This window comes from Paenibacillus montaniterrae (assembly GCF_018403185.1).
In the GTDB taxonomy this organism is placed as follows: domain Bacteria; phylum Bacillota; class Bacilli; order Paenibacillales; family Paenibacillaceae; genus Pristimantibacillus; species Pristimantibacillus montaniterrae.
The window spans coordinates 403,700-519,042 of record NZ_BOSE01000003.1 but is presented as its reverse complement, the minus strand read 5'-3'; the positions used below and the strand labels follow the sequence as shown (position 1 = coordinate 519,042).

Here is a 115,343-nt window from a genome sequence, read left to right as displayed (position 1 = left end):
ACGTAGATTGAAATCGCAAACACAACCACAACAACTATGGACATGATCAAGATCGAAATTTTCATCAAGCCAAGTTGTTCTTGCGCAACAGGACCTTGAGGATTAAGCGCTGACAAATCTTCTCTTCCACAAGCTGACAGCACGAGCACCAGAAGGGCCATTAAAGGCGCAAGGCGTTTCACAAATTGCCACCGTTTCATTAATAATCAACCCCACTTTTGACGTTTTCACAGCAGTCCTCTATGTGGCCAACAGCCTGCTGCGTGTAACAAAGATGATTTTACAAATCCTGCATCAAATCACTTTATTAAATATAAAGTTGTGGCAACCTTTTGTCAATGTTCCACAGGAAGTTCACAAATTGTTCTCAAAGCTGTCAAAATCAAATGTAACCTGTCGCCTTTGAACATTCTTGGCGTTTCATGCAATCGTTTTTCGCAATGTTCTGCCCTATATAGCATTGCCAAATAAGGCAGCAGCTTATGTATCGTTTTACCATGCATATTTTAGCCACAAAAATCAGAGGATGAATAGTAAACAACGAGCCAAGCTTCAGCTTAGCTTACCGTTGTCAAGCAGTAATAATGGATTATACACAACATGGTTTAGGGGTGTTCGCAATGAAGAAAATTAAAGCGATATTGCTCATTATCGTCATAGCTGCTCTCGCCTCTGGCTGCAGCCAAGGAATTAAATACGAGATGTCACGTTATACCAAGCCGCTTCGCGGTTCCGATTACGGCAGCCTAAAGGCAAAAAAGCATGAGCAACAGCAGCAGCAACAGCTTAACGCGCTTGGGGTAAATGAGAAGCCAGACAAGCTGCCGCATGAAATCAAATCAGCCAGCTACAGCAGCGAGTTGTCCAATCACGTCAGCTCCGTTCGTGGCGTGGCGGATGCACGAGTATTTACGGCTGACCAGCATGCCTATGTCGCATTGGTCCTTGACAATTCAGGTCAAGGGATGCTCAAGTCCAAGCCAAGTGGAGAACGCGAGGCGGGCACCAATCAAATCCCATATACGGCTGAAAACTCGATTCACAACAACCCGTTTCGATTTTTCTTAACAGTCAACGATACGTCGCAGCTGTCCGATCGTTTTGTAAGAACCGTAACCGAATCGGTCAAAACGTTGCAGCCTTCCATTAAAGAAGTGCATATATCGGCGAACAAGGAATTTATGTACTACATGGACGAATTCGCCCAGGTTGCTTGGGGCGGCGAGTCGCTTGAGCCGTATCTTGATCAGTTCAACATCCTGATCAATCACCAATTCTTCAACGGCAAAATCATGCCCAACTCATTGAAATATTATCGCAATCAGCAATGATTGCGATAATATTTCTTCTATTTAATATAGTGCACGATATCGTGCACGAAGAAAACATACCCCCAAAGCATAAAAATCGCCGTCGACTAAGCTACAAAAAAGCAGTATCTTCATCGAAACCCAGCTTTTTGACCACCTCATTCAATGAAGTCAAAAATCAGGGCTTTCAGGACCAAGAAGATAGCATGAAGCTAGGGAATGAGGAGCGCAGCGTACGGTTTTGGTACGTGAGCACCGCAGGCTCCCGATGAATGCTATATTCGCCGTCGAATACGCTCCAGAGAAGTAACATCGTCATCAAAGTCCTGCTTTTTGACCACCGCTTTCCAATGAAGTCAAAAAGCAGGGCTTTCAGGACCAAGAAGCTTGGACGCTAGTAGAAAACGAGGAGCGCAGCGTAGGCAAAAAGCTACGTGAGCACCGCAGTTTGCGCTAGCGTTCAAGATTCGCCGTCGAATACGCTCCAGAGAAGTAACATCGTCATCAAAGTCCTGCTTTTTGACCACCGCTAAGAGGATTTTTTTGATTGCTGTTCTATTATGGCTATCGCCTGCAACAAACTTAACTTCAACTGCTCCAGCTGGGTATTCGTCAACTGAGTTGAGCTGCTTTCGTCGGACATATTAAGCTCAATAAATCGCTCATCAAGGGTATGGATGGTCATTTCTTTATCCTTGATGTACTGTGCAATTAGCACTTCCTCGATCTTCAGGTTTGCCTTGTCCAGCTGCTTGTTCAGCCAGTTTAAATCAACGCCGTTTTTCTGCATCGTATCCAGCTCGGCTGAGCCATCGATCACAACAGTAATCGGTTCTTGCTCACGCTGGATTGGAAAGCCCAGCATTGCGGGCGTCAAAGGCTTATGCTCCGCCTTCAAGAAGACGCTGACCTTCCCGTTTGCTTCGATTGAAGCATTTTCGATATCGGCTATACGATGCACTTCCTTACCTCGCAACTGCTCCAGCAGCTCCTCGACCGTAAAGTTTTCCTTAGCCATCGCTTCCTTCTGCACGATCCCATTTTTAATTAAAACTCTTCGGTTACTGTCGATGTAGCCTCGCATTTTTTTGCTTTTTAACGTTAAATGCTCAAGCAGAACGGTAACGAGTACCCAAACTATAAGCGATACGATTGCAAATATCCACATGTCCTGGCCTTCTAATGCAATATATGCGGCGATATTACCTATACTGATCCCCGATATGTAGCCGAATAATGAAATCTGTGATAATTGCCTCTTCCCCAGCAGCTTAGTAAGGAAAAACATTAACGCCATCGAAATTATTGTTCTTCCGATAATAAGTAAAATTTCTGTCATATCTATCCCTCCACTAACTAGCCTTACCATTTAAATTAAACTAATACGTCTGAGTGGATAAGATTGTAATGCTGACAGCGCAGCAAAGCTTGTAAAACCGCGTATTGTAACCCCTTACATTTAACAAAAAAATTACTATGCCCGGCTCAGGTTGTATGATACGATCGAGGCAGCTACCATATTTTAAAATGTAAGGGAGAACCTGATATGATCATTAACTACGCACATCGTGGTGCAAGCGGATACTGTCCTGAAAATACGATGGCTGCTTTTCAGCGCGCCGTAGAGCTGGGCGCTACAGGAATTGAGACCGATGTTCAAATGACTGCGGATGGAGAGCTGGTGCTCATCCACGATGAAAGCCTGTACCGAACAACAGGGGTAGATAAGCTGGTTAAAGATACGACATTGGCCGAGCTGCAAAAGCTCGATGCCGGCGCCTGGTTTAGTAACGAATTTACTGGAGAACGCGTCCCTACTCTCGATCAATTAATGGAGCTGGTTAAACGCGAGCAAATCATGCTTAATATTGAAATTAAAAGCGGAGTTGTCCTTTACCCGGACATAGAGCGCAAGGTGATAGAAAAAATCAGGCAGCATCAGCTGGACCAACAATGCATCATTTCAAATTTCAACCACTATTCCTTGGCGCAGTGCAAAGCGATTAACCCTTATATTGCAACTGGCATTTTGTATATGGAGGGCTTATACCGTCCTTGGGATTACGCTGCAACGGTTGGTGCTAACGCGCTGCATGCGCCGAAATATGCCGTTACCGCAGAATGGGTGGCAGAAGCGAAAGCAAATGGCATCATTTATAATGTATGGACGGTAAATGAGCCGCAAGAAATGAAGGCTCTGCTAGCAGCTGGCGTTGCGGGCATTATTACGGATTACCCGGATCGTCTTCAGTCAATCATTTCCGGAAAGGAATGAAACTATGAAAAAAACTTGGCTGCTTGGCTTCGGCTTTTTTAGCATTAGCCTCGTCTGGGCGTTATACAACGCCTTCGTTCCGCTATTTCTGAAAAAGTATTTGGATAGCGCTGCGATAATTGGCTTTATGATGACGCTGGACAATTACTTCGGCTTATTTCTGCAGCCGTTTATCGGCCGAAAAAGCGATAAAACCGATACCAAATTCGGCAAGCGAATGCCTTATTTGATCGTTGGAATGCCGCTTGCTGCGCTGTTTGGCGCCCTTATTCCATTGCATACCAGCTACTCGCTGCTTATTACATTTATGGTGCTGATGAACCTGTCGATGAGCCTTTATCGTTCTCCGACCGTCGCGCTAATGCCCGATATTACGCCACCGCATAAGCGAACGCAGGCTAATGGCATCATTAATCTGATGGGCGGGCTAGGCTCAATTCTCGCCTTTACAGTGGGCTCCAAGCTGTATGATCAGCATATTGCACTGCCTTTCTTTACATCCTCGGCGCTAACGCTAATAAGCCTGTGTATTCTGATGCTCTTTATTCGCGAGCGGCGCGATGCGCTGGAATATGTGCCAGCTGCCAAAGCGACGATTGACAAGCAGCCTGGCATCGAGCAACAGCCTACAAGAGTTTGGGGTCGCCCACACACATTGCTGGCCGCTGCCAAGCGAGAGCTTAAGCCTTATACGCTCGAATGGACGCTTCCTACAATTTTGCTGCTCGGAGCGATTTATTTTTGGTTTTTTTCCTATCAAGGAATTGAGGCGCTGTTTACTTTATACGCCACGGAGGAGCTTAGTTTATCCGACTCGCAAGCATCGATGTCGCTCGCTTTCTTCTCTGTTGCCTTTGTCGCCGCTGCGATTCCTGCAGGCTATTTAGGCGCCAAGCTAGGGAAAAAGCAGGTGATTTGCTTTGGTATTATTGGCTTGATGATTCTGTTTGTCATCATATCCTTCGTCAACGATATGACGACATTGCGTACACTGCTGCTGCTTGGCGGAGTTTGCTGGGCGCTTATTAACATTAATTCCTATCCTTACGTGATCTCGCTTGGCAAGCAAAGCAGTATCGGCACGCGTACAGGTATCTACTACATCGCATCCTCGCTGGCGGCGCTATCCTCGCCACCGCTTATGGGACTGTTTATGGATAAGTTGGGCTATTCGTCGCTGTTCTTTGTCGCAGCTGGCGGCATGCTGCTTGCACTAGGCTTCATCATCTTCGTCAAAGACCACAACTCCTAATGCACGCTTTGCCGTGAAAAGCTACCTCCGATCACATCAGCCACCGATTCGATTGCGATAAAAGCTTTGGCATCCTTTAGCTGAACTATTGACTTAAGCTTGGACAACTCAATGCGGGAAACAACACAATAGATGACCTTAACCTCCTGCCCTGAGAAGCCGCCTGTTGCATGCATCAATGTCGTGGTCCGTCCAAGCTTGTCTACGATATCCTGGGATATTTCTTCATACTTTGGCGAAATAATTGTAACCGATTTTGATTCATTCAAGCCTTCCACGACAATGTCAATCACCTTGCTAGCCAGGTAGTACGTAACGATCGAATACATCGCAGAGCTCCACTCAAAAACAAAGCCGGCAATAATAAAGATAATAACGTTGAACACCATTATAATCGTTCCAACAGAAGCTTTGATCCTTTTAGAAATTAGAATTGAAATCACCTCGATGCCGTCCAAGCAGCCACCGAAGCGAATAACGAGTCCAACCCCCATACCGAGCAGCATGCCGCCAAACAGCACAGCGAGCAGCTTATCGTCTGGAAAAGGGCCAGAATGGTGCAGAAATGCCGTAGTTAACGACAGCACCGCAATACCGTAAAGTGTTGAGAAGGCAAAGGTTTTGCCCAATTGCTTATAGCCAAAAATAAGAAATGGGAAATTTAGAATAAACAGAAGCACGCTTAGAGGAAGCGGTGTTAAGTGCGACAGCATTATGGAAATGCCAGCTATTCCGCCATCAATAATTTCATATGGAACGAGAAATTTCTCAAGAGCAATCCCCATTAGCATCGCCCCAATCGTAATAAAAAACAGACGTTTGAAAAATTCTCCTGCTGTCATAATGCTAGTCTCCTTTTTATGTAAAAAATACTCTACATAAAAGTATGGACAAAATCCCGCTTCAAAAACCCGAAAATTTGAGATAAATCCAGTTATTCCTTGTGCCAACAGCCCGTTTAAACGCAAACAAGCTGCTCTCCACGTTCAATGAACGAAAAGAGAGCAGCCAATAGCAGCAAAGTTAAAGGTGATTATTTCAAAGCAGCTTCGATATCTGTAACCATTTTTTCAACAGATACTAGACCGCCGCCAGATAGATACCAGTATTCTGGATCAAGGTAGGCAATTTTGCCGTCTTTGAAAGCATCCGTCGTTTTTACAAACTCATTGTCAAGCGTAGAGGAAGCATTGCCTTCGCCACCTACTGCAGCTGTACGGTCAATGACAAACAAGTATCCTGGATTTTTCTCGGCAACATATTCAAACGTTACTTCATTACCATGAGTTGAAACCTCAAGACCTTCGTCAACCGCAGGAACGCCTAGCACATCATGAATGAGTCCGAAGCGAGAGCCTGGGCCGTAGGCGCTAATTTTGCCTTCATTAGAAAGCAGGATAAGACCTTTTTTATCGGATTTCGCTACTTCAGCTTTTACATTTTCGATTACTGTATTAATTTTTTCAAGCTCAGCCGCAGCTTCTGTCTCTTTACCGAAAATTTGTGCTAAAGTTTCTACATTGCTAGTGAACGATTCCATGTAATTCGCAGTATCTACGCCCATAAAAATCGTTGGCGCGATTTTCGTAAACTCTTCATAGGAATCAGATTGGCGACCAGAAATAATAATCAGATCCGGCTCAACACCGTCGATTGTTTCAAAATCAGGCTCCTTCAAGCCGCCAGCATTTGCATATTCAGAGCCAGCGTATTTGCTCAAATAAGATGGCAGGCTGTCCTGAGGTACAGCAGTTACCGCCTCAACGCCTAAACGATCAAGCGTATCAAGTACACCAAAGTCAAATACAACAACCTTGCCTGGGTTCAGTGGAACATCTGTTTCACCCAGCTGATGGGAAACTTTGATCGTGCCAGAGGCATTGTTATCCTCTGTATTATTTTGATTTGCAGCGCCGCTGTTGGCAGCGCTATTGTTGGCGCCATTGTTAGCTGAGCCATTATTGGCAGTGCCGTTGTTAGCGCTGTTGCTGTTGCCGCATGCTGCAATGACCATGGTCAAAACGATAAGCATAACAATCATAGACAAGCTTTTTTTCATGTTCTTTCTCCACCCTTTTTATATAAATTTATTTAAAATAAACACCGATGCGATTTCCGTCGATCACTTCAATTGGAATCGGCATTTCATAAATGCTTTCCAAAATCGTGCCGTCGATAATTTGCTCAGTTGTTCCTTCTTGCACAATACGTCCATCCTTCAAGGCGACTATATTGTCTGAATAGCAGGAAGCAAAGTTAATGTCGTGAATAACGATGACAACGGTTTTGCCCAGCTCCTCCACTAATCTTCTAAGCACCTTCATAATTTGCACAGAATGCTTCATATCCAAATTATTGAGCGGCTCATCGAGTAAAATGACATCTGTGTTTTGAGCAATAATCATAGCGATATAGGCGCGCTGATTTTGACCACCACTGAGCTGATCGAGAAACCGATCCTTTAGATCAGTCAGCTCCATGTAGGCAATCGCCTCATCTACGTAAGTCCAGTCCTCCTTGCTCAGCTTTCCTTGCGAATAAGGAAAACGGCCAAAGCTGACAAGCTCGCGCACAGTTAATCGCATATTGATATGATTAGACTGCTTTAGAATAGAAATTTTACGCGCCAAATCTCTCGTATTCCAAGCAGAAATATCCTTCCCGTCAATCATCACAGTTCCTGAATTTTTTTCCAGCAATCTGCTTATAATCGACAGCAATGTACTTTTACCTGCGCCGTTAGGACCGATGAAGGAAGTGATTTTGCGCTCGGGAATGGTCAAGGACACATTGTCAATGACGGGCTTCCCACCATACATTTTCGTAACGTTTCTAACTTCAATCATGCTCGACTCTCCTTTAGCAACAAGTAAATAAAATACAAACCACCGATAAAATTGATCAGCACGCTAACCGTTGTACTGAACGTAAAGACTCGCTCTACTAGCATTTGACCGCCAACAAGCGCAATAACGCTTATTCCGATAGAAGCCGGAATCAGCAGCGAATGGCGATACGTTCCTATGTAGTGGTACGCCAAATTGACAACCAGCAAGCCAAGGAAGGTGACCGGACCGACAAGCGCAGTGCTGATCGATATGAGCAAGGCAACAACAAGCAGCATTTGCTTCACCGTTCTTTGATACGGTACTCCCAAATTAACCGCATGCTCGCGTCCGAGCGCCATAACATCCAAATATTTATTGTATTTCATTGAAAAAAGTCCAATTAAGACAATGAGTACCGCAGACAGCAGCAGCAAATCTGAGTTGACATTGTTGAAGCTGGCAAACATTTTGCCCTGCAAAACGAGAAATTCATTCGGGTCAATCAATACCTGCAAAAAGGTCGTCATGCTGCCGAACAAGGTTCCCATCACGAGGCCTACCAGCAGCAGGAAAAATAAATTTTTGCCCTCTCTTTTAAACAGAAAACGATATAATAGAACAGCGAATAGCATCATCAATCCAGTCGTTAGACCGAAATTCAAATATTTATTCACTGATGGCAAGCTCATCGAGCCAAACACAAACACGATAAATGTTTGAAACAGCATATAAACAGAATCAAGTCCAATAACACTTGGCGTTAAAATTCGATTGTTCGTCATCGTCTGAAAAATTAAAGTTGCGTAGGCAATCGCCCCGCCCGTCAGCAAAATAGCAGCTACCTTTTTCAAGCGTCTCGGCAGTGCATAGTCCCAATTGCTAGGCAAGTCTACTAAAACGAAGGCTGCACTAACCACGATTGCTAGAACGATAAGTATTGTTAGCTTAGCTTTCATATGCGCGTCTCCTCATTAGCAAATAAAGGAATAAAATGCTGCCTATGACACCAACTGTCAGAGCAATCGGAATTTCATAAGGGAAGATGATGATTCTGCTTATAATATCGCAGGCTAGCAAGAAGTTGGCTCCCAGCAACGCAGTATGAATTAGAGACTTTCTCAAATTATCTCCCATATATAAGGAAACGATATTCGGCACAACCAAGCCGAGAAACGGTATAACACCAACGCTCAGGATAACGACTACCGAGACTAGCGCGACAATGACCAGCCCCAAATTGACAATGCGCTTGTGATTCAAGCCCAGATTGACCGAAAACTCTTCTCCCATACCGGCAATTGTAAATTTATTCGCATACATGTACGCAATTACGAGCAGCGGAACGCTAATATAAATCAATTCATAATTGCCTGCCATGACGCTGGAGAAGCTTCCCTGCAGCCAAGACGTAACATTTTGGATAAGGTCATTCTTATATGCGAAAAAGGTTGTTAATGAGTTAATAATATTGCCAAACATCAGCCCGACAAGCGGAATGAAAATCGCATCCTTAAACTTGATTCGCTCCAGCAGCTGCATGAACAGCAGCGTTCCCGCAATTGCAAATATAAAAGCGATCAGCATCTTTTCCATTGTTGTTGCCGATGAGAACATTAGCATCGCCACGAGAATACCTAGCTTGGCGGAATCATCAGTACCCGCAGTTGTTGGCGATACGAATTTATTGCGGCTGAGCTGCTGCATAATCAAGCCGGCAACACTCATGCTTGTGCCAGCAACAACCAAGCTGATCAATCTCGGAATTCGAGCGATCGTTAAAGCCTGCGCCTGCTTTTCTGTCATTGAGAACAGGTCAAATATCGTTAAGTCAGTTACGCCGATAAATAATGATGTCACGGAAAGAATCACAAGGATGACGACTAGATGCCAAGCTTTCATATTTACCCTCTTATTCTGAAATGAATGCGAATATAGAGAATCATTCTCATCTTTTTACAAAAATATAACTTGAAACAAATAAAACCCGCATGTAGACGAGTATTATTTATGTTCAAGTTGGCAGACAAAACTGATAATCATTCTCATACTTTAAACTTAACATTTGCTTAAAGGTTACGTCAATATAAATCCCAACAAACAAACTTTGATTTTTACGTATGTGAACAACAATTGAATAATAATAATCATTTTTAAAAGATAGCGATTAATAATATAATCTCAATATTCTCAAAGAGAAACTTGTATGGTAGTATGGTAATGTTGATGTAAGCACTTTCGTTAGTGAGGTGAAGCCTATATTTACTTCCAATATTGCGTATCGCTCGGTGCGCGATCAGGTATATGAAGCGTTAAAGGAGCAAATTATTTCGCTCAGCATTTTGCCCGGCACGGCATTGTCGGAAAACGAAATGGCAGCCGAGTTTAAAGTTAGCCGCACCCCTATCCGTGAAAGCTTTGTCCGCCTAGCCCAGGAGGGCCTAGTGCAGGTGCTGCCGCAGCGTGGCACGCTGGTTGCGCTAATCGATCGCGAGCTCGTAGAAGAAGCGCGCTTTATGAGAAGCCAGCTGGAATGTGCAATTGTTGAGCTTGCTTGCCAGTCGCTAGCTGAAGCTACACTGCAGCAGCTGGATCACAATTTGCAGCAGCAAAAGCTTTCACTTGAACAGGAAAATGTCGACTACATTTTCAAGCTGGACCAGCAGTTCCACGCTCTCTTGTTTGCCGGCGTTAACAAAACGAATACATGGAACACGATGAGCCTGCTTACCGCGCATCTCGATCGCAGCCGCAAGCTGCGCCTGCTCGACAACTACGATTGGCAGCAAATTTATGAGCAGCATGTTGAGATCGTCGAGGCGATTAAACGGAAGGACTGTACAACAGCGGCTGCAATTATGAAGCAGCATATTAACCGCGGTCAGGATGACTTGGCTGCACTGAATGAGAAATACCCGCATTATTTTGCATAACGGATTGAATTGTTGAGGAGGCTTGATAGGGATGCGTATGACCTTCCGTTGGTTTGGAGAAGGCAATGACCCGATTCCACTGTCGCATATTAAACAAATCCCGGGAACTGAAGGGATCGTATGGGCGCTGCATCATATTCCGGCAGGCGAGGAGTGGCCGCTTGACCGCATTATGGAGGTAAAGCAGCAAATTGAAGCAGCCGGCTTTCATAACGAAGTAGTGGAAAGCGTCAATGTGCATGAGGATATTAAGCTTGGTTTGCCGAGCCGCGACCATTACATTGAGAACTACAAAAAAACGATTATTTCTTTGGCGAGCGCAGGCGTAAAGGTAATTTGCTACAACTTCATGCCTGTTTTTGATTGGCTGCGGACAAATTTGTTCGCTGAGCTGGAGGACGGCTCTACGGCGATGTACTTTGAGAAAGCAAAGGTTTCCAGCCTGACGCCGCATGAGCTGGTGGCGCATTTTCAAAGCAACACAAGCTTTCAGCTTCCCGGCTGGGAGCCAGAACGCTTGGCGCAGCTGTCCGCGACACTTAAAGCGTATGAAGCTGTCGACGAGGAGCAGCTTTGGAGCAATTTGCAATACTTTCTCGAGCAAATTATTCCCGTTGCCGCTGAGCATGGCATTCGCATGGCGATTCATCCGGATGATCCGCCATATCCGCTATTTGGCTTGCCGCGCATTATTAATAATCAGGCCAGCCTGCGCAGGCTGGTGAAGCTGGTGGATCACCCTGCCAATGGCATTACGCTGTGCAGTGGTTCACTTGGCGCAAGGCCGGATAACGATATCGTAGCTATGATACATGAATTTGCCGATCGCATTCCGTTTGCTCATATTCGCAATGTGAGATTGGAGGAAAACGGCGATTTTATTGAAACCTCGCATCGTACCGAGGATGGTACGGTCAATATTGCAGCGATAGTGAAGGCTTATTATGATGTGGGCTTTACCGGCTATGCACGTCCGGACCACGGCCGCCATATATGGGATGAGCAGTGCCGCCCAGGCTATGGCCTGTATGATCGCGGTTTAGGCATTATGCATTTATGGGGATTGTGGGATGCATACCGCTACGCCGAGCAAAGCAAATTCAGCTAAGCTTCTATTAAATGCTAAGCTTCATTAAATATAGAAACAGGAGGAAATGAAATGTCCGTAATCCAAGCAATACACCCTTCATTGGCCAATAAAGTAGCCGTTATTACCGGAGGCTCTGGCGTATTATGCAGCGCTATGGCCGTTGAGCTGGCCAGACAAGGAGTCAAGGTCGCAGTGCTGGGCCGCACCGCTTCCAAGGTAGAGGCCGTTGTTGACACGATTAAGCAAAATGGCGGGACAGCGCTAGGCGTAGCCTGCGATGTAACAGATGCAGCAAGTGTTGAAGAGGCTGCCAAGCAGGTTGAGCAGAAGCTTGGGCGCTGCAATATTTTAATCAATGGAGCTGGCGGCAATCAGGCGAGCGCCAATACAACCAATGAAACCTTCAGCATCGAGGATTGGAAAAATCCTGAGGTGCAATCCTTCTTTGATCTTTCTCCAGCTGGCATACGCCAAGTGATGGATTTGAATTTCGTTGGCACGCTCATTCCATCTCAAGTGTTTGCCAAGCAAATGCTGGAGGCCGACCAGCCTGTTATTATTAATTTGTCGTCGATGAGCGCGCCTTCGCCAATGACAAAGGTGCCGGGCTACAGTGCAGCCAAAGCTGCAATCGAGAACTTTACAAAATGGCTTGCCGTGCATATGGCTAATACAGGCATTCGTGTTAACGCGATTGCTCCTGGCTTTTTCCATACAGAGCAAAATCATCGCTTGCTAATGAATGAGGATGGATCATTAACAGAACGCTCTCATAAAATTATTACACATACGCCAATGCGCCGCTTTGGCAAGCCGGAGGATTTGCTGGGCGTGCTGCTGTGGCTATGTGATGATCAAGCTTCAGGCTTTGTAACAGGAATTACAGTGCCGGTTGATGGCGGGTTTATGGCTTACGCTGGCGTATAATCCCGGCACAGCCTGCGGTTTATGGGGTAAATTACCAAGCTCAAGTAACAATCCATAACAAAACAGCCTGCTTGACGCCAAGGCAGCATTCAGAACTGATCCGGATCGATCGTTCCCAGCTGCAATGCAACGTTTCAAGCAGGCTTATTTATTGCTATTTCACTTACGGTATGTGTATCGTACAGCGCTACTGCACTGTCATAATAATTTCCTCATTCGCAGCATCAAAGGAAATACGCAAATCCTTTTCCTCCAAATACCACATATTGTCCTTCTCAATAAAATAATGAATGCCGTCAACTGTATGCTGGACACCGATTTCACGCGGTTCATCCTGCATGACCCCTAAAGAAAGTCCAGGATGCACACTGCCACATCCGCCTAATCGAACATAAATGCGAACATGATCCCCTTGCCCCAGCTCCATTTGTGACTTGTACCAATTTGCTGCTGGCTGCTCAACGATTAATGCCATACCCTTGCACACCCCTTTACCAGTAACTTCCGAATCCATTACAGACTGTAATGATTGGTGTGCAGTAATTGTAACAAATATTCGGCGTATTGTTCAATCCTTTGGCGAATGATGTCATCGGTCAAGTCTTGAAATCCAAGTGCCGTCCAGCCATCATAAACCCCAATCTCACCAAAGGCTGTCATATCCATTAAGCAGTTTATATCCCAGTAAGGATGGTAGACAAAGGTCGGATTGGCTTTCATATAGGCAGCCAGAAATGTATTAGCTGCCTCCAGACCATAAAGCTCAACCAGATTGACGCGGCAATGCCCGACATCAACACCTGCTGGTCCTAAGCAGCCGTTGACCCAATCCACGATTCCGGTAATCTGCTGCTGCTCGTTCCAGAGCACATTGGTCGGATGATAGTCGCGATGAATGAGGCATGGAGCGTAGTCAGGAGCAGACTGCAGCATATATTGAATGAGCGCTTCCCAGCGCTCGCGGTGAGCTGACCACTGCAAGGCCGGATGCCGGTCTGGATGGCGATGCAGCAATTCTGCTGAAGCATAGCATTTATAGCGCCAAGGAAAATCGGACAGACCTGATGTTGCCTGATGCAGCGGAGCAATTGCCGAAGCCAGCTCCTGCAGCCATGCGTCGCTCGGCTCAGCCGGCAGACTAACCTTGCCCGGCACCACAGTCATAAGCAGCGCAGGCGAGCCAGCTTCTTCCCCGGAAGCATCAAAAGCGATGCAGCGAGGGCTTTGAGCTTGACTAGCGCTGCTGTCCTGTGCAATGTGCTTTAGTCGATCAACTGCTTCATCTGTAAAGATAGAGCGCTCCGCGAGCAGCTGCAAGGTTGCCGCTTCACGCTCCAATATGCCAGGCTCTTCATATAGGCCGTCACTTGGCAGTACAGCTCTCATTACAAAGCTAAGCTGCCTGCCCGTTGTACGCTCGCTTACATGTAGCAAGCACATCGTAGAAGAGATTCCGCCAAGCAGACGTTCAACGCGATCCAGCTTGAAGTCAGCGCCCAGCTGATCTAGCAGCCAGCTTTGCAAGCGTCTATCAAGCTCTACAGCCTCCATCTTCTGCCTCCTTTATTCTTTCATACAATTCTTTCATACAATTCTTTCATACTATTCTTTCGTACGTCGAGAATACCATGACCAAATGGGCAGCAAATGCTCATCAGCAATGCTCTTTACCCGGTATGCAAATACACTGCCAAGCACCTGCACATGAATGTTGTGGAGCTGACGCTTGCGCTGTATTGGGGATGCCTTCATGCTCAACGTAACGATGTGCTTTCTTCGCACAAAATACGTGGTGCGATTGACGCTGCGCTTGCGCAAAATTAAGTCATTTCCTTCAAGCCACACCCCTGCTGATCTCATGCACAGCAGTCGCCAAATTGCGATAACTGGCAAAAGCAGCAGCAGCCAAAGCCCATTCCACTTCCACCACCAGATCGCTCCGGCAGCGGCAAGCAGCACAATAATAAGCGGCAGCAGCGCGTAAGTACGATAAGCCGAGCGCGGAGGAGCAAGCAGCTGCTCGCGCAAATCAAGCTTGCGATCTGGCAGCAGCTGCTCCATAATCGCCGGGATATCTTTTTTGCGTACAAAAGGATGAATGACAAGCTGCTCCATCGCATTGGAGGTAATAACCTGCACGCGCAGCTCGGCAAAGCCAAGCCACTGACGAAGCGGATTCTCATCCATAATAACCGCCTGAACTTTGTTTTGATCGAATATAAAGCTCTTTTTTTCCAGCAAGCCGTATGACACCGACAGCTGCTCAAGCGTTCTACTTATTTGAAAGTCTCCAAATTTGATCAAATAAATAGCAATCGAGAGCAGCCATACAAAGCCAAGGACGAGCAGGGTGAGCCCTAAAAGTAAAATAATAGGCAGCGCTGAATATTGATCGATGATCCCATTCAGCAGCTTGTCATACAACCCGGGAAAAACAACCTCTAGCACATCATCGGCAAAGGAGTAGATCCCGAAAATAAAGATTAAGGCAAAGTTCAAATTAAGCGAAGTAAGCGATGCCTTCAAAAGCTGACCGAAGCTTATATGATAATAGTAATCGTAGCGATCTTCCGTATAAGGTCCATTGCGAAGCTGCTCTGAAGACTGCTCCGCCTGCCAGTGTCCGTGGACAGACTGGCTTGACGATGGCCCGGCTTGCCCATGTTGGTGAACAGGCTCGCTCGAGTCCGGCCCGGCTTGCCATTGTCCGTGGGCGGACTGCTTTGACGATGGCCCGGCCTGCACTTGTCCGAGGACAGGCTCATTCGACGATGGCCCGGTCTTCCACTGTTCGTGGACGGACTGTCCCGGGCCTTGCCCAGCAATCAGCTCTGCAGCCTCTTCCGGGTTCGAAATCAGCTGTCCTTGTCCGGTCAGCTCATTGGCTCCACCCGCTTGCTTCGCATCAGCATTGGCTGAACGCAAATATTTGAGCTGCTGCTGCAGTTCAAGCGCGTAACCATGCTTTAGCACTCTTAGCTTGCCTTCAGCTTGACCAGGCTTTCCTCCAGGCGTTTCGATCTGAAGCGACGCTGCGCCAAATATTCTGAGCAGCAGTGGCTGCTGAACATTGACAGAGTGAATACGATTATAATAAATCGTTTTTTCCTCGCGATTAAGAACGCCCTTGCGTATAATAATGCGATCCTGCTCCAACGAATATTGGAATTTCTTCCATGAAAGAAAGGAAAACACGCCATTTAATATGACAATCAGCACTGCAGCCAATATTCCCCACAACGACTTCATAAAGTCAAAGCCCTTTAAATTAATGATTACCAAGATTATTAAAGGAATGAGATGGCGAATATTGCTAATAAAAGTAATTGCGATATCCAGCTTCGATAGTTGCCTCGCATTAGTCATGCTGCTCATCCACCTTAGCCAGTTCTCCAATATGCTGCTTCAGCTCCTCAGCAGCCTGCTGATGAACTCCTTTAATTTCATGCTTCGTTGCAGCCGTAACGACATTTACACTCGCCAGCTTATATTTGCGCATAATCGGCCCACTGCCAACCTCTACATGCTGTACACGAACCATAGGAATTAAAATGTTGGAGCGAAAAATAATGCCTGACTGAATCTCGATCTCTTCTTCAAAAACCTCAAACGAAAAGCTGCGAAACTCATAGATCGGCACAATCCAGGTAAACAAAACAAAGGAAACGAGCAAAATGCCATATGCGATCCAAACAGGTACCAGCGTCCAATCCTTCCATAACGCAAAGACCAGCCAGCCTGAAACGAGCAGCAAGGTCACGATATGAAAAAGAATGCTCGATAATCGGGACGCCTTAACATAATCCGGATGCAGCTTCTGAGTAAGCTCACGTTGCATTCAATAACTTCCTCCTGCGTTGAAATTATAGCGGCACAAGCTGTGCACTGCCAACTATATTCCATTCTACAGGATTATTAATGGAAAATATACGAGGATATGAAAAATGAAGCACAATTACAACGGCGGGTCGATAAAATACCGTGCTAAAGTCGTATTGTTTTAATTCATACACATGGGGATAAGACAGCGATGCATCCAGCACATCAAAATAAACAATTTCGACAGGCTTTCGAATAAAGGAGTCGGCAACAGGCTTACCTTGCTCATCCAGCTTCAGATTGCGATAAATATAACGCTCGGCCTGGGCTCGCGCTTTGACGGGATCGATTTGAAACACGCCGTCAGCAAGTGCTGCTGCGTCTAGCTGCAACGCCGCTGCATGTGCGCCACGATTAACTGCCTGCTTCCCTTTATAGTAGGTTTTCATCGCGAGTTCCTGATCAATCCCATTGCTGTATAGCATCAGCCAAATAACCAGCATCAACGGTACAATCAACAGCTTATACACGATCTATTGCCCTCCCTAATTCGCTTTAAAGATTTCATCGCCGCATTCCCTATTCGGCATCTCGCTGCATATCTGAACAGATGGACAGCTGAAGCTATATGTCTAACCTAGCGGGCGCTGCACCGCTACCGCTAACGGGCAACATATTCGCTCATTTGCACGCCATACGCAGTAATATGCTGCTGCTTCGGTGGATGAACGCCAATCAAACGGTCAATAGCAAACAGATTGCCAACCGGGTAGCTGATAGTTAATGAGATGCCTTCCCCGCGCGGAACGGGAGCAGCTGCAGAAACGGCGGATTGGCCAATTGTGCTTCGAGCTTCATATACAAGCTGTCCCGAGTTGAGGCCAAACTTCGCCAGCCTTGCCCGGGATTGCTCGATTAAAGCTGGTGCAATATAGCCATACTGACCGCTAGTGCCAACCTCAAGCAAATAATCCACCTCCTGCTGCAGCAGTGCCTGGCGCATAATATAGACATGCTTGTACACAGGAGCGAATAATACCCAGCACAATATTGCCGCCAATAAAACAAACATTAATAGCTGCTTCATGAATCGATGCCTCGCACATATTCCGTCGCAGCATCATGCGCTTTTTTCTGCTGCTGGCTCAAGCCCTGCTCGCCTCCGGCAACATGCAGATAGATCACAAGCATACATAGCAATAAAGCGCAAGCAATAAGCAGCTGCTGCATAGCATCACAACCTTTACGGTACAGTTATTCATTGTGCATATCTCGCTGCGATTAAATATTTATCCAGATGTGGATAGTGGATATTGTGCATGAAAATGTGAGTAAATTTCTCCATTTTGTAGAGATAGGAGGCCACTATGGATTGATATTGCCAATCTGGGTATTGGCAGCATTGCCCTGAGATTGAATTTGCGCCTTTGTGCCCGTGCCGTCCTTGACAATTATATTATTGAAAAGCAGCACAACCACTACCAGCAGCATCACTGTCATCAAAATATTCTTCATCCTCATCACCTCCTCTCATGAAAAGTCCTCTTTGTCAGCGCTCCGGAGTAAAGCATCCTTCAGTCGCTTTTTAAATCAGCGCTACGGAGCTAAGCATCCTTCAGCCGCTTTTTAAATCGTAATGCTCTTATTTTAATTTTTATAGGTAGCATTACGATGTTAAAGGCGACGCTCTTCGTTTTTCGGATGCTTTGCTCCTCCGCTGTAGCTTTTTCTTGATTGTTAAGCTTCGATGTCGAATAAACCCCAATGCTCTTTCAGCGCTCCGGAGCTAAGCATCCTTCAGTCGCTTTTTAAATCGTAATGCTCTTTAGTTGAATTTTTATGGGTGCATTACGATGTTAAAGGCGACTCACTTCCGTTTTTCGGATGCTTTGCTCCTCCGCTGGTGCCTTTTTTCTTGATTGTTAAGCTTCGATGTCGAATAAACCCCAATGCTCTTTCAGCGCTCCGGAGCTAAGCACCCTACAGTCGCTTTTTAAATCGTAATGCTCTTATTTTAATTTTTTATGGTTGCATTACGATGTTAAAGGCGGCTCACTTCGTTTTTCGGATGCTTTGCTCCTCCGCTGGTGCTTTTTTTGAGTGCGGGACCAAGAAGCTTGGACGCTAGTAGAAAATGAGGAGCGCAGCGTAGGCACTTGCTACGTGAGCACCTTAAATGTTTTCGCAGGAAACATACTTCGGAAGCATAATCTTTTCGCTAGCGCTCAAGATTCGACGTCGACTATGCTACTAAGCGAATCAGCGTCATCAAAGTCCTGCTTTTGGGCTACCTCTTTCAAATAGAGGTTCAAATTGCTCGGCTTTCAGGACCAAGAAGATGGCACGATACTAGAAAGTGAGGAGCGCAGCGTAGGCAAAAGCTACGTGAGCACCGGAGCTTTCGGTAGCGTGACATATTCGACGTCGACTAAGCTACAACGATCAGCATCGTCATCAAAGTCGTGCAATTTAACCTACCTCTTTTCAAATAAAAGTCAAAAAGCAGGGCTTTCAGGACCAAGAAGCTTGGGCGCTAGTAGAAAATGAGGAGCGCAGCGTAGGCACTTGCTACGTGAGCACCGGAATTTTCGCTAGCGCTCAAGATTCGACGTCGACTATGCTACTAAGCGAATCATCGTCATCAAAGTCCTGCTTTTGGGCTACCTCTTTCAAATAGAGGTTCAAATTGCTCGGCTTTCAGGACCAAGAAGATGGCACGATACTAGAAAGCGAGGAGCGCAGCGTAGGCAACTGCTACGTGAGCACCGGAGCTTTCGGTAGCGTGACATATTCGACGTCGACTACGCTACAACGCCAGTCATCGTCATCAAAGTCGTGCAATTTAACCTACCTCTAGTTCATTGATGACATTAGCTTATTTACTTCTTGCACCCACGGATACAAAAACACCTGAAACGTATACAAAATCGGTATTCCAGCGATGACATACAAGACGTAGGAGCTAACCTCCTTGCGGCTTTCCTTGGCCAGCTCCAGCCGCTCCTTGTAATCGCGCAAATGTGCGCGCAATAGCTCATAAAAGCCAGCTTCATGCTGCTGCCGCAGCGCATCAATGCTTTCCACAAAGCTGATGCCCTCAGGCGTACCGATTTTCCTTTTCAATGTCTGCAGGGCATCAGCAGGGTCTTGATACCATTCCGCAAGTAATGTTTCCAGATCTCTGCGCAGCAGCTTGCTATAGGGGAGACAGCGGCGCAGCTTGTTGTGAATATGCAGATTCGAATCCTCAAAGTAAAGCAGCTGATGACTAATCGCATAAATTTCCCGGGTAATAGCAACAGCCCGCAGCTCGCGATACAGCTTTAGCCAGTACATATCTGTATGCAGCATGATCAATGCTGCCGCTGCAGCCGCAACAGCGCTGCCTGCTGCCATGTTCAGCTGCCACAGGCCATAGTTGGCGCCAGCTGCCAATGAAAAAAGCAGCAAGTAGCATAGCAACATAAGCAAGCGTCGGTATACGCTATAGCCGAGCACTGTCAGCTCAAAGCCGCAGCTCGCGAGCATCAGCGCACGCTCGCTTTCAAGCAGCTCCTCCCGCTTAAGAAACAGCAGTCTAAGCAAGCGGGAAGAAGGCTCGCGTTTGCGCCAGCTCCAAAGCCGTTGATACAGCAAAGCTGAGCTTGCTCTGGCAGGCAGCAGCGATAGCAGCATAGCAGCTGCTGTCAGACTGAACAAAAACTGCCCAGCCACAATTACATAATCGAGCCACTCGTACATATGCCTGCCTCCTCGTTAATTCAACTTTTTGCGCGATAAATACAATCCCATTAAAAAGGACAAAAAGATCATTACCATCATGTGCAGCAGCAGCTCTCGTCCTCCTGCATCATGGACGTAATACTGAATCGACTGCTCGCGATTATAGTATAGATTGATGCCAACAAACAGCATAAGAAATAATAGCGGCGTGAAGTTGGCAATGCGGATTTCAAGCAAGCGATGACGCTCCTGTTCGTTCGCCCGCCTCGCAGCTCGCATATCTCCAATGAGCTCGCGCAAGCTGCTGCTTATGCTGACACCTTCGCTCATGGCGACACGAAGCATCTGTACAAAATAATCCGCCCAAATATGCCCCAGCGCATGTGCGAATAGCTCAAGGCTTTCCTCATCACGCTCCAGTACGGACAAATTGCGGTAAAGCTGTTCAAAAATCCGCTTCATTCCGCCCGTCATTCGCTTCTCCTCGATCAAGCGTGCAAGTGCGACTTTAATTTGCCTCTCGCCTGTAATGAGATAGCATTGATAAAAGGCCTCGAGTGCTGGCAAAAAGTCAATCTGCGCTTCCAGTCTTCTATGGACAAGCAGCAAGCGCAATACGAGATAGGGAAGCAGCGCGATCATCGCGCCTAGCAGCAGCGTTCCTTGAAGCGTGCCAAAAATCCAGTAGCCAAGCAGCATTCCGCCAGCACCGAGCCCAAGCAGCACGCTGAAAAAATAATCGCCCTTGATCGGCAGCCGCAGTGAATGCATAAGCTGATGCAAATGTCTGATGATTGCAGCAAGCAGCCTGCTCGAGCAAAGCGGCAAACGTGACTGAGCGTTAGCTCTCACTCCTTGCTTTAGGCGGTCGCGCAGCGTTTTTCGCTGTGCAGCATGCTGCAGCAGCCAGTCGATTGCAACAAATAGCAGCACAAATATAGCGCCTAGCAAAATAATAGAAAGTGCATTAATGAGCATCCAAAATCCCTCCCTGCAGCTGGGGGAAGCGCAGTTTAAGCTCAGCCCAATTTATGCTCCAGTCATCAAGCTGCTCATTGTACGTTACCCAATCCTTAACGACAACCTCATCGTTCTCCCAGCCAATATGGGCGATTCTTGCAATTACTCTGCGCCCGTTAACGTATTTAAGCTGAATGCCTACCTCGGTTACATATTGAGCAATCCGCTTTACGAGTCGCCGCGGGTCCATCGCGCGTCCGTCGAGCATGCACATATCTACGATCGCCTCAGGCACATCCTCAAGCTCATTGGCATGAACCGTCGTCATGCTGCCGCGATGCCCGCGTGTGCAGGCGCGCACATATATATTGGCATCATCATCACGAATTTCAGCATGAATTATCCTCTGCGGCGACTGTCTTAGCGCAAGCTTGAACGCTTGCTTTGAGCTGTGCAAATAATCGTCCTCGTTAATTTCATATTCAATAATATTGCGTTCGGGATAATCGCGGCTGATCATCATTTCATAGCGCCCTTCAATCGTAACGAGCCGCTCTGAAGCCGGCAGCTCGGCAATTAATGCCTTGAGCAAATTTGTTTTTCCTGTGTTCGTTTGACCGATTAGCACCAAATTGTAGCGCGCAGTTAAAATAAGATGAAGAAGCTGAAGCATCATGGGGGATAGCATGCGGTATGGATCCTGAGCCAAAGCAAGCAAGGGGATATTGCGCAGCGTATAGAAGCGAATCGTAAGCGTAGGCCGCGCTGTATAACCGTTGCCGGTAATCGTAACACGCGAGCCGTCGCGCAGCATAACCTCGGCCCAACGTTTTTTCATATTGTATTGATCGTTATTAAACAGCACGAGGTTTTGCTGAATGCGCTCCACATCCTTCGTATGATCGAAGCGATAGCCTGACAAGCTGAGCCTCCCTCTTATGACCGTAAAAATTTGAGTGCCAACCACCTGAATTTCCTCCAGCCCCTCTGTTTCAGCAATAATCGCTTCAAGCACATGCAAGCCGACAATATCTGCAAATATCGCCTCTGCAAGCGTAGCGTACGGATGCTGGTAGCCTTCGATCTCCTGAATATGCAGCTGCAGCAGACGATCTGCAATTAAGTGCAGAATATAGCTTCTGGCGTCTGAATAGCCTAATACCGCCCGATTCAGCTGCTCACTATACTGCCTGCGTTCCTCATCATTGTTGCCGCGAGGTGTAGCAAGATAGCCTCTCAATTCATGGCACAGCTTTTGAAACTGCTCGACGCCTGCATGACCTTCATTAGCATGCTCCTGCTGTTTGCGCCGTTTCGACATATAGTCAAGTGCTGAAAAGCGTCGCACATTATGTTCATTCATTACGACTCATCACCTTTTCTCGTCTAATCTTGCTTAAACAGCATCGCGGCTGCAGCAGATAGTGATCGATTCCGTTTCAGCTTGCGGCTGCCCGCTGCTCGTTCCGATGCTGCAGGAGCGAAATGCTTTGCATAGGAGGATAGCCATTTGCTCCCTTCTCCCCGCTGCTTAAGCCATTGCTTTAATTCACCGCGATCCAATGCTTCATACAAGGAAAATGGAATTGTTACAGCTGGCAGCTCCTCTCCAGCAAACTGCGAATAGCAGTGCCGAGGCTGGTATAGTCCGCCTCTATGCTTAATCACTGCATAAAACAACGCTTTGCTGTCCAACTGAATATGACCTCCCATAACACCAATCCATGATAAATAATCCTCCTGAAAATGAGACAACGCATCAGTTGTCGCTACAATAATGCGCTCTGCCTCCAGCAAAGCGCTGATCGTTCCCGCATTGTCCCAATATGCGCTCACATCAAGCAGTACATAATCATATGCTTTGCGTGCAGTCTCGATCAGATGGGTCAGCTCCTCAACCCCGTAGAATTCAGCTGTTTCACGATAACGGTTGCCGAACAGGATATAGAGCTCCAGTGTACTGCTGTAGCGATGCATCGCATGATGCAGCAGCTGCTGATTTAAACTTTCATTGCGCAAATGCGGCAGCAATTCATCCAGGCTTGCTCGCTTTTCATCAACGCCGATATAACGGTGCAGCTTTGAGGATTTCAAGTTGAGGCACAAATAGGCGACGCGCTTATGCGTCTGTTCGGCAAGTCTGACACCGGTAGCCAGTGCGATCAGCGTTGTTCCGATATTCGGGGTCGTGCCAAGAAACGTAATCACATTGCTTGATCGTTCATCAGGATTCATGCATCATCTGTCCCTTCACTGGAGCCGGAAGCGAATGATAGGCAATGACCAGCTTGCTTTGTCCATCGCTGCAGCGACGATCGATTTCCAGCCATTGCTGCTCCGTAAGATTTACATTAATATGCTCAATCATGCCGTTGGCGTCTCGGCGCGACGCATACATTTGCTCTGCATTGCCTCTAATAATTGCGTGCTTGTCCGCCTCGTCGGGAACATCGACCTCATTGTTGGAGCCCGTCTTGACAGAGGCGACAATAATCCCTTCCTGAAACAGCCGCTCCGAGTCTCCTTCCACCGAGGAAATGTAAATCCATACTTCATCTCCGGCTCGAATGCCATTGGAAATCGATTTGATGTAATCCTTCGGAATTTGAAAGGTTGCCTGCTGCTCGCCTGGATGGAGGGAGAATTTGTTGAGCTTCCAATGCAGTATCGGCTCTTCGGCACCAAGCGGGATGACAGCCTCCTGTCCAACAACGTCCTCTATGTTGTAAATCATATCGTCTGTCGCAATTGATACAGGAATCGCCATCCAGGCCAACTGCTCGGATGTAATAAATTGTCCCGCGTCTATCCAGCGATTAGGAACGATAATGCTAACGCGTTCCTCAGCCTGTACACGCTCCAGCTGCACATAATACAAGCCGTATACAGCAAGCGCTGCAAGCAGTGCAGCAGCTAGCGACAGCAGCATTCTTCGTCTGCTTATCATCGGTTTCACCTCACTTCTGTACTTTAAGAGCAAGAAAAATGAACTAAACAACAAAAAACGCAACGTCTGCCACAAGGGCAATAACGTTGCGTTCTTCACACGTTCATATTCATTTTCTATATCATAACAAAACGTGAAATAATTGTCTATTCTAAAAATCAATTAATCCCACACTAATTAATAAAGCATCGTCTACCTTACGCATCGTTTCATCATCCAGATGCGTAATTTTATCGGTAAGACGCTGCTTGTCAATTGTGCGTATTTGCTCTAATAACACAACAGAATCACGGTCAAAGCCGTGCTTTTCAGCATCCATCTCTACATGCGTAGGCAGCTTTGCTTTTTGTATCTGGGCTGTAATCGCTGCGACGATAACTGTTGGACTGAATCGATTACCAATATCATTTTGAATGACAAGTACAGGCCTGACCCCTCCTTGCTCGGAGCCGACCACAGGTGATAAATCCGCAAAAAAAACATCTCCGCGTTTTACGATCAATCCCTACACCCCGCTAACAAGACGACCTAGAGTATGGTCTGCTTCTTCCTCCGCTTGAAAAGCTTCCGAGGCAATATTCAAATTTATTCTTGCCATCTCCATGTAGCCTCGCTGCATCTTTTCCCGAATTTGTCTTTTTTTCCTTTCGAGCAGATACAGTTTCATTGCTTGGCGAATGAACTCGCTGCGATTTGAATTTTCAGTTGCGACAATTCCATCTACTTCTTCCAGCAATTGATCTGGCAAGCTGATCATGATTCGCTTTGTATTATGAATATTGGCCACAGAATTCGCACCTCCAAAACTTTTCCAACACTATACTACACATTATGACATAAATATATCTATTCTATACTTCAATATATATGAAGCATATATATCAAGTATGCTATACCTTCGTATAATGGTTTCGAGCTTTGCTCTAATAATCCTTTTATGGCTTCGACAAAAAAGGATATGTAATCTTTACCAATCATACATAGCGACCTAGCTTCCCACATTACTTCTATATTACACCACATCAAGTGCATAAGCTATACAAAATTGGAGAGAAAATTATCCATTTTATACTCTGTTGCTGATGGCAATAACCTTTCCGTTTTCAATATAGCGGCGCGGCACTCGACTGGACAGCGCGCAGGTCAGCTCATAATTGATCGTTCCGATTTGGTCAGCAACCTCTTCCATTGAAATACACTCGCTGCCCTGCTTGCCAATCAGCACAACCTCTTGATCGTGCAGCTCCTCCAATGTATAATGCTGCTTCAGCTTCTCCAGCGACACCATGCACTGATCCATGCAAATCGCGCCTACTACTGGAATACGCGTTCCTTTGAGCAGCACCTGGGCTTTTCCGGTAAGCATGCGGCTGAAGCCGTCGGCATAGCCAATTGGCAGCGTGCCGATCCATTCATTTTGCTTGGCATAATAGCGCGCGCCATAGCTGATCCCCCAGTCATCAGGAACCTGCTTGGTGTGTACCAGCCTCGTTTTCAGGCTAAGCACTGGCTCCAGCTTAATATGCTGCTTCTCCACCTCATCAGAAGGGTACATGCCGTACATGGCAATTCCAAGCCGCACCATATCACCAGTCCATTGCGGCGTGTCCATGCTGCCCGCGCTATTCGCAGCGTGAATGATTGGAATATCCCAGCCCTGCTGCCTAACATAGCGCTCGATTTCATGAAAGCGCTCATATTGCAAAGCGGTATAAGCTTTATCAGCTTCATCCGCCTTGGAATAATGCGTAAAAATTCCTTCGACATCCAGGCTGTCTAATGCCCGTGCTCGCTGAATAAAATCAAGCGCCTCGGCTGTGCCAAGCACCCCAAGCCGTCCCATTCCTGTATCGACTTTAATATGCACCTTTAATCGCTCATCCTGGGCTGTCAGCCCGCTTGCTGCAGCCAGCTGATCTTCCCGATACAAGGTGACCGTTACTCGATGCTGCTGTGCCAGCTCAAGATGCTCTGGCGCGACAAAGCCGAGCACCAGAATCGGCATCATAATGCCTTCGCTGCGCAGCTGCAAAGCCTCATCCAAAAAGGCAACGCCCAAATAATCAAGTCCGTAGCGCTGCGCGGCACGAGCAATTTCCACTACGCCGTGACCGTATGCATTCGCCTTTACGGAAGCGAGAATTTTCGTTCCAGGCTTCAGTCCTTTTCTAACCTGCTCTATATTATGGTAAAGGGCATCCAATGAAATATCTGCCCAGGTTGGTCGATAATATGTGCTCAATTGCTCCACCTACTTTTTCATTGCTACTACGTCAATAGTTGTTATGTTACGCCTTGTTGCTGGCAGTGTCAATGTTGAGAAGCGCTTTAATTTTGATAGTGCTTTGAGACGCCAATTGCGTCTGTTTTCATTCGATGCTGCGGTTCGTTAAATAGCAAAAAAAGGTATGTGCATCAGCTAGTCAGTGAATGCTGACAATCTGCACATACCCTCATCATGTTGCTTAAAGCTACTTATGACTACATCGTCATCAAAGCCGAGCTTTTTGAACATCCTTTCTAATAAACGTTCAAAAAGCAGGGCTTTCAGGACCAAGAAGATGGCACGATACCAGAAGGCGAGGAGCGCAGCGTAGGCAAAAGCTACGTGAGCACCGCAGCTTTCGGTAGCGTGACATATTCGCCGTCGACTACGCTACAACGAAACAGCATCGTCATCAAAGTCGTGCTTTTTGAACTCCCTTTCCAATAAAAGTTCAAAAAGCTCGGCTTTCAGGACCAAGAAGATGGGATGAAGCTTAGAAATTACGGAGCGCAGCGTAGGTGATAACTACGTGAGCACCGTAAATTTCGGCTGAATTCCATATTCGCCGCCGACTACGCTACAACGCAATCGCATCGTCATCAAAGCCGAGCTTTTTGAACCACCTCTTAAATGAAGCCGCCGTTTACTCTAAGCGTCTGACCTGTCACCCAGCTTGCCTCCTCACTGGCTAAAAAGGCGATGACACCCGCTATATCCTGCGGCTCTCCAAGCCGTTTAAATGCGTTCATATTGCTTATCGCCTCGACCTGCTGCTCACTTTTGCCTTGCAGGAACAGCTCAGTACGAACTGGTCCTGGAGCTATGGCGTTAATCGTGATTCCTTTGGCGCCAAATTCCTTTGCCAGCTGGCGCGTAAATTGCTCAACTGCTCCCTTGGTGCCGGCATAAACACTGTAAGCAGGGAACATGTGTCCAGCAACAGAGGTGGATATATTAATAATTCTTCCATTATTCTCCATATGCTGCATCGCCTGCTGACAAGTGAAGTAGGTGCCTTTTACATTTATCGCAAAATGCTTGTCGAATTCCTCCTCCGTTACCTGTTCAATCATTTGATTGTTCATGTAGCCGGCATTATTGACGAGGATATCGACCTTGCCATAGGCTGCGATGGTTTGAGCGAACAGCGCCTGAATATCGTCCAGCTTGCTTATGTCGGCAGCGATTGCTGCTGCGCTTCCCCCATTGCCTACAATATCCTCTACCAGTGCATCGGCTTCCTCCGTGCTTCTGGCGTAGTTTACAACAACGGAAGCACCAAGCGCTGCAAGCTGCTTCGCTATGCTGCTGCCAATTCCTCTTGATGCTCCTGTAACAATCGCAACCTTCCCTTGCAAATTCGTCATAATTTTTCTCCCTCTTTCTGTTCGTTCGCTGATTTGATAAATGCTATAGTTCAAGTTTAGAGCCTCCAGCCTTTCAAACGGTAGCATAATCTTCGCTTATGATTGCCTAATCCTACAAACTGCGATACGATTTGTTTAAGATAATAATCTGTGGAAGGAGCTGCTGCCATGAGCGACAACCGACTAAATCCAGCTATATTAGAGCGTCAGCAGGAGCTGGCATTCAAAATTCAATCATTAGTTCATACTGACGGTTTTCATCAAACTGCTATTCCAGCCTTGAAATTAATTCGCGCTTCCACCACAACTGAGCCGCTGCTGTCGCTTTATGAGCCTTCGTTAATTATGATTGCACAGGGCTCGAAAATCGTAAATTTAGGCAATGAAAGCTATTATTATGATGAAGCAACGTATCTTGTAGCTTCGGTTCACCTGCCTATCACGGGACAAATTATCCAGGCGAGCCCTGAAAAGCCGTACCTTTGCGCTCAGCTGAGCTTTAGTACTGAGCAAATTATTGAAAGCTTCAAGCAAATAAGTGAGCTGCAAATGCGCAAAGGCGAAACAGAGCGAGGTATGGCTGTAAGCAAAACCAATTATCCTTTGCTCGATGCTGTTGTCAGGCTTGTCTCACTGCTGGAAACGCCCGAGCATATTGCAGCCTTGTCGCCTTTAATTACGTCTGAAATCATTTATCGACTGCTGCAGGATGAGCAGGGCCGACATATGAGACAATTTGCAATGATGGGCAGTCATGCGCATTCCATCGCAGGCGTTATCGGATATATTCAGTCTCATTACGCCGATCATTTTACGATTCAAGAGCTGGGACAAATCGCAAATATGAGTGTTTCCGCTCTCCATCTTCATTTCAAAAAAGTAACCGCAATGAGCCCTTTGCAGTATCAAAAGCTGATCAGGTTGCAGGAAGCGCGCCGCCTTCTAATCTCGGAAGGAATTGACGCTGCAGAGGCTGCTTTTCGGGTAGGCTACGAAAGCACGACTCAATTTAGCCGCGAATATGCGCGCATGTTCGGCTTGCCGCCAATTCGCGATGTAAAACGGCTAAAGAACTCATTAACAACGCACCCTCTGTTCCATTACACTGGTAATACAACATGACCATTTAACGTTATCCAGTTTCCATACAGTTTTTCCTGCAACCCCTTTACGGACTTTTTGACTGCTTCTTTCTAAACCCCCCTCGTTTTAAACTCCACTTCTCCTTAAACTATTCCGACTATGCCCGATCGAGCAGATTTACGGGCATAAAGCTCCATTTATAAAAAGTTGGCAACAGCGATGCTGACGAAACCGAATTTTGAATTTGTTGAATATGAAAGCGCTGCAATTTACGATAGAGCTAACAACTGGCCGGTTCCCGCGCCAGGTCAGTGAAATAAATTTGGGAGGTTTAGCTATGAGTAAAGTTGCTACTACGCAATCTCAAGCAGGCGGCTTTAAAGTAAAGGTTCAACGCTTCGGAAGATTTTTGAGCGGCATGGTTATGCCAAATATCGGTGCGTTTATTGCATGGGGCTTAATTACGGCGCTGTTTATTCCGACAGGCTGGTTTCCGAACGAAAGTCTGGCTGCCCTAGTCGGGCCAATGATTACGTATTTGCTGCCACTGCTTATCGGCTATACAGGCGGTTCCATGATTCATGGGGTGCGAGGCGGTGTAATTGGAGCCGTCGCCACGATGGGGGTTATCGTCGGTGCAGATATTACAATGTTTCTCGGTGCTATGATCGTCGCGCCAATTGCGGCCTGGATTCTTAAAAAGTTTGACCAGGCGATTGAAGGAAAAATTCCAGCAGGCTTTGAAATGCTGGTCAACAACTTTTCATCCGGAATTATTGGAGGTGCGCTGGCACTATTAGCCTACAAAGCAATCGGCCCCGTTATTGCAGGCTTGAGCTCGATTATGGCCAAAGGCGTAGAGTTTCTTGTTGAAACAGGTCTGCTGCCGCTTGCCAGCATTTTAATCGAGCCGGGTAAGGTGCTGTTCCTGAACAATGCCATTAACCACGGTATTCTCGGGCCGCTGGCACTGGATCAAGCTGCGAAGGCGGGACAATCCGTCATTTACATGCTGGAGTCCAATCCTGGCCCAGGGCTTGGCATATTGCTTGCGTTCTGGCTTGTTGGCAAAGGAACTGTCAAAAGCTCTGCGCCTGGTGCAGCGATTATCCATTTCTTTGGCGGCATTCATGAAATTTACTTCCCGTACATTTTGATGAAACCTGCTCTAATTTTAGCTGCAATTGCTGGTGGGGCTGCAGGTGTGTTTACTTTTCAAATTTTCGGTGCCGGGCTTGTCGCTGCACCTTCGCCAGGAAGTATTATCGCCTACTTCACCATGACGCCAAAGGGCGGACATTTAGGGATGCTGGCTGGCGTGCTCGTTGCAACAGTCGTATCCTTCCTGATCGCCTCGCTTATTATTAGAACGGGCAAGCAAAAGGATGAAGAGGACGGCTCGCTTGAAGAGGCTCAAGCAAAAATGCAGGAGATGAAGGCACAGGCCAAAGGAACTGCTGCTGCGCCTGTAGCTGCTGCAACAGAAGTAAGCTACAACAGCGTACAAAAAGCAAAGGCAGATGTGAACAAAATCGTGTTTGCATGCGACGCAGGAATGGGCTCCAGCGCAATGGGCGCATCCTTGCTGCGTAAAAAGCTGACAAACGCAGGCGTAAACGTACAGGTTATCAATACTGCAATCAACGATATACCAGCCGATGCTGATATTGTCGTAACCCACCAAACGTTAACGGAGCGTGCCAAGCTTAAAGCTCCGCAGGCAGAGCATATTTCGATTGAGAATTTTATGAAGAGTCCAGCCTACGACGAAATAGTTGAACGCCTAAAGTAGAGAGGTAGTTCAAAAAGTTCGACTTTGATGACGAGGTGTTTGCGTTGCAGCTTAGTCGACGGCGAATATGTCACGCTACCGAAGGCTCCGGTGCTCACGTAGCTTTTGCCTACGCTGCGCTCCTCGCCTTCTAGTATCGTGCCATCTTCTTGGTCCTGAAAGCCGAATTTTTGAACTTTCATTGGAAGAGGTTGTTCAAAAAGTTCGACTTTGATGACGAGGTTACTCTCTGTAGCGGATTCGACGGCGAATCTTGAACGCTAGCGAAAATTCCGGTGCTCACGTAGGTCTATCTACGCTGCGCTCCTCATTTTCTACTAGTGTTCAAGCTTCTTGGTCCTGAAAGCCGAATTTTTGAAACTTTCATTGGAAGGGGTTGTTCAAAAATTAGAATTCTTACTTTAATAACGTTGACGCTTTTGCGTTAACGTTATGCTTGCTTCCATCCTCGTTTATGAAGGGAGGTTGAATATGAGCTCGTTATCGTCAAGACAGCTTCGTTTAATTGATTTGCTGCTGGAGCAGCAGCAGGATGTTACGGTTGCCTATATTGCAGATATGCTCGGCATAAGCGCGCGGACGGTTCATCGTGAGTTGAATTCGATTGAACAGTATTTGACTACGTTCGGAATTGAGCTGCAAAAGAAGTCAGGCTCGGGCATCCGCCTTGCAGGCGACGACAAGCAGCTTGCTGCACTGCAAGGGCAGCTTCACAATAAGCTGCCGGCTGACATGGATGCAGCCGAAAGAAAGATTAGTGTGCTGTGCATTTTGCTGCAGCAGCTTGAGCCGATCAAGCTGTATTCGCTGGCACATGAGCTGCATGTGACGATGCCTACTGTCAGCTATGATTTGGATGATTTGGAGTCGATCATCAGTCTGCATCAGCTGCAGCTTGTTCGCAGGCGCGGCTATGGTGTTGAGCTTACTGGCCATGAGCTCGATAAGCGCAAATTGATCGCAACATTAGTTACAAGCTATTTGGATGATTCGCAGCTGATCAGCTATGTGCACGCTGCAGAGGCCACTCAGCCGATTGCCAATCATCTGCTAAGCATGGTCGGCAGACAAACCTTTCAAATCATTGAGCAAATTGTTTGGTCGATGCAGGAAAGGCTCGATCGACCACTAAAGGAAACCACGTATACAAGGCTGCTGCTGCATATGTCGATTGCTGTTACCCGCTGCATGAGCGGACACCCTTTGCCTGCGCAGCAAAAGCAGCTGCAATCGGAGCTAACCGACGAGCTTGCGCAGCAGCTTGTGCAACGACTGGACGTTCAGCTGCCGCCGGCGGAGAAGCTTTATCTTGAGCAATTGCTCAGGCAAGCCTTCGAGCAGGATCAAGAGCTCAATTTATATGCAGAGCAGCCTTATATCAATGAAGTCGTAACCAAGCTGTCTCACTATGTAGAACAGCACATGCAAGAGCCAGTAACACAGGATGCTTCGCTGAATGAAGGGTTGGTCCGACATATGCTGCCCGCCCTACAACGAATTCAAGAGGGCCTGGCGATTCGCAATCCGATGCTTTCACAAATTAAAAAAGACTACGCCCAGCTTTATAGCATTATTGCCGCGCATATCCAGCAGCTGATGCCGCATATTCAATTGCCTGAAGAGGAAATCGGCTATATTACGATGCATTACGGAGCAGCAATCGAACGATTGAAGCAGCTCCCCGGTCAGCTTAAGGCGATTATCGTATGTACGAGCGGCATCGGCTCATCGAAGCTGCTGGCTAGCCGCTTGGCTAAGGAATTTCCACAAATCGAGCAAATTGGACACTACAGCTGGTATGAAGCGGCCCGTTTGCCAAGATCATACTATGACTTTATTATTTCTACGGTCAATTTGCCGCTTGAGCCAAATCAGTATATTCGGCTTAGCCCGCTTATTACGAGCGAGGAAATCGCCAAGCTGAAGCAGTACATGCAAAGCTATGCGCTTGCTCGACAAGCTCCGCTCGCACGCAATATGCCGCCGCAACAAGCTGCGCAAGCTCAGCATTGGTTTCAAGAGCTGCAGCTTATTTCACGGGCTGCCCTGCAAATTATGGAGCCCTTCGATCGTTACATCGTTGAATCTAGCGATCCATCGCGTACGATTCATGAGCTGTTGCCCGAGCTGCTGCTAAGGCTGAAGGAGCAAACAGCGATTCAAAATGTTGACGCTGTCGTACAGCAGCTGCTGCTAAGAGAAAAGCAAGGCAGCATCGTGCTTCCGGATACTGCGATTGCCTTTATTCATGCTCGTCATGAAGCGGTGGCAAAGCCGATTGTTGCACTATTTCGCTTGAGCAGGAAAATCCGCTTGCGTAGTGATGAAGATACACAGGTTCAGCATATTTTGCTGATGCTGGCTCCAAAGCGGCTTGACAAATATAGTCTGGAAATTTTAAGCGAGCTTAGCGCCATGCTGCTGCTGCCCGAGTTAATTCAGCTGCTGCAGCATGCAGAAGCAGCGCAAATCAAATCATTTATTTCCAATCAGCTTGAGCAGCACTTTAAACATAAATTGAATTGGAGAGATTAAGATGACAATGCTGTCAGTAGATAAAGTGAAAATTCACGCTAAAGTAACAGATAAATACGATGCGATCAAGCAAGCTGGACAAATGCTGGTCGATGGCGGGCATGTGCCTCCGCAATACATTGAAAAAATGATCGAGCGAGAAGAACTGCTGTCCACCGACTTGGGCGGCGGACTCGCTATGCCGCATGGAACAAATGAAGCTAAAGCTCTTATTCAATCTACCGGAATGGCGATTTTAACAATTCCTGAAGGCGTCGATTTTGGCGGCGAAGAGCCTGTAAAGCTAGTTATCGCGCTAGCAGCCTTAGGCGACGATCATATGGAAATTTTAACGAATGTAGCTAGTCTTGTATCTGATGAAAATGAACTGGAGCAGATTCTAAACGAAACATCAGCCGAAAAGCTTGTGAGCATTTTTCACGGAGGATCGTGATATGAGGGCGATTCATTTCGGCGCTGGAAATATCGGACGCGGCTTTATCGGACTGCTGCTTTCCCAAGCCGGCTATAAGGTGACCTTCGTAGACGTTAATCAAGCTCTCGTGCAGCAACTTAATGAGCGGCAGCAATATGAGGTGCAATACGCCAATGCCGCTCAAGAGCGAACGATCGTCAAGCATGTCGATGCGATAGTCGGCACTGAATTGACTCAAGTAAGCGAAGCCATTATCGCAGCGGATATCGTCACTACTGCTGTTGGCGTCAATATTCTAAAGAGGATCGCGCCAGCCATCGCCGAAGGAATAAGACAGCGCATGAAGCTGCATCTTCCGCCATTAACGGTTATAGCGTGCGAAAATGCGATTCGCGCCACCAGCTTGCTAAAGCAGGAAATTGCCGCGCTGCTGCCTGAAGAAATCTCAGCTAATTTAGAGAGATTCGCCCGCTTTCCTGACGCCGCAGTAGATCGAATCGTGCCGCTGCAGCATCATGATGATCCTCTGTTCGTTACAGTTGAGCCATTCTACGAGTGGACAATTGAAAGCAAGCATTGGCCGAGGCAGCTGCCGTTCATTCATAACGCTCACTATGTAGAGCAGCTCGATCCCTATATCGAGCGTAAGCTGTTTACCGTAAATACAGGTCATATTGCCGCTGCGTATCTCGGCCAGCTAAAGGGCTACACGACGATTCAAGAGGCAATGCAGGACGCGGAGCTTGAAATGGAAGTTAGAACGTCGCTGCTGGAAACAGGCGCTGCCTTAATTGCGCATTACGGGCTGAAGCGCAGCGAGCATGAAGCCTATATTGAGCTAATTATCGAACGATTTAAAAATCCGTATATTACGGACGAAATTGCCCGTGTCGGCCGCTCGCCTATCCGCAAGCTATCGCCGCAGGACCGCCTCGTTCGTCCTGCCATGCTTGCCCAAAAGTATGGGATAGAGGCGCATACGCTGGCCAAGGTTATAGCAGCCGCTTTCCTTTTTCATGCCGAAGATGATCAAGAGACGCAGGAGCTGCAGCACTATTTGCAGAAGCATGGTATAGATGCAGCAATTGAAAGGTTTACAGGACTTGCTGCCAATGAGCCATTGCATGGCAAAGTCAAGCTGCAGTATGAGCAGCTTAAGGCACAAGGGAAAAAGTAAGCTTACAGTTACGACGTACTTTTCATGTGTACCAGGAAGCTTGCTTGACAGATCCACATGAAAAGTGGCTTATGCTTTCGACGTAACTTTTTGCAGCGTAGAAGCGTCTCAGGACGGACTCAAAAAGTTTGCTTATGCTTTCGATGTACTTTTCATGTGTACCAGGAAGCTTGTTCGACAGATCCACATGAAAAGTTGCTTATGCTTTCGACGTAACTTTTTGCAGCGTAGAAGCGTCTCAGGACGGACTCAAAAAGTTTGCTTATGCTTTCGACGTACTTTTCATGTGTACCAGGAAGCTTGTTCGACAGATCCACATGAAAAGTTTGAGGAGGTTTTATATGACAACCAGCTATAAAGGTATTGCAGCTTCTCCTGGTATTGCGATTGCTCAGGCAGTTGTGGTTAAGCAGGAGCATTATGTGCCGGTTGCTTCTACTATAGTGGATGCACAAGCCGAGTGGCAGCGCTTTGAGCAGGCGCTGCAGGCTGCCAAGCATGATATCGAGCGCATTTATCAGCTTACGCATGACAAGCTGGGAGCTGATCACGCAGAAATTTTTGAAGGGCATCTGATGATGCTGGAAGATCCCGAGCTGATTGAAAGCGTTGCGCTCGCGATTAAGGATGAAATGCTGAATGCAGAGTTTGCGCTGCATCGTACAGCGCAGCAATTTATTCAAATGCTGCTTGAGCTTGACGATGAAATGCTGCGCGGCAGAGCGTCGGATATTCAAGATATTGCAGGGCGGATTTTGAGCCATTTGCGTGGAGTGAAGCATATTGACTTATCTGCGCTCGATGAGGATTGCATCATTATTGCGCATGACCTTGCCCCTTCCGATACTGCTCAGCTAAAGCTTGAGCTTGTACGAGGCTTTATTACGGAAGCAGGAAGCCGCACCTCTCATTCTGCAATCATGGCACGATCATTGGAGCTGCCAGCCGTTGTTGGTGTCGGTCAAGCGATCTTGGACGTTAATAACGGCGCGATGCTCATCATCGACGGCAACAAAGGCGAGGTTCATGTTCACCCCAGTGAACAGCTGCTTGCTCACTATGAAGCGGAAAAACTCGCCTATGATGCAAAACAGGCAAATTTGCGCAAGCTCGTCCATGAACCGTCCATTTCAACAGACGGCCATCGGGTCGAGCTGGCGGCCAATATCGGAAAGCTGGAAGATATTGAGCGAGCGCTGCAAAACGGCGCTGAAGGCATCGGCTTGTTTCGCAGCGAATTTCTATATATGAGCCGCAATACGCTGCCAACAGAAGAGGAGCAGTTTAATAGCTACAAATATGCGCTAGAGAAAATGAACGGCAAGCCTGTCGTCATTCGCACACTCGATATTGGCGGAGACAAGGATCTCCCTTACCTGCAGCTGCCTAAAGAGGATAATCCGTTTCTTGGTCAGCGCGCCTTGCGCTTTTGCCTCGCTAATCCTGAGCTGTTTCGCACCCAGCTGCGCGCCTTGCTGCGAGCAAGCGTGCACGGCAATTTGAAAATAATGTTCCCGATGGTCGCTGTTTTGGAGGAGCTGTTCGAGGCCAAGCACTTGTTGGCGGAAGAGCGGCAGCGCTTGCTAGAGGAAGGAATTGCGGTCAGTGATCATATCGAGGTTGGCATTATGGTCGAGGTTCCTTCAGTTGCAGTGTCGGCAGACCTGTTTGCCCAGCATGTAGATTTCTTTAGCATCGGAACTAATGATCTTATTCAATACACGATGGCTGCAGATCGCATGAACAAAAGCTTGAGCTATCTATACCAGCCGCTCCACCCCGCTATTTTGCGAATGGTCAAAATGGTTATTGACGCAGCGAGACAGCATGGCAAATGGGTAGGCATGTGCGGTGAGATGGCTGGCGATCAAAACGCTGTACCTTTGCTGTTAGGGCTGGGATTGCATGAGTTCAGCATGAGTTCCTCCTCCATTCTTGCAGCGCGCGAGCTAATTACATCGCTAGACCAATCCCAATGGAGCGAGCTTGCTGAGCAAGCCCTTCAGTTTACCCATTCTGCAGCGATCACGCAGTTTGTACAGCAACAGCTACAACGATAACGAGCAAAATTGGAGTGATTCAGATGGTAAGTCAAACCTATAAAATTGCAAACCCTACGGGCTTTCATGTTCGGCCAACCAAAACATTTGTCCAGTTAGCCAGCACTTATCCGTGCAAAATCACCGTCCACAATAAAGGAAAAAAAGCAAACGGCAAAAGCTCCCTGACGATGCTGACACTTGGCATCACTGCAAATGACGAGGTGCTGCTGGAAGTGGAAGGCGAGCAAGAGCAGGAAGCGCTGCAGGAGCTTGGCAAGCTGCTGACGGCGATTTACGAATAAAACAAACAAGCTCCCCTTGGGGCAAGCACGGATTCAGTCCATGCTTGCCTCATAAGGGGAGCTTTCTATTTCATGTAAAGCAATTCGATTTTATTTGGATAGTTCTGCTTGCACGGATTGTGCGATTTTAATCAGCTCTGGTTCTGGCAAATTCGCGCTGCTTAGACGGTACATATTGCCGTTATACGTCCAGCTTAACGTTTGGACGTCCTCGCCCGCCGTAAGCTGACCGATCGTATAGCCAAGGTTGACAAGGTCGCCTTGTGCTAATGCAGTTGCCATATCCTTCGCTGACGTTTGGATCAAGGTGTAGCTGTATAAGCCGTCATAGCGCGTCAATAGTCCAGGGCTGCCTGCGTATTCGATATCCGTCATGTCCTTCAAGCTGACGCCTAGCGGTGTGTAGGTTGGCTCCATTGCTACAAACGTATCGCTGGATTGCTGTACAGCCGATGTTGGCTCTTCCTTGTTGTTTTCCACATTGCCCTTCGTATTTTCTGCTTCTTCTCCAGCATTGCCTTCCTCGGCAGGCGCACCTGCATCATGCTCTTCGTCTACATTTCCTTCAACACCCTCTTGGTCCGGAGCAGATGGCTCGCTGCCTACGCCATCATCTCCTGGCGCTACACTTTCTTGATCGTCCTTCGGTGTTATATCTGTTGGCGATTCAGGTGTTGGCGCTGAAGCGCCAGCGTTCATATTGGCATCTGTAGCAAAGTAATCCTCAGTAAAGCTTGGGTTAAACTCGAAGGTATCGAACTTTACATCAACCAGCACCGTTGCATTCGTATCGCTTACTTCAACTTGAAGCGGATGATAATCATCCTGACTTAGCCAAATTTTTTGACGAGCAAGTGATGTATTGTTGTACTGAGCCATTACATCAAAAACATAAGCTTCATCTGTTGTTGTAAATTGACGCGATCCATCAAGCAAAATGCTTTGCACCAGCGTCTGGTATAAATACACTTGTCCTTGCTTTTGCGGCCAATCACTTTGGAAGCGGAACACTTTGTTTTGCTTCGGAGTTAGTACAAATACTCCTTCATCGTTGCGCAGCACAATTTGCGTAATGTCCTTCTCAACATTGGTTAGTTTGATGCGGTACGATTCCGGCTTCTGGTAGGAAACTTCAACCTGATAGGCTTGTGGCTGCTGTCCGTTATGCAAGGTCATGGTGCCGCTTCCTGTGTAGCCCTCCATACTATTCAAAAATTTGTCCAAATCCTTTACCACGGATTCGGCGTCCTTCGTACCGCAAGCAGATAACACTAGTGTCAAGCTTAGTATAATTGCCGCGATCCATGTCATGCGACGCATGAAATCATCCCCTCTACAACTTGGTATTTACTGGCTGATACATACTATGAGGGGACTTGACCATTTATGCAGACAAGATTGACGAGCTGGTCGAGAATTTTTTATTTATGCTGTAATAACGACTACTGTCTTCTATCTATGCTGTCGCCCAGTCAAGCATAGCAGCATATAGTAAAAAAACTGAAAGATGAGAATTTGTTTTTATGCTCATCACCATTGCTGTGGAGGGAAAAGAAATGAATATGTCGCAGTCCGCATTATTTGAGCATCGGTTCTGGCTGCAAATATTGGGCGATCATGCACGGTTTATCTTCAATACACTGTCACCATTGGAAAAACAAGATATCCAAGCAGCAGCATCGTATATAGAAGCTTTTGATCGTTTGCTTGAAGCTGCTAGAAAGCTTCAAATCACAGACTTAGAGGAGCTGACAGTACAAGCACATACACTGACAGAACAATTTAGAACATTTAAGCTTGATTTATTGAGTAGAGCTTTACTTGGGAAGGTAAAGATTGGCTTGACCCCTACCTTTATAAATCACATGGTCAACGAGCTAGAGGAATATTTACGTATTTTAAATGAGCTGGTACAGGGTAAACCTGTGCCTATTTTCGATCCTTTACATCATGATTTTTTGTGGCTTCCTGATGCGGCAGGTCATGCAGCAGCTATTGCGAGTGATTTGGATAGTGTAGAGAAACGGTTAATCAAGCAAAGTGAAGCATTCCAAAAGCATTTTGAGCAGCTCTATATGAAAAGCATCGAAATGGCAGGATACATGAGAACCAATCTTAAAGATTTTCCAGCATTCCGAAGACTTCATAATGAAGTTGATATTGAGATGAAATTATTTGTAGGCTTTCTCAACGAATTAGAGGAAATGCAATTTTCAGCGGAGGTGTTGGACAGAATTAGTCCTTTAATGCCAGATCATATGATGCGGGAGGAATGCTATTATTTAACGAAATTAGCGCAGCATGGTTTAGTTGCTAACCCTGATTGCCAGGCAGATAAACCAAGGGTAGAGGATTAAAGAAATCTTATCTACCATAAAAACCCCCTACATGCACGAGCACTCGCACTGTAGGGGGACTATCATCATATATGATCGCATTACAGCTTTCTTCAAAACTCAGCTCGTAACACGAGATAATTTACTAATAATTTTCCGAATGCTTTCACCGGAAAGAAAATACACACGTTCAAGCTCATCCGTTGATGTTCCGCTACAGTAAGCCTGATAGATTGCTTCATTGCGATCTTTGAGCCGTTCCTTGGAGCCACTTAGCTCTCCCCAACCAGCTCTTTGCTCATCCTGCTTAGGAATGTACAACAGCTCACCGTCAATATATTGCTGCACCTGCTTCAATAACGTGGGGGGTAGCACATCTCTTCCGTTTTTGTAGATCCCCATCGACGCCCTCCTTACTCTTTTTTGTTGTCAAGCAATCGTTGGATTTCAATGCAATCTGCATATACATGGCTTACCCGCCTCCCTTCAATAATTGAATCTTGTAAAACTTGAGATAGCTGTGTTATAAGCAATACTAAGCGGGGAGCCAGACTTGGCTCCCCATTGTGAACGGGTACTCGTTAAACGAGTACCACCTCTTGGTTCTGAATCATTTCACTCAGCCTCCCTTCCACACATTTCGTCGGCCCGACATCTATATTAAGCCATATAAGGAAGCATTTGTGCAAGTGATAGAACAAATTAAATTGTTTTTTACCATTTACTAACTCCAAACTCAACGATTTATACAGATAAGCATAAATTGGATGCCATTCGGTCACCCTAAGGAGCAACGAATTAGAAATGGAGTGCGATTGCTACTTATGAATGATCACGATAAAGCATTAGAAAAAGTACGCAGCTTAATAAAGGGAATTGAAATCGCAATGTTGACTACGGTAACAAGTGAAGGACTAGTGTCTCGTCCAATGAAAACGCAAGAGCTTGAATTTGACGGGGACCTGTATTTTCTAACGATGAAAAGCACCGGCAAATATGAAGAGCTGCAGCAAAATCCTCATGTTAATGTGGTCTATGTCGGTGCTTCCTACGTATCAATTCGCGGTACTGCGCAATTGCTCGACGATCGTGAGAAGATAAAAGAATATTGGAATACTGCCTATGAAAAAATGCTTAAAACGACAAGCGATGATCCTAATTTAATTTTAATAAAGGTTCATGCAGAAACAGCAGAATATTGGGATACCGGCAACTGGTTAAAATCAATTTTAGAATTGGTTTACCAGCTGACAGGCAAAGAAAGCAAGGAAACCAATATTAACAATCAAATTAATTTGGAGTAGGACCAATATATTCCCCCTTTATAAGGATTTTCTGGACAACCTCATCCGTTTTTATTAGCTTAAAGATTCTGCAGTCATTCGCTTCTCGTTGCATTCAAGTGTTCAATCCACGAGGTCGCTCCGCCCATGTTTGGTCATGAACGTACTCCCAGCGTCTGACTTCACGTGACCGCTGTCTGTATTTATAGCTCATGCGCTTTCGAGTATAGATACGACTGCCTATCGCACACAAAAAATGCCCTGCAATAAGCAGAGCAAGAGTGAAAATTATCATCTCCAAATGATATTTGTACTATTCCCTGAAAAACTGCATTTGCTTACGGTCCGCACTGACCTAAGAAATAATCAATCGTAGTTGCAAATACAAGACCGCTTCCTTGAATGCAAATAACACAACCTGTTCCAAATGTCACAGCATAAAGGGCTCCACAAGAATTCCCAGGCCTGCTAATGCCCAAGCGGCAATTCCTTGATCAGCTAAACAATCATTCATACAGCTCCAGAAAGAATAGGTTTGAAATTGGGATTCTTTTTCTATTCGTTCATCAACAAGCAAATTACCATCTAACCATGCTTTTACATTCCCAAATTCCTCATCGACATCAATGAACTATGTTTCGATTGTTCTTACTAAATCTCCATCAGTTGAGTAAACAAGACTATAAGAACTACCTTTCTCAATTTGTCCAACCATCGGTAATACTACTGCATATTCTGTTATGTCTGCAATTGACGTCCCGCGAACAATTGCTTAATCATATGCCAAGCTCACACCTTCAGAAATATGAGGTTGAGTAATTGTTGTTAAAGTAGCCAAATCATTCTTAGCCTTCAAAATTAAAGCCTGTTTTTGTTTTTCCGTTACTTCAAATGTTTGACTATAAACACTTTCCAATACACTTTGAGCATTACTTGTGCTTTGACAACCAGCAATTTCGTTAACTACAGGATTTTTTTCTTTCGCTGATACAGGGGTCGTAAACATAAGAGTAAGCAAAGCAATAGACAATAAAATGTTAAAATATCGTTTAAAATGCTTCATAACTTTCAATCCTCCCATACAAATAATTTAAACAACCGCGATTATCAGATATCTACTAAATACCGTTCAATCGTCACCCCCTTTTTGTAATTGCTCCAATTACAAAGAGGCGGTATCATGATGTTTATCTTTGCCTACTAATAAGCAAAGGGAGGAGCGAATTAACTATAATTAAAGCTGTAGCATAACTAAAGTTTATATCTGCCTTGCTAGTATTACCCAAGAAAGAAAGACAGTGATGATTGTTAGTGAGCATAAAATGTAGAGGACATCCATCGCGGTTAAAGTGAGGAGTTCAAAATGTATAATCGTTATTAATATAAAATAATAAAATAAAAGAGCAAAGTACGAAATGAACATCCCCTTTTGACGGATATATGTTGTTCGCTCGTCTTTTTGTTTAAACTGAGGATACAAGTATGCCAAACAAAAGCACATTACAGTAAGAGAGAGTATAATATAAACCATAGGAGCAGGAGCGGCTTTTGCCATAACTGCAAGAAAAATCATCCCCCCAGTAAGAAGAAGCCCTAGAACACCCATAACAATGTACATTCTTTTTAGCCCCATCAATACATACCTCCTTGATGTTTTCTTATCTTTCTTCTTCAAAAAAAAATATACTTTCTACATTCGTTTTAAATAATTTTGCTATCTGTAACGCTAATGGAAGTGAAGGGTTATACTTACCTTTTTCAATTGAAATAACAGTTTGTCTGGAAACTCCAAGCGCCTCCGCCAAACTCTCTTGGGAATATCCGTGTAGTTTTCTAAACTCAGGTAATCTATTCTTAAGCAGCGTACGTCCCTCCAATTTATTTAAAGTATACTGTAAAGGAAGTTTTACGTCAAGCATCCTTTACGTAATATTATCCGTAAAATAAAGTGATTGATATTAATAACCACAAGAGATAATAAAATCAATCTAAAGGGATAACCATCCAAGCTATGATCACTAAAAGCCATACTCAAATCGACAGTTCTTTTCCAAGTCATGCAGAGTATAGTTCCAAGACTCCAAGACGCTGTTATATAATTCAAGACCTGTTCCGTTACCAGTTGCTATATGATCAAGTAAAAATAAATATCCTTCCAGATTGTGCGCTGATTTGCTTTTGTCTTCGGAGAGATAGCAAACGTTACTGAATTCGTTATTCCGCATTGAATACTCCAAGTCTTTAAATACCTTTAATATCAGCTCAATTTTTACTGACTCATTTTTATTTATCAGCGGCCTTAACTGCATCCCAGATGATTAAACTAAAGCTACACTAGCTATTATTTGTTCTCTATTGGTTTGTGGAATGGCAGATTCAGCAATATCGATCTCAATCAAATGTTTTAGCTCCAGTACAGTATTATAATAATTGCTTCCAAAAATCTCCTGCAGATTATTTTTCGTACTCTTTAAAATTTTCTTTTCGTGGCTCAAAGAGATGACCAAGACAACATTCATTATGATTAGCACTAATAAACCTATCTTTAAACCTAAATTTAACTTCAATGAAACAACAACCTCCTCTACTTGTTATAATCATTAGAACAATCGGTTTAAATTACTTTAAGCCCGCAAGAGAACTTAACAGATTAGCGTAATTTATATAAGGATTTTCTGGACAGTCCCATCCGTTTTTATTAACTTAAAGATACAAGGTATAGTTAGAAGGAGTTGTTCAGTAAATGTCAGATTTAGATACATTTCTTTATTTCAGGCCAATCTTAATCCTGTTTGTCGGTATACTAGTTATATTATTGATCACTACCTTATTCCAAAAGAGGCATAATAAAACCATCAACTTGTCTACTATTTCAATTACAGTAGTGATTAGCCTTGTTGTGTCCACATTCTTGATTTATCAAATGGGTATTCTATCTGACGAGCTTGCAGTTGGCGCAGATTCCGCTTCCACTATTTTATTTATTGTCATCATAATTTTATCACTTGCTAATGTCCTCGCCTATATCCTTAAAAGATAGCAAAAGCAAAAAGCCCACCAACCAAAAGGCTAGTGAGCTTTGCAGCAAATAAAAAACAGATGGGAGGACTGCTCGCAGCCCTTTCCATCTGTTCCATAACAGCTTTTTAGTCTATTAATCTAGCTTTTTTCTTTATCTACCTTCACCAAGGCCCTCAAGATTGTTCGTACAAATGAGCACATCGGGATAATTGGCTCTCAGGAAGCGCAGCTCGTCTTCATGATCCGGCGTCCAGGCGATTAGCTGGACGTCGTGCTGTCTGGCTTCAGCTGCAAATTCCGCTGTCAAAAACAGATGCTTAAGCGAGACATATTTCGCCCCAAGCTGCTTCATATAAGGAAAGATAGCAGGTGTCGCGCCATATATGACTAGCCCGAGCTCGATTTGCGCATCCAGTTCTCGTACGCGGGCGATGGAGTAATGATCGAAGGAGGTGATAACCACCTGATCCAGCATTTCTACACGCTTGACTACTTCAATTACCGCCGCTTCAAGGCCAGGAATGGCGTTGCCCGTCTGCTTCAGCTCGATGTCAACCAATATTCTGTCCTTGGCAAGCAGCAGCACCTCCTCCAGCGTTGGTACAAACTCGCCCTGCCCTGCGTCAAGCTTGAGCAGCTCATCCAGCGTATAATCCTTCACGGCACCAGTTCCATTGGTCGTACGATTAACGGTCGGGTCATGAATGACTACCGGCACGCCATCCTTTGTCAAATGCACATCCAGCTCCAAATGGGTAAAGCCCAGCTCGATTGCAGCGCGAAAACCTAGCAGTGTGTTTTCCGGGTGCTTTAATGGGTAGCCTCGATGGGCCAAGCCTCTTATTGTCATTGCTTCAAGCTCCTTTCATATACGATGTTGTTAATAGCTTCGATGACGCCCGCGCCATATGCTGCTGTGCAAACATAATTAGCTGCGGCCTTCAGCTCGTCAGGACTGTTCGCAACAGCGACGCCAACTCCAGCAGCCTGCAGCATCGGCAGATCATTCATCTGATTGCCGATTGCCATCATGCTGTCCCGCTCAATGCCCAGCATTTCCGCCAGCCGCTCCAGCGCCTTTCCTTTGCTCGTTTCTGCCGAAATAAGCTCGACATAATAGGGCTCGGACTGGAACTTTTCTACGGACTGCTCCAGCCTTGGCGACCAGTTGCTCCACAACGTCTCAATCCTGTCCTTTTCGCCAAATACGATGACCTTCTCCAGCATGCCCGTTTTCCAGCTTGCATCGGCAATCGATACAAGCTTGCATGTTACCGACTCCTTATGCTCGAACAGCTCGACATCCTCATTCCTCGCAAACACTTCAATGCTGTCCTCGCGGAAGAGGAAAACCGTCAGCCCGCTGTCATTCGCCTCGAGCAGCATCTCTGCCAACGCGGCGGCCTCCAGGCTTTTGCGCTCAAGGACTTTGCCGGAGGCGGCCAATACTGCTCCATTGCACAATATGACAGGCAGCTCGATGCCGATTTGCTCAATAATCGATTGCGCGGTCAATAAGGGACGGCCAGTTGCGATCGTAAATAGCCCGCCCGCTTCGGTATATTTCTTAATTGCTGCTATAACTTCGTCAGGCAGCGAATGATCCGGCATTAGCAATGTGCCGTCCAAATCGCTCACGATACAGCGGATTTTGCTGCTCATTATATCCTCCTCGGCCCGCTGCCAAGGAAAACAGGCTTTCTCCAGTACTCAACCCACTCCTTATTCTGCGGTGTCTTTATTTAAATGTTGAGTTCGCCATAGCAGCTACAATATGCTTCTGCATCAGGCTGTAAACGATAATAATCGGCAGAATCGCCATTACGCTTGCTGCCATAATAATGTGGAAATACATCGCTTCGTCGCCAGCTATCGAATCGCGAAGGAAGGCAATGCCGATCGTCAATACCCGCATATCGCTCGAATTGGTCATAATGAGCGGCCAAAAATAAGAGTTCCATGAGGATATGAAAATAAGCACGACCAGCGTGACGACAGTCGGCAGCGCCATTGGCAGCAGCATTTTATAAATAAGAGCAAAGCGTCCGGCGCCGTCCACGCGCGCCGCTTCAAGCACATCATTATTCAACGATTTGAACGCCTGCCGCAGCAGGAAAATTCCGAAAGCAGATGCGCCATTCGGCACGATTAAAGCCCAAAACGTATCCAGCCAGGACAGATTGGACATCATCACATAAATCGGAATGAAGGTCACCTGATCCGGCACGATTAACGCTGCCAATATGAGCAAAAACAACAGCTCCTTGCCCCAGAAGCGGCCCTTGGCGAACGCATATGCCGCCCATAATGCAACATTAAGCTGCAATATAATTAAGCCAACAGACATAATGAGCGTATTGCCAAAATATCTGGCATACGGAATAACGCGAAATGCCTCCGCATAGTTTTCCCAGGCAAAGCCTTCCGGCCAGAGCGTCGGCACGGCCAGCCGCATTTCAGACTGTGTTTTAAGCGAGCTGACCACCATCCAGTAAACAGGAAACAGGATGAGAAGAGTAACCGCGGCCGCCAGCACAAGCCGAATCACGCCGACAGCCTTGCTGTTCCGTTGTCCTGCCATTCTGTTATCCCTCATAATGCACCTTCTTCCTGCTGATCAGCCATTGCAGCGCTGTAAGAAGCAGTATGATCACAAAGAAAATCATAATAAGCGCTGAGGCTCTGCCTGTTCTGAATTGCGAGAACGCCATCGTATAAATCCAATAGACGATTGCATTCGTGGATTGCAGCGGCCCGCCGTTCGTCATAATATCAATCGATTGGAAAACCTGCATCGATGATATAAAGGTTGTAATGACAAGGAATAGCGTCATCGGTGACAGCAGCGGCAGCGTAATATAGCGGAACAGCATCCATCTGTTAGCGCCATCGATTGCGGCTGCCTCATAGTAATCGCTCGGAATGCTGCGCAAACCGGCAATGAACAAAATCATCGCAAAGCCGACGCCCTTCCAGACGGAAACGACGACAAGCGCCGGCAATACTGTTTGCGAGTTGATTAGCCATTCCACCGGATCGAGGCCGAACAAGGAAACCACTCGATTGAGCAGGCCGTATTTTCCGTTATAAATCCATATGAATACCATCGCTGCAATGACCATCGAAATATAATAGGGCATAAATATAATGCCGCGCATAAAGGCATATAGCCGCGATGACACATTAAACATGAGCGCAAGCAGCAGCCCGATTACCAAGGTTAAAACGACGTCCATAATCGTGTAGGTAAACGTAATTTTAAGTGATTGATAGAAATCCTCATGGCCTAATAAATAGGTATAGTTGTCTATGCCTACAAACTTCTTATCCGGTCTCGTCATATTCCAGTTCGTAAAGCTAATATAGAACGAGTTGCCCAGCGGATAGTATAAAAAGACAGCTAGCAGGGCCAGTGCCGGGAAGGCGAACAGAAAGTCCTTCCACTTCTCTAAGGCTGTTCTCCAGTTGCGGACAGAAGCAGGCGTCCGCACGGACGCCGCCTGTTTCGTATTCGTTTTATTGCTCATACGCATATCACTCATAATCCGCCAATACTTCGTTAATTTTCTCCGCGGCCTGTGGCATTAGCGTTGCCGGGTCCACGTTGTTCAGCGCAAGCTCGCCCATTACTTCAATATAATGGCTTCTAAATTCCGGATAAGCGATATGCTGCAAACGCGGCGTTACATCATCAAAATGCTCCAGTACTGCGCGGTATTGCGGCCATCTTTCGAAATATTGCTTGCCTTCCTCCGACTCAATTGCAGATTTGCGTGTTGGCAGGTAGCCGACAGCTTCCGCCCACTTGATGTTATGCTCAGCAGATGTCATAAACTCAATAAACTTCCAGGCTGCTTCCTTCTCCAGCTCGCTGGCCCCTTCCATCATCGCAATACCCGCTCCGCCAATGTTGGAAATGCGTGTAACATCGCCAGGGATAAAGGAAACGCCAATCTCAAAATCTGCATTTTCGCGATACATTTTAATATTGGCTGATGTGTGCTGAACCATTGCGATCTCGCCATCGAGGAACATTTGACGCATCGTGTTGGATGCACCCTTGCCGTAGCCGATGTGCATGTGGCCATCTGTTTTCCATTTATAGAAATTTTCAATATAACGCATCGACTCTGGCGTCTCTACCGCTGATGCCGATTGATCATCGGTTAAAATTTGTCCGCCGCCATTAATCATCCACGGATCGAAGTACCAGGCATCCCAGCCCGGAACAGAGAAGGCATAGCGCGTCGTTTGACCGTTTTCCTTAAGCGTTACAGCCTCGTTAAATGCGTCGATTTCACTCCATGTTTGCGGCGGCTGCACATTAAGCTCGTCCAGCAGCGTTTTATTGTAAACGAAAACGCTCGTGCTGACGATTAGTGGGAAGCCGTATTGCTTGCCATTGAAGGCATAGGAATTAATCATTCCCTCGGAGAAATCATCAAGCGGAGTTTGATCGCGCAAAATCCATGGCGTCAAATCGGCAAATACGCCGCTCTCACCGAAGGTCGGCAATGAGGAAACCTCTACATTGGTTACAGCAGGCACATCCTTGGCCGCTACAGCCGCTTGCAGCTTTTTATGCAGATCATCATATCCGCCCTGGAATACAGCCTCGACCGTAATATGCGGATACTTTTTCGAAAATTCCTCCAGCATGTAATTCAAGCCTTCCATTTGCGCTTCGGCATGGGAGTGCCAGTACTGGATCGTAACCGGCGACGTATCCTCGACAACTTTTGCCGGCTCCACATCTACTGGCTCGCTATTGCCCCCTGTGCCATTCGCCCCTCCGTTCGTTGCTTGTCCGCCGCACGCCGTTACGACAACTGCCAGCGCCCCTGCCATCATGGTGGTTGCTAATTTTTTCTTGTTCATTACTTGTCATGCTCCTCTCAAGTTTTTGAATGTTGTTTTAGCTTGTGGGTTTTCTCAGCATCTCCACCCGTGTTTGACTGGTCCGTTCCTGTTTGAAAGCCTCCGCCTTCACTCAAGCTTCCGCCTTCATTTAGAGCCAGTAGCGCTTGTCCCCGATCGAGACATAATCGGCACCATTAGCCAGCGCCTGGCGTATTTCCTCCTCATGGCGAATGAGCCCGCCGACAATCAATGGGCTATTAATTTTCTGCTTCAAGTCTCGAATGACTCGCGGCATCAGTCCCGGCATAAGCTCAACCTCATCAGGCTGCACCTGCCCGATCATTTTAATCGCCGTTTCCACCGCAGCCGTGTCGATTGCGAAAATGCGCTGAATCGAACCGATTCCAACCTGGCGTGCCGCAGCAATCATGTTGGACTTCGTGGAAACAATTCCATCTATGCCGAATGTTTTACTCAAATATTGAACGGCAGAAAGATCTCTCCCAAGACCGCTTACCATTTCCAAATGAACATGCACCTGCTTGCCGGCTTTGTGCAGCTCTGAGACGATTGATGATAAGGTCATCATATCGCCAGTCATCAAATTCACCCTCTTCACCTTGCTCTTCAACACTGCTTCAATCTGTTCCGGTTTTGTAATCGAAGCTATAATAGGCAGTTCATCCATATGCTGCTTCTGCATGCTACCTCCCCCTTTCGCTTCTTACTACTCTACCTTCGCCGTATTTTTTCGATGTTAATGTAGTGTAAAGCCTATGTAAAATAAAAAACCCAACTAGAACAAAACATTTACAAAGCGCTTGTACATCGTACAGGCCTGCAACGTTCAGCTAGTTTGGGTTTTCTCATCGTCTCTACCCGAGTATTTTATTACTTATAAATTACTGCTAAAGTATTTGCGCAATATTAATGGCGTGTGAAAGTATTGTAAATGCGTCTGTCCATGCTGGCTTCAGCTATTTTGCAAAAACATGATTGCCAAGACGAACAGTGACCGGACGGCTGCGCACCCATTCATTATCGGTCTTCTTCGGATTGTAGAAGACGGTCGCTCCGCGGCTCGGATCAGTGCCGTTCAGCGCTTCTTGTACAGCGCGCTTCGTCTCCTGGCTCGGCTTCACTTGATAGATTCGCTTGTCCAGCACCGGAGAATATTGATAGTACGCTTTGCCATGATAGTAATCTACCTGAAAAATCGTCTCGATAATAGAATTGGGCCATTCAGGGCTGGCGACCCGATTCAATATGGATGCGGCAACCGCTACCTTGCTGGTGTAGCTCTCCCCGCCTGCTTCCGCTTCTGTAATTTGATACAGCCAGTGAAGCTCTTCTGAGGTCGGCCCGTCCTGCTTGGCCATCGAAACAAAATTGCCATCACCCGTCGAAATAATCGCGGCGCGCTTCTGTGTATCATATTGCACCGCCATGCCAAGCTTTCTTGCCGTATAAGCAAGCGGTACATATGTAGTACCATTGAGCAGTACCGTTCGCAGTTGCAAGCTGTCCTGCTGCCACCCCGCACTTGCACTGCGGCGATATTGCGTATAACGCTCGCCTATTGGAAATCCGAGCTCCATTGCTGGCGTCTTAAGCATAGCAGTGCGCTGAGGCGCGTTCCAGACAACAGAAGCATTCACATTTCGAAAAAATGAAGCCGGTATAAGCTGGTAGCCATTCTGCAAAATCGCAGTCGTTTTAACCGGCTGGTCGTTAATATACACAGTCGTAATTCCAGGCGTTTGCGCTGAAACGCTGCTCGTTGACCAGGCTAAAGCCATGATCAATAACAATGCGACAATCGATCGTTTATTTAACATCATTTCCCCTCCTTCGACATGGACCATTATACATGAGTTAGGAGAGCTGCTTTTATGGTAAAACAAGGATAATGAGAAACAGCGCCATCTCGGAAAATGGCGCTGAAAATGCGTCAGTAAAGGGATTCACCTTAAATGACGGAGCTTTAATTCTGATAATGATGAGAGGATTTTAATCGTCCTGCGGTGCGTCTTCACAGTCTTTGGGTCGTCTGCGTCACTTCTACGCTGGATTCCCTGACGATCAAACGCGGCTCAAATTGGACGCGCTCATACAGTCCTGTTTTCTGCTCCTGAATGCGCTGCAGCAAAAGCTCGGTCGCTACCTTTGCGACCTCGGTGCTCATAATCGAAACCGTGCTCAGCTTAGGCGAAATGACCGTCCCCCACCAAATGTTGTCGATGCCGACAATAGCGACATCCTTGGGAACTGCAACGCCAAGCTCCTTAAAGCGATTGATCAGGCCAATTGCTACCATATCATTGCCTGCATAAATTGCATCAGGCATTTGCGCAAGCCCGACAAAGTAATCGGCAGCTTTAATGCCGGTCTGCAAGGAGAAGTCCTCTCCAAAATAAACAAGCGAGCGATCAAAGCTGTCCAGCGCATCCTCATAAGCAAAAAAGCGCTCTTCAATAATTTCCTTAAATGCGCCGGCATAGCCGATTCTCGTTCGGCCAATGCTTTGCAAATGCTGCATGACCAGCTTGCCCTCCTGCGTGGACATGCTGACGATATCCGCCTTCACGTCGGCATCCATCTTCTTCCCATAGTTAATGACCGAAATCGGCAAATTGCTTTTATTAATTAAATCCTTCAACGTCTTCGGATAAGCGAGCGGCAAAATAATAAGCCCGTCAACATGCAGCTTCTTCACATCTCGCAGCAGCTCAAGCTCAGCTCTTGCATTGCCCAAGGTGTTGATTTGCACAACCCGATAGCCGTAATGCTTTGCTGCCTGCTCCACCGCATAAGCGACCTCGGGAACGAAGGCGTTGCGAACATCGGGAACAGCCAGTGCAATTTGACTCGTTTGCCGAACCTTCAAGCTTTTGGCGGACGAATTAGGCACGAAGCCAAGCTCCTCAACCGCTGCCAGCACCTTTGCTTTTGTTCGCGGACTGATTCCGCCTGTATTGTTAATCGCTCGCGATACTGTGGCGATGCCAACTCCTGCATGCTGAGCAACATCCTCAATCGTAATTTTTTGGTTTTTCAAGGCGTTCACCTCTTAGACTGAAATTGTTTCCTGTTTTAATCCTGCTTTTGCTTACTTGCCTCATCATATCATAAATATTGCAGACAAGTGAACATCGAGATTTTCCCTTTGCAAATTTGACAAATTGTAAAGAAAGTGACACAATTAATTATCGGAAACGTTTCCTAATTCATTTTATTTTTCCATGATATTTTATCGATATCATTACTCTGTTTTAAATGTTAAGGAGATGACAGTAGTGAAAGCATTGCGTTGGCATGGTCTGAAGGATTTAAGAGTGGAGCATATCGAGGAGCCGGCAGCTCTTCCCGGCAAAGTGAAAATCAAGGTTGAATGGTGCGGCATTTGCGGCAGCGACCTGCATGAGTATACAGCAGGTCCAATTTTCATTCCGCAAGCTGATACGCACCCGCTAACTGGAGAGAAAGCTCCTATCGTAATGGGACATGAATTTTCCGGACAAATTGTCGAGGTTGGCGAAGGCGTTGCGAATTTGAAGGCTGGCGATCGAGTCGTCGTTGAGCCTGTTTTTGCATGCGGAGAATGCGAGGTATGCAAGCAGGGCTATTACAATCTTTGCCCGAAAATGGGCTTTCTCGGTCTGGCTGGCGGCGGTGGCGGCTTCTCTGAATATGTTGCGGTCGAGCAGCATATGGTGCATAAAATTCCAGATAACGTATCGTATGAGCAAGGGGCGCTCGTTGAGCCGTCTGCCGTCGCGCTGCATGCGGTTCGTCAAAGCAAGCTGAAGGCTGGCGACAAAGCGGTCGTATTCGGTGCGGGTCCCATTGGTCTGCTCGTTATTGAAGCATTGAAGGCTTCTGGCGCCGCTGAAATTTATGCGGTGGAGCTTTCTCCTGAACGCAAGCAAAAGGCAGAGGAGCTTGGCGCAATTGTCATTGATCCTGCCCAATATGATGTAGTCAGTGAAATTCATAACCGTACTAACGGCGGTGCGGACGTTACCTATGAGGTGACAGGCGTCGGCCCAGTGCTGTCTCAGGCGCTTAATTCCACCAAGGTTGGAGGAGAGCTTATGATCGTCAGCATTTGGGAAAAGGAAGCTGCGATTATGCCGAACAACATTGTCATGATGGAGCGGACCGTTAAAGGCATTATTGGCTACCGCAACGTATTCCCTGCGGTCATCAGCTTAATGGAGAGAGGCTTCTTCTCTGCCGAGAAGCTTGTAACAAAACGCATATCGTTAGATGATGCGGTAGAGCAAGGCTTTGAAGCGCTGTTGAAAGAGAAAAACCAGGTTAAAATACTGGTTAAAGCTGAATAGGTCGTTAGCTAACCGAAAAATAGAGCAGCAGGAAGGTGAGTAACTCGCACTTTCCTGTTGCTCTTTTTCATCGGATTCTATGTCCCGTTTCCATTCGGATTGGCGCGCTTAGCCTTTCGGGCAACAATAACCATAATGATCGTATTCATTAAGATTGGCGGAATAGCAGCAAGTAAAAACTTCCAATTGTCCGTAAAGAGCGACACGCAAACAAAAAACAGCAGAAAGAATGCAAAGATTACGCTTGAGAGAACAATTGTATAATTCGGCACGTTTTGAATAAGTCGCGACGAATACAACAATCCGGCCACAGCCCAGCTGGACAAATGAACGAACAGCAGGATGGACAGCGCTGGTATTATGCTCAGCTCAACGCCAAGCAGCTCTAGCGTCATGAGCACATAAATAGCAGCCGCAGTAAAGTACCAGGAGGTAGAGCGAGCCTTCGTCCATATATAGTTGTTCATTTCATCCAGCCCACCTCTTTTGCGAGCGGCCTCTCTGCCAAAGAACCAGCCTAATATGCCAAGTGTCAAACCACCGAAAATACCCACATATTCCATCTATTTGTCCTCCTTTTCAAAAATAAATACGTCCTCAATGCTTCTGTGAAATGTTTTGGAAATTTTGTATGCCAGCTCAAGCGATGGGTTGTATCTCTCATTTTCAATCGCGATAATCGATTGGCGAGATACTCCGACCAGTTCTGCAAGCTGCTCCTGGGTCATATCGACCTGAGCACGCAGCTCGCGAATCCGATTATTCATAAGCATCCTCTCCATGTAAAGTTAACTTTACATTAAGTCTAAACGAAACCACTTTCCATGTCAAGTGCACTTTACATTAAATTATTGCTGCAACGCTTGCTCAAGATAGCTTAAATTGATAAGCCCTTCAATATTATCATTGGCGATATAGCCCGCTTCCTTGCTAATCGTCGTCATTTCCTTAAGAACCTGTTCATTGATGTCATATGTCGGAATGCTGCGCGCAAGCGCCAAGGTTACCTCCTCAGTTTCCAGCTGCTGGTTCGTAATCTCCTTAATATGGTCGATGAACAGCTGCACAGCTTCCTCCGGATGCTCGTTAATGAAGGCAATCGCCTTGATATGTGCCTGCACAATGCTTGTTGTCACATCGGGATTGGCTTCGGTAAACGACTTTGCCGCTACGAGCACAGTGTTGGTCGATTCATTGCCCCAGGCAAACTCATCCGAGTCTAGCAAAACCTTGGCATTCGCCTTATGCTGCAAATTAACGCCCCAAGGCTCCTGCGTTGCCGCTGCATCTACATCCTTGCGCAAAAATAACGCTGCGGTATCGGCAGGCGCTTGCTTGATCGTTTCTACTGTGCCGCCGTTTAGTTTAACAGATAATCCGGCCTCCTTCAGCTCCTTCATCAGCATAATATCCTGCGTGCCGCCTATTGCCGGAATCGCAATCTTTTTTCCATCGAGATCGGCCACGCTTTGAATATCCGAATCCTCCCTGACGACGAGCACAGCGCCAGCGTTAATCGCACCCGCAATAATTTGATGAGCCGGGTTTTTCACGTAATTGTTGATCACTGGCGTTGGCCCTACGGTGCCAAGATCGATCGTATCCGTCGACATGCCCTCCATAAACGCTGCGCCATCTGCAAAGGTTTTAGTCACAATTTGAATATCGCTGCCCACTGCTTCTTCAAAGTAATCGTTTTCCAGCGCGATAATCGTCGCGATATGCGTCATATTAGGAAAATAACCGATGCGCACCTCTTTAGCTGCATTAAGGCTGTCCGGCTGTACATCGCCGTCCTTCGTCCCGCAGCCCGCAGCAAGCATCGCCAGCAATAGTATAAGGATAAAGCCCCCTGATTTTAACTGTTTCATCATAACGTCACCCATTTCACATTTATTCGTCCATAACGCAAGCTTATTTGCCCTGCTTCTGCTTTTAGGCTGTATTCGACTGCAAGCCCCAGCGTTTCAACACCGCTTTCTCCAGCTGCAAAAACACAACATGATCAATCAAGGTGCCTATTATACCGATAATGATCATAATGCTGAACACGAGATCCATCGCCTGAATCGACCTTCCCATATCAAGCAGCGTGCCGAGGCCACCGCCTCCTCCCAGCAGCTCGCCTGCCAGCACAGCTCTCCAGGCTAAAGCCCATGCCAGGCGCAAGCCGGATATGATGTGCGGCACCGAGGAAGGAAAAATAATGGTGCGGAACAGCTGGAAGCCGCTCGCGCCCATCGTTCTCGCCGCTCTAATTTGAATAGGCGGCACACTCTTGAAGCCGGAGCTCGAGGTAATCGTAATGCTTAATGCCGCACCGAGCACAACGATAAATAGTACAGAGGAGAACCCTAAGCCAAACCAAAGAATCGCTAGCGGCAGCCAAACTATATTCGGCACAGATTGCAGCGCCGTTACGACAAACCCGAGCGTATCCTCTATCCATTTGCTGCTGTAAATGAGAAAGCCGAGCACAAGCCCGACGACGACCGATATCACAAAGCCGAGCAGCAGGCTTTGCAGCGATACGAGCGTGGCATTGATCAATTGGCCTGACATTAAGCCGTTAACAAAGGTTTTCATAATCGTTACGCCGCCAGGCTCGACAGGAACAATGAACGGCGGCCACAAAAATGCCGGAAACAGCCCAAGCTTAGATATAGCCTCCCATATCATAACGAGAATCAGAATGAATGTTATTCTTCTTAAGACTGTAATCAATGCCGAATTCCTCCCTTAGCACCTTTTCCATTTCATCCTCCAGCTCCACCAATATTTTTTGCTCCAAATGAACCAGCACGCTGTCGGAAGGATTGCGCGGTCGCGCCGCCTGTACATCATATTGCTTCTTTATGCCGCCTGGCCGTGTTTTCATCAGCACGATCCGATCGGAAAGCATAAGCGCTTCGCGAATATTGTGCGTTACAAAAATGATCGTTTTCCCGGTTTCTCGCCATAGCGATTCCAGCTCCTGATGCAACACCATGCGCGTTTGTTCATCCAATGCCGCAAACGGCTCGTCCATCAGCAAAATTTCCGGCTCCATCACCAAGGCTCTGGCAATTGCCACACGCTGCTTCATGCCTCCCGACAGCTCGTAGGGATATGCGTCCAAATATTTGCCCAAGTGAACCTTCTTCAACCACGCTATCGCTTTCTCGCGCGCTTCCTTCCGCTTCATTTTTTTCAGGCGCAAGCCGTACATCACATTGTCCAACACATTCATCCAAGGGAAAAGCCCTGCCTCCTGAAATACGACAATCCGATCATTCCCCGGACCGCTTATGCTTCTTCCATTTACATGTATTTGGCCAGAGCTTGGGCTTTCCAGTCCGGCAATAATATTTAGAATCGTCGATTTGCCGCACCCGGACGGTCCTAGCAGCGATACAAATTCACCTTCGCGAATCGTCAGCTCAACCTGCTCAAGCACATGCAGCGGTTCGTTCCGTTTCGAAATAAATGTTTTATGAATATTTTCCAGTACGATTTGATCTGCCATCATCTTCACCCCCGTTGCCAAATCTGATAAATCCTATAAAATTAATAAGATATAAAATGATTGTATACGAACCGAATCGCCGCTTCTGTCACATAGGTGACATTTTGTTGCGAGTTCTCTTGGTAATATAAAGCTTGCGAGCATTCGGAGCGTAGATGATCATGAACGGAGGCGTCGACATGGATCATTTGCGGCAGTTTTTCAAAATGTATGGAGAAAAAAGGCTACTTGCAAAAAATGATTATCTTTTTCGGATCAATGAAAAAACGAATCGCATTTATTTTCTGGAAAGCGGATGGGTTAAGGTTTCCCACGATGGCTGGGATGGTCAAAGCATCACCTTGTTTTTAAGAAAATATGGAGAAATTTTTGGCGCTGCGGAAATTTTGGCGAAGACTGAGATGCGCGAGCGTTATGCGCAATGCTTAACAAGCTGCACCGTTTATTCGATGCCTGCCGTTGAATGGTTCAATTATGCCAATCAGCAGCCTGAGCTTTGGCAGCTAATGGCTGGGATGATGGCCGCTCGCTTGCTGGATACGCAAAGCTTTGTCGAGGTGCTTACATGCAGACCCGTTCCTTGGCGGCTTGCCTGGATGCTGATGAAATACGCAGAAAAGGAAAACGGCGTCTACTCTACAACGCTGCCGCTTACCCATGAAGAAATATCATTTATGATCGGATGCAGCAGGCAAAAAATTACCGAATTTTTAAGCCGCTGGCGCAAAAAAGGAGTTATCGACTACGAACGAGAGAAAATCGTCATCTTGCAGCCGCAAAGCATTTTCTCAGAAGCGTTATGGAGGGATTAAAATGTATATTCAACCGCAAGCTCATCTATTGCCTGAATACCACGACCAGCTTAAGGTTGTGCTGCTTGGAACAGGGTCGCCGAGAGCGTTTTACGGGCGAGCCAAGCCGAGCGTCGCTGTACTGGCAGGAAGCAAGGCTTTTCTGGTAGACTGCGGCGGAGCAGTCGTTGACCAGTTGATTAAAGCAGGCATTATGCCGCAACGAATTAGCGATGTTTTCTTTACCCATCATCATTATGACCATAACTCCGGCTTTTTCGATCTGTTTATTACGAGCTGGCGAACTCATATCATCCCTGGGCGTGTGTTTGAAGGAAGAACGGGGCCGATGAACGTATACGGGCCAGAGACGACCAAGGCTATCATTCAAAAAATGAGAGAGTCGTTTGAGTTTGATGTAAAGCTGCGAGTTAACTTCAATCTATCCTCCTCTAAAGGGCAGGATATTCAGTATGTAGAATGCAACGAGGGCATTGTATATGAAGAAGGCGGCGTGAAAATTACGGCGTTTGAGGTTGACCATCGGCCTGTTTATCCAGCGGTCGCGTACAAATTTGAATATAAAGACAAATCAATCGTCATTTCAGGCGATACCGTTCCAGTGGAAAATATGGTCAAGTATAGCCGAAATGTGAATCTGCTCGTACATGAAGCCTACAACAAGGAATGGCTGGAGCTGCTAATCGCGGAGCACCCAGCCTATAAGCTGGCGCTTGCCAATCCAGCAAAATATCATACGACGACGCTGCAGGCTGCCGAAATCGCCCGCGAAGCGAACGTTAAGCATTTGGTGTTGACGCATCATATCCCCGCTCCGATCCCGGAGGAAGCAGCGGAAAACGAATATACGCGGGGAATGCGGGACATCTATGAAGGAAAAATTACAGTTGGACGGGATTTAATGGCGTTCGAGCTGTAGCAGCTTTTATGAGCAATGGCGCAATGCTCGTGTCAGCCAAAGGCACTGAAGCAATCGGAGCGAACTAATAAGCTGCCGATTGCTTCAGTAATGATCTGGCCTCTACTCTTTAGCGTTTAGAGAGCAGCAGGGCTTCTTCTGTCTATACTAGCCTACTTTCTCAATAACAATAGACGCGCTGATTACAGCAGGACCTGATCCACCAACTTGATTTTGAAGTATAACAGTCCCCGTCGTGTCGATACGATTCAATGTCAATACGCCGGCTGAGGTAAACTGGAAAATAACTTGGCCTTGGTACGGCTGGTTACCCGATCCAGAGCCGTAATTGCTGGCAGGGACCATAGCTATTGGAGCACCGCCAACAGGATCAAAAAATAGAGCAAACGCTGTATTGCCCTCCACAGGGAATACTTCCCAGCTAATGTTATAAAAGCCAGGTTCATTAATGTTAATGCTGGATGGAGTAGTAAATGTGACCGCTGTACCGTTAATAACAGAATAATTGAAGGTAACAGCTCCACCCGGTACTCCAAGCGCTGTTGCAGGTGCTACCGTTTGTTCCTCCGTGCTCGCAACATAGGCTACAGACTCAGGACCTGCTGGACCTGTCGGACCTGATGGTCCTGTTGGACCTGTCGGACCTGTGGCTCCTGCACCAGGTCCCGTCGGGCCTATTGCACCTGTCGCACCTGTCGGACCTGTCGGACCTGTCGGACCTGTCGGGCCAGTAACTCCAAATCCTGGTATACCCATTGGACCTGTCGGACCGGTCGGACCTGTCGGACCGGTCGGGCCTGTCGGACCGGTCGGGCCTGTTGGACCTCGTTTACCATGATGGTGAATACCGCTAATAGAAACCTCTTTATCATCGGCTAATTTTGGAGTTTTGATTAACTCATCGTTGAACTTGTTCATATTAAAAAACACCTCCTCGTTTGATAATTCATTATATGAGGTGCAGAAAAAAATACTTGTGCGAAAAACTAGATAATGAGAATTTAATATTTTTAGTTTATGACCTATTTATTTTCAACCTACTGGTAGATTCATTGAAATAATCGAGCAATTCTTGACGGAACACCTTGGCTGGTGTGTTCAGCACCCGATCACGATGCTGCAAAAGGCCATGAGTCAGCCTCAGTGGCTGAGTCATAGGCAGCGCAACAACCGTTCCTTCCGCAAGCTCACGCTCCAGTGCGATCTCTGGCACATAAGCGATCCCCATTCCATTCTTTATAAGCTGGCGGATTAACTCTGTGCTGGGAAATTCCGCTTGACGAATCTCGGCTGGCATCCCCATTTCAGTCAAAATCTTGTAGCCGTCGGTCTGGTACAAGCAGCGCGGGCCGAAGCCTATCACCTGTACGCCTTGCAGCTGTTCCCAGCCTTGCATCGCGATAGTTCGAGCCAGCTCGGCCGACGAGATAAGCACCATCTTCTCCTCTATAAGCGGTTCAAAGAGCAGCTCTTCTCGCATTGGATTTTTCGGCACGATGCCGAAGTCGATGGAATGAGACAGCACCTGCTCCACAATATCGCCTTGAAATCCTGTCTCAAGATGGAGCGATACCTCTGGATATTGAGCGAGGAATGGTCTGAACAGCCCTGTCAATCGTGTCACATAGAACGACTCCAGCGCTCGAATCCAGACCGCTCCGCGCGGCTGCTCCAGACTATTGAGCGCTTCCTGCAACGATTGTCCCAGCTGTGCAAATTGACGAGCATAGCGAGCCAGCTTTTCACCCGCCTCGGTTGGCTTAACCCCTCTGGGCAAGCGATGAAACAGCTTCTGCCCGCAGCTTTGCTCAAGCAGCTGAATATGAGCAGTCACAGTAGACTGCACGTAGCCAAGCTTGGCAGCCGCCCCGCTAATTGTTCCCTCCTTCCAAACCGCCAGAAAGGTTACTAGAAAACGCCCATCCAATCGTTCCAGCATAGTGTCCCTCCTCCTCTTGAATCCATCGAATTATCCGATGGATAGTATCGAACTATTTCGTTATTCAAATGATTTCAATCATGATAGCATGGAGTTCAACCACTGTAAATGGTTAATGCGGCTGGTATTCATGTAAAGAAACAGGAGGGTAAATAAAATGATAAAATCAGGCTTTAGATTAGGTATTTATGTGTTTAAGGATGCAGAAATTGTCGATTATGCAGCTCCCTATGGCGTATTTTCCGTAGCTCGCCGACTTGACCCTGAGCTGGAGGCATTTCTTGTCGCAGATGCGCTGCGTCCTGTTCAAACTCAGGCTGGCTTGACCGTCATGCCGAATTACAGCTTTCAGGATGAGCCGCATATGGATGCTTTTCTAATTCCCGGCGGATTCGGAACTCGTCAGGAAATGCATAACGCCAGACTGCATCGCTTTATTGACTCACTGCCCGAGGCTTGCCTGCTAACAAGCGTATGCACGGGCTCTTGGGTTTACGGGAAAATGAGGCTGCTTGATGGAATAGCCGCGACCAATCGTAAAGAGCCCGATCGGCTCGAGGCTTCACAGGCAGGAAAGGTGCCAATTGAGCGGCTGGCTGAAATTGCACCAGCCTGTAAAATCAGCTATGCAAGAGTAGTCGACAGCGGACGAATCATTACTGCAGGCGGGATCTCGTCAGGCATGGAGCTCGCCTTCCACCTGCTGCGGCGCGCAGGCTACGACGAGACGTTCATTGCAGATACAGCGCGCGTGATGGAGTATCACAAAGCCTATGAGCTATACCGCTCTGATCTTGAGCGCGATGTTTCCAACGAAATTGAGCAACGCTAAATAAGTATAAATAAAAGCAGGAAGCGTTGGGAGCTTCCCGACACTTCCTGCTTGAGTGGCAGCATTATCTGCTGTACTTCATATGAAAACGTTCTTCATCCGTGGCAAGGTATACAATACCTTCAATAAAGCCGACGATCGCCGGAATATAGGTCCAGCAAAACAGCAGATATACAATCCCCCAACCGATGCGGCCCAAATAAAATTTATGAATGCCGAATCCTCCTAGAAAAATGCCGAGCAGCCCTGCAGCGATTTTGTTTTTCGGATTGCGATAGACAGGCTGATAATAGGGCTGACCATATTGATGCATTCCCGGTTGTCCGTACGGCTGTTGGTAGTGCTGTGATTGGGCGTGCCCATATGGCTGATGATGCTGCTGGAAATGCGGCGGCTGGCCCTGAGCTTGGTTAAACGGCGCTGCTTGCTGATTCCCGTATAAATGATTAGGAGGTGGCGGCGGCGGTGGTGCCTGAAAGTTCGACTGAGCAGCAAAGCTTGAGCCGCAATAGCCGCATTCTGCAGCACGATAGTCAACTGCTCCTCCGCAGGTCGGGCAATTTTTAGTAGCCATAATAAATGTCTCCTTTAAGCTCTTTCCAACTATTGTAGTATACTCCGCTAGATTCAGGCAATTGATTCTCCATCATTTCAACAAATCTCTTCATTTCTTTCTCATTATAGCTGAAGCTTACCAGGCTTATAGCCAGCCTTTTCCGCCATTAGCTCTGGCAAGCTTTGCCCAGCTTCACGCAGCTCGTCAATCATAACATCGGCTTTAATGCGGCCTTGATGCAAAATAATGGCGCGATCAATGACATTTTCAATTTCATCAATAATATGTGTCGTTAAAATGATCGCTTCATCCTCCTTCAAACTGGAAATCATCAGCGTTAAGAAATCACGGCGCGTAAACATATCCTTGCCATTGAACGGCTCATCCATCAACATATATTTCGCGCCCTTGGAGAAGCCCGCGCATATTTCCAGCTTCGCCTTCTGACCGGTGGACATTCTCTTTATACGGATATGAGGATCAAGCTCAAAAAATTGCAGCAGCCGCTCATAACGGCTACGATCAAAGCGCGGGAAGAAATCGTTAAGGAATTCCCCATACTGCACAGCCGTCATATTTGGAAAAAAGCTGCCTTCCTCTGTAATAAATGCGAGCTGCTCATATTGCTCCTGAACCGGCTTGCCATCTACTAAAATATAGCCGTATTGTACGTTGGCCTCGCCAAGCCCCATGATCGTTTTAAGCAGTGTCGTTTTTCCGCTTCCGTTTGCTCCCAAAATAGCCGTGACCTCTCCAGGACGTATCGTTAATTCTGGAACAAACAGCACATTGCGATTGCCTCGATACTGTTTTTCCACCAGATTCATTTCGATCATAGAACGCCATCCTCTCTTCCCTTAACAAAGCGGATTATTGAACCTCTCATGACTAAAGTCACGAGATTCTTGGGTAGTCTCTTCTAACGAAGAGAAATTCACCAAGCTAACCCTGTCGTTCCGACAGTTCGTGTAAGAATTACACAGCAAGAAGTCTTTTGCCTTCGGCAAGAATGTTCAGACTTGCATTAAAGTCTCGGTCGTGATGCTCTCCACATTCCGGGCAGTCCCATTCACGCAACTTCAAGTTTTTTACATCTTTGTGCTTATAGCCACAGCAGGAGCATAATTGCGAAGATGCGAATGTTGGGCCTACAGCCACTACTATACGGCCATACCACTGCGCTTTGTACGCTAGCATGGAACGAAACATCGACCAGGATACCTCACGAATGGCCTTGGCTAACTTACGATTTTTGACCATATTGGCTACCTGTAAATCTTCAATCGCAATGATGTCGTGGTTTTTGACAATATGCGTTGAAATCTTATGCAAGTAGTCCGTACGAGCATTCATGATTTTCTCGTGAATACGCGCTACTTTGATGCGCTGCTTGTTCCAGTTGCTGCTGCCTTTCATCATGCGTGAAAGTTTACGCTGTGCCCTTGCCAGTTTTTCTTCCCATCTGCGAAAGAATTTAGGGTTGCCAACTACTACGCCATTGGATAGAATTGCAAAATCTTTCAAGCCAACATCGATGCCAACTTCTTTGCCGGTTTTAGGCAACTCTTGGATGTCGGCTTCTGCAAGCACGGATATAAAGTATTTCCCGCTTGGCTTGCGTGTAATTGTAGCGTTCAGGATTCGCCCTTCCACTTCACGGCTTTTAGCAAATTTCACTAGTCCAAGTTTAGGTAACTTGATCCGATTGTCTACCATTTCAATATTTCCATTCGTGTAGTTTGTTTGATAAGACTGTACAGGATTGTTTTTACTCTTAAACTTAGGCGCATCGTTTTGTTTTTTGAAAAAGCGATTGTATGCGTCACTCAAATTCCTCAGTGCATTTTGCAAAGAAAATTTGTCTGGTTCTTTCAACCAGTCTATTTCTTGTTTTAGTTTTGTGAGTTCAGCCGAACACGCTCCATAAGATAAGCCTTTTCCTGTCTCTTTATAAGTGTCACCCCATAGGGCTAGAAAACGATTATACACAAATCGAGCGCATCCAATCGTCTTGTTGATGAGTGTCGCTTGTTCTGACGTGGGATAAATCCGGAATTTATAAGCTTTATTCACTACCATTGCTTCTCACTTCACTTTCTGATTTTGGATATACGTTCTTATTTGCGCTTCTGTATGTTCACTGACTGTTGCAACAAAATAAGAAGGATTCCAAAGATGGCCTCCCCACAATCTCTTTTTAATCTCAGGAAACTCTTTAAACAAAAGTCTCGCGGAAACACCTTTTAACGCTTTAATCATACCAGATATTGAATGCTGTGGTGTACATTCTACTAAGAGATGAATGTGATCGGAGTCGCTTTCAATTTCGGCTATAGTGAAGTTGTTATCGGATGCAATCTGAACAAGAATTTCTTTGAGTCTTACGTCGATTTCTTCCACAAGTATCTTGTGTCGGTACGTTACGCACCATACGATGTGGTACTGAATGGCATAGACGTAACCACGACCACGCTTTATTTCTGACATATAATCACCTCTGATTAAAGATTAACCTATGTCAGCGTTATTTACCTATAGAAACCTTGACATTAGAGGGATTATTGTAACCGTCACCTAAACATGTGTCGGATAGTTAACGTCGCACAAGCCACGCCCTATCCGAAGTTTTCTAACTCATGACTGAAGTCGTGAGTTTGCGAAAACTATGCATCAATACGCACCTCAAAAAAGCTGCGATACTGCAAAACATCATAGCTAAAATCATGCAAGCTGCGATTTTGCATCCGAATCAAATCATCATTCACATCTGTCACGAGCTCGCCTCTATAGATCTGCTCGCCATGCTCGTAAACGTGGACAAGAAATTTCAAAGGCGACATCGCATTCAAATAGTTAGCTCCGTCTTCATCAACCTCACGGAAGGCGCCAGCATAATAGAGTCTTCCATTTTTAAATGTTATAAATCTCGCTCCATGCTCATAATCGTAATCCTCACGCAGCGAGCTGCTGTCAGTGCTTATTGTCGTTACATCGGCCAGCTTGATTTCTTCCGAGAAGTCTACACTTACAACGGTTCGCTGCCCTTGATTGCTGCGGAAGCTTAAGCTAAGCGAATTGCTTTCAGCATTGCTGTAGGCTTCATATTGTTCATAATGCTTGGGGCTGTTCTCGGCTTCTGCGTGCTCATTGCCAACCAGAGCAAACGGAGAGGCAACCGCCTCGCCAAGCCATTGACCGTCAGTGCTATATCCTTCGATTACGAGCGCATCATTCTTCAACAAAATAAGTGCGAGCTTGTCGCCCACCGCCTCCAAGCCTAAAACCGCAATACTGGTTGAGGAATTATCGTCCGCATTGGCATCCAAGCTGAATGTCATAATCGGAAGCGACGGCTGACGCTCACTTGGATCTACATACTGGCTTGAATCATTATACACAAGCTTATAAATGCCATTCGTGCCCTTATATCCATCCGTTGTCACAGCCGTAAAGAACGTATCCTCGCCAGCTCCAGCCAAGCCAAATGCCAGTGTATTCGTATATTCGGCGCTATTATCATCCTTAACCTCAATTTGCGCTACAGGAACCGTTAACGTGGCCGTTTCCTGTTCGAGCTGCTTGTTGCCACGAAACGTGTGGCGGGAAATACTATAATCTTGAATCCACATGCCTAGGTGCACAGCATAATAATGATCGCCAATTCGCTCATAAAAGCCTGGAGCATAGCGATAGCGCCATTCATGTTGCGCATGCGGATAAATCGTTGTTTCCGTATTGACTTCAGCTCCTTGCCATGTAAAGTCAGTACGGTGATTGGCGTCCACAATGCTGCCGCGAATAGCGACATCCTCAAGCACCGCGCGATCGCCATACTCATCTACAATCTTATACGTCCCTTGTTCCTTAGCCCCGATGACCTGAGCTAGTGTGAACACGATAAACACAGCAGCCAACAGCGCGAGCGGCAGCGCTATATGCCGTTTCCCCCTTACCCATATCTGAGTTCTCATCACGCTTGCCTCCTACGCAATTGCTCCCTTTTTTAATACATGTATGCTATGCCAAATGAAAATCGCGCTAATCGCCAGCAATACGGCGCTGTAGCTCACAATTTGCAGCGTATGATAATCGTATACCGGATTCAATCTGGCGCTAATGACGACAATCATTAACCAAATAGCGATTGGAAACAGTACCCAGCCCCATTTGCGCTTGCTTCGCTCGCAAATGACTCCGTAATAGAGCCCGGTAGTGATAACGATAACTATACTGGCGGTAGACAATAGATTAACAGGATCGTACGACCATAGCAGCCGCATAAAGTCTGAACGAATAAAAGCAAGGAACAAGCCGTTGCTCATCTCAAATTGCCCCTCGCTGTAGCCAGCGATCTTATTGTCCATAACGCGATAAGCAAGCACAAACCCTGCAAGCTGTGAGCTTAACAGCAGCATCAGACTAATGCCAAATGCGCATAGCTTGCTCCAATAAAGCGCTGCTCGCTTTACAGGCAGCGTTAAAAGTGTATAAATGCTCTTGCTGCCCCAATATGCCGAATAGATTGACTTCGCCCATAATACAAGCAATACGAGCATGCAGAGTAGAAAAACGATCGGCATTCCCGAAGCACGATACACATCCTCGAATCTTTCATGTACAGCCTGGCTGTTGTAATGCTTCAGCTCATTGCGCACCAGCAGCCAGGACGCTGCTATAAGCGCGGCGCATAGCAGCAGCACGCCGCGCAACAGCTCTCCGAGCTCGTAATTCAACAAACGATAAAACGCCCTCATGTCCTCACCTCAACTGTATTATATGACTAGTACAATGTAGTTAAAAAAATCTATTCCTCCCAAAGCTCGCTAATAAGCTCCACGACCTTTTTGAAGGAAAGATTAACCTCCTTGGCCGAACCGATAAACTCGCGAATCAATCCCTTCATCAGCTCATCCTCTATTTTTGCGCAGATGGTGTCATCTATGTAAATGATGCTGCCCTGCGTACTGCTCGTGCGAACATAACCTTCATCCTCCATCAGCTTGAACGCCTTCTGCACCGTATTCGGATTAATATTCAGCTGTGTGGCGATCTCTCTTCTCGAGGGCAGCCTGTCGCCAGCCGCCGCATGTCCCAGCAAAATTTGACGCTTTACATACGATGCAAGCTGCATGTACACAGGATCTTTATTATTTAAATGAAGCTCATAAAAATTAAGCAATCTGCCTCACCCGCCTCCTACCATGATTGTATTATGGCACTAATACAATCATGCTGTCAAGCAGCCGCTGGTGCTTTTAGTTAGTCTTGTCGAGCAGTTTTCTGCTGGTTAATAGCAGGAGATACTGAAGCAATCGGAGCGGAATTGATTAAGCTAGTCGATTGCTTCAGTATGGTTTTGTCTCTAACCTTTCAGGTTAGAGAGCAGTGATGGCCAGTCGGCCCCGTATCTCCAATCGGACCATTGTCTCCTTCTGGACCCCGCGGACCGGTATCCCCGGTCGGATATGTGCGGCAATCAGATTTTGCTTGGGTATATGGCATTATTAAACCATAAATGTGCCAATCTACTAAGGCGTGTAACTATACTGCCAGCTTCTTATAGTCATCTGTTTCCAACAATTGTTTACGTGCTACACGTTTACGCCGCGCTTCATCGCACGATATTCTGCCGGCGTGACGCCAGTTTCATTTTTAAACAGCTTAATAAAGTAGCTTTGATTGTCGTAGCCTAGCAATTCACAAATTTTACCGACGGAATCGCGCGTTTCACGCAGCATTTGCTTGGCGCGCGTCAGCTTCATTTTCGTTACGTATTCAATAAAGGTTTCGCCGGTTTCCTTTTTGAATAAGCGGCTGAAATAGCTCGGGTTAAGGTACAACGCCTTCGCCACTTCCTCGAGCGTAATTTTCCGATCAAGATGGCGCAGCACATATTGATACGCCTCTACAATTTCATGGCGCTTGCTCAACTGAGCCGATTGATTAACCTGGCTAACCAGCTCAATGTAATGGTTTATGAACCAGTCGACGGTTTCCTGCAACGTTTCCAGCTCATAAAGCCGGCGATGAATCGAATCACTGGAATGCTCGACGCTAAACATTAGCTTATGATTGCGCATTTCAAGTGAAATCCGCAGCAGCCAATCCTTTAGCAGCTTAGGGGAAAGCTTTTGCTCTTGAACATGGAAGCTCCACTCACTCATAAGCGGATGGATCTCATCGATATTAAGCCGCATGTACAAATCCATTATTCGCTCCTTGAAGGAATCAAGAAACAGCATGCTTTGCTGCTGCTCGCGCTGCAAGCTCGGCTTTTCCAGCAGCAGTGTGCCATACTGCCGATAAAACCAGATCGTCTCAGCCTGCAGCAATTCCTCCAGCTCCTGCTTAAATTGGGCCGGGCTTGCACATTTGCCGCTTAACAAGGCAGAAAAGCCTAGCCGCAGATCGCGCGAAAATTGCTGCTGTATAAATCGAAGCAAGGAGCGCAGCTGATCATAGCCGTTCTCCTTCAAGCTGCCAGGCATGCGATAGACGAGTAAAAATTGATAGGTTTCATAGATAATCGGCAGCATTCGCCTGCCTTCAAGCTTGCCGCTCTGTTCTGCTTGCTGAAGCAGCTCCTCGAGCGCATTATTTAACGTAAAACGCAGCACCTCCTCCGTCATAAAGCGCTTTCTTAATTGCTCGCGCTCATCCAGGCGACAGCAAACAATGACCACTTCTTCACCGTGCTTCCACTCCAGCCCAAGCTGCTTCAGCTCCTGCAGCCAGCTTTCCGCGCCCAGCAGCGGCTGCTGCATGGTGCTGGCGATAAACTTTTCGCGCAGGATCGACATGCTGCGATCAACCGTATACCGCATCAGGCTGTCGTAATGCCGCACCTGCTGCTCCTTATCGAGCGCTTGCACGAATTGCTGCAGCAGGCTGGTTAGCTCGGCAGGCTGCAGCGTGTCCTTTATAACATAGTCATGCACCTTCAGCTTAAGCGCCTGCTTCGCATAATGAAAATCACTGTGGCAGCTCAGAATCGCTGCGCGAATATCCGGCTTCATCTGCTTCAACTGCTCCAGCAGCTGCAAGCCGTCCATTTTCGGCATACCAATATCGGTAATGACGATATCAGGCATCGCTGCCTGAACTGCATCTAAAGCCTGCAGGCCATTTTCGTGCAAGCCAATCAGCTCCAGTCCAAGCCCTTTCCAATCTATCACTTCCTCCAAATATTCAAGTACAGGATAATCATCATCTACCAGCATGACCTTATACATCCTCATTCACCGCCTGACTTGGAATATAAAACGTTATCGAGGTTCCTTTGCCGATCTCGCTATCTATCGTAACGTGGAACTTCTCGCCATATTTCAATCTCATCCGTTCCACGACATTGTGCAAGCCTATGCTGGAAAACTGCCTTTCATGATACTCTGTCTCATCAGGCTTTTCCCTTTGTTGTTCGGTCAGCTCTCGCAGCTCGAGCAGACGCCCCTCATTCATGCCTACTCCATCATCAGTAACGGTAACGGCAATAAATGGCTGCTCCAGCTTAGCCTGAATCGTGATTGTGCCGGCCCGCTGCGTCAAGCCATGAATCATTGCATTTTCAATAATCGGCTGCAAGCAAAACTTTGGCACAGGCAGCAGCAGTGTTTCAGCAGCGAGCTCAACCACAAGCTCAACCTGCTGACGCTGGCGCATATTCATCAGCTTGACGTAGTCAGCTATAAAAGCAGCTTCCTCATGCAGCGGCAGCGTTTCCTGTTTGTTGCTTATCGTGAGGCGCAGCAGCTTGGAGAGCGAGCTTAGCATTTCTGCACTTTCCAGATCGCCCTTGCGCATTACCTTCATTCTAATCGAGTTCAGTACATTGAATAGAAAATGCGGATTGATTTGCGCCTGCAGCATCGCCAGCTCGGCCTCGCGCTTATTTTGATGCGTAGCGGACACTTCTAAAATCATCCGCTTGATTTGATCCAGCATCTGATCGAATGAGCGACCGACGTAGCCAATTTCATCCTCGCCGCGTATATGGCTGCGAATTTCCAAATTGCCGCGCTGCACCTTTTCCGCCACGCGGCCAAGATGTACGAGCCGCCGGGTAATTGTGCCGGTCAAGTAAATAAAGAGCACAAGAAATAAACAGTAGGTGACGAGCTGCGATATAAAGACGCGATTATAAATTTGATTAAAGCTGGCAATTGCACCTTCATAGGGTGTTAAGGAAATAAGCGTCCAATCCGTAAACGTAAACGGCTTGCTCGCCAAAATATACGGCCTGTCGCCATCGCGAAGCAGTTGAACGCTGCTTCTCCCCAGCACATTACTTGGCGGCTCGTAGAGACTGCCGATTAACGATTCGTTTGGATGCGATACAATTTTGCTTTGACCATCAACAATAAATGCTTCCTCTCCATCGCCAAGCTCGCTTAAAATGCTGCTTACTTGACGCTCCATAATCGTGACGACCGCATAGGCGTACGGGTTAATTCCTTGCCCTCTTAACGTGCGCACGAGTGAAAGCTGATAGCCGCCAGCCATTTTTTCCGTATTAAATACCGTTGGCGCAGCTCCCAGCCACAGCGTCTGCAAGCCCGCAAGCTGATCAAGCTCGGCAATCCACGGCTCCTGCCAAAGCAGCTGTGAATTGTATTCATCCGTTCCATAATTGTCAAAGCTGTCCCCGTTCGACAGCAGAATAGTCGCATACACTTTACTGCCAAGCAGCTTGATGCTGTCCAGTCTGGAAATAATGAAGAAGCGATCCTCAAAGCGCTCTTTTTCGCTCTCATATTGCTTGCCTTTAGCCAGCTCCTTCAACAACGCATTCAGATCAGCATCCATTTGCATATAATTAGCCGCGTAAATCATATAGTCGAACACATTCATCACATATCCGCTTAACAGCACCAGCTGCTCCTCAGATTGCCTCATTGCCTCGGCTTCAATCTCTTCCTTCGTCAGTACATTGTAAATCGACAGCATGACCGTTGCCGGCAGTATAATACAGCCGAGTGCAGCAACAATAAGCTTTGTGCGAAATGATTTCAATCTCGTTTTAAGCTTCTGGCTCCACATGTCCAATCGATTCATAAAGCTCCTTGTCCAGACCAGCTAAGGTCTTATCCTTTACTCGAAAAGTCGGAAAAAGGGGTGCACAGCAAACTGCGACACCCCTCCTCCTATTATACTACCTGTATATGGAAAATGACTATTGATTATCGTTCACAACCTGCGTAACGCGTTGATGCGTTTCCTGCACTGTCGTATCTATATCCTGCTGACCGAAAATCAGCTTTTCATATTCCTCGTTAATCACTTTGTAAACCTCGGATTGATAGCTTACTGGTGGAATGATTTTGGAGGATTTAGAGTTTGCCAGCGTATTGATCAGCGATTGCTTATCAACCTTTTCCGGACTTACCGTGCCGCTCAATATAATATCGATAATATTGGCAAGCTCGGCATCTGCTACCCCCTTCCAGGATGGAACGTTTTTGCCCTGAGCAATCTGTCCGTCCGTCGTATACCAGCGTACAAATTGATACGCCTCTTCCTTATGCTTGGAGCTTGCAGCCACTGCCACATAATCGGTGGTAACCATCGTATAGCCGATTTCATCAGCGTCATTGTTTTTCGGAATCGGCGCAACGGCTACTTCAAAGTTCAACGGAAACTGCTCCGTGCCACCAAGCTCCGTATTCATCCAGCTGCCGATCATCACCATTGCCGCATCCTGATTAAAGAACTGATTGCGATAGTGCAGCTTTTGCGACAGCATTTCCTGATAAGGCGTCGAAATGCCTTCTTGCTCAAATTGATAGCGCAGCTCTAACGTGCGCTTGAACAACGGGCTTTCGATATTCGACGTGCCATCCTCCTTCAAAAACTCGCTGTCTCCAGGCTGATTGGCCAGCGCCAGCTTCATAAATTCCATCCAACCGCCATTTTGCGGGCCGTGGAAGTAAGTGCCGTAAACCTTGTCATTGCCTTCGCCCTTCGTCAGCTTTCTTGCATACTCAGCAAAATCATCCCAGGTCCAGTCCGTCGGCACCTCCAGCCCTGCATCATCCAGCATCGTTTTATTAAGCAGCACATACCAAGGATTAAACTTGCCAGGAAGCGCATAGATTTGTCCGTTCAAGGTCGTATCGACCTTGTATTCATCCGTCAAATTAAAGCCTTCAGCCGCAATATATTCATCAAGCGGCGCTACCATGCCGAGGCCTACACGCTGCGCATAGCTCGCAGCATCGGAAAACATAAGCACATCCATCGTCGCGCCTGAGCCGGCTTCAAGATCCAGCTTTTGCAAGGCTTCCTGGCTGTCCCCCTTTTCAGACAACACCACCAAATCAACACTGATATTCGGATGCGCGTCCTCAAAAGCAGCAATCGTTGCTGCCCAATTGTAGGTTGCCTCGTTGCCGAAGGTATGCAGCTTTATCGTGACGGGCTCGCTGCTTTCTTGATCATTGCCTGCATTCGTATGATTCTCAGCTGTAGGAGTTGGCGAGGAAGCGCCTCCATTATTGCCCGTATTGCTCGAGCTGTTATTGCCAGAACAGCCTGCAGCTAGCACGAGCAAGCTAGTAAGGGCGATCATCGCCAATTTTTTAGTCATCCTTTTCATCCATAAACCCTCCTTTTTTTAATTGAGCTCACATCATCATGCTATTTACGCTGTTATTGTATATAATTTCCTTGCACGTGAAATACGCCAATCTTTACCTACTTTAACACTTTTTTTACCATCACAAATTTTGCAGCGAATTTGGAAGCATACCAAGCTGGCATCTCTACCTTCAAGCCACGCATCCTTTTCTCCAAGCCTAGCACGTTATCTCCAAGCCTAGCATCCTTTTCTCCAAGCTAAGCACGTTATTTCCAAGCTAATCGCGGTTATCCTTTTACGCCGCCAAGCGCGATCCCTTCAATTACGCTTTTTTGCCCGATTATAAATACGATGAGCAGCGGCAAAATGCCGGAAACTGTCCCTGCCATAATTAAGGAATAAAACTCGCCGTTAATCGTTGTAAATTTTTGAATCGCAAGCTGGATCGTATACAGCGCATCCGTCCGTAAAAAAATCAACGGGTTTTGATAGTCATTCCACGTCCATATAAACCGCAAAATCGCATAGGTTGCCACCGCTGGCCTTACAAGCGGAAAGGCAATTCGCCAAAAAATCGTCCAATGAGAGGCGCCGTCAATTTTGCCAGATTCAATAAACTCCTGATGGATCCCCATAAAAAACTGGCGCAGCATAAATGTGCCGAGCACGCTAAAGCTGCCCAGCAAAATCAAGCCCAAATGGCTGTCAAACAACTGAATTTCGCGATACAAAATAAATTGCGGTACGAGAATCGCCTGCTGCGGAATCATATAGGTCGTCAACACAATAATAAACAAGTAGCTGCTTGCTTTAAATTGAATTTTAGAAAAGCCGTATGCCGCAAGCGCTGATACCGCACAGGAAATGAGCGTTGTCAGCACGCTTACTTTAATCGTATTCCAGTAATATTTGTAGAACGGAAATTTCCCCACCCACACCTCATGGTAGTTTTCTACTACATTCCAAGTTTTCGGAAGCCATTCGATCGGATACGTGAACACCTCTGCTTCGATCTTGAACGAAGTGCTCAGCATCCAGAGAAACGGAAGCAGAAACAATATACTTATCGCAAACATAATGATCGTCAGCACAATTTTTCGAGTGCGCTCTGCTATTACTGAATTCACAAGCCCGCACCTCCTAGTAGTTCACCCATTTTTTCTGAATTACCCACTGCAGTAGTGTAATGAACAGCACACATGCAAACAGCACGACAGCCATTGAAGAGGCGTAGCCAAGCTTCAAATTGGTAAACGCCGTTTCGTACAGATGCCATACAATCATGCTCGTTGAGCGGATTGGGCCGCCCTTGGTCAATACAGCGATTAAGTCAAACACCTTGAAGGAAGCAATAATTCCGGTCACGAGCAGAAAAAATGAAGTCGAGGACAGCATCGGGAACGTAATATTCAGAAACTTTCTCCAGCCATTCGCTCCGTCTATCGAAGCGGCTTCATATAAATCCTTCGGAATTGCCTGCAAGCCTGCGATGTACACAATCATATTAAAGCCAATCGAAATCCAGATTGAAATCATCATAATCGACACTAGCGCAAACTTCGGGTCAGCGATCCATCCCGGCGGATTGTCGATACCTAGCGCCATCAGCGTCTGATTGATCGGACCAGCGGATGGATGGAACAGCACCTGCCATACGATCGCCACTGCCACAACGGATGAAATATAAGGCATAAAGAAGGCAACCTTGAAGTAGCTCTTGGCATATACATTGCGATCAATCATAATCGCCAAAAACATCGAAATCGCCATATAAATCGGCACGGTCAATAGAAACCAGGCATTGTTCAGCAGTGATTTAATAAAGGCGTCGTCGCTAAGCAAGCGCTGGAAATTGTCCAGCCCTACCCATTTCAAGCCGTCCCAGCCTGCTACAAAGTTCCACTCAGACAAAGAGAGCAGAAACGCTGCAATAATCGGAATTAGCGTCAAAAAGGTTACGCCTATCAGCATCGGAGCAACGAAGAGCAGGCCAGCCAGCGTCTCTTTGCGCTGCAGCTTCATGTAGCCTTTTGCTCTAGTTTTTGCTTTCATCTCTTCCCCTCCCTCGTTGATTCTACGACTATTATAGAAGGAGAGATATGCAAAGCTATAACGCTATTTTGCCAACTAATAACGTTATTTTTACTTTATCAGCAGAACAAAAAAGAAAGGCACATAGCAGGCGCAGTCACTTTGACAAGTGATGCTTGCGCACGCTATGTGCCTCAATAGCTTTTATGATCGTATGGCTAGCTCGATAGCTTTTATGATAGTGGCTAGCTCGTTAGCTTTTAAGAAGGTATGCCTAGCTCGTTAGCTTTTATGATAGTATGCTAGCTTTTACGCGATGCTTCAAACTCCTTCTGGAAGGCTTGCAAATCATAGCCCTTAAAGGCCATCTCCAGCAGCTGCGGCAGCAGCGCAGGTGTACAAGCAAAGCATGGAACTCCTAGCGACGACAGCCGCTTCGCCATCTGCTCGTCATAGTAAGGCTTGCCGCCATCAGCAATCGCCAGCAGGCTGATCACGGTAACGCCAGATTCCTTCATTTCCTTCACTCGATTGATCAGCCCTGCACGGTTGCCGCCTTCCTCCAAATCAGAAATTAAAAAGAAGATCGTTTTGGCAGGGTTCTCGATGAACTGCTGGCAATAGGCTACCGACTTGTTAATATCGGTGCCGCCGCCAAGCTGAATGCCGAACAGCAAATCAATCGGATCATCGGATTTCTCCGTCATATCGATAATCTCGGTATCAAAGGCGACGATTCTCGTATTGATCGCATTCATGCTCGCCAAAATGCAGGACATGATCGAGGAATAAATAACCGATTCCCCCATCGAGCCGCTTTGGTCAATATCGACAATGACCGTCCAGTTATTCATCCGGTTTGCGCGATCAAAAAAGTAAAAGCGCTCGGGAATGATCGTTTTCAGCTGTGGATTATAATTTTTCAAATTGCGATTAATCGTATACTTATAGTCAATTGCTGCGACTGAAGGAATCGGCGAGTGCTGCTTTTTGTTAAGGGCCGCCGTTACTGCACGACGAATATCGTTTTCCAGCAGCTTATTAATTTCCTCAACGATTTTGCCGATAAATTTCCGCACGCTCTCCTTGGAGCGCTTCGGAATATGATCCTTCAGCAGCATCATCGTAGAAGCCAAATTGACGTTTGGCTCCAAATTATCCAATACTTCAGGCTCAAAAATAAGCTGCTTCAAGCCTTTGCGCTCAATCGCATCGTTTTGAATAATCGAAACCATTTCCTGATCGAATAAGGAGCGGATATCACCGAGCCATTTGGCAATTTGCGGGGAAGAAGGACCTTTGCCTCCTCCTTGTCCGAAGCTGCCGCCACTGGTTTGGTCATATAGCGCCGCCAGCGCTTGATCCATGAGCTGCTGCTCGGCAGAAAGCTCGCAAGCACCGCCAGAGCGGCGCTCCAGCATCTCGCGGCTATCCTCACCGAGAATAAGGCGCCAGCGAGCAATCCGCTCCTTCGCCTTCAGCTCAGCCTCCGCCGCAGTCATCTGCAACGCTTCATCCTGCTGCTCCATCAAACTCCCCCGTTTCTGTAATAAATTTCAGCGCTACGGAGCAAAGCATCCTCCAGTCAGCGCTCCGGAGCAAAACATCCTCCAGTCGCTTTTTAAATCGTAATGTTCTTATTTTATTTTTAAAGGTTGCATTACGATGTTAAAGGCGACTCACTTCGTTTTTCGGATGCTTTGCTCCTCCGCTGTAGTTTTTTTCTTGACTGTTAAGCTTCGATGTCGAATAAACCCCAAGGTTCCTTTCAGCGCTACGGAGCTAAGCATCCTACAGTCGCTTTTTAAATCGTAATGCTCTTTTTTTAATTTTTATGGTTGCATTACGATGTTAAAGGCGACTCACTTCGTTTTTCGGATGCTTTGCTCCTCCGCTGGTGCTTTTTTTGAATGCAAAACCAAGAAGCTTGGACGATAGTAGAAAACGAGGAGCGCAGCGTAGGCACTTGCTACGTGAGCACCGCCTTCGGTAGCGTGACATATTCGCCGTCGACTATGCTACAACGCAATCATATCGTCATCAAAGTCCAGCTTTTTAAACTTCCTCTTTCAATCGAGGTTTAAAAAGTTGGGCTTTCAGGACCAAGAAGATGGCACGATACTAGAGGGCGAGGAGCGCAGCGTAGATAAACCTACGTGAGCACCGGAGCACTCGCTAGCGTGACATATTCGCCGTCGACTCCACTACAACGCCCTGCATCGTCATTAAAGTCCAGCTTTTTAAACTTCCTCTTTCAATCGAGCTTTAAAAAGTTGGGCTTTCAGGACCAAGAAGCTTGAACGCTAGTAGAAAACGAGGAGCGCAGCGTAGGCACTTGCTACGTGAGCACCGCAGTTTTCGCTAGCGTTCAAGATTCGCCGTCGAATACGCTACAATGCCCTGCATCGTCATCAAAGTCCAGCTTTTTAAACTTCCTCTAAATGTCGTCGAAATCAAATTCTTCTAGTGCCTCTATTAACTCCAACTCCTGATCTGTCGTTGCGCGGTTGAGCATGTCGTCGACCTGCTGCGCGTTAAGTCCCCATACCTCCGCCAGGTTTTCCGCAATGTCGCTGCGCTCCTTTGCGGTGAAGGAGGAGAAGCTGCGGCGTAAAAATACTAGTGCTCGCTTAAATTCTTCACGGTCAAGTGTATCCAGGTATTGGCTCAGCTTCTCCCACAGACTTAATCTCGCAATAAGCGCGTACTTGTTTTTCAGGGCAAGCCCTTCAAACCACGCCGCTCCCAGATCGGCTGGTATCCCTTTGGACAGCCTGCGTTCCACTTCAATCGCAAGCTGCTCGTTGCTGATCATCCCTCGCTCCAGCAGGATAGCTGCGGCAAAGCCTGATACTTTTGTATTAATATCATCACGATCAGACAGCTCCGCCAGCAGCGCAATCCAGCGCTCTCCATCGGTAAAATCATGATTGAGCGAAGCTTCATTCAGAATGGCAATTGCATCAATTACTGCACCGGCTGCCTTATTATCGCAATTGCAATGATCAGCCATAATGAGACAAGCGCGCAGAAACAGCTGCTGCACAATCGGGACGAGCGGGCTGTAGTCAAGCCGCCTAATATTTCCGTAGCGGATGACAGCAGACAAGCTGTGCACCGTTTGCGCGATTTCTTTAATTGATACGGCGTCTACGGCAAGACGCTGCAGCGCAGATACCGCCAGCTTGACTGAAGCCGGCATGCCGCATAGACAGGCGGCTTCAATAATAGCGGCCGCTTCATCAATCGTGCTGCACTCGTCGATTCGTTCTTTAAGCGCAAATGCAGCAGCCAGCTCGACTGTCTCACCACGCAGCGCAGATTCTACCAATTCTATCTCAGCTTCAACCGACCAGACCATATTCCAATGCTCCGCCCATGTCGCCTTGTCCTGATTGGTGTGCTGTATTTTAGCAAAGCTAATGCCAAGCACCTGCAAGCGATGCAGGAAAAAGGAGCGCGACAAATCCAAAAAAGCCGCCTTTTCAGACTTGACGCGCATATTTTCTCGCAAATCGAGCTCTAGCGTTTGCGCTACCGTAGTTCGATACTTTTCCAGCTTCAAATCTTTCAGCAAACGATAGAAATCGGCTTGAATCGAGGTGCGGCTTACGCCCTCCGGCAAGCTGCCGAGCTTCGTGCCGATTTCCGTGTCAGCAACTGCCAAAGCAATTTCAGAAAAATTGCCATGCCCGATACAGGTTACGGCACTGTCTCTCAAATCACGCAGTGAAGGGACGGAGAAGCCCTTCATCGAAGCAAGCGCCTGGCTTAACCGTACAGCCTCAATGACCGAGGCAGCCGACACCATATGCCCCGCCTTGCGCTGATAGCGGGCCAATTCGGCCATATACGCATAGGCCGTATGCTCTGGCTTGCCTTCCTGCAGATTGTTCCACAGCAGCTCATAATACGCAGGAGCTTTATTGCCGGCGCCGTAGCCTGAGCGCGACGACAGTCTGTAATAGGAATAAGGCATAAGCGTTGTTTGCGAGGGAAGCTTCGGCAAGCTCGCGATCTCCTCCTCGGTTAATGCATTTACCGAGCGCAAGCCATCAACATGGTAAGCGCCTGTTACAACGACAATTTTGTCTGGTGCAATTCCTTGCTGGATTGCTTTTTCGATTTCATGCTTCATATAAGCTTCACGCAAAATATTTTCAGCCTCGTCAAGCGGCTCATTATTTGTAACGCCTCTTAACTGGCTGCCATAAGCGGCAGCACCAAGCAAATATGACTCAGCATACAAATTATGCTCGAAGTGCCGTTCCCAAAATGTTTCCTGGCTATCCTCTCCCGTAACCTCGGCAATATGCTGCGAGGGAGAAAGCTGGCCTACTGTCGAATCAGGCTCAGCGTCCCTTTGCATGGATTCCTCTGCCGTATCTGCCGCTTCATCAGATACCGCATCTGCGGTACGGGCATTTTCCAGCGCGGCGCGTTGCTCTTGCAGCGCTCTTTGCTCTTGAATCGCTAAAAATACCGAGGACGGCAAATCAATAAATCGACACTTTCGTCCATTATCATGCGCCCATTTAATCGCTTGATACTCTGGCGAATAAACGGCGAATGGATATAGTATCGTGCGGATTGGAACGGTTTCGCTATATGCCATAATGGCAATTGGCGGCTTTGTCTCCTGTGCGCAAATATGGGACAGCTGATCGGTCAGATCGCTTGGCCCCTCGACCAGCACGATTTCTGGCTGCACACGGTTAAGCAGCTCCAATAAATGCCACGAGCCTGCGGGAGACAAATGCCGCACTCCAAAAAGTACAGGCTCGCTCACTATTTATTCAACTCCTTGCACTCCTTGTACAAGCCGCGCCACTTTTCACCGCGCTTCTTCAAAATATTTTCCAAATACTCCTTAAAGGCAACGCTGTCCTTATCCTCGTCCTTGACAACTGCGCCTTGCAGCGCTGCTGCCAAATCATAATCGGTAATCTCGCCTGTACCGAAGCCGCCTGCCAGCGCCATGCTGTTGGCAAGCAATGAAATTGCTTCGGCAGTGGACAATACGCCGCTTGTCGGCTTCAATTTCTGCTTGCCGTCCAGAGTTACGCCGTTTCTCAGCTCGCGGAAAATGGTAACTACCTTCTCCACCAGCTCATCTCCCGGAAGCTGTGCTTGCAGCTCAAGACTGCCCGCCAGCTGAGCAACTCGCGTTTTCACAATGTCAATCTCGGTTGCGATATCGGCAGGCGAAGGCAGCACAACGATATTAAAGCGCCGCTTCAACGCTGCTGACATCTCGTTTACACCTTTATCGCGCGTATTGGCCGTAGCAATAACGGCAAAGCCTTTCTTGGCTGGCAGCTCATAGGAAAGCTCAGGCACGCTAATTCGTTTCTCCGACAAAATCGAGATCAGCGCATCCTGCACCTCGGAGGCGCAGCGAGAAATTTCCTCAAAGCGGGCAATTGTTCCGCTTTCCATCGCGCGATAAATCGGGCTTTTCAGCATCGCCTCTGGCGAAGGCCCTTGTGCGATCAGCATCGCGTAATTCCAGGAATAGCGAATATGCTCCTCAGTAGTGCCTGCCGTTCCTTGAATAACCTTGGTTGAGTCTCCATTAATCGCAGCTGTCAAATGCTCGGACAGCCATGACTTCGCTGTGCCCGGCTCGCCAATCAGCAGCAAGGAACGGTCAGTCAGCAAGGTCGCAATCGCGATTTCAACCAAGCGGTCATGCCCCAAATATTTAGGGGTAATCTCCAATCCATCGACGTTGCCGCCTACAATATATTTTAAAACCGAGCGCGGCGACATACTCCAGCCTGAGGGAACAGGATCCTTCTCGGCAGCAATTAAAGCATCAATTTCCTTTTGATAAATTGCCTCAGCAGGCAAACGTTGAAATTCAGTTGACATAAACTAGTTCTCCCTTCAGCGCTCAGGAGCAAGCATTCTCAAGTCGCTTTTTAAATCCGAATACTCTTATTGACATACTGTGGTTGTATTCGGATTTAAAGGCGACACACTTCGTTTTTCGAATTGCTTGCTCCTTCGCTGTAGCTTTTTTTGTTGTTGAGTGCGCTACGAAGTGTAGCGTAGCGGCATCAGCGCTCCGGAGCTATGCATCCTACAGTCGCTTTTTAAATCGTAATGCTCTCTTATTGGAATTTTTTAAGGTAGCATTACGATGTTAAAGGCGACTCACTTCGTTTTTCGGATGCTTTGCTCCTCCGCTGTAGCTTTTTTTGAGTGCAGGACCAAGAAGATGGCACGATACTAGATGGCGAGGAGCGCAGCGTAGGCAAAAGCTACGTGAGCACCTAAAACAGCTGTCCAGAAAATCCCTTGGCGAGTTACAGTGAAGGTTTAATGAATCCTGGTAACGTTAAGTGTTCAAATTGGATTTCATTAAAAATCTAATGAATATATACAACGTTAATGACGATAAACTACCTTGGTTACAGTGAAAATCGTAGAATAAGACGCTACACATTCATTAGAAACGAGAATAGCTTCATTTGTCTCAAATAACGTTCCCCAGTTTCCTTAGCCACTAAACTCTTACTTTTTAGACTGAAGACCGCACGATACTAGAAAACGAGGAGCGCAGCGTAGGCAAAATGCTACGTGAGCACCGCAGCTTTCGCTAGCGTTCAAGATTCGCCGCCGACTACGCTACAGAGAAGTTACATCGTCATCAAAGTCGTGTTTTTGAACCCACCTCTACCAATAGAGGTTCAAAAACTCGGCTTTCAGGACCAAGAAGCTTGGACGCTAGTAGAAAATGAGGAGCGCAGCGTAGGCACCAGCTACATGAGCACCGCAGCTTTCGGTAGCGTGACATATTCGCCGCCGACTACGCTACAACGCAACCGCATCGTCATCAAAGTCGTGTTTTTGAACCCACCTCTACCAATAGAGGTTCAAAAACTCGGCTTTCAGGACCAAGAAGCTTGGACGCTAGTAGAAAATGAGGAGCGCAGCGTAGGCACCAGCTACGTGAGCACCGGAATTTTCGCTAGCGTTCAAGATTCGCCGTCGAATAACCTCCAACGCCATCACATCGTCATCAAAGTCGTGTTTTTGAACCCACCTCTACCAGTAAGCATTTTCATCGGTCCGTATCCGTTCTACCGTCTCCTCCAGACGCTCTACTGTAAAGTAGCGGTCCTTCAGCTTTTTCTCCTTAGCTAATTCTATTAAATTCTCTAAGACCGCAATTGTTTGCTCGCTTGTCAGTTTGAGACGCTTGCATAAGTATTGTAAATAATAGTGCGGATAGCTCGGCTGCAGGAACAAGCCGACAACCCATTCTTTAAATTCGGTTACGCCGAGACGATGCAGCGCAATGACCGGAATTTCCGAGTAGCATTCGTTCGCGCCTTGCGTGAAATGCTCCTTAAGCAGCGCGACGGTCTCCTCATGATTGGTATTCATAATGCTCATCAGCATTACATCATACCGCTCTCTTGCATCATCCTTGGTGAAGTTGCTTACGATGCGGTTCCTTTGTCGCGACAGCAGCTTATATTTGGAAATGCTTCTTATTTCGTCGCTAATGAGCAGCGGCAGCCAGCGCGGATCAAGCTGCTCATGCAGCCGTTTGCCCGTATGAGTCTGCCACCAATTTACTGCTCCATCAAAGCTTGAAGCATACAGGTAATGAGCTCGCTGCTCCTCATCGTAGGAAACGAAGGATAGCGCCGTCACAATAATTTCAGCCGTATGCTTGTCAGACAAGAACGGAGCAAATTGCTCATACACCTCTGCCGCCGGCTTGCTCACAAGCGCTGCGCAAAAGCCCGCATGCAAATATGGCAGGCCGCATGTTTCGTATAAATAAGAACCGGCCTCAACAAGTCGTTCATTATAATTGAGCACAATCCCGTGCGTAATAAGCAAATTGATTTCTCTTAGCAGATCGCTGTTCGCTTCTTGTCCGTAATAACCATAGCTCGTTGTCGGCTGCACCTTTACCTTGGTCAATGACTTGGCCTGCGGCGCGATGTCGGCAAACAGCTTGATCAGCTCGGTTGATGCTTTATTCGTAGACATGTAGAGGAAGCTGTTCAGCTCGCGATACTGCTTTGCTGACTTTTCGCTAAGCTTTGGATCACTTGCCAAGGCGTCAAGCAAGACGCGCAGCTTGCCCGCAATCGTATCTGACAGATCGTCGCCAGTATCATCGAACAAATAAGTCGCAACCTCGCTCGGTGAATGCTCGGCATGCTTCAGCCAAAATGCTCTCGTGCCACGATCAAGCTGCTTTAAATGATGCAGCGAGGAATATGCAGCCTCGCGAATTTCTCCTTTTTCTGTTTCGGCCAAGCCCATTAGCAGCTCGGCATTTGCCTCGTCATGCTTTAAAGCGTGAACGGCTGCCAGTCGCACGACGGAGGAGGATTTCTCCAGCAGGCTTAGATAGAACTCATTTTCCTGCTCCTTAGCGAGCTTCTCGATAATTTCCACGCGACGCGCCATTTCCCGCTTCCCTTTTGCATCAAAATGCTGTTTAAGCAGCGGTACAATCCCGCTGTCGCCACTCGCTAAAATTTCAGCGACAAGGTCGGCCATCTCGGAATAGCTGTCGCCTAGCGCTGCAATTAGCACCGAACGCAAGCGAAAATCGCTTAGCGCTGGAGATTTGGCTTCGAATGCATCCTTGACCAATTCATAGCGCCCCGAGCCTTTTTCAGTTAGCGCCGCTTTTAGGCCATACAGCTCGCTATAGCGCGTTTCATTATAATTGGAGCCGCTTCCCTTCAAGGCTACAGGCTCAAGCTCCCCACTAACCTCGGTTGCACCTTGTGTATATAAAACAGCGTCAATCAATGCCAACGCGTCCATTAAAGCTGTCGTTTTATCGCTTGTTTGCGGCTCGCGCAGCGGCTTCAGCTGCTCCGCAATCTTTTTGAATACAGGCGACGCTCCAGCCGCTTGTTCAAATTGCTCGATTGACCGCTGCAAGCGAAAATCCTCATTAATCATGTTCACTCCTGCGATTGCAGTATGATACAATCGCTCCTGGAGCTCATAAAGTGCAGCAATGCTCATGCCGCTTCTCTCCCTTCCTCGTTCCGTTTAATATAGCAAACGGATGATTTGCTGCTTGGTAATAATTGAATAGGGCTGCATGGCCATTCGTTTTTGCTGCAAATCGTAATACAGCACGCCAAACATAATCCCGTCTTGCAGCACCGCTGCATTCGGCACATCTTCAAGAAGTGCGGTCGTCCGATCTGCGATTGGTCCTCCCATATCTTGAAGCAGCAGTCGCTGGCCCTTCTCATCCACGAGCACATAGCTTTCGGCTGCCTTCGCCACCTGCGCAAAACGCAGCAAAACAGCCGCATAATGATCGGATAGCGTATTTTTAATTTGATTTTTAACAAGCTTGGCTGCTGCAGCAATATCGGAATGGGCATAGGCTGCAATTGCTTCAATATCTGCACTGTTCAGATCTCGAGTCTGGAATTCCTCCCAGCGAATGCGCTTGTTCAAATCACCAGGATAGCAGTATAATTCCTTAGCCTGAATAACGCCAAATGTGGAGTCGTCCTGCTTCACCCGCTTCAGCGCACGCAATGGACGGTAATTTAACGTTCTGGAGATGGTGCCGCTGGAAAGCTCTACCCAATAGCCAACATCGACATACTCATCACGCGCATCGTCGTAATATATGGCAAATGCGAGCTGCACCTGTTCACTGTTTTCCTTGTACAAGCCAAGCTGCTTGAGCTGGGCTGCATTCCATATCGTGCCGATGCTCTCATACAAGGTCGATTCCTCAGGCTCAATGTCGCCATCCTGCAGCTTTTGCCCGAAAAATTGTCTTACCTTTTTAATGACAGAGTGGAGCTGGATGCAGTACCTAACCATTTGCACTTGGCGTTGTGTCTCCTGCTCGCTATTCTCCTTAATCGCCTCCAGCTCTAAAATGATACGCTTTATTAGCAGCTGTGGACCAGGCAAATAATAATCGCCAAGCTGCTTCGCCAAATCGTTATATGTAGCCAGCGAGTTGCCGCTAATCGCACCAAAGCCAGCGTTCAGCATATCGCGCAAACACTGCTCAGCGAGATCGAGACCTTCAAGCTGCTTTTTCATTTTTTTCGCAAGCGCTGCTTTATTCACCTTCGGCGGCTCGTTGCTTTTCTTCTTTTCTTCTCTTACCTCTCGTTTTTGCCGCTTTTCGACAATGGTCTCTGGAACCTCACAGCTTTCAAATGCTTTACCTGCCGCGATTTCGGTTAGTAAAGCAAGGCCATGCTTGCAAGGAAACTGTCTGCTCGGGCAGCTGCATGAGAACACCGGCTGGTCAGGATTAATCGCGTCAACGGTAGTCGTATAATTCGACTTGCCGCTCCCTTGGCATTCCCCCATAAAAAACGTACCGTCATCCGAACGCAAAAGCTTAACGAAGCCGCCCTTTTGTGAAATCTTTTTAGCATTGGCGATTGCCGCAGCATTGGGAGCCACTGCACTAATGAGTTCCTCCGTAACTGTAAACATTGCAAACCTCCTAAAACTTTTCATGCTCTTCCTTGTCGTTTGCCTCTGTGCACATGAAAAGTACATCGAAAGCATACGCTTCAACTTTTCATGCTCATCCTTGTCGTTTGCCTCTTCGCACATGAAAAGTACATCGAAAGCATACGCTTCAACTTTTCATGCTTTCCTTCATACTCACTCTTTAACTATTGCTGCTACATACTAGATATGCTTCTTCGTCCAGGAAAAGTACATCGGAAGCATACGCTAATCCTTCCAATTTTGCCCTTTATTTGCCTGACCTTTCTAGTATAACGGCTATTTAGCAGATTCGTACATTCGCCTAAAGTCCAAATTTCAACTATTTCGCGAAATATGATAGCATATTCGTAGCTGTGATAAAGGAGGTTTGGGCATGATGAACGAGATTGATATAAAGTATCTGGAGCGCTGCATAGAGCTGGCAAAGACTGCGCTTGAGCTAGGCGATGAGCCATTTGGCTCGGTGCTCGTTTCTGCCGATGGAAGGGTGCTGATGGAGGACCACAATCATGTGGCAGGCGGCGATCATACGCAGCATCCGGAATTTGCAATTGCGCGCTGGGCTGCTGAACATATGACGCCTGCTGAACGAGCAAGCGCCACTGTGTATACGTCTGGCGAGCATTGTCCAATGTGCGCTGCGGCACATGGCTGGGTTGGCTTGGGAAGAATTGTTTATGCCAGCTCAACTGAGCAGCTGACGCAATGGCTGAGTGAATTTGGCGCGGCCTTCGCGGGTACGCAGTCTGCGAATTGAGGAAGTTATTCGCGATACGGTCATTGAGGGTCCGGTTGCCGAATTGGCTGAGCAGGTGTATGAGCTCCATCGTCAGTTTTATGCGAAAAAGCGGTAGAGTTAGCTAGACAATAATTGACGGGGCTGTTTCTACCAATAGATAACAGCCCTATCATTTTTTATGGTAAAAGCTCAGTTGCTTGAGCTTTCTGCAAATTTAATGAGAATGTACCAGCCTTCTTGCCCAGTCAGCCACAGCTTGCCAGCATAAGATAAAAGTATCCGTTGAACAAGCAGGGGCTTTGTATAAAAAAGCGACCATCCTCTGACAGCTGCAGAGAATGATCGCGAATCGATTTATTTTATCGTGTAATGGTGTACATGCTTCATTATGTAAGAATACTAGATTTCAACAGACTGTCCCGGCTGGAGCTCATGTCCTTGCTGGTTTTGCTCAGCAAGTCGTGCAATGAACTGCTCACCGCTTTGGCGAATTGGAGGGAACGTATTGAAATGAATCGGAATGATATGCTTGGCGCCAGTCCATTTGGCAGCGATTAAAGCTTCATCAGGGCCCATCGTAAAATGATCGCCAATTGGCACGGCAGCAATATCGATACGGTGCAGCTCTCCAATCAGCTTAATGTCAGAAAATAAAGCTGTATCTCCCAAATGATAAAGTGTCTGGTCGCCAATCGTCAGCAATACGCCCTGCGGCTGTCCTGCATAATGGACTACCCCATCGATCTCATAGGAGGAGCTGTGGAAGGCAGGGGTAAGCTTGACGCGAATATTCTCATCCACTTGATAGGTACCGCCAGTATTCATGCCTACCGTTTTCGCACCTGATTTGCCGATCAGAGATGCCAACTCTACAACAGCAAGAATCGGGCAATCATTGGCAAGTGCAACGGCAGCAGCATCGCTGGAATGATCCTGGTGACCATGAGTCAGCACAATTACATCTGCTTTCAGTTCTTCAGCTTTCATCACAGCTAATGGATTTCCGCTTAAAAAGGGATCAATCACAATTTTTTTACCTGCTCCTTCAACTAACAAGCCTGCATGGCCAAGAAACGTTATTTTCATTATCATTAAACTCCTTTCTACTTCCTCATCCAGTCTACATTTTACTACAACGGAGTTGGCTCGCCAAAGCCCTCCCCATAAAGCTCATCAACATGCTTTTTGATGTCGGCTGGAGATTGCCCCTCCTTAAGCATATTCGCTGTTACAAGCGCAATATCTACACAAATGCCGCAGCGCGTACCGTGATCATCCCACACAACCTCGTCTTCCTTTATTTCTGCAATGAAGCAATTGAAATTGCTTTTATGCCCGGCACTTTCACCACAGCCGCAGTAGCACGGAATTTGCTGCAACGCTTCCGGCAGCAGGGCTGCAGCCTGGTAAGCCAAGGTCAATTTTTCAGAAGCTCCATCTAAAAAGGAAGGCAATACTTGTATCGATGCAGTTGCTTCCTGCAAGTCTCCACTAGCTGCAACATGCTGGTGCTGGTGATGGTCATTCTGTTGACCGCCTGTACTATTGCCACAGCCAGAAAGGAGAATAGATGCAGCCAAAAATGATGCCGTTAAACCTATAGACCATTTCATAATATTCACTCCTATTCAGCGCTACGGAGCAATGCATCCTCCAGTCGCTTTTTAAATCGTAATGCTCTTTATTTGAACTTTATGGGTGCATTACGATGTTAAAGGCGACACACTCCGTTTTTCAGTGCTACGGAGCTAAGCATCCTCCAGTCGCTTTTTAAATCGTAATGCTCTTTATTTGAATTTTTATAGGTAGCATTACGATGTTAAAGGCGACACACTCCGTTTTCCGGATGCTTTGCTCCTTCGCTGGTGTCTTTTTTTTAAGTGCAGGACCAAGAAGCTTGAACGATAGTTAGAAAACGAGGAGCGCAGCGTAGAGCAGAGCTACGTGAGCACCTCAAATGTTTCCGCAGGAAACATACTTCGGAAGCATAATCTTTTCGCTAGCGTTCAAGATTCGCCGTCGACTACGCTACAGCGCCAATCGTCGTCATCAAAGTCCAGCTTTTTGAACCTCCTCTTCCAATGAAAGTTCAAAAAGCTGGGCTTTCAGGACCAAGAAGCTTGAACGATAGTTAGAAAACGAGGAGCGCAGCGTAGAGCAGAGCTACGTGAGCACCTCAAATGTTTCCGCAGGAAACATACTTCGGAAGCATAATCTTTTCGCTAGCGTTCAAGATTCGCCGTCGACTACGCTACAGCGCAATCACATCGTCATCAAAGTCCAGCTTTTTGAACCTCCTCTTAAAGTATATCATTTTGTGGGCTTAAAATTAAACACACCCCCTCCACTCCGAAAGCTCGGATATAGTCCGTGGTCACAGAAGCTGCACCAGTACATATGCTCCGGTTACATTCACCTATTTTATGTTGTGCTAGACTTCTGTACACGCTCTTACGCGGATTTCGCATAGAGTATTGTATCTCAAGCAAAAAGGAGTGAATTACATTGAGTAGATTATTTAAAGCGTGGCTCACAGGATCACACGAGGTGCCAAGCGTATCGACGGACGCTTTTGGTAAAGCACTTTTCAAATTCAAGCGTGTAGGTGGCCATATCAAGCTGTTCTATCTTATTAAAGTGCGCCATATCGAAAAAATAAGAAGAATTGACTTGCACCTTGGCTCAAGAGGTCACAATGGTCCTCGTATCGCAACTCTTTTTGGACCTACATGTCCAGGCATCTCTGTAAACAGAGGTGTAATTTCCGGCAGACTTTCTGCTTGCGATCTGGTCGGTCCACTTTGCGGTCATTCACTATTTAAACTGTTCAAGCTTTTCTTGAAAGGAAAAGTATATGTGAATGTGCATACGACTGAGCATCCAAGAGGCGAAATTCGCGGCCAAGTATTTGCTGTATCTACACGTCGCCATCACAGACATCACCATCATCATTGCGGCTGCCATCACCATCGCCACCATCGCCATCATCACCATTGCCACCATCACCACAAGCATTGTCATTGCTAACAACATAGAGTATTCGCCTGATTCTATGGTCGGCAATGCCGCTTGATTGATAAACAAGGCATCTGAAAACGACTAGCTGAGCCCTGCTGCAGGCCAGCTCCATGCATTTATTGACTCCTCCTCATAAATGATCATGCTAAAACCAGCCCATAAAGTGGGATATTGCTCCTAAGCGGATAAAGGTACTATGCGGGTACCCATCATATGCAGCAATTATAGAACAAACGCCTCCCGGCTCGCGCAGGCAGCGAGCTGAGAGGCGCTTTTTTTGCCCAAAGCTGTCAAGCGATGCTCAGCAAGCAAATGCATATCTGGAAGTATAGCCTGCATCTACATGAATGGTCGTACCTGTTACAAAAGCTAATCGTAAAAAAAGAGCTGAGCGGGCTTGTAGCAAGCCTGTTCAACTCTTTGCTGCTTATGGCACTTATGGCATAAAGGTAACGCGAACCGTAATAGGCGAGGTTGTATTTTCTGAACGAAGTAAAATCAAGCCGTTGTAAGGCGGGCTATAGTACGCAATGCCAATCGTTTTGGAGCTTGCAGTAGAGAAAGATCCGACGTGGTATTGATAGCCGCTTTTGACAACATAGTAGTCGCCCGAAACGATACCTGAAGTGGACAAGTTTTCAACTTGTGCTCTGACTAGCGTATAGTTTTGTCCATTAGTCATTGCATACATAACTGGCTTGGTCTCACCCGGATTAATCGTAATGTACAGCGGAGTATTGAATTGACTTGTGACTGACAACGCATGTGCGGCAGGATTGAACGTCAATAGCAGAACTACTGCGGCCATTACTGCCAGCATTCTTCTCATCGTCTTCATCAACAACAACTCCTTTCATATGTAAGCGCTTCACGCTTCACTTACTATATTAAAGTTCGGCAAGCGGCTTGTATATGAAGAGATAGAACTAATTTGTAGAATTTCAATCTCCTACCAATTAATCAAATAACTCCGCCAATTTGTTGAAGTCTGTCAAATGAACGCGAATGTTGCGAATTGTTGTCTTAAACGATAAGGACATAAGCAGGCAGTGCTGCAGGAGAGCAACGCCTGCCTGCTATTTTCTTGTTCCTGACCTTTTTCTTGGTCCTGAACCTTATTGAAGCAGATGATTTTCTTGCTCGGAGATGTCATGCAGTGCATGAGATGTATTCGGTATTTCGTTTAACGACAGGTCGCCAAGTGCAATAACGCCTACAAGCTTGCCTTGATCGACAACTGGCAATCTGCGAACCTGATAATGCGCCATTAAATCAGCCGCCTCGGCAATTGATTCTTGCGGTGTTGTAATCACTAGCTGATCGCTCATTACCTCTCTAATCTCCGTTGAGCCTGGACGTTTCGCTGCATAGCCTCTTCTTACAAGGTCACGGTCAGTAACGACGCCTACAAGCTTCGTATGATCTTGTTCATCCACGACAGGGACAAAGCCAATTTCATTTTTAGCCATTAGCTCAGCAACCTGAAAAATATTGTCCTGAGGGGTGACCGTCAAACAGTCTTTGGTCATAATGTCTTGTACTTGTTTCACTATATTTCCTCCTGATTCATTCAATGGTAGTTCGTTTCCGAATTATTTTGCCCAAGCGTTTCCACTCTATTCTCGCTGCGCAGAATACATATTCCTCAAAGATACGTTTCTTACATAAATTATCCGCTAACATAAAATACTATAAGTGCGTGTTTACATCCTTTTAAAGAAAAAACAAGGCAGAAAGGTGATTTCTATATATGCAGCTTCCACAATTTCCCCAATCGTATTGGCTTGATTCAGCCAAGCTTCCAGATTTTCCGCAACTGACAGAGGATATTAAGGCAGACGTCACTATTATTGGAGGCGGGATTACAGGAATTACACTCGCTTATTTGCTGGTGAAGCGAGGGATGAACGTCGTTTTGCTTGAAGCAAGTGAGCTTTTAAGCGGTACAACGGGCCATACAACGGCCAAAATAACGAGTCAGCACGGTTTGATTTATGATGAGTTTATTGCTCATTTTGGAGAGGAGCGTGCCAAGCAATATTATGAAGCGAATCACGAAGGGCTTCAGTGGATTCGCCAAATGATCCATCAGCATGATTTGGCATGTGATTTTCAAGAAGAGGATGCTTGGCTCTATACGCGAACAGTTGATGAGATCCAATCCTTGGAGAAGGAAATGCGCGCCTATGAAAAGCTCGGCATTAAAGGAGAATTGAAGGATTCGAGCCCGCTTCCTTTTGAAATCAGGTCTGGACTTGTAATGTACAAGCAGGCGCAGTTTAATCCTGTTCGCTATTTGACGCAGCTGCTGCAGCTGGCCATCAAGCATGGCTTAAAGGTGTATGAGCATACAACTGCAACAACGGTAAAGAAAGGCTCGCCGTCGTATGTCGAAACACAAGAGAAGCATAAGGTGCACAGTGAGCATATCGTGATTTGCTCGCATTTTCCGTTTTACGATAATATGCAGTTTTTCTTTGCGCGCATGTATGCTGAGCGCTCCTATGCCGTATGCTTTAAGCCGAAGCAGGAGTATCCGGGCGGCATGTACATTAATGTAGAAAATCCTACCCGCTCCTTGCGCTCTGTTGTGGTTAACGGCGAAAATTATGTAATTGCCGGCGGAGAAAATCATCCTACCGGGCAAGGAATTTGTACAATTAAGCACTTTGAGACGCTTCAGCAATTTGCCGAGCAATCATTTGGCGTTGAGTCGATTCCATATCGCTGGTCAGCTCAAGATTACATAACGCTGGATAAGCTGCCTTTTATCGGCTCTGTTAAAGAAGATCCACAGGTGCTTGTAGCAACGGGCTATAAAAAATGGGGGATGACGACCGGCACTACAGCAGCGCTATTATTGGAGAAGCAAATTGTAGAGGAGCCGTCCCCTTATACCGAGCTGTTTACGCCAAGACGCTTCCATGCCGATCCTGAGGTAAAAACCTTCTTAACCTATGCAGGCAATATGGTCAAGCATATGGCTAAAGGCAAGCTGGTTCAAAGCAGCACGCGTCACCCGGAGGATTTGAGCAATGGCGAAGGCTCTGTTGTACTGCTGAATGGCAAACGGGCTGGCGGTTATCGCGATCAGGATGGCAAGCTGTTTGTGGTGGATACGACCTGTACCCATATGGGCTGTGAGGTGGAATGGAATAGCGGCGAGCTTTCCTGGGATTGCCCTTGCCACGGCTCACGCTTCAGCTATGAGGGCGAAGTGCTGAACGGTCCGGCGGAGAAGCCGCTGGAGCGCATTCAATAGCAGACGGCTGTTGATTGATAGAGCTGTTGATGTTTTCGACTAACGCAAATCAGGGTCAGTCGTTTGGCGGAATGCTAAACGTCTGACCCTGTAAATTTTATCGGGTTATGTATTAAGCAAGCTTAATTCGACATATCAAGCAGTACCTCTGACAAGGAGCCAAGCTCCTGAATGCTTGCTGTCACTTCTTCTGTTGCTGCAGCCTGGGATTGAATCATCATCGTGTTGTCGGCTACTTTTTTCGTGACCGTCTCGATCGACGCTTGAATCGCTGCCAGACTTTCCTCTATGTTTTTAACCGCATCGCGGCTGTTTTGCGCCAGCTTGCGAATTTCGCTGGCAACGACGCCAAAGCCTCTGCCATCCTCGCCAGCTCGTGCTGCTTCAATGGCAGCATTTAAGCCCAGCAAATGCGTTTGATCGGCAATTTCAACAATTAAGCGGCTAATTTCCTCTGTTTGCTTCGCATGCTCGCTCATAACGTCCATAAGCGCTGCCGTTTCCTCCTGCGCAGTAGTGAGCACCTGAGCTTTATCGGCAATATCGGTTACAGAAGCAGAAATCTGCTGCAAGGAGGATGCCAGATTAGTAGCAGCACTAACGATTGCATCCTTTTTCGCTAAGGACAAGCCTACTCCAAACGCACCGATAATTTCTCCTTGCTCATCATGTACGGGCATCGTAATCGCTTTGAACGGCAAGCCTTTTACTTCCTTCGGCACTTCTGTATATAGCGTCTCATTTTGCTGAATCGCTTCGTACAACCCGTCGCCCTGCACAATCAAGGCGCCTTTTTCCGAAATATTCATCGTTGGATCTGCTTCAAAATAAACCGTTTTTTCAAGGTCGGTAATTGCAATCATAGCTTCTTCGTCTTTAAACAGCGCCTTTATTAAAGGAGCTACTTCAATTAAGGCTTCCAGTTTACTCATCCCTACCATCCCTCTTCAATCAAATTTATTAGGCTTCTGCAATCTTAAACAAATTCGACACGGTTCGCCGGAATCCTTTTACGATGAAATTAATCCGAGAACAATTCATTCAGGATGAGAAAAGCTTTTTTCTGGCCGCGCTCGTCTTGTTCAAGCAGAAGCAACACACTCTTTTGCACCCAAAAATGGTCTTGAAGGGGATCGTTATCGCCACTAATTAGTGTCGATAGGCTGAGGTTTAGTGCCGTTGCGACTTTTTCTAATGTTTCCACTTTCATATTTCGTTCGCCGCGTTCCATTCGGCCAACGTAGGAGCCTGTGGTGCTAATCCTTTCAGCAAGCTCCTCTTGTGTCAGGTTCCGCATCGTGCGATAATAACGGATTCGTTTGCCAATTGTGACAACTGTCTGTTTCCGCTTCATATACCAACCTCCAAGCTCCTCCTATAGGATATTCAAATCTGAATGCAGATCGTTTCCTGTCTCTGTCTGGTAGGCGTTGAAGTGGTTATACTCCTCGCCTTTCCAAATCCAGTATGCTTGAGCTTTACTGCTATAGTGGTTAAAGTCAAGCTTATTGCCTTCATTTTGGCTAAACTCATTCGTGATCATTAGCCCTTCCTCATTCGCTGTAATTTCATTGTTGAGCAGTTGATTGTTCCTTGTGTCGAAGGCTAAATTGATTTCACCGTAACCAAGACGTTTGGCGTTGTTTTCAGTTAGCTTATTTTCTTTAATGATGCAATTTTCCGTTCTTCCACGCTCTTCGTCATAGCCGCCTAACGTTATGCCAGCCGCGCTATTATGATAGATGTGATTAAAGGATACCTCAACATTAGAGGTTGCGCCTCCGGCATGCTCACTGGCCAGCTCGATTCCAAAATCATTATCATGTATGTCGTTGTCGAGGATTTGCACATCGCTGCCACCGTCCACATATATCCCGGCCGCGGAGTAATCGTAGCCGTATGCCGGATTGCCATAAGAGGAATTGTTGTAAACCTGGTTACGTTGAATCATTCCATTTCGCGCCTGATCGTCTTCAGGATTCGGTGCGGTTCCTTCAAGCCCAATGATGTCGATGCCAATATTGTTATTGTCGCGTACAATGTTCTGTATCACTTGGAAGCCGTCCACATTTCCGTTAATCGCCATTGCCTCGCTGGCTCCCAGCTTCAGGTTATATAGCTCATTGTCGATCATATTAATTTGGGAGAGCGGAGATTCCGAGTTGCCATAAACGGCGATGCCATGCGCATTGCCACCGCCTGACTTCTCACTCGCATTAGTCCCCATATCGTGAATACGATTTCCTATAAGATCAATATGACTGCCGCTGCCGCTCACATAAATACCGATCGGGGTAACATCAGCGGAGCTTGTATCGTAATGGCGTATTTCAAGGTCTTCTACACGAACATAGCTGGCGTTATAAATGCTGATCGCACCATCCTCAACCTGCCGAACACCTTTGCCATCCAAAATGGCCGTTTGTCCCTTTGCACTTTGCAAGGCTATGTAGCCCTCATCTGGCGAGCCAGATTTTTCGATGCTTACCGTTTGATGGTATACCCCTTCAAGCAGGATTACGGAACCGCCCGGCTTTACCAAGTCGACCGCTTTCTGAATGCTGGCGAGCGGCGCATCCACCGTTCCTTGATTGCTGTCTTTACCATGAGGTGAAACATAATAATCTCCTGCCGCTGCTTCACTCCCCCCGCCCGCTTGCTCTGTGATAGAGTCATTTGCGTTATTAGATTCTACTCTCGCAATGTAGTAAATAGTACTTACCGACAACAGAATGAAAAGACCAGTCCACATCATCATCGCCTTTATTTTTTTGTTCATGGAACTCATCTCCTTGATGCTTTCTAGCTACGTAGTAGTGAGTCGGTCGGCGCTTTAATATCGCTGCCTCTATTAAATGTAAATTACTTCCTAATCAAATGGTCTCATTAGATTTTGCTGCTGTCAACCTTAAATGTAAATAAGTACGGCATGTCAGATTAACATTATGCGCAAGAGAGGAGTTTAATATCATATTGCGACAAAATGAGATAATTTTAGGCAATCTTATTTACAATATTTTCAAATTATAGTAAAATCGAGATTGTAATTTCTCAGCGTATTTGTAAGCGCATTCGGAAGTCATATAGTAAGCTATAATGGAGGCACTTGGACTGGAGCGACAGATTTACAATAATGAGCCGGAATAAGGAGCCTATCTTAGGCTCCTTTTCCAGTTAGGAGGATTGCATGATGCAGTTATACCGTTCCTTGCTTTATGCTTTAATAGGAGTAATGCTAGCTATCATATGCACAGGCTGCGCTTCCAAGGAGGCTCGCGATTATAGTAATCAATACAATGCGGAAACCGACGCCCCCTACCACCTTCTTTGGCAGGGAGGAAATCAAAGAATAGTCGAGGTTGATAAGGGCTATTATTTTCTAAATGCTAATTACATTTATTATGCAGATAAAGCAACGATGAAGCCTGTATTGCTTGATTCCAACCCTAATTCGGATTGTCTTAGCAGCAACAAGCAACCTGAAAACTGCAGTGCCTTCGTATATTTTTCTGCTCTTGATGCTTTACACTTTCTTGCTTACTATGATGGCGCTTTATATACGCTTCAGCAAGCTATTGATTTGAAGAACAAGCTGTTTGATCTTAAAAAGTTTGAGCTGGTGAAAATTGCACCAGATGGCAGTGAGCGCTCTGTGGTGCTGGATTTCGAAGAAACACCTTATTTCCTTTCGATACATCGCGGCAAATTATATGTCACAACTGGCCGTATCACTAATCCAGAAACTGAAAGCTATAAGCTGCTTGCCTACGATATGGAGCAGTTAGACAAAACTCCAGAAGTGATTTTCGAAGGAAACCAGGCGCAGGGCATGATTTCAGATATTTTTCCATACGGCAAAAATATTTATTTTAGAGAATCGCTCGCCCCGTTTGCCAACTACTATCGTTATGATTTAGAAAACAAAACCATTCAGAAAATGTTTTCCGATGAAGAAGGGACATTGAGCGGCTACATAAATGGCATTAAAAATAACACGATCATTTATTCCCTTTTTAATGGAGATTTGCTTGATCCTGAAAGCTGGCAGGCGAGAACCGTTACACTTGAGAATCAAAATCCGCAAAAGCTTGATCTGAACCCATCATTTTTATCCTTTTACTATTGGCATGATAGCGATCCATATTTGTACAGCTTCCCAGTGCTCGGCTATGATGAAATACTTGATATTGAAACTAAAAATGAGCTGACAATTTATGATGATCAATATCATATTGTTGATGTTATCCCAACGCCAAACTTTAATGTCAGAACTACTTTGTATGTCGGAAACAAGGATCATATGTTTGCTTATACGAAAGAAGAGGATCTTTATAAATGGTATATTTTAGACAAGCGTACAATAGAAGCAGGCAATGCTGTTTTTCATGAATGGGTAAGTACTCCATCTGTAAACTTCAGTTATTTTATCCAGCATTAACATGCGCGTTGAGCAGGAGGTTGGCAATGAAGCTACTCGGATTTGAGCTTACTAAGCTGCTTTATAAACGTATGCTTTGGGTCATACTGCTAGGCTGTCTGCTTGGAAATGCTGCATTTTTCTACTTTGAGCAGGTTAAAAGCCATTCATTTATAATACAGCAGCGAGATCAATTCAAGACGTTAGCCCAGCAGTATATTAAAATGCCTGCTGAAGCCGTTTCACCTGATTTAGAGCACCGTATCAATCAATTACAGCAGCGAATGGATCAGGGTTATGCCGCAAGTCTGGAGCAGCCTGAAATGATGGAGCAATTGCAGCAGTTGAGCACAGAGCTGCAGCTTTACCTACTGTTACAGGAACAGTACACGCATATTGCCGATCATACCGTATTCCTTGAACAGTTAGCCTCCAAAGCTGATGATATGCTATCTGTTTCCATCTTCCAAAAGCAGGACTCTTTTTCCTATCGTAATATTATAGCGACTGCTCAAGCTTTTGAGCGGCAGGGCACTCTTACGCTGCAACCAGGTATAAATGAGCAGGTCGAATCCTTTTTCAAGCATCGGCTGCAGGACTATATAATCTTGTTTTTTATGCTAGTGTTCGGTTTCTTCATCTTCCATCAAGAAAGAGAAAACAAAATGGATTTGTTGATACGCTCAACGAAGCATGGCAGAAGGCAAACGATACTGAGCAAGCTAATGGTTTACTTTGTAGCTATTAGCTTTGTATTTTTTTTCGTGTTCGGTTCAAGCTTTGCCATGACGTCTTATCTTTACGGTATGGATTTTATTGAGCGCTCGATACAAAGTGTGCCTGGACTGTCACGCGGGCAGTATGTACTGTCCATCGCCCAATTTTTTATCATATTCATCCTATTAAAATGGCTTGCTTTCCTAATGCTAGCGGCGCTGTCAGCACTGTTATTCGTTGCTATTCGCCATCTGGGGCAGCTTCTGCTAATAGCTGCATCGATCATAGCGATTCAATATGCAAGCTATATTTTTATTCATCCTTATTCACCTGCAGGCGCTTTAAAATTCGTCAATCTTTTTTATGTTTTACAAACGGACCAGCTGCTAACCTATTACCGCAATTTAAATCTGTTCGGCTATCCTGTGCCGCTATTACAAACTAATTTAGTATTTTTGCTGCTTGCCATCATCATATCTGTTGCAGCGAGTGTATGGATATATTGTAAAAAGTTAAGTGAAACAAGTGCTAATGTCACCTGGCTGGCAGTGTTCGATAAACTTAAAAGCAAGCTGTTGCGCCCAACATCATCTTATTCTCTCTTTGTTCATGAGTGGTATAAAAACATGATCTCGAATAAAGGGATTGTCTTTATCATATGCGCGCTTTTTTTCGGCTATATCGGTTTGCAGCAAGAGCCGATTGCGCTCGATCATATCGAACGTACTTATTTGGAGTATATGGGCAAATTTAGCGGGCCTTTAACTGAACAAAGAATTGAGCAAATTGAACAAGAAAAGGAACGCTTGCAAGGCATATCAAATGAGATACAGCACCTTGAGCAGGCATTGCTGGAGAAAAAAATTGAACTTAGTGGCTATTCCTCACAAATGACACTGTTAATGCCTCAAGCAAATGCCTCAAGCGGCTTCTACAAGCTTTATGATCAAATGAGAAGCTTATTAATGCTGCAGCAGTCAACAGGTCAACAGCAAACATTAATGAGTGCAACAGCTGGTCAATATTTATTCGCTCATCCGTTCCGTGTTTCGCTAACCGCTATTATTTATATGACGCTGCTTATGCTGTCACTTAGCACAATCATTACGTCGGATTATCGTTCAGGAATGCATTTGCTGCAGTGCAGCTCAAGATTTGGACAAACCAAGCTTTTGCGGAGCAAGCGCGCAGTCTCTTATATAATAATCTGTTTTCTTTATATTATTGTTTTTTTACCGCCATTTTTAAATGTGCTCAATTACTATCCTCATTTTTATTGGAATGCACCGATACAGAGCATTCCGCTTTTCGAGCATTATACGTGGACAGTTAAAGTTTGGCAGTGGTCGCTGCTGGTCGTCCTACTGCAGCTGGCTGCGTCATTTGTTATATCAGAAGTTATATTTATGCTGTCGTATCTAATGAAGAAACAAGTGCTGGTGTTAGGCTGTTGTATAGTATTATTTCTCTTCCCGTTAATTACAGGTGCTTTTTATCCGCACTTATTTGCAAGCTATCCAGTTAATCGCTTATTAATGCTGCAGTTATACAACGCCGATCCTAACGGCTTACTCGTTCAACTAGCTTTGTTTATCATAATCGGATTAATTTGCGCATTCGCGAGCAGGCTGCTGCTGCGCCCATACACGAACTGGAGGAGGGGAGCATCCCTTGGAGCTAACGATTCATCATCTTTCTAAACAATATCGGCAGATAACCGCTATTCACAATGTATCTCTTCAATTAAGTTCTGGGATATATGGACTGTTAGGTCCCAACGGTGCCGGGAAGTCTACTTTGATCAAAATTATTACAGCCAATCTGCAAGCAACCTCAGGAACAGTAAGCTGGAACGGACAAAATATTGCAGCAATGGGGGATCATTATCGGAGCTTGCTTGGCTATATGCCGCAGCAACAGGAGCTTTACAGTGATTTTACGGGCAATCGCTTTTTACGATATATGGCTGCCTTAAAAGGCTTAGAGAAAAAAGAAGCTGAAGAGCGCATTGCTCACCTCGTTGAGGTCGTTAATCTGCAGGAAGTTATTCACAAAAAAATAAGCGCATACTCAGGTGGTATGAAGCAAAGATTGCTAATCGCCCAGGCCTTGCTAAATGACCCTAAAGTGATCATTTTGGATGAGCCGACTGCTGGTTTAGACCCTAAAGAAAGAATCAACATCCGCAATTTCATTTCCACAATAGCAGCAAACAAAATCGTGCTCATTGCTACGCATGTCGTTCAGGATATTGAATATATTGCCAAAGAAATCATTGTAATGAAAAAGGGAGAAATCTTATTAAAAGGCCATCCTGAGCAACTGCTATCGTCCATCAAGCAAAAGGTCGCCCTGCTTCAGCTTGATGACGAGCAAGCACTTGCAAGCTTGCAGCAAAAGCTGATCATCAGCAGCATTATCCGAGACTATGAGCAAAAGCTGCATGTAAGAGTAATTGCTGATGATCTAGCTAATCTTTTCGAGTCTGCTAGCTTTATCGAGCCCGCCTATCAATATGTGCAGCCAACACTAGAGGATTTGTATTTATACTATTTCCATTAGCTCCGGCTGACAAAGACTTATCTGAAAGCCTATCTGAACAGATAGGCCTCAGAAAAGCACTTATTTATCGTTATCTATTGCAGATCAGATGTGCCCTATTCCCTGTTGCACGGCGCGGCCTATTCGACGCCGCTAACAGCAGCTGCCTTAGGCTGCGCTTCATGAACGAGCGGCTTGTTAGGCAAGTAATGCGAGGTTTTAATATAACGAATCGTTCTCGTTTTTGCTCGCATTACGATTGAATCTGTTTCTGCGCGATTATCGGAAAGATAGCGCACGCCACCTAGAAATTCACCAGGCGTTACACCAGTAGCAGCAAAAATAACATCCTTGGTGCCAACCATATCATCCATCGTCAACACGCGGTAAGGGTCGGAAATGCCCATTGCAATACAGCGCTCGTATTCTGTTGCATCGGCTGGCATCAAGCGACCTTGAATTTCTCCACCCAAGCATTTAAGCGCTGCGGCTGCAAGCACCCCTTCTGGAGCTCCTCCAGAGCCAACGTATAAATCGATGCCCGTTTCCGGGAAGGCTGGCGCCATCGCGCCTGCTACATCGCCATCAGGCAAAAATTTAATCCGCACGCCTGTTCTTCTTAATATTTTATTCAGCGACTCATGTCTGGCCCGATCCAGAATCATGACCGTTAGATCGGAAACTTGCTTGTTAAGTGCAGCTGCTGCCTTCTGCAACGTAAGCTCCATCGGGTCAGTAATGCTCAGCTTGCCGACAAGCGCTGGTCCATAAGCAAGCTTCTCCATATACATATCAGGCGCATGCAGCAATTGGCCTTTATCCGCAACTGCAATAACCGACAAGGCATTGTTCAAGCCTTTGGCTACAATCTCTGTGCCTTCCAACGGATCAACCGCCACGTCCACCTCAGGACCCTGGAAGCTGCCAACCTCTTCGCCAATAAACAGCATAGGCGCTTCATCCATTTCCCCTTCACCGATAACAACTGTTCCGTGAATTGATACCGAGTCAAACATCTTTCTCATGGCAGTAGTAGCCGCACCATCAGCACTGTTCTTATCGCCCCGGCCCATCCAAGGCGCTGAAGCCAGCGCTGCCATCTCCGTTACACGAACAATCTCCAAAGCCAGTTCTCTTTCCATCATATGACCCCCATCCCTAGAATGTAAGCCTGCAATTGCTGCCTCTATTCATATGTAACACAGAATGAAAATAAGGTTCAATATCTGTTAGCCATAAACCGCATAAAGATATTGCATGTTAGACCCATAAATATTTTATATGACCCTATTTTTCAACGATTAGCAGCAGACTTACAGGCGGCATTCGGGACTGAGAAGATGGCACGATACTAGAAAGCAAGGAGCGCTAGCTGCGGCACAAGCTACGTGAGCACCTTCAATGTTTCCACAGGAAACATACTTCGGAAGCATAGCCTTTCGCTAGCGTGACATATTCGCCGTCGACGACTCCGCTACGAAGCATCACATCGTCATCAAAGTCGGATTTTAAACTACCCCTTCCAATGAGAGTTTAAAAATTGGGCTTTCAGGTCCAAGAAGATGGCACGATACTAGAAGGCGAGGAGCGCTAGCTGCGGCAAAAGCTATGTGAGCACCGCAGCTTTCGGTAGCGTGACATATTCGCCGTCGAATCCGCTACGAAGAAGTTACATCGTCATCAAAGTCCGATTTTTAAACTACCCCTTCCAATGAAGTTTAAAAATTGGGCTTTCAGGTCCAAGAAGATGGCACGATACTAGAAGGCGAGGAGCGCTAGCTGCGGCAAAAGCTACGTGAGCACCGCAGCTTTCGGTAGCGTGACATATTCGCCGCCGAATAAGCTACAACGCCAATCATCGTCATCAAAGTCCAATTTTTAAACCTCCGCTACTAGGTTCCATGAGGTAGGCTAGTAGTAGAGCGGCAACCCCCCACACCGCCTGGCGATGCGTCCGCTCCATACCATGCGATGCGTGCACGCCTGGCCCGATCAAGGCTGCCCGGATGTCGTTGCCACCGCGCAGCGCAGCCGAAGCATCCGAGCCGTAGTGCGGGTAAATGTCAACGGCATACGGCAGCTTCTCTCGCTTGGCAAGCTCAATCAAAGTTGTTGTCATTTCATAATCATAGGGTCCGGTCGAGTCCTTGGCGCATATTGATATATCCTTCTCCGTTGCTGACAGATCATCGCCCAGTGCGCCCATATCAACAGCGATCATTTCGGTAATATTTGCAGGGATATGAGAGCTGCCGTGCCCCACTTCTTCATAGGTCGACAGGATGATCGTGGTCGTACGAGCTGGCTTCACGCCCTGCTTATGAAAATATTGCAGCAAACCGAGCAAAGCGGCAACACTCGCTTTGTCATCGAGATGCCTTGACTTGATCCAGCCGCTAGGCATAATCTTCACGCGCGGATCCCATGATATATAATCGCCAACCGAGATGCCGAGTGCCTCTGTCTCCTCCTTGCTGCTCGTATCAGCATCAATGCGAATTTCCATATTCGCTTCCTCCCGCTTCCAATCGCGAGCATCGTTAAACACATGGACTGACGACTTGGTCGACAGCACCGTACCTTCATATTGGCGGCCATCTCTTGTATGTATAAGGCAATATTCGCCTTCAACCGTTTGTATTGCGTAGCCCCCAATAGGCGTGAAACGAACCATGCCGTTTGGTTTAATAGAACGAACCATCGCGCCGAGTGTATCAACATGCGCCGTTAGCGCAAGCACATTCTCCTGTTCGTCTCCTGCAATCGTAATAATCGCATTGCCCTTAGGGGTTAGCTCAACCTGATAACCAAGACGCTCGGCCTCCTGCTTGATAACACCAATGATCTGCTTGCAAAAGCCGCTCGGGCTAGGTATCCGAAGCAGCTTGTCCAGCCACTCCACCATATAATCTTCATCCAGCTTGCGTAAATCAACAACCATCATTTAAACTCCCTTCCATAAAACTTCTATAAAATGCATGTTCAAAAAACTAAGCTTTCAAGCTTCGCCGTCGAATCCGCTACAGAGAAGTCGCTTCGTCATCAAAGTCCAATCTTTAAACATACCCTTCCAATGAAAGTTTAAAAATTGGGCTTTCAGGTCCAAGAAGCTTGGACGCTAGTAGAAAACGAGGAGCGCAGCGTAGAGCAAAGCTACGTGAGCACCGCAGTTTTCGCTAGCGTTCAAGATTCGCCGTCGACTAAGCTACAACGCCCATCATCGTCATCAAAGTCCAATTTTTAAACATCTCCTTCCAATGAAAGTTTAAAAATTGGGCTTTCAGGTCCAAGAAGATGGCACGATACTAGAAGGCGAGGAGCGCAGCGTAGGCACTAGCTACGTGAGCACCGAAGCCTTCGGTAGCGTGACATATTCGCCGTCGAATCCGCTACGAAGAAGTTACGTCGTCATCAAAGTCCAATTTTTAAACTACCGCTTATAGGAGAGCGATGATGGTCCATATGGCTAGTCCAGGCCCCATCAACAGACGCTGCGACAGCTTCTTAGCCGCATAGGCTTCAGTCAAATAGAGCTGCAAATAATCCTCCGTCCTCCAATGCTCCCACTGCATATGCAGCCATGAACGCTTAATAAACACAAGACCTGCCACAATTACCCAAACGCCAACGCCATCTACAAGCGTAATTGCATAGCTGCCAACAACGATCATTAAGCCCCATATTTGCAGGAGAGAAGGCGAACGCAGAATTGCTTTTATTCTTAGCTCGCTGATAACATAATGCGCATCCGAGCGTTTGAATAAACGCTGCGACTTGCGAAATATCCACGGCCTCTTTCTGCGCTTCGATGATTTGGTCTCGTGTACCTGACTGAGCAGTACACTGGTGAGACGCAAACGAAACTCCTGCTCCTGCCGCAGTTGTCTCGCATAAGCGAGCGGGGTAACGGCGTAACGCCATGCCAGTACAATGGCGATCACAGCACTTGCTATTATAAAATAGTGCAGTGGCCATAGCTGTACAGTATACCCAAAGGCCGGCAGCACCCATACGACGGCTAGCACGATCGAACGAACACCTGAACGTATTAGCCTCATCCACCATTTTCCTTCTTTAATCAGGTATTGATTCACGATAAGCATAATAAGAGATGTACAAATGCTGTATAGCAGCAGCTCAAGCAAAACTGCCTTGCTGAGCTCGGCAACAATCATTAAGTAAGGCAGCAAAACAGCATACAGAATCAGCAAGCGCAGCGCTGCCATAATAACACTATAAACAAGTCCAAGCTGCTTGACGCGCTGCAGCCATTGCTTATGCTGAAGCAGGATCAGCTGGTCGGCTTCTTCTACGCCGATATGCGGCTTGGCATTAAGCAGCAGAAAGCTGACCGCAGTAATGAGCATCAGGCTCCAGGGAACATCGTTGGCCCAAGCCGGGATTCTTGTCCACAGCTCGATGTAAAGACCTGATGCGATAAATAGCAGCGGAACCAGCACATATAGCCAAACTGTCCAATCCAGCACGGAACGCAATGATTTTGCGATGTAGCGAACATGCTGCTTTAAGCGCACGAAAAACAGCCTGTTAGGCGTCAGCATCACATCACATCCTTATCTTGCGGATGATCCATTTTATCTCCTGCATCCGTGTTCTCGGAAGTAAGCGCATGAAAGCAGTCAAAGAGCGTATGCTCGCTGCTTAAGCCTGCTTTGACGCGCAGCTGCGCAAGATCGCCGCTTGCGGCAATCCTTCCCTTATGCAAGCAAATGAAGGAATCGCATAAACGCTCCGCGCTATCCAGCACATGCGTGCTCATTAGCACCGCTGCTCCGCCAGTGCGCGCTTCATTCAGCAAACCGATAAAATCCAGCGTTGCTTGCGGGTCCAACCCGATAAAAGGCTCGTCCACGATATACAGGTCAGGCTTCAGCATAAACGCAATGATCAGCATCAGCTTCTGCTGCATCCCTTTAGAAAAGCTGCTCGGATAATGATGCTTCTGCTCTGTAAGCTTGAATTTTTCCAGCAGCCGTTGTGCCCTAGCTTCAAATTCCTCCTGTGCCAAGCTATTGACGGATGCGGCCAGCAGCAAATGCTCCCATAGCGTAAAATAGTCGTAATAGATCGGCTGCTCTGGCACATAGGCATAGGTGCCTGTTTCTCCATTGCTGCCCAGCTTCACCTCGCCCTTGCGGTAAGGAGCGAGTGACATAATCGATTTGATCGTGGTGCTTTTTCCTGCCCCATTGGGACCAATCAAGCCGACAAGCTGACCGCTTTTTACTTCAAAGAAAATATTGCGAATCGTCGCTTCTTTGTCTGTATAACCGGCTTCCTCCAGTGCTACCGAAAGCTGAACAGACTGTTGCTCTATCATCTTAGGCATTCCTCCTATCTACAGCGCTGATGCGATGTACATGTTCCTTCCATTTTACACGATAGTCCGCCTAACATTACAGTGTTATCCATTTTAGTCGGTGCAAGCCAATGCTCAGCATCATGTCAGGGATGAATTCAAAAATTTATTTGAAAATGTTTCTCAATAGCTCTTGATTCCTTTAAAAAGCTATGCTATTATTATGATAATGATTCTCAATATCATTATGTGAGGTACTCACCTCCTTCATGACATAGCTCGTTGTCCATTCTAGTTTCCTCTCCTAAACGAAATGTGCATTGGTTAAGACGATAGAGATGGTGCGCTGCTGCTCTACTGTTCAATGTACGGAATGTTGCGAGACTATGCCTGAAGCAGCTAAGCTCACAGATGCGCAACAGATGTGTAAAGAGCCGCCATCTCTTTAGCATCAGACCTTCAAGTTGCCATCACAAACCATGTTTCAGCTCATATCTAACCCCATAGCATGAGCCAAAAACACCTCTTGTCCTAAGCGATGCTTCGGCATTGCTCGAGGCAAGAGGTGTTTTTGCTGTTAGTCCAGGACGCATCGCCCTAGGGCGTGTATGCAAACTCAGAAGGGAGCAGATTATGCCGAATGTTCGTTCCATGCAAGGCGCTTTTTCGAAGGCGTACCGACTGTACGTCAAGGAAAGGCAACGCAGCAGGGGGCGAACAGGCGGGGGAAGATGCCCCTAAGCGGGGTTACATACACGCCCTAGACAGCAGTTTGACCTTGGCCAGCCCTCGCTTTGGCAAGCAATCCATAGAGGCTGTATTGCAGCAGCCATACCACCACCGCTACCATTACAAGTCCGGCAATGTAGCCATTAGCACCAAATGTCTCATAAATGAGCATGAGCGGCGAGTTGGCAATCGGAGCATTCAAGAACATATAATTCGTGCCGCTGTAGGCATTGAAGCTGTAGACGAAAGGAATAATTAGCGCAAGAAAAATCGCTACCTTCCACAGCTGCCGCCAATTGGGCCGCAGCTCGCCTGAAGCCAGCAGCAAAAGCGGATAAACCGTAATAATCCCATGGTATATGAAGGAGTGAATATGAATAAAGCCCATTACAGGTTCAGCCGTCCAGCCGGGAAAAATTAGCGCAATTAAAGCGCCCGGCAAGGTTAAGCTGAACAAAATTTCGTTAATCAAGGCTGTCGGTCGATAAACATGCAGCATAAGCAGCACAATTGCAAAGCCGCATAAATGAATCGGCAAATAATAGAGCAGTGATTTTCCTAGCTGCCACACTACAAAGAGCTTGACTACCTCACCGATCAGGATCGAGTAAGCGAGCAAGCGCTTGATGCGCAGCCGCCAAGCTTGCGTTGCACGGGCATAAACAACGGTAAGCACGATTATGCCCAGCATCAGTCCAATAAGCCAGCGCCAATGAAGCGCGTCAAAAGCCATGAAGCCTGCTTCCATTGCATCACCTCTTTCCATATGTTAACTATATTATACAATAATCGATTGGCTCACACCGCCATTGTGATATACTTGTTGTGAGAACAATTATCACTATGCCATTTTAAGAAGGAGCTGGCTATGGAGAAGCTGCTATTTTTATATAAGCAAATGGAGCAAATTACGCTGCTTGCCGCCGATAAGCATATCCGCCAATCCGTCGATGTCTATCAGCTGCTGCTCGTTGTCGACGGCAAAGGCGAGCTGAGCATTAATGGCGAGACGCATATGCTCGACGCTGGCTCGCTCTATTTTATTAATCGCGGCCGCTTTATCGAAATTCACAGTCTCGCTCATGCAGACCTGTACCTGTACCGCTTATCGTTCGAAATTATCAAGCGCGAGCAAGCGGAGACGGCGGATGCACAGTTTGCCAGCTATAGCCGCGATTGGCTGCCAGACGGCGAGCTTTACTCTACCACTTACTTGCCGATCAGCAATATGATGCAGCAGCTCTGCGCGCTGGAAGAAGGAAGCGCAGCCTGGCAGGCGCTGGAGCAGCAACGCTGTCTTTACGAGCTGCTTCAGCTTATCGTGCAGCAGACGGAGCTGACAAGCAAGGCCGAGCTTCGCTCGCCAGCCGATCACCGCCAGTCTATTCGCCAGGTGATTAGCTATATGCAGCAGCACTACTCCGAGGATATTACGCGCGACAGCATGGCACGACTGGCAGGCTTTCATCCCCGCTTCTTCACTAAAGTTTTCAAGGAAGAGACTGGTGAAAGCTTTATTCAATACTTGACTCAGATCCGCATCAAAAAAGCGAAGGAGCTTTTGCTGCTGTCCACGCTCAATCTCGATGCCATCGCTCAGCAGATCGGCTATTCCAATGGCATGTATTTGAGCAGAAAATTCAAGCAGCATACAGGCGTCTCGCCAACACAGTATGTCAAGCAGCTAAAGCGGATTGTCGTCTACGATTGGGTTGGCAATGTGCTGGCGCTAGGCATAAAACCGGTCGGTGCATCCTACTTCTACAGTCTGTCTGGCCTAAAGCTGCTGCAGCAGGAGCTGCACGAGGTCGTTGATGTTGGCAAGTCGGTCGATGCTGTTATAGAGCTCGAGCCTGAGCTGATTATCGTACCCAAATGGCTGGAGCCACAGCTTGTCAATGAGCTGCAAAAAATCGCGCCAACGCTCATTGTGCCTTACGGCAACCCCTTTGAGCGCTTTCGCCAGCTTGGCGAGCTGCTGGAGCGCCGCAAGGAAGCGGAGGACTTTATTGCACAGTATGAGGCGCGCGCTGCACAAATCAGGCAGGAGCTGGCCCATGTCATTGCACCGCATGAAACAGTCGGCTTATATGAGCTGTCTGAGCAGCATATTTGGGTGTTCAACGAATTTCACGGGCGGGGCGGCTACAATTTATATGAAGGATTAAAGCTTACTCCGCCGTTAAATGTACAGAAGCAAGTACTCGGCAAAGGGCAAATTATGCGGCTCACTATGGAGCAGATGCCGGACTTTGCGGCTGACCATATGATTATCAGCTATAATTTCACAGACGAGGGCCATGCGCTGGCAGAGCGGCTGCTGGAGCATCCTGTCTGGCAAACGATAACGGCCTATCAGCAGCAGCGGATATACTGGATTGATCGGCAGCTCTTTCACGCCAATGATGTATATTCGCTTTACAAGCAGCTCGAGCTGCAGCGCGAATTGCTGCTAGGACATCAGAGCCAGCGGTAGCCATGCATATTTGTGCATAAAATGAATGACAATATGGCATAGACAACACCACGTTCCCTGCTAGAATAATAAGATGTAACCGATAATGATAATCCTTATCATTTATAGCAAACAAACAGGGGGAAATTTAATGTTCGTAACACGCAAGTCTATCTATATGGTATGCTGCCTTATGCTGATGCTTTCCTTGCTTGCTGCATGCGGCGGCAATAGCAGTAACGGCCAAAACGGCGGCAACGAACCGAATCAAGCGACAAATGAAAGTGATCCAGCTGGCAACACTCAGTCCGGGCAAAACGGTGCTGATGAAACCGTGGCTGAAGGTGGAGCTGAAGCAACGGAGCGCACGTTGACAGATCCGCTTGGCCATACTGTTACGATTCCCGCTCAGCCGCAACGCATAATCGCCTCCTATCTGGAGGATTATCTTGTTGCATTAGGCGTCAAGCCTGCTGCGCAATGGTCCGTTTCCGACTCGCCAATGCGCTATTTGCAATATGAGCTGGCCGATGTGCCGATTGTGCCGCATGATCTGCCCTATGAGGTTGTAACGGGGCATAATCCTGACCTGATCATTATTGGAGATGAAAGCTTGATCGCCAATGATAAATATGATGGCTACAATAAAATAGCACCAACCTATGCACTAGGTGCTGAAATCAACGCAGATTGGAGAAAAGCTTTGCTAGAGGTCGGCAATGTGCTGGGCAAGGATGCTGAAGCAGAAGCGGTGCTGGCAGACTATGAGGCGAAGGCGGCCGCTGCCAAGGAGCAGCTTGCAGCTTCAGGCGAAACACCTTCGGCAGCAGCGATCTGGCTCGTTGGCGGCAGCTTCTGGATGGTTAGCGAAGGCGAATCAAGCGGCGCTGTGCTTTACAGCGATCTTGGCTTCGCAGTGCCAAAGCTTGTCGAGACGATCTCTCAAGGAGAGGGCGGCATCTGGAAATCCGTATCACTAGAGGCGTTGGCTGAGCTAGATGCCGATCATATTTTCCTCGTTAACAGCGATGCCGCTTCCGGCTCGGCTTCATTAAACGATCCTGTATGGCAATCAATTAAAGCTGTCAAAAACGGCAACCTGCATGAATTCGGCCCAGAGAAAAGCTGGTTGTATACTGGCCCTATCGCCAACAGTCAAATTATTGACGATGTTCTTGCAAGCCTTGGGCTGTAATGATTAGCCCGAATCTATCCATAATAGAATGAATGTGCAGCAAAGAATGAATATGCAGCATAAATAAACGATGGTCCGCGCGGATATAAGCAATCCGTGGCGGACCATTCTTGTTACAGCTTGGATTCGGCGCTGTCTACCGGCTGAGCGGACTGTCCAGACAGCTTTTTATCCATCATAACATGCTCGATTCCCGCATCGATAAATATGCCGGAGGCAGTCTCATAACCCAGCTTCTCATAAAATGCCTTCGCTTGCAGCTGAGCGCCAAGCTTTACCTTGCTTATCCCCTTCTCTGCTGCAACAGCTTCCAGCGCTTCCACAATGAGTGCACCTACACCTTTGCCTCTTGCTTCCTGCAGCGTACAAATCCGCTCCAGCTTGCCAATACCGTCCACCGTGCGCAATCTGCCCGTTCCTACGGCCTGCTGCTGGTCGAGCACTAAAATATGCGTGCATAGCGGGGTCAAGGCATCGTATTCGTCATGCTCCAGTTCCTCGGCAACTCCCTGCTCCTCAATAAAAACTTTGCGTCGAATCGCTTTAGCCTCGAGCAGTTGCTCCTCTGTTGTTACTTTAGTCCATTCCATATGCCTGTCCTCCAAATTTCGAGTATTTATTTAATTATAAGAGAAATGCAGCTTATTCTCGACATTACTCCTGTACTTCTGATATGATCGAGCTGACAAACTTTATGTTAGTGGTGATTACATGAGTATAGAACGAAGACCAAGCTGGCTTGAGCGCAAGCTTCTTCTCTCCCCTATCAAAGCATACCTTAAACATAAATATCAAATTGAACTCGAACGCAACGATACTGCCAAGCTGAAGCCTCCCTACATCATTCTGGCAAACCACACCAATAAATGGGACCCGTTATTTATTAATTGCTTTGTAGAAGACCCGATTTGCTTTGTGGCGGACGCACCTTTGTTCCGCAATCCACTCCTGAAAAGAGTGCTGGACTACACTGGCGCTATTCCGAAGGCCACTGCCAAAAACGAAACGGGCACGATTAGAAATATGCTAACTGCCAAAAAACATAATCGTGTAATTGGTATCTTTCCAGAAGGCAATTGCTGTTGGGACGGCACGACAAAGGATATTGCCTACGCCACCGCCAAGCTGGTCAAGCTGCTCAATATTCCGGTTGTAATCGGGCATGTAAAAGGAGGCTATCTAAGCCACCCTCGCTGGGCCGATCATGATCGCAAGGGCAAAATAACGGTTTCGCTCGAAAAGAAATGGGATGAAGGCGAGCTGCAAGCGATGTCGGTAGAGGCGGTTCATCAAGGCATTACAGCGGCGCTTGCGTACAATGAGATAGCCTGGCAGGCTGAGCAGCGAGTTGCCTTCCAAGGCCAGGGGCTGGCCAATTACCTGGAACGGGCGCTGTTTGTTTGCCCTTCCTGCAAAACGGTTGGCAAGCTGCATTCTGAGGGCCGACAGTTTAGCTGCACTGCTTGCGGCTACAGCGTCATTTATAATGAGCTGGGTTATTTTGAGCCGAAGCACAAGCCTATGCACTTCCAATTCGTTCATCAGTGGAACGCCTGGCAGCTGCAGTATACCAAAACGAATTTGCATGAGCAGCAATTATACAAGGCATGGCGGCAAGCGCTTGCAGATGAAGTGAAGCTGTACGTCTCATCATCAGAGGAAAGCCCGTTTATGCAGCTTTCTACAGGCAAGCTAACCTGGCATCGCAGCTATTTGCTCTATAAGCCGCATCACGATGCTGAGCCGTTAAAGCTGCCAATTGAACGCCTTGAAGGGATCAACGTCCATCTGAACAGCAAGCTTGATTTTTATATGGATAATAATATGCTGCGTTTTGACTTTTTTCATCCGCGCTCATCGGCTTATATGTGGTATCAGGTAATCAGGCATTCAAATCTGCAGCAGGAGGCCAAGCTGCAATGAAGATGAGTATGTGCATCCAAAGCAAGAAAAAAAGCAGCGTTACACTCTAGCCAGCTGCTAGCTCTGCAATACTGCTTTTCGTATAACCTGCTTATTTAACGTGCTAATCTAATCTGCTTATTTGGCAAAACGATGGTTGCCGATTGTCGCGATAACCGTCAAGCTATCCCAGAAGGAGCCTGTTGAGTATTTCGGATTAAAGAAATAGACGGCATCCTTTACATTGTTCTTTCCGTTTAGCGCGTCCTTCGTCGCCTTCAATACGCTCGCATTAGGCTTGCTTTTGTCAAGCAGGCCGTTGTGAGCTGGCGGGAACTGCTTGCCGGAATAAATAACACCCTTAATCGAATTAGGGAAGCCCGCATGCTTCACGCGATTAAGAATGACATTGGCTACGGCCAATTGCCCCTCATACGATTCATAGCCTGATTCAACCTGAACCAGCTTAGCCAGCAATTGATAATCCGCCTCAGTATACGGATCAGCCTTATTTTCCAGCACAGAAGGAATAATAACAGCCAGCTTCATACCATTTTTAATCGATTCCTTAGAGGAAAAGCCGTTACGCTTTACAACTTGCGCTTGCGACAAAGAATGGCGCGCGCTAATTTCCGCTAGCGTATTGTCGTCACTGACAACCTCAAGCGGCACGCTCTGTATCGTTAACGTATTTTTATCTGCATTCCAATCCACATTCGCATGGAGAAACTCCGCAATATAGCGAATAGGGACAAACAATCGACCATTATCCAAGTACGGTGCAGCTTCCAGCACATACCGTTGATCGTTGAAATATACGGTTGGCACGCCGTCACCTAAAATAATTTTATCATTGCTTTTCGAAACCAAGGTTGCTTCCAGCGTAGAATCATTCCATTCTACAGAAGCGCTAAGCTCATTCGCAACTAATGCGATTGGCATATACAATCTTCCATTCATCATATGTAGAGAAGAACTTAGCTTCATGGACTTGTCATCCAGTATTACCTGCGCATTTTCTACCACTCGTGAGTCTCTGGCTGTTGCGGACGCTGATAATGGAACTACAGTAAGAAGACACAACACTAGCACCGCTAGCACACTTAATCTGCTTACCTTCATTAGTCGTTTTAACATAATTCCTCCCGATTACACCTCAAAATTTGTTTAAGGTAATGGTCTGTTAAGCATTATAGCACAGCATTTTAGCGAAATAGGATTAGGTTTATCTCATAGATGAAGATTTCATGAATTTTCAAAAGCGCTATCATTTGCACAGCGATATCCTTTCTCAATGCGAAAAAATCAAAAAAGCCTTATAATGCTTGGGTCCAGCGGCATAATTCAATATGCTCAGCCTGCGAAATCAACGCCTGTCCAATTTCTCAAAAAAATCACAAAAAAATTTTGATTTTCATAAATGGCCAAGCGATAAAATTAGCATTTATGAAAAAAATGAGAAAGGTTCAGCCGCATTTTTAATAAAGGTGAACTTATTTGTGTTCCATGATAAGATAGTAAGAGACCCAGTCATTTGGCTTGGGTCTCTTACGCTAAGCTCATGCTTGCTAGGCGCTTTCATGCACTGCATAGAGAAGCATTTGGCGTAAGAAGAAGGATGAACCGTTTAAGGAGGATGCTTTATGAGACAACAACACGTTAGCTTGATCTCGCATATGAAGAGGATCGGGGGTGAGATCTACTATGAACCGTAGTTCTCAATGGGTAACCGAAAAGCAGGCGATGCTTGAGCAGCTAATGGCGCTCGAGGACATTCGCAGCAAGCAGATCGAGCAATATGTTTTGCAGCATACCATTGAACATAAACGTCTGGAGCAACTGCTAGACCAGTATATCAAGCATATTCAGGCATTGCTTGCCATGAATGAGCCGCCGCGGGAACAGCTTGTGCTGCTTAATCATGAGATCGAAATCGAGTATGTAGAGGATGGCTTTATCGATAAGCTTTGCATCGTGCTGCCGCATGAAATCGACCCGGAATCGGGCAAAATCTCACTGCTGTCACCAGTAGGCCAACAGCTTTTGCTGGCTCCGCTGCACGGTGAGCTTGATTTGGAAACGCCAGCTGGCCTTGCACGCATTAAAATTATTACTATTTCGCGTGCGGCAGCTTAATTGAATAGCAAGAAAAAATAAGGGATAGTAAGGAGATAAGTTCCTCCTCACTGTCCCTTATTTTTACCTCGACTAAGCTACAACGCGTTACATCGTCATCAAAGTCCGGCTTTTTGAACTTCCTTATTGCTTTGCCTTCAAGCGGTATACACAGCTCTGGAAGTCACCGTAGAAGCGCGGAATCGCAAGGCCTGCGTACAGCAGATGGCTTCCAGAATATTCTCCCTTGTCCTGCCCTTCAAACACCTCGTACACTTTGTCAGGATCAAGTCCCTGCAGACGGAAGCGGCCAATCGCGCCGTTCGGCTCCTGAAGCACCTTTACATATACGACAAAGGCCTCGTTCTTGTCCTTGGACACGAACATCCATGCCGTGTCATTGCCCTCAAACGGGCTGAGCAAGCGGTAGAAGTCGCCGAACTGGACAATCGGACGAATTTGCTTATACAGCTCAACCTGATATTTGACAAGCTCCTTCTCCTCATCCGTAAATGTGGACAGATCCAGCTCATAGCCAAAATTGCCCGATAGCGCCACATTGCCGCGCGTCAGCAGCGAGGTGACACGATTGACCTGATGGTTAGGCACCGCAGATACATGCGCGCCCATCGAGCTGACCGGATAGACGATGCTCGTGCCGTACTGGATTTTCAAGCGGGAAATCGCGTCGCTGTTGTCGCTCGTCCATGTTTGCGGCATATAGTACAGCATCCCGGCATCAAAGCGCCCGCCGCCGCCTGAGCATGATTCGAACAATACATGCGGGAACGCGGAAGTGATGCTTTCCAGCACATGATACAAGCCAAGCATATAGCGATGCGCCGTTTCACGCTGGCGATCAGCAGGCAGCAGCGCGGAGCCGATCTCCGTCATGTTGCGGTTCATATCCCATTTGACATAAGTGATAGGCGCGCTCGCCAAAATGTCGGACACTGCCGAAATAATGTAATTCTGCACATCTTGACGAGAAAGGTCGAGCACGAGCTGTTGTCTCGCTTGCGTGCGACGACGTCCTTCGACATGCAGACACCAGTCCGGATGCTGGCGGTAGAGCTCGCTTTCAGGCGACACCATTTCAGGCTCGAACCATAGGCCAAATTGCATTTCCTGCTCGCGAACCTTGGAAACAATACCGTGCAGACCGTTCGGCAGCTTGTCCGTATCGACGACCCAATCTCCGAGCGAGGTAGTATCGTCATTGCGCTTGCCAAACCAGCCGTCATCCAGCACGAACAGCTCGATGCCAAGCTCCTTGCCCGCCTTGACAATCTTTTCAAGCTTCTGCTCGTTGAAGTCAAAATATGTCGCTTCCCAGTTGTTGACCAGAATTGGGCGCACCTGATCGCGGAACTGCCCTCTGATCAGGCGTTTGCGGTACAAATCGTGGAAACGGCGGGACATGCCGCCAATCCCTTCATAGGAATGCACCATAACAACCTCTGGAGCCTGGAAGGACTCGCCAGCCTCCAGCTTCCAATTGAAATCAAATGGGTTGATCCCCATAAACAAGCGGGAATGATGGTAAGGGTCCACCTCAACGCCGGCGATAAAATTGCCGCTGTATACGAGGTTAATGCCATACACATCGCCAACCTGCTCAGTCGCCCCTTCGCTAACAAGCGCCAAAAACGGGTTTTGCGCGTGGCTGCTGGCGCCGCGGCGGCTTTCAATCGACTGCATGCCCGGCTCAAGCTTGCGACGGTGAACATGACGCTCGCGAATCCATGTGCCGGATAGATGCAGCATTTCATAATTGTAAGCTGGCAAATCGACGCTCATGCTAAGTGCCCGCGTTAAATTCAGCACCTCACTGCCGTCATTGCGGTACTGCACAGAGCGCGTAATCGCGGCATAATCGCGGAATACGGTATAGGTCAGCACAATTGCCGCATTTGTCAGCTCGTCGCGCAGCGTAATCAGCAGCGTTTGTGCTTCATCAGTCGCCTCGACATAGACAGCAGGCAAGCCTTGCAGCTGCGGTTTGCCTGCTACAATTTCGTGGGATTCGTATAGGAAATTCGTTACTGTGCTTCCGTTAGGCAGCTGAAATTGATAAGCCGGGGTACGGAAATCCGAGTTGCCATAGGCAGGCAGCTCCTGCTGCAGCGTATCCAGCGAGTAGTCCAGCTCATTGAGATCAGGATTCGGAGTAAAGGACGGACGAATCATTCGCTTATACAGATGGCTTAAATCAGTATCGCTTATAGCACGTCCCCAGTATAAATGCGCCAAATTTCCTTGATCGGTAACCTTTAAAATATAGCTAGTGTCCAATGAACGAAGATGAAAAATTCGCGTTGCTTCATTATAAGTAATCATTTCATAACTCCTCCTAATCATGATTGCAGTCTTTGGCAGCTTTCCCGCA

General features: G+C 46.8%; 106 protein-coding genes and 2 pseudogenes (2 of these 108 running past the window's edge). 31 read left to right on the top strand and 77 right to left on the bottom strand.

Going from position 1 to position 115,343, the window contains the following annotated elements:
* On the bottom strand, positions 1 to 200 hold the 5' end (the start) of the coding sequence (gene coxB / locus KJS52_RS11295; protein ID WP_213515015.1) for a cytochrome c oxidase subunit II. 853 nt of this gene lie to the left of the window's left edge; the window shows 200 of its 1,053 coding nt (coding positions 1-200); its start codon is at positions 198 to 200; the stop codon falls past the left edge of the window.
* 420 nt (positions 201 to 620) lie between these two features.
* Here coxB and KJS52_RS11290 point away from each other — a divergent pair, with 420 nt between their 5' ends.
* Positions 621 to 1,331 (top strand): hypothetical protein, encoded by a 711-nt coding sequence (locus KJS52_RS11290; RefSeq protein WP_213515013.1) that lies wholly within the window; start codon positions 621 to 623, stop codon positions 1,329 to 1,331.
* A 508-nt stretch (positions 1,332 to 1,839) separates the two neighbouring features.
* Here the strand turns inward: KJS52_RS11290 and KJS52_RS11285 are convergent.
* The gene (locus KJS52_RS11285) at positions 1,840 to 2,649 is read right to left on the bottom strand and encodes a DUF421 domain-containing protein (RefSeq protein ID WP_213515011.1); all 810 of its coding nucleotides are present in this window, start codon (positions 2,647 to 2,649) and stop codon (positions 1,840 to 1,842) included.
* Positions 2,650 to 2,856: 207 nt separating this feature from the next.
* On the opposite strand from KJS52_RS11285, the gene KJS52_RS11280 reads away from it, so the two are divergent.
* A complete protein-coding gene (locus tag KJS52_RS11280; protein ID WP_213515009.1) occupies positions 2,857 to 3,585 on the top strand; it encodes a glycerophosphodiester phosphodiesterase in 729 nt (242 codons plus the stop codon).
* 4 nt (positions 3,586 to 3,589) lie between these two features.
* Positions 3,590 to 4,837: an MFS transporter gene (locus tag KJS52_RS11275; RefSeq protein WP_213515007.1), complete on the top strand. Its 1,248-nt coding sequence runs from the start codon at positions 3,590 to 3,592 to the stop codon at positions 4,835 to 4,837.
* On the opposite strand, the gene KJS52_RS11270 is transcribed toward KJS52_RS11275, so the two are convergent.
* From KJS52_RS11270 to KJS52_RS11250, 5 genes are all read right to left on the bottom strand, one after another.
* Positions 4,834 to 5,679 carry a YitT family protein gene (locus KJS52_RS11270; protein ID WP_213515006.1) on the bottom strand — a complete coding sequence of 282 codons (846 nt, stop codon included), beginning with the start codon at positions 5,677 to 5,679 and terminating at the stop codon, positions 4,834 to 4,836. The two genes, KJS52_RS11275 and KJS52_RS11270, sit on opposite strands and share 4 nt — an antisense overlap.
* Before the next feature lie 191 nt (positions 5,680 to 5,870).
* Complete coding sequence (locus KJS52_RS11265; protein ID WP_213515005.1) at positions 5,871 to 6,896, bottom strand: siderophore ABC transporter substrate-binding protein; 1,026 nt, start codon at positions 6,894 to 6,896, stop codon at positions 5,871 to 5,873.
* A gap of 28 nt (positions 6,897 to 6,924) precedes the next feature.
* On the bottom strand, positions 6,925 to 7,683 hold the full coding sequence (locus KJS52_RS11260) for an iron ABC transporter ATP-binding protein (RefSeq protein WP_213515003.1): 759 nt from the start codon (positions 7,681 to 7,683) through the stop codon (positions 6,925 to 6,927).
* Positions 7,680 to 8,621 carry an iron chelate uptake ABC transporter family permease subunit gene (locus KJS52_RS11255; RefSeq protein ID WP_213515001.1) on the bottom strand — a complete coding sequence of 314 codons (942 nt, stop codon included), beginning with the start codon at positions 8,619 to 8,621 and terminating at the stop codon, positions 7,680 to 7,682. The genes KJS52_RS11260 and KJS52_RS11255 overlap by 4 nt, the downstream gene beginning before the upstream one ends.
* Positions 8,611 to 9,564, bottom strand: a complete 954-nt coding sequence (locus KJS52_RS11250) for an ABC transporter permease (RefSeq protein WP_213514999.1) — start codon at positions 9,562 to 9,564, stop codon at positions 8,611 to 8,613. The genes KJS52_RS11255 and KJS52_RS11250 overlap by 11 nt, the downstream gene beginning before the upstream one ends.
* 347 nt (positions 9,565 to 9,911) lie before the next feature.
* Here KJS52_RS11250 and KJS52_RS11245 point away from each other — a divergent pair, with 347 nt between their 5' ends.
* From KJS52_RS11245 to KJS52_RS11235, 3 genes are read left to right on the top strand one after another with little or no spacing between them, the layout of a single operon-like run.
* Positions 9,912 to 10,595: a GntR family transcriptional regulator gene (locus KJS52_RS11245; RefSeq protein ID WP_246563428.1), complete on the top strand. Its 684-nt coding sequence runs from the start codon at positions 9,912 to 9,914 to the stop codon at positions 10,593 to 10,595.
* 31 nt (positions 10,596 to 10,626) lie between these two features.
* Positions 10,627 to 11,703 (top strand): mannonate dehydratase, encoded by a 1,077-nt coding sequence (gene uxuA, locus KJS52_RS11240; RefSeq protein WP_213514997.1) that lies wholly within the window; start codon positions 10,627 to 10,629, stop codon positions 11,701 to 11,703.
* A 51-nt stretch (positions 11,704 to 11,754) separates the two neighbouring features.
* The gene (locus tag KJS52_RS11235; RefSeq protein WP_213514995.1) at positions 11,755 to 12,612 is read left to right on the top strand and encodes an SDR family oxidoreductase; all 858 of its coding nucleotides are present in this window, start codon (positions 11,755 to 11,757) and stop codon (positions 12,610 to 12,612) included.
* A gap of 187 nt (positions 12,613 to 12,799) precedes the next feature.
* Here KJS52_RS11235 and KJS52_RS11230 read toward each other — a convergent pair whose 3' ends face one another.
* The 16 genes from KJS52_RS11230 to KJS52_RS11155 all read right to left on the bottom strand — a co-directional run bounded on the left by KJS52_RS11230 (position 12,800) and on the right by KJS52_RS11155 (position 27,694).
* The gene (locus KJS52_RS11230) at positions 12,800 to 13,126 is read right to left on the bottom strand and encodes a HesB/YadR/YfhF family protein (protein WP_246563426.1); all 327 of its coding nucleotides are present in this window, start codon (positions 13,124 to 13,126) and stop codon (positions 12,800 to 12,802) included.
* The gene (locus tag KJS52_RS11225) at positions 13,126 to 14,163 is read right to left on the bottom strand and encodes an aminoglycoside phosphotransferase family protein (RefSeq protein WP_213514993.1); all 1,038 of its coding nucleotides are present in this window, start codon (positions 14,161 to 14,163) and stop codon (positions 13,126 to 13,128) included. Before KJS52_RS11225 ends, KJS52_RS11230 begins: the two co-directional genes overlap by 1 nt.
* A 51-nt stretch (positions 14,164 to 14,214) precedes the next feature.
* Positions 14,215 to 15,978, bottom strand: a complete 1,764-nt coding sequence (locus KJS52_RS11220) for a PH domain-containing protein (protein WP_213514991.1) — start codon at positions 15,976 to 15,978, stop codon at positions 14,215 to 14,217.
* Entirely contained in the window at positions 15,971 to 16,450 is a 480-nt protein-coding gene (locus KJS52_RS11215; protein ID WP_213514989.1) for a PH domain-containing protein, read from the bottom strand. The genes KJS52_RS11220 and KJS52_RS11215 overlap by 8 nt, the downstream gene beginning before the upstream one ends.
* Before the next feature lie 25 nt (positions 16,451 to 16,475).
* Complete coding sequence (locus tag KJS52_RS11210) at positions 16,476 to 16,961, bottom strand: hypothetical protein (RefSeq protein ID WP_213514987.1); 486 nt, start codon at positions 16,959 to 16,961, stop codon at positions 16,476 to 16,478.
* 131 nt (positions 16,962 to 17,092) lie between these two features.
* Positions 17,093 to 17,518, bottom strand: coding sequence for a hypothetical protein (locus tag KJS52_RS11205; RefSeq protein ID WP_213514985.1), 426 nt, complete (start codon positions 17,516 to 17,518; stop codon positions 17,093 to 17,095).
* Positions 17,519 to 17,796: 278 nt separating this feature from the next.
* Positions 17,797 to 17,946 (bottom strand): hypothetical protein, encoded by a 150-nt coding sequence (locus tag KJS52_RS11200; protein WP_213514983.1) that lies wholly within the window; start codon positions 17,944 to 17,946, stop codon positions 17,797 to 17,799.
* Positions 17,947 to 19,284: 1,338 nt separating this feature from the next.
* Positions 19,285 to 20,172, bottom strand: coding sequence for a hypothetical protein (locus tag KJS52_RS11195; protein ID WP_213514981.1), 888 nt, complete (start codon positions 20,170 to 20,172; stop codon positions 19,285 to 19,287).
* 15 nt (positions 20,173 to 20,187) lie between these two features.
* On the bottom strand, positions 20,188 to 21,132 hold the full coding sequence (locus KJS52_RS11190; RefSeq protein ID WP_213514979.1) for a hypothetical protein: 945 nt from the start codon (positions 21,130 to 21,132) through the stop codon (positions 20,188 to 20,190).
* Positions 21,122 to 22,477: an ATPase, T2SS/T4P/T4SS family gene (locus tag KJS52_RS11185; protein WP_213514977.1), complete on the bottom strand. Its 1,356-nt coding sequence runs from the start codon at positions 22,475 to 22,477 to the stop codon at positions 21,122 to 21,124. The genes KJS52_RS11190 and KJS52_RS11185 overlap by 11 nt, the downstream gene beginning before the upstream one ends.
* A gap of 23 nt (positions 22,478 to 22,500) precedes the next feature.
* Positions 22,501 to 23,349: a CpaE/TadZ family protein gene (locus tag KJS52_RS11180; RefSeq protein WP_213514975.1), complete on the bottom strand. Its 849-nt coding sequence runs from the start codon at positions 23,347 to 23,349 to the stop codon at positions 22,501 to 22,503.
* A complete protein-coding gene (locus KJS52_RS11175; RefSeq protein WP_213514973.1) occupies positions 23,339 to 24,061 on the bottom strand; it encodes an SAF domain-containing protein in 723 nt (240 codons plus the stop codon). The genes KJS52_RS11180 and KJS52_RS11175 overlap by 11 nt, the downstream gene beginning before the upstream one ends.
* Positions 24,062 to 24,212: 151 nt before the next feature.
* Positions 24,213 to 24,563, bottom strand: a complete 351-nt coding sequence (locus tag KJS52_RS11170; protein WP_213514971.1) for a type II toxin-antitoxin system PemK/MazF family toxin — start codon at positions 24,561 to 24,563, stop codon at positions 24,213 to 24,215.
* 3 nt (positions 24,564 to 24,566) lie between these two features.
* Positions 24,567 to 24,848: a CopG family ribbon-helix-helix protein gene (locus tag KJS52_RS11165; RefSeq protein ID WP_213514969.1), complete on the bottom strand. Its 282-nt coding sequence runs from the start codon at positions 24,846 to 24,848 to the stop codon at positions 24,567 to 24,569.
* A 279-nt stretch (positions 24,849 to 25,127) separates the two neighbouring features.
* Complete coding sequence (gene alr, locus KJS52_RS11160; protein WP_213514968.1) at positions 25,128 to 26,303, bottom strand: alanine racemase; 1,176 nt, start codon at positions 26,301 to 26,303, stop codon at positions 25,128 to 25,130.
* Between the two features lie 650 nt (positions 26,304 to 26,953).
* Positions 26,954 to 27,694, bottom strand: a complete 741-nt coding sequence (locus tag KJS52_RS11155; protein ID WP_213515185.1) for an SDR family oxidoreductase — start codon at positions 27,692 to 27,694, stop codon at positions 26,954 to 26,956.
* 168 nt (positions 27,695 to 27,862) lie between these two features.
* Between KJS52_RS11155 and KJS52_RS11150 the strand changes: the two genes are divergently transcribed.
* The 7 genes from KJS52_RS11150 to KJS52_RS11120 all read left to right on the top strand — a co-directional run bounded on the left by KJS52_RS11150 (position 27,863) and on the right by KJS52_RS11120 (position 37,040).
* Entirely contained in the window at positions 27,863 to 28,816 is a 954-nt protein-coding gene (locus KJS52_RS11150; RefSeq protein WP_213514966.1) for an AraC family transcriptional regulator, read from the top strand.
* Positions 28,817 to 29,114: 298 nt separating this feature from the next.
* Positions 29,115 to 30,569 (top strand): PTS mannitol transporter subunit IIBC, encoded by a 1,455-nt coding sequence (locus KJS52_RS11145; RefSeq protein ID WP_213514964.1) that lies wholly within the window; start codon positions 29,115 to 29,117, stop codon positions 30,567 to 30,569.
* A 471-nt stretch (positions 30,570 to 31,040) separates the two neighbouring features.
* Positions 31,041 to 33,104 (top strand): BglG family transcription antiterminator, encoded by a 2,064-nt coding sequence (locus KJS52_RS11140; RefSeq protein WP_213514962.1) that lies wholly within the window; start codon positions 31,041 to 31,043, stop codon positions 33,102 to 33,104.
* 1 nt (position 33,105) lies between these two features.
* Positions 33,106 to 33,537, top strand: coding sequence for a PTS mannitol transporter subunit IIA (locus KJS52_RS11135; protein WP_213514960.1), 432 nt, complete (start codon positions 33,106 to 33,108; stop codon positions 33,535 to 33,537).
* Position 33,538: 1 nt separating this feature from the next.
* Positions 33,539 to 34,696, top strand: a complete 1,158-nt coding sequence (locus tag KJS52_RS11130; protein ID WP_213514958.1) for a mannitol-1-phosphate 5-dehydrogenase — start codon at positions 33,539 to 33,541, stop codon at positions 34,694 to 34,696.
* Positions 34,697 to 35,037: 341 nt separating this feature from the next.
* The gene (gene ptsP, locus KJS52_RS11125; RefSeq protein WP_213514957.1) at positions 35,038 to 36,756 is read left to right on the top strand and encodes a phosphoenolpyruvate--protein phosphotransferase; all 1,719 of its coding nucleotides are present in this window, start codon (positions 35,038 to 35,040) and stop codon (positions 36,754 to 36,756) included.
* A gap of 23 nt (positions 36,757 to 36,779) precedes the next feature.
* Positions 36,780 to 37,040 carry an HPr family phosphocarrier protein gene (locus tag KJS52_RS11120; protein WP_213514955.1) on the top strand — a complete coding sequence of 87 codons (261 nt, stop codon included), beginning with the start codon at positions 36,780 to 36,782 and terminating at the stop codon, positions 37,038 to 37,040.
* A gap of 90 nt (positions 37,041 to 37,130) precedes the next feature.
* Here KJS52_RS11120 and KJS52_RS11115 read toward each other — a convergent pair whose 3' ends face one another.
* On the bottom strand, positions 37,131 to 38,360 hold the full coding sequence (locus KJS52_RS11115) for an outer membrane lipoprotein-sorting protein (RefSeq protein ID WP_213514953.1): 1,230 nt from the start codon (positions 38,358 to 38,360) through the stop codon (positions 37,131 to 37,133).
* 242 nt (positions 38,361 to 38,602) lie between these two features.
* Between KJS52_RS11115 and KJS52_RS11110 the strand changes: the two genes are divergently transcribed.
* Positions 38,603 to 39,397, top strand: a complete 795-nt coding sequence (locus KJS52_RS11110; protein ID WP_213515183.1) for a DUF2935 domain-containing protein — start codon at positions 38,603 to 38,605, stop codon at positions 39,395 to 39,397.
* Between the two features lie 99 nt (positions 39,398 to 39,496).
* Here the strand turns inward: KJS52_RS11110 and KJS52_RS11105 are convergent, their stop codons facing one another.
* Positions 39,497 to 39,778, bottom strand: a complete 282-nt coding sequence (locus KJS52_RS11105; RefSeq protein ID WP_213514951.1) for a CD3324 family protein — start codon at positions 39,776 to 39,778, stop codon at positions 39,497 to 39,499.
* 422 nt (positions 39,779 to 40,200) lie between these two features.
* Here KJS52_RS11105 and KJS52_RS11100 point away from each other — a divergent pair, with 422 nt between their 5' ends.
* Positions 40,201 to 40,680, top strand: a complete 480-nt coding sequence (locus KJS52_RS11100; RefSeq protein ID WP_213514950.1) for a pyridoxamine 5'-phosphate oxidase family protein — start codon at positions 40,201 to 40,203, stop codon at positions 40,678 to 40,680.
* 751 nt (positions 40,681 to 41,431) lie between these two features.
* On the opposite strand, the gene KJS52_RS11095 is transcribed toward KJS52_RS11100, so the two are convergent.
* The 4 genes from KJS52_RS11095 to KJS52_RS11080 all read right to left on the bottom strand — a co-directional run bounded on the left by KJS52_RS11095 (position 41,432) and on the right by KJS52_RS11080 (position 43,226).
* Positions 41,432 to 41,722 carry a hypothetical protein gene (locus KJS52_RS11095; protein WP_213514948.1) on the bottom strand — a complete coding sequence of 97 codons (291 nt, stop codon included), beginning with the start codon at positions 41,720 to 41,722 and terminating at the stop codon, positions 41,432 to 41,434.
* Between the two features lie 195 nt (positions 41,723 to 41,917).
* The gene (locus KJS52_RS11090) at positions 41,918 to 42,292 is read right to left on the bottom strand and encodes a permease (RefSeq protein ID WP_246563424.1); all 375 of its coding nucleotides are present in this window, start codon (positions 42,290 to 42,292) and stop codon (positions 41,918 to 41,920) included.
* 25 nt (positions 42,293 to 42,317) lie between these two features.
* On the bottom strand, positions 42,318 to 42,578 hold the full coding sequence (locus tag KJS52_RS11085) for a helix-turn-helix transcriptional regulator (RefSeq protein ID WP_213514946.1): 261 nt from the start codon (positions 42,576 to 42,578) through the stop codon (positions 42,318 to 42,320).
* Between the two features lie 399 nt (positions 42,579 to 42,977).
* The gene (locus KJS52_RS11080) at positions 42,978 to 43,226 is read right to left on the bottom strand and encodes a hypothetical protein (protein WP_213514944.1); all 249 of its coding nucleotides are present in this window, start codon (positions 43,224 to 43,226) and stop codon (positions 42,978 to 42,980) included.
* 176 nt (positions 43,227 to 43,402) lie between these two features.
* Here KJS52_RS11080 and KJS52_RS11075 point away from each other — a divergent pair, with 176 nt between their 5' ends.
* A complete protein-coding gene (locus KJS52_RS11075) occupies positions 43,403 to 43,699 on the top strand; it encodes a hypothetical protein (protein ID WP_213514942.1) in 297 nt (98 codons plus the stop codon).
* Between the two features lie 132 nt (positions 43,700 to 43,831).
* On the opposite strand, the gene KJS52_RS11070 is transcribed toward KJS52_RS11075, so the two are convergent.
* The 8 genes from KJS52_RS11070 to KJS52_RS11035 form a co-directional block, all read right to left on the bottom strand.
* A complete protein-coding gene (locus KJS52_RS11070; protein WP_246563422.1) occupies positions 43,832 to 44,530 on the bottom strand; it encodes a glycerophosphodiester phosphodiesterase in 699 nt (232 codons plus the stop codon).
* Positions 44,527 to 45,342, bottom strand: coding sequence for a Cof-type HAD-IIB family hydrolase (locus tag KJS52_RS11065; RefSeq protein ID WP_213514940.1), 816 nt, complete (start codon positions 45,340 to 45,342; stop codon positions 44,527 to 44,529). Before KJS52_RS11065 ends, KJS52_RS11070 begins: the two co-directional genes overlap by 4 nt.
* A 76-nt stretch (positions 45,343 to 45,418) precedes the next feature.
* The gene (locus KJS52_RS11060) at positions 45,419 to 46,276 is read right to left on the bottom strand and encodes a carbohydrate ABC transporter permease (protein ID WP_213514938.1); all 858 of its coding nucleotides are present in this window, start codon (positions 46,274 to 46,276) and stop codon (positions 45,419 to 45,421) included.
* Complete coding sequence (locus KJS52_RS11055) at positions 46,266 to 47,207, bottom strand: carbohydrate ABC transporter permease (protein WP_373871356.1); 942 nt, start codon at positions 47,205 to 47,207, stop codon at positions 46,266 to 46,268. The genes KJS52_RS11060 and KJS52_RS11055 overlap by 11 nt, the downstream gene beginning before the upstream one ends.
* Before the next feature lie 7 nt (positions 47,208 to 47,214).
* Entirely contained in the window at positions 47,215 to 48,558 is a 1,344-nt protein-coding gene (locus KJS52_RS11050) for an ABC transporter substrate-binding protein (RefSeq protein WP_246563420.1), read from the bottom strand.
* A 130-nt stretch (positions 48,559 to 48,688) separates the two neighbouring features.
* Entirely contained in the window at positions 48,689 to 49,243 is a 555-nt protein-coding gene (locus KJS52_RS11045; protein WP_246563418.1) for a glycerol-3-phosphate responsive antiterminator, read from the bottom strand.
* Between the two features lie 274 nt (positions 49,244 to 49,517).
* A complete protein-coding gene (locus KJS52_RS11040; RefSeq protein ID WP_213514936.1) occupies positions 49,518 to 50,378 on the bottom strand; it encodes a cell wall hydrolase in 861 nt (286 codons plus the stop codon).
* Between the two features lie 194 nt (positions 50,379 to 50,572).
* Complete coding sequence (locus KJS52_RS11035; RefSeq protein ID WP_213514934.1) at positions 50,573 to 51,598, bottom strand: LacI family DNA-binding transcriptional regulator; 1,026 nt, start codon at positions 51,596 to 51,598, stop codon at positions 50,573 to 50,575.
* Between the two features lie 238 nt (positions 51,599 to 51,836).
* Between KJS52_RS11035 and KJS52_RS11030 the strand changes: the two genes are divergently transcribed.
* Positions 51,837 to 52,886, top strand: coding sequence for a 2,3-butanediol dehydrogenase (locus KJS52_RS11030; RefSeq protein ID WP_213514932.1), 1,050 nt, complete (start codon positions 51,837 to 51,839; stop codon positions 52,884 to 52,886).
* 77 nt (positions 52,887 to 52,963) lie between these two features.
* Here KJS52_RS11030 and KJS52_RS11025 read toward each other — a convergent pair whose 3' ends face one another.
* The 5 genes from KJS52_RS11025 to KJS52_RS11005 all read right to left on the bottom strand — a co-directional run bounded on the left by KJS52_RS11025 (position 52,964) and on the right by KJS52_RS11005 (position 56,391).
* Positions 52,964 to 53,449, bottom strand: coding sequence for a hypothetical protein (locus KJS52_RS11025; RefSeq protein WP_213514930.1), 486 nt, complete (start codon positions 53,447 to 53,449; stop codon positions 52,964 to 52,966).
* Positions 53,450 to 53,653 carry a helix-turn-helix transcriptional regulator gene (locus KJS52_RS11020; RefSeq protein ID WP_213514928.1) on the bottom strand — a complete coding sequence of 68 codons (204 nt, stop codon included), beginning with the start codon at positions 53,651 to 53,653 and terminating at the stop codon, positions 53,450 to 53,452.
* A gap of 81 nt (positions 53,654 to 53,734) precedes the next feature.
* Positions 53,735 to 54,757, bottom strand: coding sequence for an ABC transporter substrate-binding protein (locus KJS52_RS11015; protein ID WP_306433577.1), 1,023 nt, complete (start codon positions 54,755 to 54,757; stop codon positions 53,735 to 53,737).
* Between the two features lie 64 nt (positions 54,758 to 54,821).
* On the bottom strand, positions 54,822 to 55,565 hold the full coding sequence (locus KJS52_RS11010; RefSeq protein WP_213514924.1) for an ABC transporter permease: 744 nt from the start codon (positions 55,563 to 55,565) through the stop codon (positions 54,822 to 54,824).
* Positions 55,543 to 56,391, bottom strand: coding sequence for an ABC transporter ATP-binding protein (locus KJS52_RS11005; RefSeq protein ID WP_213514922.1), 849 nt, complete (start codon positions 56,389 to 56,391; stop codon positions 55,543 to 55,545). Before KJS52_RS11005 ends, KJS52_RS11010 begins: the two co-directional genes overlap by 23 nt.
* 161 nt (positions 56,392 to 56,552) lie before the next feature.
* Between KJS52_RS11005 and KJS52_RS11000 the strand changes: the two genes are divergently transcribed.
* Entirely contained in the window at positions 56,553 to 57,203 is a 651-nt protein-coding gene (locus tag KJS52_RS11000; protein WP_213514920.1) for a Crp/Fnr family transcriptional regulator, read from the top strand.
* Position 57,204: 1 nt separating this feature from the next.
* On the top strand, positions 57,205 to 58,122 hold the full coding sequence (locus KJS52_RS10995) for an MBL fold metallo-hydrolase (RefSeq protein WP_213514918.1): 918 nt from the start codon (positions 57,205 to 57,207) through the stop codon (positions 58,120 to 58,122).
* A gap of 147 nt (positions 58,123 to 58,269) precedes the next feature.
* Here KJS52_RS10995 and KJS52_RS10990 read toward each other — a convergent pair whose 3' ends face one another.
* Entirely contained in the window at positions 58,270 to 59,040 is a 771-nt protein-coding gene (locus KJS52_RS10990) for a collagen-like protein (RefSeq protein ID WP_246563416.1), read from the bottom strand.
* Between the two features lie 97 nt (positions 59,041 to 59,137).
* On the bottom strand, positions 59,138 to 60,061 hold the full coding sequence (locus tag KJS52_RS10985; protein WP_213514916.1) for a LysR family transcriptional regulator: 924 nt from the start codon (positions 60,059 to 60,061) through the stop codon (positions 59,138 to 59,140).
* Positions 60,062 to 60,218: 157 nt separating this feature from the next.
* On the opposite strand from KJS52_RS10985, the gene KJS52_RS10980 reads away from it, so the two are divergent.
* Positions 60,219 to 60,893 carry a DJ-1/PfpI family protein gene (locus KJS52_RS10980; protein ID WP_213514914.1) on the top strand — a complete coding sequence of 225 codons (675 nt, stop codon included), beginning with the start codon at positions 60,219 to 60,221 and terminating at the stop codon, positions 60,891 to 60,893.
* Positions 60,894 to 60,957: 64 nt separating this feature from the next.
* Here KJS52_RS10980 and KJS52_RS10975 read toward each other — a convergent pair whose 3' ends face one another.
* The 17 genes from KJS52_RS10975 to KJS52_RS10895 form a co-directional block, all read right to left on the bottom strand.
* Positions 60,958 to 61,206, bottom strand: a complete 249-nt coding sequence (locus tag KJS52_RS10975; RefSeq protein WP_213515171.1) for a TM2 domain-containing protein — start codon at positions 61,204 to 61,206, stop codon at positions 60,958 to 60,960.
* Between the two features lie 365 nt (positions 61,207 to 61,571).
* The gene (locus KJS52_RS10970; RefSeq protein WP_213514912.1) at positions 61,572 to 62,285 is read right to left on the bottom strand and encodes an ATP-binding cassette domain-containing protein; all 714 of its coding nucleotides are present in this window, start codon (positions 62,283 to 62,285) and stop codon (positions 61,572 to 61,574) included.
* 139 nt (positions 62,286 to 62,424) lie between these two features.
* A complete protein-coding gene (gene tnpB, locus KJS52_RS10965) occupies positions 62,425 to 63,528 on the bottom strand; it encodes an IS200/IS605 family element RNA-guided endonuclease TnpB (protein WP_213514910.1) in 1,104 nt (367 codons plus the stop codon).
* Positions 63,529 to 63,534: 6 nt separating this feature from the next.
* Positions 63,535 to 63,936 carry an IS200/IS605 family transposase gene (tnpA, locus tag KJS52_RS10960; protein WP_213514908.1) on the bottom strand — a complete coding sequence of 134 codons (402 nt, stop codon included), beginning with the start codon at positions 63,934 to 63,936 and terminating at the stop codon, positions 63,535 to 63,537.
* A 176-nt stretch (positions 63,937 to 64,112) separates the two neighbouring features.
* Positions 64,113 to 65,420, bottom strand: coding sequence for an NUDIX hydrolase (locus tag KJS52_RS10955; RefSeq protein WP_213514906.1), 1,308 nt, complete (start codon positions 65,418 to 65,420; stop codon positions 64,113 to 64,115).
* Between the two features lie 12 nt (positions 65,421 to 65,432).
* On the bottom strand, positions 65,433 to 66,203 hold the full coding sequence (locus KJS52_RS10950; protein WP_213514904.1) for an ABC transporter permease: 771 nt from the start codon (positions 66,201 to 66,203) through the stop codon (positions 65,433 to 65,435).
* Between the two features lie 50 nt (positions 66,204 to 66,253).
* Positions 66,254 to 66,580: a GntR family transcriptional regulator gene (locus KJS52_RS10945; RefSeq protein ID WP_213514902.1), complete on the bottom strand. Its 327-nt coding sequence runs from the start codon at positions 66,578 to 66,580 to the stop codon at positions 66,254 to 66,256.
* A 460-nt stretch (positions 66,581 to 67,040) separates the two neighbouring features.
* Complete coding sequence (locus KJS52_RS10940) at positions 67,041 to 68,681, bottom strand: AraC family transcriptional regulator (RefSeq protein WP_213514900.1); 1,641 nt, start codon at positions 68,679 to 68,681, stop codon at positions 67,041 to 67,043.
* On the bottom strand, positions 68,674 to 70,500 hold the full coding sequence (locus KJS52_RS10935; RefSeq protein WP_213514898.1) for a sensor histidine kinase: 1,827 nt from the start codon (positions 70,498 to 70,500) through the stop codon (positions 68,674 to 68,676). The genes KJS52_RS10940 and KJS52_RS10935 overlap by 8 nt, the downstream gene beginning before the upstream one ends.
* A gap of 118 nt (positions 70,501 to 70,618) precedes the next feature.
* Positions 70,619 to 72,040 (bottom strand): ABC transporter substrate-binding protein, encoded by a 1,422-nt coding sequence (locus tag KJS52_RS10930; RefSeq protein ID WP_213514897.1) that lies wholly within the window; start codon positions 72,038 to 72,040, stop codon positions 70,619 to 70,621.
* Positions 72,041 to 72,309: 269 nt separating this feature from the next.
* Positions 72,310 to 73,098: a carbohydrate ABC transporter permease gene (locus tag KJS52_RS10925; protein WP_213515169.1), complete on the bottom strand. Its 789-nt coding sequence runs from the start codon at positions 73,096 to 73,098 to the stop codon at positions 72,310 to 72,312.
* A 64-nt stretch (positions 73,099 to 73,162) separates the two neighbouring features.
* Positions 73,163 to 74,074, bottom strand: a complete 912-nt coding sequence (locus KJS52_RS10920; RefSeq protein WP_213514895.1) for a carbohydrate ABC transporter permease — start codon at positions 74,072 to 74,074, stop codon at positions 73,163 to 73,165.
* A gap of 281 nt (positions 74,075 to 74,355) precedes the next feature.
* On the bottom strand, positions 74,356 to 75,582 hold the full coding sequence (locus KJS52_RS10915; RefSeq protein ID WP_246563414.1) for a VWA domain-containing protein: 1,227 nt from the start codon (positions 75,580 to 75,582) through the stop codon (positions 74,356 to 74,358).
* 908 nt (positions 75,583 to 76,490) lie between these two features.
* Entirely contained in the window at positions 76,491 to 78,842 is a 2,352-nt protein-coding gene (locus KJS52_RS10910) for a DUF5682 family protein (protein WP_213514893.1), read from the bottom strand.
* Entirely contained in the window at positions 78,842 to 79,927 is a 1,086-nt protein-coding gene (locus KJS52_RS10905) for an ATP-binding protein (RefSeq protein ID WP_213514891.1), read from the bottom strand. Before KJS52_RS10905 ends, KJS52_RS10910 begins: the two co-directional genes overlap by 1 nt.
* Before the next feature lie 1,179 nt (positions 79,928 to 81,106).
* A complete protein-coding gene (locus tag KJS52_RS10900; protein WP_213514889.1) occupies positions 81,107 to 83,065 on the bottom strand; it encodes a HEAT repeat domain-containing protein in 1,959 nt (652 codons plus the stop codon).
* A gap of 27 nt (positions 83,066 to 83,092) precedes the next feature.
* On the bottom strand, positions 83,093 to 84,523 hold the full coding sequence (locus KJS52_RS10895; RefSeq protein WP_213514887.1) for an SWIM zinc finger family protein: 1,431 nt from the start codon (positions 84,521 to 84,523) through the stop codon (positions 83,093 to 83,095).
* Between the two features lie 394 nt (positions 84,524 to 84,917).
* On the opposite strand from KJS52_RS10895, the pseudogene KJS52_RS10890 reads away from it, so the two are divergent.
* Positions 84,918 to 85,398, top strand: a pseudogene (locus KJS52_RS10890) (nucleoside deaminase).
* 284 nt (positions 85,399 to 85,682) lie between these two features.
* Here KJS52_RS10890 and KJS52_RS10885 read toward each other — a convergent pair.
* Positions 85,683 to 86,369 carry a metal-dependent hydrolase gene (locus KJS52_RS10885; protein WP_213514885.1) on the bottom strand — a complete coding sequence of 229 codons (687 nt, stop codon included), beginning with the start codon at positions 86,367 to 86,369 and terminating at the stop codon, positions 85,683 to 85,685.
* 44 nt (positions 86,370 to 86,413) lie between these two features.
* Complete coding sequence (locus KJS52_RS10880; RefSeq protein ID WP_213514883.1) at positions 86,414 to 86,896, bottom strand: PCYCGC motif-containing (lipo)protein; 483 nt, start codon at positions 86,894 to 86,896, stop codon at positions 86,414 to 86,416.
* A 934-nt stretch (positions 86,897 to 87,830) separates the two neighbouring features.
* Between KJS52_RS10880 and KJS52_RS27365 the strand changes: the two are divergent.
* Together KJS52_RS27365 and KJS52_RS27360 are read left to right on the top strand one after the other, a co-directional pair.
* Positions 87,831 to 88,130, top strand: a pseudogene (locus KJS52_RS27365) (CHRD domain-containing protein); the annotation flags it as partial.
* 13 nt (positions 88,131 to 88,143) lie between these two features.
* A complete protein-coding gene (locus tag KJS52_RS27360) occupies positions 88,144 to 88,356 on the top strand; it encodes a hypothetical protein (RefSeq protein ID WP_246563459.1) in 213 nt (70 codons plus the stop codon).
* 381 nt (positions 88,357 to 88,737) lie between these two features.
* Here KJS52_RS27360 and KJS52_RS10870 read toward each other — a convergent pair whose 3' ends face one another.
* Together KJS52_RS10870 and KJS52_RS10865 are read right to left on the bottom strand one after the other, a co-directional pair.
* Positions 88,738 to 89,139: a hypothetical protein gene (locus KJS52_RS10870; RefSeq protein WP_213514880.1), complete on the bottom strand. Its 402-nt coding sequence runs from the start codon at positions 89,137 to 89,139 to the stop codon at positions 88,738 to 88,740.
* 277 nt (positions 89,140 to 89,416) lie between these two features.
* Positions 89,417 to 89,851 (bottom strand): CBS domain-containing protein, encoded by a 435-nt coding sequence (locus tag KJS52_RS10865; RefSeq protein WP_213514878.1) that lies wholly within the window; start codon positions 89,849 to 89,851, stop codon positions 89,417 to 89,419.
* Between the two features lie 200 nt (positions 89,852 to 90,051).
* On the opposite strand from KJS52_RS10865, the gene KJS52_RS10860 reads away from it, so the two are divergent.
* A complete protein-coding gene (locus tag KJS52_RS10860; protein ID WP_213514876.1) occupies positions 90,052 to 91,563 on the top strand; it encodes an FAD-dependent oxidoreductase in 1,512 nt (503 codons plus the stop codon).
* Positions 91,564 to 91,685: 122 nt separating this feature from the next.
* Here KJS52_RS10860 and KJS52_RS10855 read toward each other — a convergent pair whose 3' ends face one another.
* The 3 genes from KJS52_RS10855 to KJS52_RS10845 all read right to left on the bottom strand — a co-directional run bounded on the left by KJS52_RS10855 (position 91,686) and on the right by KJS52_RS10845 (position 94,342).
* Positions 91,686 to 92,495: a methyl-accepting chemotaxis protein gene (locus KJS52_RS10855; RefSeq protein WP_281425585.1), complete on the bottom strand. Its 810-nt coding sequence runs from the start codon at positions 92,493 to 92,495 to the stop codon at positions 91,686 to 91,688.
* 89 nt (positions 92,496 to 92,584) lie between these two features.
* A complete protein-coding gene (locus tag KJS52_RS10850; protein WP_213514872.1) occupies positions 92,585 to 92,917 on the bottom strand; it encodes a helix-turn-helix domain-containing protein in 333 nt (110 codons plus the stop codon).
* Between the two features lie 21 nt (positions 92,918 to 92,938).
* Positions 92,939 to 94,342: a right-handed parallel beta-helix repeat-containing protein gene (locus KJS52_RS10845; protein ID WP_246563412.1), complete on the bottom strand. Its 1,404-nt coding sequence runs from the start codon at positions 94,340 to 94,342 to the stop codon at positions 92,939 to 92,941.
* A gap of 411 nt (positions 94,343 to 94,753) precedes the next feature.
* Between KJS52_RS10845 and KJS52_RS10840 the strand changes: the two genes are divergently transcribed.
* Genes KJS52_RS10840 through KJS52_RS10830 form a run of 3 tightly spaced genes read left to right on the top strand, consistent with a single transcriptional unit; the run spans position 94,754 to position 99,259 of the window.
* Positions 94,754 to 96,001 carry a hypothetical protein gene (locus KJS52_RS10840; RefSeq protein WP_213514868.1) on the top strand — a complete coding sequence of 416 codons (1,248 nt, stop codon included), beginning with the start codon at positions 94,754 to 94,756 and terminating at the stop codon, positions 95,999 to 96,001.
* Positions 96,002 to 96,027: 26 nt separating this feature from the next.
* The gene (locus KJS52_RS10835) at positions 96,028 to 98,397 is read left to right on the top strand and encodes a hypothetical protein (protein WP_213514867.1); all 2,370 of its coding nucleotides are present in this window, start codon (positions 96,028 to 96,030) and stop codon (positions 98,395 to 98,397) included.
* On the top strand, positions 98,369 to 99,259 hold the full coding sequence (locus tag KJS52_RS10830) for an ABC transporter ATP-binding protein (protein WP_213514865.1): 891 nt from the start codon (positions 98,369 to 98,371) through the stop codon (positions 99,257 to 99,259). Before KJS52_RS10835 ends, KJS52_RS10830 begins: the two co-directional genes overlap by 29 nt.
* A gap of 119 nt (positions 99,260 to 99,378) precedes the next feature.
* Here the strand turns inward: KJS52_RS10830 and glpX are convergent, their stop codons facing one another.
* From glpX to KJS52_RS10805, 5 genes are all read right to left on the bottom strand, one after another.
* A complete protein-coding gene (gene glpX / locus KJS52_RS10825) occupies positions 99,379 to 100,380 on the bottom strand; it encodes a class II fructose-bisphosphatase (protein WP_213514863.1) in 1,002 nt (333 codons plus the stop codon).
* A gap of 722 nt (positions 100,381 to 101,102) precedes the next feature.
* Positions 101,103 to 102,179, bottom strand: a complete 1,077-nt coding sequence (locus KJS52_RS10820; RefSeq protein WP_213514861.1) for a M42 family metallopeptidase — start codon at positions 102,177 to 102,179, stop codon at positions 101,103 to 101,105.
* 496 nt (positions 102,180 to 102,675) lie between these two features.
* Positions 102,676 to 103,800 carry an ABC transporter permease gene (locus KJS52_RS10815; RefSeq protein ID WP_213514859.1) on the bottom strand — a complete coding sequence of 375 codons (1,125 nt, stop codon included), beginning with the start codon at positions 103,798 to 103,800 and terminating at the stop codon, positions 102,676 to 102,678.
* Positions 103,800 to 104,579 (bottom strand): ABC transporter ATP-binding protein, encoded by a 780-nt coding sequence (locus tag KJS52_RS10810; RefSeq protein ID WP_213514857.1) that lies wholly within the window; start codon positions 104,577 to 104,579, stop codon positions 103,800 to 103,802. Before KJS52_RS10810 ends, KJS52_RS10815 begins: the two co-directional genes overlap by 1 nt.
* 739 nt (positions 104,580 to 105,318) lie before the next feature.
* Positions 105,319 to 106,053, bottom strand: a complete 735-nt coding sequence (locus KJS52_RS10805; protein WP_213514855.1) for a YwaF family protein — start codon at positions 106,051 to 106,053, stop codon at positions 105,319 to 105,321.
* A gap of 102 nt (positions 106,054 to 106,155) precedes the next feature.
* Between KJS52_RS10805 and KJS52_RS10800 the strand changes: the two genes are divergently transcribed.
* Positions 106,156 to 107,763 carry a helix-turn-helix domain-containing protein gene (locus tag KJS52_RS10800; protein WP_213514853.1) on the top strand — a complete coding sequence of 536 codons (1,608 nt, stop codon included), beginning with the start codon at positions 106,156 to 106,158 and terminating at the stop codon, positions 107,761 to 107,763.
* A 130-nt stretch (positions 107,764 to 107,893) separates the two neighbouring features.
* Positions 107,894 to 108,937, top strand: coding sequence for an ABC transporter substrate-binding protein (locus KJS52_RS10795; protein ID WP_213514851.1), 1,044 nt, complete (start codon positions 107,894 to 107,896; stop codon positions 108,935 to 108,937).
* Positions 108,938 to 109,050: 113 nt separating this feature from the next.
* Here the strand turns inward: KJS52_RS10795 and KJS52_RS10790 are convergent, their stop codons facing one another.
* A complete protein-coding gene (locus KJS52_RS10790) occupies positions 109,051 to 109,527 on the bottom strand; it encodes a GNAT family N-acetyltransferase (RefSeq protein WP_213514849.1) in 477 nt (158 codons plus the stop codon).
* Between the two features lie 121 nt (positions 109,528 to 109,648).
* Between KJS52_RS10790 and KJS52_RS10785 the strand changes: the two genes are divergently transcribed.
* A complete protein-coding gene (locus tag KJS52_RS10785; protein WP_213514847.1) occupies positions 109,649 to 110,860 on the top strand; it encodes a lysophospholipid acyltransferase family protein in 1,212 nt (403 codons plus the stop codon).
* Positions 110,861 to 110,977: 117 nt separating this feature from the next.
* On the opposite strand, the gene KJS52_RS10780 is transcribed toward KJS52_RS10785, so the two are convergent.
* The gene (locus KJS52_RS10780) at positions 110,978 to 111,976 is read right to left on the bottom strand and encodes a cell wall hydrolase (protein ID WP_246563411.1); all 999 of its coding nucleotides are present in this window, start codon (positions 111,974 to 111,976) and stop codon (positions 110,978 to 110,980) included.
* Between the two features lie 567 nt (positions 111,977 to 112,543).
* On the opposite strand from KJS52_RS10780, the gene KJS52_RS10775 reads away from it, so the two are divergent.
* Complete coding sequence (locus KJS52_RS10775) at positions 112,544 to 112,975, top strand: GreA/GreB family elongation factor (protein WP_213514845.1); 432 nt, start codon at positions 112,544 to 112,546, stop codon at positions 112,973 to 112,975.
* 123 nt (positions 112,976 to 113,098) lie between these two features.
* Here KJS52_RS10775 and KJS52_RS10770 read toward each other — a convergent pair whose 3' ends face one another.
* A complete protein-coding gene (locus KJS52_RS10770) occupies positions 113,099 to 115,294 on the bottom strand; it encodes an alpha-galactosidase (protein ID WP_213514843.1) in 2,196 nt (731 codons plus the stop codon).
* Positions 115,295 to 115,311: 17 nt separating this feature from the next.
* Positions 115,312 to 115,343 carry the final stretch of a LacI family DNA-binding transcriptional regulator gene (locus tag KJS52_RS10765; RefSeq protein WP_213514841.1) on the bottom strand. 1,003 nt of this gene lie beyond the right edge of the window, so only the last 32 of its 1,035 coding nucleotides appear in the window; its start codon lies beyond the right edge, outside the window — the gene reads right to left on this strand; its stop codon occupies positions 115,312 to 115,314.

Coding starts and splice junctions, on each gene's coding strand:
- KJS52_RS10945 (WP_213514902.1), bottom strand. CDS start 66,580: ATGCAGCTTGCATCGTATGTAAAGCGTCAAATTTTGCTGGGACATGCG.
- KJS52_RS11190 (WP_213514979.1), bottom strand. CDS start 21,132: ATGCTCATTAATGCACTTTCTATTATTTTGCTAGGCGCTATATTTGTG.
- KJS52_RS11255 (WP_213515001.1), bottom strand. CDS start 8,621: ATGAAAGCTAAGCTAACAATACTTATCGTTCTAGCAATCGTGGTTAGT.
- KJS52_RS10970 (WP_213514912.1), bottom strand. CDS start 62,285: ATGATCGAAATGAATCTGGTGGAAAAACAGTATCGAGGCAATCGCAAT.
- KJS52_RS11185 (WP_213514977.1), bottom strand. CDS start 22,477: ATGAATGAACATAATGTGCGACGCTTTTCAGCACTTGACTATATGTCG.
- KJS52_RS11285 (WP_213515011.1), bottom strand. CDS start 2,649: ATGACAGAAATTTTACTTATTATCGGAAGAACAATAATTTCGATGGCG.
- KJS52_RS10850 (WP_213514872.1), bottom strand. CDS start 92,917: ATGAAGCGGAAACAGACAGTTGTCACAATTGGCAAACGAATCCGTTAT.
- KJS52_RS10985 (WP_213514916.1), bottom strand. CDS start 60,061: ATGCTGGAACGATTGGATGGGCGTTTTCTAGTAACCTTTCTGGCGGTT.
- KJS52_RS11280 (WP_213515009.1), top strand. CDS start 2,857: ATGATCATTAACTACGCACATCGTGGTGCAAGCGGATACTGTCCTGAA.
- KJS52_RS11235 (WP_213514995.1), top strand. CDS start 11,755: ATGTCCGTAATCCAAGCAATACACCCTTCATTGGCCAATAAAGTAGCC.
- KJS52_RS10975 (WP_213515171.1), bottom strand. CDS start 61,206: ATGCATCAATATGGTCAGCCCTATTATCAGCCTGTCTATCGCAATCCG.
- KJS52_RS11045 (WP_246563418.1), bottom strand. CDS start 49,243: ATGCAGAAGCAGCATATGGATGAACTGCCTATTATAGCTTCGATTACA.
- KJS52_RS11175 (WP_213514973.1), bottom strand. CDS start 24,061: ATGATAAGCAGACGAAGAATGCTGCTGTCGCTAGCTGCTGCACTGCTT.
- tnpA (WP_213514908.1), bottom strand. CDS start 63,936: ATGTCAGAAATAAAGCGTGGTCGTGGTTACGTCTATGCCATTCAGTAC.
- KJS52_RS10920 (WP_213514895.1), bottom strand. CDS start 74,074: ATGAAAGCAAAAACTAGAGCAAAAGGCTACATGAAGCTGCAGCGCAAA.
- KJS52_RS11070 (WP_246563422.1), bottom strand. CDS start 44,530: ATGACAATAAGAGGCTTGGCCCATCGAGGCTACCCATTAAAGCACCCG.
- KJS52_RS10840 (WP_213514868.1), top strand. CDS start 94,754: ATGCAGTTATACCGTTCCTTGCTTTATGCTTTAATAGGAGTAATGCTA.
- KJS52_RS11000 (WP_213514920.1), top strand. CDS start 56,553: ATGAACGGAGGCGTCGACATGGATCATTTGCGGCAGTTTTTCAAAATG.
- KJS52_RS11220 (WP_213514991.1), bottom strand. CDS start 15,978: ATGACTAATGCGAGGCAACTATCGAAGCTGGATATCGCAATTACTTTT.
- KJS52_RS10855 (WP_281425585.1), bottom strand. CDS start 92,495: ATGAGTAAACTGGAAGCCTTAATTGAAGTAGCTCCTTTAATAAAGGCG.
- tnpB (WP_213514910.1), bottom strand. CDS start 63,528: ATGGTAGTGAATAAAGCTTATAAATTCCGGATTTATCCCACGTCAGAA.
- KJS52_RS10995 (WP_213514918.1), top strand. CDS start 57,205: ATGTATATTCAACCGCAAGCTCATCTATTGCCTGAATACCACGACCAG.
- KJS52_RS10800 (WP_213514853.1), top strand. CDS start 106,156: ATGGAGAAGCTGCTATTTTTATATAAGCAAATGGAGCAAATTACGCTG.
- KJS52_RS11230 (WP_246563426.1), bottom strand. CDS start 13,126: ATGGATTCGGAAGTTACTGGTAAAGGGGTGTGCAAGGGTATGGCATTA.
- KJS52_RS10885 (WP_213514885.1), bottom strand. CDS start 86,369: ATGAAAATAACGTTTCTTGGCCATGCAGGCTTGTTAGTTGAAGGAGCA.
- KJS52_RS10835 (WP_213514867.1), top strand. CDS start 96,028: ATGAAGCTACTCGGATTTGAGCTTACTAAGCTGCTTTATAAACGTATG.
- KJS52_RS11275 (WP_213515007.1), top strand. CDS start 3,590: ATGAAAAAAACTTGGCTGCTTGGCTTCGGCTTTTTTAGCATTAGCCTC.
- KJS52_RS10905 (WP_213514891.1), bottom strand. CDS start 79,927: ATGTCAACTGAATTTCAACGTTTGCCTGCTGAGGCAATTTATCAAAAG.
- KJS52_RS10935 (WP_213514898.1), bottom strand. CDS start 70,500: ATGAATCGATTGGACATGTGGAGCCAGAAGCTTAAAACGAGATTGAAA.
- KJS52_RS10950 (WP_213514904.1), bottom strand. CDS start 66,203: ATGAGGGCGTTTTATCGTTTGTTGAATTACGAGCTCGGAGAGCTGTTG.
- KJS52_RS11040 (WP_213514936.1), bottom strand. CDS start 50,378: ATGTTAAATAAACGATCGATTGTCGCATTGTTATTGATCATGGCTTTA.
- KJS52_RS11025 (WP_213514930.1), bottom strand. CDS start 53,449: ATGGAATATGTGGGTATTTTCGGTGGTTTGACACTTGGCATATTAGGC.
- KJS52_RS11120 (WP_213514955.1), top strand. CDS start 36,780: ATGGTAAGTCAAACCTATAAAATTGCAAACCCTACGGGCTTTCATGTT.
- KJS52_RS10860 (WP_213514876.1), top strand. CDS start 90,052: ATGCAGCTTCCACAATTTCCCCAATCGTATTGGCTTGATTCAGCCAAG.
- KJS52_RS10930 (WP_213514897.1), bottom strand. CDS start 72,040: ATGAAAAGGATGACTAAAAAATTGGCGATGATCGCCCTTACTAGCTTG.
- KJS52_RS10870 (WP_213514880.1), bottom strand. CDS start 89,139: ATGAAGACGATGAGAAGAATGCTGGCAGTAATGGCCGCAGTAGTTCTG.
- KJS52_RS11085 (WP_213514946.1), bottom strand. CDS start 42,578: ATGCTTGACGTAAAACTTCCTTTACAGTATACTTTAAATAAATTGGAG.
- KJS52_RS10845 (WP_246563412.1), bottom strand. CDS start 94,342: ATGAACAAAAAAATAAAGGCGATGATGATGTGGACTGGTCTTTTCATT.
- KJS52_RS11215 (WP_213514989.1), bottom strand. CDS start 16,450: ATGCAACGTGAGCTTACTCAGAAGCTGCATCCGGATTATGTTAAGGCG.
- KJS52_RS10805 (WP_213514855.1), bottom strand. CDS start 106,053: ATGGAAAGAGGTGATGCAATGGAAGCAGGCTTCATGGCTTTTGACGCG.
- KJS52_RS10980 (WP_213514914.1), top strand. CDS start 60,219: ATGATAAAATCAGGCTTTAGATTAGGTATTTATGTGTTTAAGGATGCA.
- KJS52_RS11115 (WP_213514953.1), bottom strand. CDS start 38,360: ATGCGTCGCATGACATGGATCGCGGCAATTATACTAAGCTTGACACTA.
- KJS52_RS10785 (WP_213514847.1), top strand. CDS start 109,649: ATGAGTATAGAACGAAGACCAAGCTGGCTTGAGCGCAAGCTTCTTCTC.
- KJS52_RS10915 (WP_246563414.1), bottom strand. CDS start 75,582: ATGGAGCAGCAGGATGAAGCGTTGCAGATGACTGCGGCGGAGGCTGAG.
- KJS52_RS10925 (WP_213515169.1), bottom strand. CDS start 73,098: ATGTTTGCGATAAGTATATTGTTTCTGCTTCCGTTTCTCTGGATGCTG.
- KJS52_RS11265 (WP_213515005.1), bottom strand. CDS start 6,896: ATGAAAAAAAGCTTGTCTATGATTGTTATGCTTATCGTTTTGACCATG.
- KJS52_RS10940 (WP_213514900.1), bottom strand. CDS start 68,681: ATGTATAAGGTCATGCTGGTAGATGATGATTATCCTGTACTTGAATAT.
- KJS52_RS11205 (WP_213514985.1), bottom strand. CDS start 17,518: ATGAAGCAGCTATTAATGTTTGTTTTATTGGCGGCAATATTGTGCTGG.
- KJS52_RS11225 (WP_213514993.1), bottom strand. CDS start 14,163: ATGGAGGCTGTAGAGCTTGATAGACGCTTGCAAAGCTGGCTGCTAGAT.
- KJS52_RS10795 (WP_213514851.1), top strand. CDS start 107,894: ATGTTCGTAACACGCAAGTCTATCTATATGGTATGCTGCCTTATGCTG.
- KJS52_RS11055 (WP_373871356.1), bottom strand. CDS start 47,207: ATGAGCAATAAAACGAATACGAAACAGGCGGCGTCCGTGCGGACGCCT.
- KJS52_RS11020 (WP_213514928.1), bottom strand. CDS start 53,653: ATGAATAATCGGATTCGCGAGCTGCGTGCTCAGGTCGATATGACCCAG.
- KJS52_RS11095 (WP_213514948.1), bottom strand. CDS start 41,722: ATGAAGCATTTTAAACGATATTTTAACATTTTATTGTCTATTGCTTTG.
- KJS52_RS10895 (WP_213514887.1), bottom strand. CDS start 84,523: ATGTTTACAGTTACGGAGGAACTCATTAGTGCAGTGGCTCCCAATGCT.
- KJS52_RS10880 (WP_213514883.1), bottom strand. CDS start 86,896: ATGAAATGGTCTATAGGTTTAACGGCATCATTTTTGGCTGCATCTATT.
- KJS52_RS11290 (WP_213515013.1), top strand. CDS start 621: ATGAAGAAAATTAAAGCGATATTGCTCATTATCGTCATAGCTGCTCTC.
- KJS52_RS11145 (WP_213514964.1), top strand. CDS start 29,115: ATGAGTAAAGTTGCTACTACGCAATCTCAAGCAGGCGGCTTTAAAGTA.
- glpX (WP_213514863.1), bottom strand. CDS start 100,380: ATGGAAAGAGAACTGGCTTTGGAGATTGTTCGTGTAACGGAGATGGCA.
- uxuA (WP_213514997.1), top strand. CDS start 10,627: ATGCGTATGACCTTCCGTTGGTTTGGAGAAGGCAATGACCCGATTCCA.
- KJS52_RS11250 (WP_213514999.1), bottom strand. CDS start 9,564: ATGAAAGCTTGGCATCTAGTCGTCATCCTTGTGATTCTTTCCGTGACA.
- KJS52_RS10810 (WP_213514857.1), bottom strand. CDS start 104,579: ATGATAGAGCAACAGTCTGTTCAGCTTTCGGTAGCACTGGAGGAAGCC.
- KJS52_RS11065 (WP_213514940.1), bottom strand. CDS start 45,342: ATGAGCAGCAAAATCCGCTGTATCGTGAGCGATTTGGACGGCACATTG.
- KJS52_RS11050 (WP_246563420.1), bottom strand. CDS start 48,558: ATGAACAAGAAAAAATTAGCAACCACCATGATGGCAGGGGCGCTGGCA.
- KJS52_RS11015 (WP_306433577.1), bottom strand. CDS start 54,757: ATGAAACAGTTAAAATCAGGGGGCTTTATCCTTATACTATTGCTGGCG.
- KJS52_RS11010 (WP_213514924.1), bottom strand. CDS start 55,565: ATGATATGGGAGGCTATATCTAAGCTTGGGCTGTTTCCGGCATTTTTG.
- KJS52_RS10900 (WP_213514889.1), bottom strand. CDS start 83,065: ATGAGCATTGCTGCACTTTATGAGCTCCAGGAGCGATTGTATCATACT.
- ptsP (WP_213514957.1), top strand. CDS start 35,038: ATGACAACCAGCTATAAAGGTATTGCAGCTTCTCCTGGTATTGCGATT.
- KJS52_RS10775 (WP_213514845.1), top strand. CDS start 112,544: ATGAACCGTAGTTCTCAATGGGTAACCGAAAAGCAGGCGATGCTTGAG.
- KJS52_RS11110 (WP_213515183.1), top strand. CDS start 38,603: ATGTCGCAGTCCGCATTATTTGAGCATCGGTTCTGGCTGCAAATATTG.
- KJS52_RS10990 (WP_246563416.1), bottom strand. CDS start 59,040: ATGAACAAGTTCAACGATGAGTTAATCAAAACTCCAAAATTAGCCGAT.
- KJS52_RS11005 (WP_213514922.1), bottom strand. CDS start 56,391: ATGGCAGATCAAATCGTACTGGAAAATATTCATAAAACATTTATTTCG.
- KJS52_RS27360 (WP_246563459.1), top strand. CDS start 88,144: ATGTGCATACGACTGAGCATCCAAGAGGCGAAATTCGCGGCCAAGTAT.
- KJS52_RS11090 (WP_246563424.1), bottom strand. CDS start 42,292: ATGGGGCTAAAAAGAATGTACATTGTTATGGGTGTTCTAGGGCTTCTT.
- KJS52_RS11150 (WP_213514966.1), top strand. CDS start 27,863: ATGAGCGACAACCGACTAAATCCAGCTATATTAGAGCGTCAGCAGGAG.
- KJS52_RS11105 (WP_213514951.1), bottom strand. CDS start 39,778: ATGGGGATCTACAAAAACGGAAGAGATGTGCTACCCCCCACGTTATTG.
- KJS52_RS11100 (WP_213514950.1), top strand. CDS start 40,201: ATGAATGATCACGATAAAGCATTAGAAAAAGTACGCAGCTTAATAAAG.
- KJS52_RS11075 (WP_213514942.1), top strand. CDS start 43,403: ATGTCAGATTTAGATACATTTCTTTATTTCAGGCCAATCTTAATCCTG.
- KJS52_RS10790 (WP_213514849.1), bottom strand. CDS start 109,527: ATGGAATGGACTAAAGTAACAACAGAGGAGCAACTGCTCGAGGCTAAA.
- KJS52_RS10780 (WP_246563411.1), bottom strand. CDS start 111,976: ATGTTAAAACGACTAATGAAGGTAAGCAGATTAAGTGTGCTAGCGGTG.
- KJS52_RS11140 (WP_213514962.1), top strand. CDS start 31,041: ATGAGCTCGTTATCGTCAAGACAGCTTCGTTTAATTGATTTGCTGCTG.
- KJS52_RS10770 (WP_213514843.1), bottom strand. CDS start 115,294: ATGATTACTTATAATGAAGCAACGCGAATTTTTCATCTTCGTTCATTG.
- KJS52_RS11155 (WP_213515185.1), bottom strand. CDS start 27,694: ATGACGAATTTGCAAGGGAAGGTTGCGATTGTTACAGGAGCATCAAGA.
- KJS52_RS11200 (WP_213514983.1), bottom strand. CDS start 17,946: ATGAAGAATATTTTGATGACAGTGATGCTGCTGGTAGTGGTTGTGCTG.
- KJS52_RS11270 (WP_213515006.1), bottom strand. CDS start 5,679: ATGACAGCAGGAGAATTTTTCAAACGTCTGTTTTTTATTACGATTGGG.
- KJS52_RS11195 (WP_213514981.1), bottom strand. CDS start 20,172: ATGTACGAGTGGCTCGATTATGTAATTGTGGCTGGGCAGTTTTTGTTC.
- KJS52_RS11130 (WP_213514958.1), top strand. CDS start 33,539: ATGAGGGCGATTCATTTCGGCGCTGGAAATATCGGACGCGGCTTTATC.
- KJS52_RS10820 (WP_213514861.1), bottom strand. CDS start 102,179: ATGGTTGTTGATTTACGCAAGCTGGATGAAGATTATATGGTGGAGTGG.
- KJS52_RS11180 (WP_213514975.1), bottom strand. CDS start 23,349: ATGAATCCTGATGAACGATCAAGCAATGTGATTACGTTTCTTGGCACG.
- KJS52_RS11260 (WP_213515003.1), bottom strand. CDS start 7,683: ATGATTGAAGTTAGAAACGTTACGAAAATGTATGGTGGGAAGCCCGTC.
- KJS52_RS10955 (WP_213514906.1), bottom strand. CDS start 65,420: ATGAGAACTCAGATATGGGTAAGGGGGAAACGGCATATAGCGCTGCCG.
- KJS52_RS11135 (WP_213514960.1), top strand. CDS start 33,106: ATGACAATGCTGTCAGTAGATAAAGTGAAAATTCACGCTAAAGTAACA.
- KJS52_RS11060 (WP_213514938.1), bottom strand. CDS start 46,276: ATGAGGGATAACAGAATGGCAGGACAACGGAACAGCAAGGCTGTCGGC.
- KJS52_RS10815 (WP_213514859.1), bottom strand. CDS start 103,800: ATGCTGACGCCTAACAGGCTGTTTTTCGTGCGCTTAAAGCAGCATGTT.